The sequence below is a fragment of the Modicisalibacter muralis genome, from assembly GCF_900102945.1.
GTDB classification, from domain to species: domain Bacteria; phylum Pseudomonadota; class Gammaproteobacteria; order Pseudomonadales; family Halomonadaceae; genus Modicisalibacter; species Modicisalibacter muralis.
In genome coordinates this window covers 113,571-202,150 of record NZ_FNGI01000009.1, presented here as the reverse complement: position 1 = coordinate 202,150, position 88,580 = coordinate 113,571, and the positions used below count along the sequence as shown (strand labels likewise).

Here is an 88,580-nt window from a genome sequence, read left to right as displayed (position 1 = left end):
TAGGCTTTGTCTGAAAAGTAGGTTCTGCTAATTTTTGCTATGTGACATCGGCATAGGTGCAATATGGCAGGACGCTACGAAATTACCGACTATGGTTGGTCCCTGATCGAAGACATTGTCTCGCCACCCCAGGTGATGGGCCGGCCCCGCCGGGATGACCGCCAAATGCTCAACGGGATCTTCTGGATCCTGTGCTCCGGCGCGAAATGGCGAGACCTCCCCGAACGGTATGGCCCCTGGAAGACCGTCTATCAGCGCTTTCGCCAGTGGCGAGACGACGGCACCTTCGACGCCTTGCTGTCACGCTTGCATCTTGAGCTGCGTGAAGATGGTCTGATGAATTTGGATACCTGGATGATCGATTCTACCGCTATCCGGGCAACCCGCGCCGCCTCGGGAGGTGGCAAAAAGGGGGATCAGGCGAACCCGTAGACCATGCGCTGGGCCGCAGCCGTGGCGGCCTGACCACCAAGCTCCATATGGTCTGCGATCGGAATGGCTATCCTCTGTCCTTCGTGTTGTCGCCCGGCCATCATGCTGATTCGAGCTATTTCATTCCCACGATGGAGACCATTCGATTGCCGAGCCCTCAGGGGCGGCCAAGGAAGCGTTGCCAACATATCGTGGCCGATAAGGGGTACGACAGTGATGCGCTGCGGCGCTACTGTGATCGGTATCGCATGCGTCCCACGATTGCTTATCGTCGGATGCATCGTAAGCCCCGACCAGGACTGCCGAGGATATTCGACAAGGTCAAATACCGGCAGCGCAACGTGATCGAGCGCTGCTTTGGCTGGCTGAAGGAGATCCGGCGGCTGTGCACGCGATACGACAAGTTGGCGAGCAGCTTCAGGGCAATGGTATGCCTGGCGTGCATAGTTCGTTGCTTGCGCGCTGACTTTTCAGACAAAGCCTAGCACCTCCTCCGGAATTTTGTCCGCCTCTCATCGAATGGCTTACCCTTGCCCCTCTGTGTCAGCATGAGAGAAGCAATGGCGGGTCCTGCATCGCATCGCCTTCCTTCCCATGTCGCGCTATTTCCCAATATCTCAAGGTGTTAACACAATGAATTTAAAGACTATCTCAGGTTGTATCGGCGCCTTGGTGCTGGCCCTCGTGGCTGTCGCTCCGGCGCTGGGCGCGACGACTCACGACAAGGCGGCGGGCGAGACCCCGACGGTGGTACTGCAAACCTCCAAGGGTGATATCACGCTGGAATTATTCAGCGAACGCGCTCCCATCACGGTCAAAAACTTCCTCGCCTATGTGGATGAGGGCTTCTACGGGGGAACCATTTTCCACCGCGTCATCCCCGGTTTCATGATCCAGGGTGGCGGGCTCACCGTCGATATGACGCGCAAGTCGACCAAGGCTCCAATCGAGAACGAAGCCGATAACGGCCTGACCAATCAGCGCGGCACGCTGGCGATGGCCCGCACCCAGAGCGTGAATAGCGCGACCGCCCAGTTCTTTATCAACGTTGCGGACAACGACTTTCTGAATCACGGGGTGCGCGGTTATGGCTATGCCGTTTTTGCCCGCGTGGTGGACGGCATGGACGTGGTCGATAGCATCGCCGAGGTATCTACCGACTCCCTCGAAGGGCGCCGCAATGTGCCCGAGCAGCCCATCGTGATCGAGCGCGTAGTGCGCAAGGAGTGAAAATGTAGGCGCCGCTGGCGAGCATCGGCCGCAGCCTGGCCAAGGCGCGTTTCTGGCAGTGCTTCGGTGACCAGGGGCAGGGCTGCATCGAGAGGCTATCGGGCAGGGGGCGCAGCACACGCTATCGTGTCATCGCCGGCTAAGCCCATCTCCACTTATTTCAGCAATAATGTCCAAGCCTTGGGCCTGGTGGTAGCGCTAAGCTATGCCTGTTGGCGTTCAGGAGGTGTGGCATGGCAAAGCATTCCAGCCAGTTTCGGTTCTTCAAGAGTCGGCATGTTCCCGAGCTTACGGTGCTCAAGGCGGCGATGAGCGATTTCAGCTATGACCGCCATGCCCATGAAGAATACGCCTTCGGCGTCACCCTCGCGGGGCGGCAGGATTTCTTCAGCGGCGGTGAGTTTCACCGCAGCCCGCCCGGCAACGTTATTCAATTCAATCCCGAGGAAGTGCATGACGGGCACTCGGGCGGCGAAAGCACGCTGGGGTATGTCATGGCCTACGTGGCTCCCCGCCAGCTCGAGGCGTTGTTTGCCGATGCGCTTGGGCGCGAGAGTGCAGGCAGGTTTAGAAGCGCTGAGACCCTGATACCGGACCCCGCGCTACGCCAAGCCATCCTGGAGCTGGTTCACCTGGTGACCCGTCAGGTAGGCAGTCGCATCGATCAGGAACAGGCCCTCTACCGAGTGGTGACGCGGCTCGTTCAGCGTGCCGGCAGGTTCCAGCCGGGCGGCATCGTCAGTCGACCCGACGCACTACTGAAACATGCCAAGGACTATATCCTCGCGCATCTCGAGGAGGATGTGTCGCTGGACGATATCAGCCAGGCCGCGCATCTCTCGAAGTACCATTTCCTGCGTCTGTTCCGTCAACAGTTCGGCATCACTCCGCACCAATACGTGCTCAACTGCCGAATCAATGCCGCCCGCAGCGCGCTGGAGACCGGCGCCGTGCCCAATGACGTGGCATTGCGTTATGGCTTTGCGGACCTCAGCCACTTCAATCGCCGCTTCAAGCGCATCTATGGCATGACGCCATATCAGTACCAGCGCAGCGTCATGCACTAATCGAGGTTCCTCCATGTTAGCGATCGTCGCCTATGCCCTGGGCGTCATGTACACGCCTGGGCCAGTGAATCTGCTTGGCCTGAATGCCGGGCTCAATGGGCAGGCCAGAGCCTCACTCGGTTTCTATCTCGGGGTGGGGCTGGCCATGCTCATCTTGTTTGTGGTGTTCGGCTGGGTTGGTGCTGCCTGGGTGCGCGGCGATATGCTAGCCGTGATTGGGGCGTTGGGTTGCGGATACATCTTCTATCTTGCCATCAAGATCGCCAGGTCAAGCATCGACTTGGGTTCCGTGCGCCAAGCACCGCGCGTGCTTCGCTTTCGCGACGGCCTGATCATGCAGCTATGCAACCCCAAGGGCATGATAGCGACACTGCCGATCGCGACGATTCAATTTCCAGCCGTAGGGATTCACGGCGTCAGCCTGATATTCTGGTCGCTTGGGCTGGCCGTTTTGGCGGTCGGAGCGCCCGGCAGTTATGCGCTGATCGGTGCCCTGCTTGGGAAGCGCATCGAGAACCCGAGAATCCTCAAGGGCTTCAGTCTCGCCATGTCAGCACTGTTGGCGGGCGTCTCCCTGTCGATCGGTTATGAGCATGTTTGGCTGCCGCTTTCGACGGGAATCAATTGACGGCAGCCTGTTCGCTCCCCAGCGAATGGCTTACCCTTGGCAACCCCTGTGTCGGCATGAGAGAAGCAATGGCTGGTTCTGCATCGCGTCGTCTTCCTTACCACGTCGCGGATACCATCAAGGGCTGGATCGTGGATCGTCAGCTGATGCCGGGCGACCGCCTGCCCAGCGAAGCCGAACTGATGGACACCCTGGACGTATCCAAGGGCACGATTCGCGAGAGCACCCGGGTGCTGGAAGCGCAGGGGTTGGTGGTGACGCGCACCGGTCCAGGCGGCGGGGTCTTCGTCTGCCAGATGAGCGAGTCGAAGGCGACCTCGCTGCTCAGCCATTACTTCTATTTCCAGGACATCTCGATCCGCGACATCTACCAGATCCGCCTGGCGCTGGAGCCCGAGCTGGCTGCATCGCTGGCCGGCAAGGTTGGCGCCGACGATCTGGCTCGCCTGCGCGAAAGCCTGCACAGCTACGCCACGCCGGCCCCCGACCTGGAGGACGAGCGCCAGCAGCACATCGACTCGCTGCGCTTCCACGAAATGCTGGCGGAGCTGGCCGGCGGCAACCCGTTGCTCTCGTTCATCATCCGCTTCACGGTACAGGTGCTCTCCGACCTGACCGTCTACCGGCACCTGTATGAACCGGGGGATCACCAGATCGGCCCCACCGGATGCCAGTATCATGCTCGGGTCCTGGATGCGATCGAGGCCGGCGAGGCCGACCTGGCCCGAGAGCTGATGCGCGAGCACCTGCTTTCGGCCCAGGCGGTAATGAACGACAACGAGGCCCAGGTGCGCCGCGGATTCCTGACCGGCTGACGCCGGGCCTCTCCCGGCATCAAGCCGCGTCGCGAGCTTGCTATGCCGCTTCCAGATCGCTGAGAAAGCGCATCAGCACGCGGGTGGCCCGCTCGGCATCCTCGGCCGTGATCGCCTCGTCCGGGTGATGGCTCAGCCCGTCCTTGCAGCGCACGAAGAGCATGCCGATATCGGTCATCGCGTGCATGGCCAGGCCGTCATGACCGGCACCGCTGAACAGGCGCTCGGCGGGTTCGTGGCAGGCCTGGCAGGCGCCCTCCAACGCCTCGATCAGCCACTCGGCGCAGGCCACTGCGTCAGCCTGGTAGGTGGACTCGATCTCGAGCTCGAGTCCACGCGCCTGGGCAAGGCGCCGGCAGGCGTCCAGGACCTCCCGGCTTCCCGTCTCCCGCACGTCGGCATCGGGGGAGCGCAGTTCCAGCGTGAAGGTCACCTCGGCGGGGATGACATTCACGGCGTTGGGGCGTACTTCCAGCTTTCCTACCACGCCGACGAAGTCCGGCGTGGCGTTCAACAGCCTATCCGCTTCCACCACCATCTCGGCCGCGCCCACCAGGGCATCGCGGCGGCCCGCCATGGGCGTGGTGCCGGCGTGCCCGGCCTTGCCAGTCACGGTCACGCGGTGGCGTTCGATACCGGTCAGCGAAGTGACGACGCCCACCGCCTGATCGCGTTGCTCCAGCACCGGCCCCTGCTCGATATGTACCTCGACGAAGCCGATCACCGATTCGGGCTTGCGGGCCAGTTGGGGAATATCTCTTGGCTTGCCGCCGAAGGCCTCGAGGGCATCGCCGAGGGACACGCCGTCCGCGTCTCGCGCCTCGAGGCTCGCGGGATCGAAGGTACCGGCCAGGGCGCGACTGCCGATCAAGGTCGACTGGAAGCGGGTGCCTTCCTCGTCGCCGAAGGCCACCACCTCGACCCCGTAGGGCAGCTCGACGCCGTCTTCCTTCAGCGCCTGCAAGGCCTGCAGCGGCAGGGCGACACCCAGCATGCCGTCGTACTTGCCGCCTTCGGCCACCGTATCCTGATGGGAACCCAGGATCAGCGTATTCTCGCCCGCCAGGGCGCGGGCATTGCGCCCCACCAGGTTGCCCGAAGCGTCGAGTTCCGGCGTCAGACCGGCCTGGCGCATCCAGTCGGCAATCAACTCCAGCACCTCGCGATGCTCGTCGGAGCAGAACAGGCGCGTGACGCCCGGACCGGGGAGGGAATGGAGTGCGGCCTCGTCCAGGCGCGCCATCAATTGGCGGCCCAAGGCCGCTTGTGTCGTGGAGTCGGTCATGGTCTCTCCTGAAATCATTGTTTGGGAAGCGAGGCGAGAAAGGCGGCGAACCCGGGATCACGAACGCGGCGCACCAGTGCGCGCAGCGCCTCGGCGGGAGCGTCGTCCCAGTCCACGCGCAGGTCGATCGGCGCGGCATCGAAGGACTCGATGCGCAGGGCGGCCGAGCGGGTGCCGCGGTTGTCGCCGCCGGCTTGCAGGGCGGCGTCCAGCGCCTCGATCAGGGTTTCCGGCAGGTGGGTCTCGTAGCCGTCGTGGTAGCGGGGCGGGGCGTTTCGGGACCACACGTCGTCGGGGTTGGCGCAGCTCAGCGCCAAAAACGTCCGCAGCAGTGTCGCCACCACCTGTTCATTAGCCAGCATGTTGCCGGCAGCGGCGGCCGTGGGGCGCAGTTCACTGGCGATCACGGGCAGGTTGTCGTGGCCGGTGTGCACTGCGGATTGGCCGTTGGCATCCATGACCAGGCACTGGCGAGATGACGCGCCGTCATCCCGCTGGACCACCCGCTGCAGGGCTTCTCGTGCGAAGTGGCCTTGGCGCAGCGCGTGGCGAACGCCCTCAGGATACCAGGGATTGGTGGCCAATCCCTGGGTGGCGCAGGCGCCCAGGCCACGCCAGACATGATGCACATAGCCGCCCACCGCTACGCCGCCGGTGGCGGTCAGCGCGGCGACCGTGCCGGTCGCCGGCTGCACATGGATCAGTGACAGGGTCATGGCGTGGCCTCAGTAACCGACGTAATGGCCGATCACCAGGCCGACCCAGCACAGGGCATAGACCAGCCCCATGAAGGGCATGATGGCCTTCAGCCACTTCTCGTAGGAAACCCGCCCCAGGGCCAGCATGGCCAGGGTGCCGCCGGAAGTGGGAACGATCAGGTTGGTCAGGCCATCGCCGACCTGAAAGGCGGTGATCATCAGCTGGCGGCTCATGCCTATCAGGTCGGCCACCGGAATCAGTATCGGCATGGTGACCAGCGCCTGGCCGGAGCCGGAGGGTATGAAGAGGTTGATCACGCCTTGCACCACACTGGCCGCGATCGCCGCCAGGGCACCGGGGATGCCCTGGATGAGGCTACTCAGCGCATGAACGATGGTATCGATGATCTGGGCTTCACTGAGAATCACCTGGATGGAAGCCGCCAGGCCGATCACCAGGGCGCCGGGGGTGACCTTGGACGCGCCTTCCATCATCTGTTTGACGATCTCGTTGGCGGAAAGACCATTGACGATGCCGATCACGATGGCGATCAGCAGGAACATGCCGGCGATCTCGTTGATGTACCAGCCCTGGGTGAAGACACCCACCAGCATCGCCGCCAGGCCCAGCACGAACACGCCCAGGATCATCTTGTCGCGCCGGGAGAGCCGATACTCATCCAGGGATTTGCTCATCGCCTTGGTGTCGTCGGGCTCCTCGAAGTCCATCTTGACGACCCATTTGCAGATGTACAAAGACAACAGGGCCAGCGCAGAGACCACCAGCAAGGTGCGCAGCCACGCGCCGGAGAAGGTGGGCAATTCGGCGATGCCCTGGGCCACGCCCACGGTATAGGGATTGATGGGCGAGAGTGCGAAGCCGACACCGATGCCGCCCACGGCCATGGTGGTACCGACCAGACTCGAGCAGCCGATGGCGCTGGCGATCAACACCGCGATGGGGACCAGGGCGATATTGTTCTCGAAGCCTACGGCTACGCCGAAGAAGCCATAGATGAAGGTACCCGCCGTGATGATGACATTGCGTCGCTCGACGCCGACCTTGTTCACCCCCACGCCGATCGCGTTCTCGAGCGCGCCGGTGCGCTGCAGGATGTGGAACAACCCGCCGGCAATGAACACGATGAACAGGTAGAGCGACGCCTCGTTCAAGCCGCGTGGAACGGCGACGAAGATGCCGAAAGGCGAGATGGGGTCCACGTCGGACAGGTATTGGAAGGAGCCTGGCACCACTTGAGTGCGGCCGCCCTGCTCGACCCGCTCGTACTCACCGGCCGGCACCACGAAGGTGAGGGCGTAGGTGGCCAGCAGGATCATGAAGATCAGTACCATGGGATCGGGTACTGTCCGGTACCACTTCTTCTTGCGCTGTGGCTGCGCTTGCTCGTTTGTACTCATGTCATTGTCCTTGTTCGCCGGGCGCCGGCGAGGGGAGTACCGACGCTTACGAGCAATTTATCATGATAAATTGCTCGGTCAAGGAATGAGACCGGGATTGGCGCCGCACGGCCGTTGCTTCCAAGTAAGGATGTGCTTACCGGTTCAGGGAAGGGGCGGTGTGGGTTGCCGCGCGATTGGGTTGGGCTTGGATCAGGCACCACTGAGACTCACCCACGGCGTAGCCAGGCGAGTCTCAGCGCTTCACGTCGGCCCCGTGCTTTTGTCGCAACGGGTCGAGTAGCGGGCTCAGGCCGTTATGGTCGATCTCGTGCATCAGATGGAGTAGCTGGCCGATCTCCCCGCGCGGAAAGCCCTCTCGCGCAAACCAGTTGAGATAAGGGCCGGGTAGGTCGGCGATCAGCCGCCCTTCGTACTTGCCGAAGGGCATCTTGCGGGTGACCAACTTTTCGAGGTCCTCGGGCTTCACTCGTTGGGTTCCTGTGTCATTTCGCGTGCATTGCACCGTTATGCTGCTTGGTCCAAAATATACCAATTATTGGTATTTGTGAGGTGGCATCATGCAAAAGAATACCAGCATCACTCTAGGCCAACATTTTGATGCGTTCATTGCAGGACAGCTCAAAACGGGCCGATACAGCTCAACCAGCGAAGTCGTCCGTGCAGGGTTGCGTCTGCTCGAAGAGTCCGAGACCCGCCTGACCACACTCCGCAAGCTGCTCAAGGAAGGTGAGGATAGTGGTTTTGAAGACTACTCCTATGACGCGTTTATTCGTGAGCTGGATAACGAAGGACGCTGATGGCGAACTTCAAGCTTTCCAGGAAGGCCAAAGCTGATCTCAAAGCTATTGCTCTGTACACGGAACGTAGATGGGGCCGAGATCAACGAAACCACTACATTCTCCAGTTCGATCAATGTTTTCATCTTTTGGGCGAAAATCCGACCTTGGGGCAAACCTGCGATGAGATAAGCCATGGCTACCGACAGTACCCTCAGGGCAGCCACATCATTTTCTATCGGTTAGTCGAGAGGGATGTTGTTGAAATTATCCGTATCCTGCACAAGCGCATGTTGCCCGAGGGGCATTTGCTGTAGGGCCGTCAGGCCCAGGACCCGCAAAGGGTTTTCATTCGGTCTGCTCTTGGCGCAGCGGGTCGAACAGGGGCTCAGGCCGTCATGGTCGATCTCGTGCATCAGGTGGAGTAGCTGGCCGATCTCGCCGCGCGGAAAGCCCTCGCGGGCGAAGCAGTTGAGGTGAGGCCGGGCAGATCAGCGATCAGCCGGCCTTTTTATTTTTCGAAGGGCATGTGTCGTGTGATAAGGCTACGCTAGGATACTTGTTGAATTGTTAAGCTCTTCGTAATTTTGATGCTAGTTGATTATTGTGGTCCCCGTTTTTTGTCCTCTGTTATGGCTCTCCTTAAATATTTTTCGGCGTCACGCAAGTTTATTTCTGCAAACGGGTCAGTGTCAGCGGTCTTTGTGGCGGCGTTGCGAAGGAGAATTATGCTATCTTTTAACAAGCGCTTTCTAGTTTCGTGTAAGTCTGAGGAAATAGCTTCATGGAATCTAGCTATGCCCATTCTAAGAAGTCCAAGGTTTTCTGGTTTTCCATTCTTAACTGCTTGGGATATATAGTTGTCACCTTGGCTTAAGTATCCTTTTCTATATGAAGCCAGAGCCATTGTAAGATTTGCATCAGCGTTTTTAGGCTCAATGGCAAGTGCTCTTTCTGCAAGCTTTATGGCTTTGTCAATGTTTCTCGCTTTTACCATCATGAACCAAGCATAGCGATCATGAAGATAGCTGTTGTGAGGATCTTCTTTTATGGCTTCTTCATACCACTCAATAGCTTCTTCAATATCGCCACGTGCTCCTGCAACTTTGGCAGCACGCGCGGACGGTGTCCTAAATGCTTCGTCTACGCGATCTTTTATATACTCTCGATGGGCTTTTTCAGATCTTAGTGCAAGATTCTCAACTTTGTTTGCGACGTCTTTTATTTTGCTTTTTTCTCTGCCGCCGAGCTCTTCAATTTTTATTTTAAAGAAATCGACAGCAAACCCTTCTATTTCCATTTGGTAGTCGCTTCCATATTCCGTTATTTGACCGAAGTATGTTTCGTAAAAACTGTTTAGCCATTCCGTATGTGGAACTTCCAGTTCGCGACAGACCCATCCTACCGTCCTGGAATTTAAAGGGACATCAAGACAGGTTATGCTAAGAAAAACACTTCTATGAGACTCAGTCATTCTCATCCAGGCATCTTCATAAAGGAATTCACTTAAACCTTCTGTCGATTCCTGCATTACAGTTGCATATGCATCATCAAGGCTTCCTTTTGTTGCCCCCACGTGTCTCGCCATAACGTCTATAAGTAGTGGCTTACGACCTAGATTTTTTGCAATTTTTCTGAGTCGCGCGTCCCCTGCTTGAATTATTGCATCTGCAGAATATTCTTCACCAAGCCTTCTTAGCAAACGAAGAGCATCTATTTCCTTCATAGGCAATAGTTCTATTTGGCGAGCTTCAATTTTTTCACGCCTTCGTGAGGTCATTATTACCCTAGCGACCTTGCGCGAAATTTGTGCTACAAGTTTTGCTAAATCTTCTTCTTCTCCAAGCTTCCTAGCCATGGTTTCCGTATTGTCTAACACAAGGAGCACGTCATCTCTTTCAAGACCAGCGTCGCGTAAATTCGTTGCTACTCTGTCTACTAGAGCGCGACCCTGGGTTTGGTACCATGTTTTAGAAAGAGAGTCTTCAAAAACTAATAGTAGTTCTCTTATAGAATCTTCAACAGCTGTTGATATGCTCTTGAAATGAATTATTCCACTGGTTGTCCACTTTGTTAGCTTAGCGGAATAATAGCTGACGACGGTGGGGGGGCTGCCTGATAGTTCAGTTTCATCATCAAGGAGGTTGTTTACAATCTCTAGAACTAGGGTTGTTTTTCCAACTCCTCCATCTCCGTATATAAGACAGGCCCGCGATTCGCAGTCTACCAGCCAATCAAGGAGCTCATCTTGCTCTTCCCTTCTTCCTTCAAATATCGAAGATTGTCGTGTGGGAACATTTGCAAGTATTGTATTTTTTTTGCCATTAGCTGTTATGTTGCGGGAATGAAATTTTCCATGGGGCTCGGGAAGAAAAGTAACGGTTCTAGCGCCATCTGGAACATCGAGGCGCATTGAAGGAGATTTTTCCCAGTTTAGAAGTTGGGCCTCAATAGACCAAAGGCCTCTTTTATTTCGAAAGTTTCTGATGACTATAGGTTGTTTTTCCGCATCAATAGGTGTTAATAGTGTTAGCCTCCCTGCTGGGGTTTGAACTGATGCACTGCCATCATCAAGTTTTTTTGGCAAGATATCTTCAAGGACGTGTAAGATTTTGTTAGCGAGATGTTCGGTTCTGGAAGACCACTCTTGCGTTAACTGTTCATCCATTACTCCATGGCCTAACCTGTCGTTTCGAAAAGCAACCCATTGCTGAAGATCTCGTGATAAAGCTTGCTCGGGTTCTCCTCCTTTCAGTTTGTAGGACTCAAACCAGCCAGTTGCAAGAGAAGGCCAGAAATAACTTCTTAATCTTGGTATGAGTTCATCTAAGATATAAATTGAATCGCCGTCAGAGGGATGGTGAAGCCTTCTGAGAATTCCGTTTAAATCTAACCCTTCGTCTGATAAAAAGTTCTCGGAATAAATTTCTATTATTGAAACAGCGGCTACTTGGGTTGTTGATCTGATGAATGAGCACAGGTGTTGAAATTTTTTTGCTTCATCCTCTGTTTGTCGTGCGCTTGCAAGAATATTTCTATATTTGTGTAACATGAGTTCCCTGTTTTATTCATGCTCATAAAATAAAATTTAAGATGGCTAAGGTTGTATTTAATAACCATCTGCTCATGGCTTTTATTAAAAGCCTAACCCACTCACCCGCGTCACTTCCCTTAACACCGTCTCATCCAATATCCCTCGTCCGCTTTCCACTAATGTAAACCAATTTTTCGCACGTGTAACACCCGTGTAGACCAATTCTCTAGTCAGGATCGGGTTGGGTGAGTCCGGCAGCACCAGGGCGGTGTGGGTGAATTCGGAGCCCTGGGACTTGTGCACGGTCATCGCAAATACGGTTTCCACCGTTTGCAGGCGGCTGGGGAGGACCCATTTGATGCGGCCGCTGCCGTCGCCGGCGGGGAAGGCGACACGGGGCAGCCAGGGGTTGTCTGGCTGGCGGGCGTTGGGCAGGGCGAGGGTGATGCCGATGTCGCCGTTCATCAGGCCGAGGCCGTAGTCGTTGCGGGTAACCAGCACCGGGCGGCCGGGGTACCAGCCTCTTTCGATGTCCCTGTCGCCGGCGGAGATCAGCCCCTGGCGCTTGAGCGCGGCGGCGATACGCTGGTTGAGGCCTTCCACGCCCCACGGGCCCTTGCGCAGTGCGCACAGCACCTGGAAGTGGCTGTGGGCGTCGAGAACGGCGCGAGCCCAGGCGTCGAAGACATCCTTGTCCGCTGCCAGGCTGGCATCCGCGGGTGGCCGTTGCTGGTTGAGCACGTCGAGGTAATGGCGATAACCGCTGGGCGGCGGAAGCTCGCCGTCGCGACCTTGGCGGCCCTGCCCGTTTTTGAGAAAGCCTGCTGGGTTACCGTCGACCACCAGCCGGTCGAAGGCCGGGTCGTCGGTATCCGTCAGTGTCAGGTGGGCGATATCGGCATAGCGCGGTTGCGCTGCGGCGCCGAGCACCTGGCGCACGGCGCGCTTCTTGTCCTTGGGTGAATGCCCGTCGTCCAGCGGGGCGTTCACCGCCTGGGCGAGCTGGCCGATGCCGCTTTCGGCATCGAAGCGGTGGCTGACACGCAGCATGGTAATGGCTTGATCCAGCGGCTGGCCGTGGGTATCGATGTAGCGTTCGGGCAGCGTGTCGCCGGTGGCTGCCTGTAGCCAGGCGGCGGTCGCCGGGGTGTAGTGGGCACCGTCGGCGCGCTGGCACAGATCGCCGAGCACGGCGCCGGCTTCCACCGAGGCGAGCTGGTCCTTGTCGCCGAGCAGCACCAGCCGCGCCCGCAGCGGCAGGGCGTCGAGCAGGGCGGCCATCATCTCGATATCCACCATCGAGGCTTCGTCGACCACCAGCACGTCGAGTGCCAGGCGGTTGTCGGCGTGATGGCGGAAGTGCCGGGTGTCCGGCCTCGATCCTAAAAGCCGGTGCAACGTAGTGACCTCGGTGGGAATCGCTGCCTTGAGCGTGGAGAGGTCGATGCCATCACCGCTGCCGGTGTTGGCCAGCTCCACCAGCGAGAGGTTCGCGACCTGCTTGGCGATGGATTCGTTAAGGCGCGCGGCGGCTTTACCCGTCGGGGCCGCCAGGCGAATGCGCAGCGCTCTCCCGCTTTCACCCAGTTGCAGCGCTTGCAGCAGCGCCAGCAGCTTGACCACGGTGGTGGTCTTGCCGGTACCGGGGCCGCCGGTGATCACCGAGAAATTCGCGCGAGCGGCCAGGGCGCAGGCGATTTTCTGCCAATCCAGCGTTTCGGCGTCGCCGCTGGCCGGGCCGAACAGCGCATCCAGCGCGTGGCGCAGGGACTCGGCAGCCGGGCCGCTGTCGTCCGGCGCGCTCAGGCGGGCCTGTAGCGTATGGCGAATGTCCTGCTCGTACTGCCAGTAGCGGCGCAGGTAAAGCCGGGTGCCGTGGGTGCCGTCAGGCTGTGGGCTATTCCAGCGCACCAGCGGCGTGCTGGCGTCTGCATCGGCCTGGCCATTGGCGACCAGTGGCGGATGGTCGAGGGCGGCCTGCCAGGCGGGGAGCGTCACGTCGGCGAGTACCTGGCTGGGCAACGGCGGCGGGTCGCTGAGATCGTCGCCTTCCGGCGGCAGCGAGAGCGCCAGGTCCGGGGCGTGGAGCGTCAGGTCGAGGTCGAGGCACACGTGCCCGCGGCCGAGCTGGTGGCTGGCCAGTGCGGCGGCGAGCAGCAACAGCGGCGGGGCGTCGGGCACTTCGCGATGCAGAAATACTACCAGCGCACGATCCAGCGCACGAAGCCAGCCGCGTTGCACCCAGCGTTCGAGCAGGGCCAGCAGCGATTCGACATCGTTTAGCCAGGCCACCGCTTCATCGCCTTTAGGCTCTTCGAGGCCCGAGAAAAGATCCTTCATGCGTGGGCCTCCGTGGTGGTCGGCTCGGCGGCGTTCGCGCCCTGGAACAGCACATCCAGCGATTCGATCAATTCACGCGGGGGGCGCTCGGCATGCACGCCACGACTGGCGGCGTTCGTGCCGCGTAGGAATACGGTCAGCGAGCCGCCGATATGGCGGTCATAATCGTAATCCGCCAAGCGCGCCTTTAGCAGCCGGTGCAGGGCCAGCAGATAGAGCGCGTATTGCAGGTCGTAGCGCTTGCCGGCTACCGCCAGGCGCATGGCCTCCGGCGTATAGGCGTCGTCGTCCGGCCCCAAGTGGTTGGATTTCCAGTCGGCGACGTAGTAGCGGCCCTCGAACTCGAAGACCAGGTCGATAAAGCCCTTGAGCATGCCGTTGAGACGGTCGCGGTCGGCGCGTGGGCGCGGCGTGTTGCCCAGCGTGTGGCGGCAGACCAGGTCGTCCAGCATGCGGGTGTCGACCTCGCTGGCGGCGAACCAGAATTCCAGCTCGACCTGATAGGTCGAGAGCGCGTCCAGGCGCAGGTCGGATGCGCCTGCCTCGACTGCCGGCAAGGGCAGCAGCGTGGTGAGCAGTGCGCCGAGCCAGTCGTGCAGGGTGGGAATCCATTGAGTCCAGCCGCGCAGGTTGCAGCGCCGTGCCAGGGTGTCTTCCAGCGCAGCGGGCTGCGTCGCCACGTTGGCAAAGCCCTGCTGGCCGGCCCATTCCAGCAGCCCATGCAGGAACGTGCCTGGCCCCGGCCCGCGCGGGAACTTGTGAAGCGAGGGGGCCGGCTCGCTGACGGTGGCGCTGTCGCGGGGCTCTTCCATCACCTCGACCGCGGTGGCCTCGACGGCGGTGGTGGGCTCGAACGGCGCGGTGTCAGTGGCGGCCGCGCTCATGGCTTGCGGCTCGATGGCCGACGCCTCGCCGGAAAAGCGCAGCGCCGAGTAGCTGGCGATCCACCAGTGTTCGCGGGCCGGGCGGACCGGCGTCAGGGCGTCGCCGAGGGCCTCGTCGTGCTCGGCCAGGGCGATTACGCGCGACTCGATGGTGGGCGCTGGGGCGAGGGCGATCGCCTCGCAGTCGCCCTTGAGGGTGGCCAGCGCGGCACCGAAGGCGGCGGGGTCGAGGCTCTCGCCATTGGCCAGGAGCTGGCCGATGGCGCTGCTCTCCAGGCCCTTGAGCGGCGCCATGCCCAGCCAGGTGGCGTGGCGCGCGCGGGTCAGGGCGACGTAGAGCTTGCGCAGGTCCTCGCCCAGGCGCTCGCGGTCGGCGATGGCCAGGGTCGCGTCGTCGGCGTCCAGGCTGATGCGCAACTGGCCGTTGTCGTCGTGCCAGCGTAGCGGCGAGTCGTCGGGCTTTTTAGGGCGGTGACCGCAGATGAACGGCAGGAACACCAGCGGGTACTCTAGCCCCTTGGACTTGTGGATGGTGATCACCTGGACCAGGTCGGCGTCGCTCTCCAGGCGCAGCTTGTGAGTGTCGCCCTGGTCGTCCGGGTTGGCGCGGGATTCGGCGAGAAAGCGGATTAGCGCATGCTCGCCGTCGAGTTCCTGGCTGGCCTGTTGCAACAATTCGCCGAGGTGCAACAGGTCCGTCAGCCAGCGCTCACCTTCACTGGCCGGGCCACCGGCCAGCAGCCGGGCGGGCACCGCGAAGTCATTCATCAGCCGGCGCACCAGCGGCAGCACGCCCTGGGTCTGCCACAGGCGGTGGTAGTCGCGGAACTGCATGACCCGGTCTTCCCAGGCCAGTTCATCGGCGTTCATGGCATCCAGCGCGGCGATGTCGAGCCCCAGCGCGGGCATCGCCAGCGCGGTGCGCAGCAGTCTATCCCCCGTATTTGAAGAAGAGCCGGGCTCGGCGCAGGCCCTCAGCCAGGCCTCGAGCTGGGCGGCCATGAATGATGCGAACACCTTGTCCTTGTCGGAGAGATAGACGCTCTTCACCCCGCGCCGGGCCAGGGCCTGGCGGATCGCGCGGGCCTCGCCGAGGCCGTTGACCAGCACCGCCATGTCCGAGGGTTTCACGGCGGTGAAGGCGTCGTCGCTGCTGCTATCCATAAACCCGGCGCGGCCGCTTTGGCCCTGTTCGAGCAGGGTCGCCATCGCCGTGGCGCAGCGTTCGGCCATCTCGGCGTGGTAGGCGGTCTTGGCCAGCGGCTCGTCGGCATCGAGCTGCCACAGGGTCATCGCCGGCAGCGGCTGGCCGTCCAGCGTGAAGGCGTCCTTGCGGCCTTTGGCTTTCACCCCTTGGAAAGGAACCGAATTGCTCCCGTCAGCCTGCTTGAACAGAAAGGCGCCGGGCGGATGCTGCTCGGCGACGTCGAAACAGCGATTGACGGCCTCGACCATCGGCCGGGCGGAGCGGAAGTTGGTGCCCAGGGTGACGTGGCGGCCGGCGGTGTCGTGGCGCGCGCGCAGGTAGGTGTAGATGTCGGCGCCGCGGAAGGCGTAGATCGCCTGCTTGGGATCGCCGATCAGGAATAGCCCGGTCTCGGGGTGATTCTCGGCGATGCGGTAGACGCCATCGAAGATGCGGTATTGCACCGGGTCGGTGTCCTGGAACTCGTCGACCATCGCCACCGGAAACTGGCGGCGAATCTGTGCGCTCAGCGCCGCGCCGTTGGGGCCGGCCAGGGCGCGGTCGAGGTGCGTCATCAGCTCGTTGGGGCCCATCTCGGCGCGGCGTTCCTGCTCGCGGTCCAGCCGCGCCCGGCACCAGTGCACGGCGTGGGTCAGCAAATCGGCACGCGGGTCGGGCAGGGCGTCGAGCTGGGCCGGAAGCTCGGCCAGCGCCGCCAGCGCCGGGTGGTCGGGCGGCTCGCCCTTGAGCCAGATCTCGGCCATGCCGTCCGGCGTCAGGCGCTTCCAGGCGGCGGGCGTCAGCGCCGGGCGAAGCGCCTCGCCCTGGCACCAGTCGCGTAGCGCGCCCAGCCAGTTGGCGCGGCTCTTGCTGTTGAAGTTCTGGCCCTTGAAGGCCTTCTGCTTGGCCGCTTCCTCGAACAGGGCCTCGCACTCGTCGACCCAGGCGGCCCACGGCGCCTTGAGCTCGGCGAGGCGATTGTCGATCTCACTCTGGGTCTGCCTGAGCGTCTGTTCGGGGGGCGCGACGTTGCCGGGCAGCGCGTCGCACTCCGGCAGCAGGCGGCGCACCTGGGCGTGCAGGGCTTCCGGCGAGTCCCAGTAGCGGGTGACGATGGCCAGCGCGTCGGCGTCCATCGGGTAGTAGAAGCTGCGCCAGTAGTCGCGCACCACCTCGGCCTCGAGCTCGGTCTGGTCGGTTTCCAGGTTCAGCGAGAACAGGCTGCCGCTGTCGAAGGCATGCTCGCGCAGCATGCGATAGCACCAGCTATGGATGGTCGACACCGCGGCCTCGTCCATCCACTCGGCGGCGAGTTGCAGGCGTCGCGCGCAGGCGGGCCAGCTGGCTTCATCGTAGTCATCGCGCAGTTGCAGTAGCAGCGGATCGAGCCCGTTCGAAGGGGCTGAGCCGGGGGCAGACCTACGCGGAGGCGCTGTGACCCCCTCCCTGGGCGCTACATTCGACATCCCTGTCGAATGACCTCCGTTTCGATCTGCCCCCGGCGCCCCGCCTAGGTTAGGTGAGGGGGTGGACGTCTGTAAAAAGACGCCGGCGGCCTCGACCAGCCGTGTGCGAATACGCTCGCGCAGCTCCTGGGTGGCGGCGTTGGTAAAGGTGACGACCAGGATCTCCGGCGGTGTCAGCGGGCGGGCGAAGGCGGCGTCGTCCTGGTCGCTCCTCGCGCCGAGCACCAGGCGCACGTAGAGCAGGGCGATGGTGAAGGTCTTGCCGGTGCCGGCGCTGGCTTCAATAAGCCGACTGCCATGTAGGGGAAAGGCCAGCGGATCTAACGGGGTGACATCGCTCATTATGCGCCTCCCTTGACGGCGTGCTGCACCGGGGCCAGCAGTCGCTCGGCGAGTTCGGCGAAGTCGTCCGTGGTGCCGCGCTGGGCGTCTTTGAGCGCGGCGAAGCTCGGCCAGCGGTGGGCCAGGTAGGGGTTGCGGCCGACCTCGCCGGGATCGTGGTAGCCGTCGCCTTCATAGGCCTTCATTGCCGCCTTCCAGGCGTCACTGTCCGCGTCGCTTGCCGGCGCGCCCTCCTTGCCCAGCCAGGCGAAGGCGGTGGCGATGGCCAGCGGCAGTGGTGCGCGCATGCCGCTCTGCCAGGCGGCGATCAGCTCGCGCAGGTGGCCTCGGGCGATATCGGGGTCGAGCGGCGGCAAGGTGACGTGGCCGGCCTTGGAGAGCAGCACGGTGGTCATGGGGTGATCGTCGAGATGCCCGGCCAGGTGCGCGACCCAGGGCCGCAGCAGGTGCTGCCATTGATACTGGCGCTTTTTGATCAGGCTGCTGCTGGTGAGCAGCAATCGGCAGCGTTGGCCGGCGTCGTTGCGGCGCAGGTTGTCCAGCCAATCCTCCAGCAGCACTCCGTCGGGGCGTGCAAGGCGCATGAGTTGCGGTTCGTCGATGGTGTGCGGCCATTCATCGAGTGCCTCGCGATAGGCCGCGAATAACTCGTCCATCGGTTCAGCCAGCGTTTCACGCATGCGCTCGCCGAAGGCGCCGATGGCCAGCACGCCTTGGCCGGCGAGGCGTTCCAGCGCGTCGTGCAGGGCGCCTTCGCGAGGTTGCCCGTCGTCGATAGCGCGGCGCTGGGCCTGGATCAGACAATCCTGGAGTTGCCAGTTTTCCAGGCCGTTCAGGGTGAAGGGCTCCTGGTCGAGGCTGGTGACGTCTTCCTGTTCGAGGAAGACCTTGAGGCGGGTATTGAAGAATGCCTTGGCCGGGTCGCGCAGGAAGCTTCCGAGTTGAGCCAAGGTGAGAGGACTCTCCTGCTCGAACTCACTGAGTTCTCCGGCTTCCGCCGGCGGAGCGGCATTGCCATGCACGGCGCGCCACTCGTGGGCGTAGGTAATCAGCCGCCGGTCGGGCACGCTGCGCGCGGCGAGGCGTTCGTGGGCCGGGAAGTAGACGCGGCTGAACGGTTGCAAAGGATGCACGGTGGTAAGTTCGTCGAGCAGATCGTTGTCGGCCGCTGCCCGCCAGCCGGCCTCGAGGTGGTCGCGCAACTGGCCGACCAGCACCGAGGGCGGCTTCTCGCTGTTGTCGATGATATTGCGCCCGACCCAGCTCACGTAGAGCTGCCGGCGCGCGGAGAGCAGCGCCTCGAGGAACAGGTAGCGGTCGTCCTCGCGCCGCGAGCGGTCGCCGGGGCGGTAGTCGCCGCCCATCAGGTCGAAGTCCAGCGGTGGCTGGCTGCGCGGGTAGTCGCCGTCGTTCATGCCCAGCAGGCAGACGCGCTTGAAGGGGATCGCGCGCATCGGCATCAGGGTGGCGAAGTTGACCGCGCCGGCCATGAAGCGTTGTGACAGGCTCTGTTCGTCGATCTGCGCCAGCCAATGCTCGCGCACGATGGACAGTGGCAGCGCACGGGTCAGGCCGGCATCCAGCGTGCTCTCTTGCCAGCTTTGCAGGGCCAGTTCGAGCTGCGAGAGTACCAGACTGTCGCGAGCCTCCTCGGCCAGGAAGCAGGCGTCGAGCAGCTCGCGCAGGCGCGCGCCCCAGCCGGCCACGTCGGTGTCTTCGCGCAGGATGCGCCACTGCCGGGCGAGGGTCTCCAGCAGGGCCGCCAGCGGCCCGGCCAGCTGCGCCTCCAGCCCGCCGATGTCGTCGAACGGTTCGATGCCCTGCCAGGCGCCGTCGGCGGCGCTGCCCACGGCGTAGCCCAGCAGCAGGCGGCGCAGGCCGAAGGTCCAGGTGTTCTGTTCCAGGCCGCCGGGCAGGTCGAGGCTCTGGCGCTGGCGGCCGTCGAGCCCCCAGCGGATGCCGGCGCCCTGGATCCAGCGCTGCAGCGTCGGCAGGTGGTCTTCCTCGATGCCGAAGCGCGCACGCAGCGCGGGCACCTCCAGCAGGTCGAGCAGGTCGCTGACCGACAGGCGCAGCTCGGGCAGGCGCAGCAGCTTTTCCAGCGCGATCAGTAGCGCCACGCGATGGCGCTGGCCCTGGTCCGACAGCGTGTAGGGAATGTGGCGCGGGTCGTCGCTGGGCACCTGGCCGAAGACCGCCTGGATATGCGGCGCGTAGCGGTCGATGTCCGGCACCATGACGATGATGTCGCGCGGGCGCAGCGCGGGGTCGGCGCTGAACGCGGCGAGCAGCTGGTCGTGGAGGATCTCGACCTCGCGCTGCGGGCTGTGGGCGACGTGGAAGACGATGGAGTCGTCGCGGGCGCCGTCCACCGCCGGCCAGTGTTCGCGGGTCTCGGGCAGTGGACGCAGCTCGCGGATGTCGTCCTGCAACTGATGCAGTAGGCAGTTCTCACCCGGCGATTCGAACAGGTCGATGCGCAGCGAATCGGCGGCGAACAGGCCCTGGTAGGCCTGGGCGTCATCGTGTTCGTCGAGCAGGCGCAGGTAGTCGCGCCCCTGCTTGCCCCAGGCGGCCAGTAGCGGCTGGGCGTGCAGGTGTAAATCGCCCTCGCCATCGCCGTCACCCAGCACGTCCAGGCGCTCGGGCATGCCGGCCTTGCGTGTCTGGCGGTAGCGCGTCGCCCGCAGCAGGTCCTTGTGCTCGATGATATCGGCCCAGTAATGCTGGCAGGGGTTGTGCACGCAGAGCACTACCTGGCAGCAGCGCGCGATGGCGGCCAGCGCTTCGAGTGCCTGCTGGGGCAGCGACGAGATGCCGAACACCATCACCCGGCGTGGCAGGCCGGGCGGGCGGCTATCCGGCGTGAGCGACTGGGCGGCATCAAGGAAGCGCCGATGGACCATGGCGCGGCTGGAGTCGATGCCGTCGGCGCCGACGTCTTCGCGCAACGCCCGCCAGAGGGCGGGCTGCCAGTGTTGTTCGTCGGGTAGTGGATGCGCTTCGCCACGCGCCGAGATCAGTACGTCTTCGCCGCGACCCCAGGCATCCAGCCAATCGGCGCGATAGACCTGGTACTGGTCGAACAGGTCGGCCAGGCGTTCGGCGAGCTGGTGGTGCTTGCGCAGGTCGCCATCGTCGTCGAGGAACTGCTTGAGCGGGGCGAAGACTTCCTGTGTCATCAGTTCCGGCAGCAGGCGCAGCAAGCGCCAGATCAGGCGCGATTTGTCGAACGGCGAGGTCGGTGGTACCGCCTGGGGATCATGCTCGGCATGAGTCAGCACCGTGCGGTAGGCCTGCCACAGGAAACGCGCCGGCAGGGTCACGTCGAGCGCGGCGGCGATGCCGGTGCCGCCATCCTGCGTATCGGCGGCCAACGCCAGCTTCATCCACTGGCTGATGCCGTTGCTCTGCACCAGGATCGTCTCGTTCTCCAGCGGCGTGAGCGGGTGGCGCTTCATCCATTCCACCGCCACGCCGCGCAGATCTTCCAGGCGATTGCCGTGGATGACCATGAAACCGGGCTGGAGATCGGGCGTGGCGGCAACGGGCATGGGAATCCTTTGGCGTGCGAGTGCGGAGTAGCGATCCCTTATGGTGCCCCAGTGGAGGGAGGGAGCAAAGGCTGAATGGATGGGTTTTTAGCGGTCGGACGTGATGCTCCAGTCGCGCGTGAATAAGAAGTTACCAAAGTAGTGTTGCCGCGATAACAGGCAGGGATAAACTCAAGATGAGCGTATTGTGCCAGCGAAAGGAGGGACATCATCATGCGCCAGCCAATGACCGCACTCGAGCGGGTGCATGTCACCGAAGTCGGCCCTCGCGACGGGTTGCAGAACGAAGAGCGTGTGCTGACTACCGCCGAGAAAGTGGCGCTGGTACGTGCCCTGGTGGCCGCCGGGGTCAAGGAGTTCGAGTTGACCTCGTTCGTTAGCCCGCGCGCAGTGCCGGCGTTAGCCGACGCCGCTGAATTGGTGGCCGAACTCAAGGATGTCGAGGGCATTCACTTCTCGGCGCTGGTGCCTAACCTGCGCGGTGCCGAGCGGGCGTTGGAGGCGGGCATCGACTCCATCGTACTGTTCGTCTCGGCCTCGCAATCCCACAACGCCAAAAACGTCAATCGCAGCGTGAAAGAGTCGCTGCGGGACTTCGAGCAGATCGCCAGAGCGCTCGAGGGCAGCCCCATCGAGTTGCGTGGGGCAATCGCCACGACTTTCGGCTGCCCCTTCGAGGGTAATGTCGATGTGCGAGCGGTCGGCAATATCGCCCGGCATTTCGCCGATATCGGCGTGCGTTACGTATCGTTGGGCGACACTACCGGCATGGCGACCCCGCCCCTGGTGAGCGAGCGCATCTGGCACCTTCGTGAGGTCGCGTCGGGCATCGAACCCACGCTGCATTTTCACAATACTCGGGGAATCGGGCTTGCCAATGTGATGCAGGGGCTGGCGCTCGGGGTGGATCGTTTCGAGAGTTCGATCGGTGGGCTTGGCGGCTGCCCCTTCGCGCCCGGCGCGTCGGGCAATATCGCCAGCGAGGATCTGGTCTACCTGCTGACCGAAATGGGCATCGACACCGGCATCGATCTGCCGCGCCTGATCGAGGCGGCCCATGTCGCCACTCGCCTGATGGGGCGACCGCTCCCCGCGCAGGTTTCCAAGGCCGGGCCGCGTTTGGCGTTGAGCGATTGTTCGGCGGTTCCCACGGCGAGAGGGTAAGCATGCTGCATACGCATTCACGGTCGCATTCCAATCGAGCCGGGTCGCTCGAGGGTATTCGTGTCATCGATCTGACGCGGGTGATTTCCGGCCCTTTCTGCACCCAGATACTCGGCGATCATGGTGCCGATGTGATCAAGGTCGAGCCGCCGGGAAAGGGCGATATCGTGCGTTCCCAGGGCAACATGATCAACGGCTTCAGTTGGTATTTCGCCCAGTTCAACCGCAACAAGCGCTCGCTGACGCTCGATCTGCGCAGCGAAGAGGGCAAGGCGATCCTGCATAAGCTGCTGGAGAGCGCCGACGTGCTGGTGGAGAACTTTCGCCCCGGCGTTATGGCCAAGATGGGGCTCGACGACGAGACGCTGCGCGAGCGCTATCCACGCTTGGTGGTGGGGCGAATCAACGGCTTCGGTTCCGATGGCCCTTATCGCGATCGCCCGGCCTATGACTTCATTGCCCAAGCCATGAGCGGCTTCATGGGCGTCAACGGCGACGCCGCCGGCGAGCCCATGCGCGCCGCGCCGCCACTCAGCGACATGGTCGCCAGCCAGAATCTGGCGTTCGGCATCTGTGCGGCGCTGGTGCGTCGCGAGCGCAGCGGCCAGGGCGATATCGTCGAAACCGCCCTGACCAACGGCCTGATCAGCATGATGGGCTATCTGGCGGCGGAATACTTTGCCACGGGGCAGGTGCCGCAACGTACCGGCAACGACCATCCCATGCTCTATCCCTACGGTCTGTTCAAGGCCAGCGATGGCGAGGTGGCGATCGCCCCTAGCAACGACATCATGGTCGAGCGCTTTCTGGGTGCGCTGGATATGCTGCACCTGCTCGACGACGAGCGCTTCGCCGATAATCGCCAACGCATGGACAATCGCGAAGCGCTGCGCGAGATACTGACAACGGTGACCGAGCGGCGCAGCGTGCAGGAGTGGATTGAACACCTGAACCGGGCCGGCGTGCCCTGCGGGCGCGTATTCACCCTGCGCGAAACCTTCGACGACCCCCAGGTACAGGCCCAGCAGATGCAGTTGGAGCTGGATCAGGGTGAATACGGCAAGGTGCCCACGACCGGTTTCCCGGTGAAGATGAGTGAGGCCCCGGCGGCAATACACCGCTGCGTGCCGCGCTTGGGCGAGCATACCCGCGAGATTCTGGCGCAACTAGGGATCGGTGAGGGCGAGGAGAACGCCCTTCGCGAGCGAGGCATTATCTGAGCTACGCTATTACGTGGTTTTACACACTGCTAACGAGTAGTGACCATCATAAGGAAAACAACATGGCTATCTTCAAGCGATCAGTGAATGGTGTCGCCGCTACGGCGTTGCTGGGATTGGGTCTGGCATTCAGCGCCCCAAGCCAGGCCTTGCCGATCAGCGAGTGTCTGGCCCCGGCGGACCCGGGCGGTGGCTGGGATTTCACCTGCCGCTCGGTCGGTAAGCTGCTCTACGAACTCGACCTGGTGGAAAACCCGGTGCAGGTCACCAACATGCCGGGTGGCGTGGGTGCCGTGGCCTACGCCGATGTCGCCAACAGCCGCGCCGACGACAGCGACCTGATCGTCGCCACCAGCACGGTGGGCGTGACCCAGATCGCCCAGGGGCGCTATCCAAGCGGCGCCGATACCATGCGCTGGCTGGCGATGCTGGGCACCGACGTGGGGGTCATCCTGGTCGATGACGATAGTCAGTATGAAACGCTCGAACAACTGCTCGATGCGGTGGTTGAAGAGCCGTCATCGGTGGTCATGGCAGGCTCCAGCGGTGTCGGTGGTTGGGATCACATCCGTGCGCTAATGCTGGCCAAGGCCGCTGGGTTGCCATCGGATCAGTTCGGCGGCATGCGCTGGGTGCAGTTCGATGGCGGTGGCCCCGCCGTGACGCAGATGATGGGCGGTCATGTCGACGTGGTGTCCACCGATCTGGGTGAGATAGCTGGCTTCATCGAGTCTGGCGACGTGCGGGTTCTGGCCGTGCTCTCAGAAGCGCCGCTCTCCCCACCCTTCGATGAGTTGCCCACGGCGGCATCCCAGGGCTATGACGTGGTCGGCTACAACTGGCGTGGCTTCTATACCGGGGGCGAAGTTTCCGACGCCGATTACGCCACCATGGTCGATACCCTGAAGGCGCTTTACGACAGCTCCGAATGGAAGACCGTGGCCAAGAACAGCGGCCTGGAGCCGCTGTGGCGCGGCGGTGAGGAATTCAGCGCCTTCGTGCGCGAATCCATCGAGCAGGTCGAGGAAATTTCTCGCGAGATCGGGGTCATTCAGTGATTGGTGCGGACACCCCACCGCCGCGGGAACACGCGGCGGTGGGTGACCGTATCGTCGGAATACTGCTGGCCGTTATCGCGGCCGGTGCCTGGTGGCATTCCCACACCTTCGTAACCGGCTTCATGCACACGGTAGGACCAGGCGCGTTTCCGCGCCTGGTTAGCATCCCGCTGGGGCTGTTATCGGTCTATCTGATCGTTCGCCCCGGCTTCAATCAGCGCTGGCCCGAACATTCGGCGCTATTGCGCCAATTTGGCCTGTTGGTCGTGTTGGGTGCTTATGCCGCCCTCCTCGAACCTTGGGGCTTTCTACCGGCGACACTCCTCGCAACGACCATGTTGGTTCGTCTGTTCGGTGCGAACTGGAAGCAGGCGATGGGCAGTAGCGCACTATTGACGGTGGCGCTCTACCTATTGTTCGAATTCGCCTTGGGTATCCCGCTGCCCGATATTCCTGGAATGAGTGATTAAGCCACCTTCATGGATATACTCAGCTCTCTCGCGCATGGCTTTACGGTGGCGATCGAACCCCAGCACCTGTTTCTGGTTCTGATCGGCTGCATCATCGGTACGTTGATTGGCGCCTTGCCGGGGCTGGGACCGGTCAATGGCGTGGCATTGATGATTCCGCTGACGTTCAATTTCGGGCTGGCACCCACCGCCGCCCTGATCCTGCTGGTCAGCATCTATTACGGTTGCATGTATGGCGGGCGCATTAGCTCCATTCTGCTGAACATTCCAGGTGATGAACCGGCGATGATGACCACGCTCGATGGCTACCCCATGGCCCTGAAAGGGCGCGGTGGCGAGGCGCTGGGGATTTCTGCCGTGGCGTCCTTCGTCGGCGCGACCATCGCGACCGTCGGCCTTACACTGTTTGCGCCATTGTTGGTGGGTTTTGCGATCCGCTTCGGGCCCGCCGAGTACTTTGCCCTGTTCCTGCTGGCCTTCGCCACCATTGGCGGAGTGACCAGCGGTAGCTTCACGAAGAGCTTCATTGCCGCCTGCATCGGCCTGTTGCTTGGCACCGTGGGCATCGATCCGGTCAGTAGCGTGCCTCGCTATACCTTCGGTTGGTACGAGATATACAGTGGCATCGACTTCATCGTTGCCCTGGTCGGGCTGTTCGCGATATCCGAGTGCCTGTTCTTTCTCGAGGATACGCGCCATGGCAGCAAGCCGCGCATTCAGGTGGGCTCGGCCATTCCCGGCATGAAGAGCTCTCTGCGGTGCGGTCCGACCATCGGCCGTGGCTCGCTGATCGGTTTCATATCCGGAGTGCTGCCGGGCGCCGGGGCGTCCTTGGGCAGCTTTCTGGCCTACGTGCTGGAAAAGCGCTGGCTGGGTCGCAAAGGCGACTTCGGCAAGGGTGATCCACGCGGCGTGGCGGCGCCGGAGGCGGGCAACAATGCCGCCGCCGGTGGCGCGCTGATCCCCATGCTCTCGTTGGGTATACCGGGGAGTGGCACGACGGCGGTGCTGCTGGCCGTGTTGCTGACCATGAACATCACGCCGGGGCCGCTCTTGTTCGAACAACAGCCCGATATCGTCTGGGGGCTGGTCGCCGCGCTGTTCATCGGCAACATCATGTTGCTGATTTTGAACATTCCGTTAGTCGGGCTGTTCGCCCGGGTGCTGCAGGCTCCCCCCTGGTTCCTGATGCCGATGGTGGTGCTGGTGGCCTTTGTCGGCATTTACTCGCTCAGCAACAGCGCTTTCGATCTGTATATGATGCTGGCATTCGGGGTGCTGGGTTACATCATGCGCAAGCTCGAGTTTCCGACGGTTCCGGTGGTGCTGGGGCTGCTCCTGGGTGGGCAAATGGAGTTCAACCTGCGCCGAGCCATGGCGATCTCCGGCGGCGACTGGAGCATCCTGTGGAGCAGCGGCATCTCGATTGGCATCTATGCCTTCGCCGGTATCCTGATGATCGCGGGGCTGGTGTATGGGTTACTGGTCAACCAACGCGGCAAGCTTCGATGATAGAGCGCTGCCGAGCCATCATGAGGCCCGTCTCTCATTACGACCAGCGCTAACGATGAAGTGCGAGTCGCTTGGTAGGCCGCCCCAATAGATTTCCGGTGAGCCGATAGAGCAGGTACAAGAACGCCAGCGGAAACAGCATCGTCTGGATGATGAAGATCATGGTCAGGTCGATGACCCGGTCGGTGATGGCGTCGAAGCGCTCGGTCATGCCTTCGACGGGATTGCTTACCAGGTCGCTGACGCTGTCGGTCAGGCCATCCCACCAACCTTGTTGTTCTTCGTCACTGCCGTCGCGACTGGCGATCTGACTCTCGGCCAGTGCCTTCAGTTGCCGCTGGCTGCTTTGCAGTTGCGCCATGGTCGTGTTCCTGGATTCTTCGAGGAAGGCCTTTTCGGCCAGGCCACTGGCCAGCGCGACGACGATCACCGCGAAGCGCAGGAAGGCCAACACCAGGGTGGTGTTTAACGCCACGCGCCGCCAGCGTTTCTCTCCCAGCGCTAACAGCGCGGCGCTGATTAGGCAGGAAAGCGTAAATAACCCCTTGATGATCGCGCTCGATGACATGCCGAGCAGCAGCTTCTGTAGCGCCAGCGAGCCGCTGGCGGCGAACATCACCCACGAGAAACGCTCGATCATGTCGTTGGCCGGGTCGAGCGCTTCGCCGACCGAGAGCTGGAAGACCTGGAAGTCCACGGTGGAGGATTGCAGCACCGAAATGGTCGCGTTCAGGCCCTTGGCGATGGCGAACGCCGAGAAGGCACTGCCCAGCGCGTCGTCGATGGTCGCCCTGGCCAGCGCTTGTGGGAAATTCAGCCAGGAAAGCAAGGCGATGGCCAGCAGCGCGACGATGATCATGGTGCGTCGTGACATGGCGATTCCCATAGACCTTGTTATGAAGGGGCTACAGCATAAGCCGCATCCATGCGCTGGATCACCTGTTGGGCGTTGCGATAAATCTCGTCGCACCAATGACTGGGTGCCAGCACTTCGATATTCGCGCCCATGCCCATCAGCCACCAAAGCGTCTGTTGGTCGTCGGGAACCTGGGCGTCGAGGCGCTGCCAATCGCTATCGGGCTCGGGCGTCAGGCATTGCTCCCGGGTCAGTGGCGTTTCCGACAGTAGCCAGGCGACCTGCGGTGAGACGCGTGCCCTCAGCGTGACATCGTCGGGGCTCTGACGATAGCCGAAGGCGCCGGCCTTGATGTAGTCGTCGAGATCGAACGCCGCCATCTGGCGCAGCGGCTGCGAGGCGAACGAGGCGGCCCGGATGCGGTGCAGGGCGAAATGGCGGATATCGTCGTAGTCGTTGGCCATCGCCAGTAGGTACGTCACGCTGTGCCGGCTGACCAGCCCTTGCGGGTGCAGCGTCATGGGTTTCTCTTCGCCACGGCTGCGCGACAGATAGCGTACCTCGAGCGCCTTGCCTTCCAGCAACGCCTGCGCCACGACTTGCCAGAGCTCATCGTTCAGCGGCGCGGGTAGCAGGGCCTTGCCGTTGGGAATGGCGCGCACCCGTCGCGACCACTGGCTGATGCCGTTGCCTTCCAGGCCATTCAGCCACTGGCGCGCGGCGCGAAACTGCGGGTCGAGTCGACCGGCCACGGCGGGCGGCAGCAGCCCCTTGAGATATTCCTCGGTCAATACCAGCGTCAGCGCGCTGGCGGTATCCAGCGCCGGTAGGTTGCAATGAAAGTCGCGATCGAAGTACCAGCGATAGGGGCGTTCGCTGTCATCGCAGACCAGTGGAAAATGCAGGGCGAGCTTGTCGCGCAGGTCGCGTTGCAGCGAGCGCATGTCGATCCGGTAGCCACGCTCGTTGAGTTTCTCGAGCAGAGTGGTGGTGGCGATCTTGTGGGGATGACGAGGAATTAGCTGTAACAGCGTCAGATAGCGAAACGGCGTGTCGCGTGAGTCGGCCATGGGGTTCCCTGTGTGCTTGGTTCGCTTTATTAGCGCTCTTTTATAGTGAGGCTACCGCGAGGCTGGTTCGGTGACCAGCGACATGGATTGTCGTATCGCTCTCGTAACCTGAGTGCTCATCGGGTGCGAGGAGACGATCATGCAATCGGCACAACGAATCGAGCGTTCACAGGCTTGCCTGTTCGGTGGCGCGATTGGCGATGCCCTGGGTGCGCCGGTCGGGGCGATGGATTGGCCGGCGATTCGCGGGGAATTCGGCGAGTCGGGCGCTCAGGCATTGGCCCAGGCCTACGGCGGGTTGGGGCGGGTGACCGGCGACACCCAGCTGATGCTGTTCACCGCCGAGGGCATGTTGCGCGGCTATGTCCGCATTCAGGAGCGTGACACCTACGCCCCGGGACTGACGATTCACCACGCGCTGATCCGTTGGTTGACGACCCAGGGCATGCCCACGATGGTGCCGCGCATCGACAACGACGCGGGGTTGATTGGCGATCCGCACCTGCATGCGCGGCGTTCGCCAAGCGTGGCCTGTATCGATGCCTTGTCGCGGGCCCCGGCGTTTGGCTGGCAGGCAGGTGGCACCCAGCGAGGCGGCGGCGTGATGCGCATCGCCCCCATCGGACTGTTTCCGTGGGGAGACTTCCTGCTTTACCACCGCGAACGCGCCTTCCAGGTTGCCTGCGAGTCGCTGCGCCTCACCCACGCGTATCCCGGTGATTATCTCGCCGCCGGAGTGTTCGCCTATCTGATCAACGGCCTGCTCGAAACCCGGCACTCGCTTGAATCGCTGATGCTCAGGGCACTGACGTTCATGGACAGCGGTGCCGGCCTCAATTTTCACCCGGGCGTTGAGGAGCGTCGCGAATTGCCACGCAGCCGGGCACGCATTCGTTTTCTGCTCGAGGCGGCACTCGATTTTCATCGCCGCGGCATCGTTCCATCGCCGCAAGGCATCGATGTTCTTTGCAATGACCGAGGCAGCGAAGAGCTGTTGGCCATCGGCATCTGGTGCGCGCTGATGGCCGGGAATTATCGCCAGGGCGTGCTATGGGCGGTCAATCACAGCGCCGCTAGCAGCACCGCAGGGCTGATCGCCGGCCATTTGCTGGGGCTGCGTTTCGGGCTGGAGGGTTTGCCACCCGCCTGGCTCGAGGCGCTGGAACTGCGCGACTGGCTGGATCGCCTGGCGCACGACCTGCAGTGGCTGCCGCGCGTTTATCGGGGGCATGGCCATGGGGCATATGATGCCGAGTTGAACGCGCGTTATCCGGGTTGGTAGGCCGGGGCTTTGTCGGCATCGACGCCCGGAACGATCAATTCACCATCGCCCTCGCCGAGCAGAAAGCCACGATTGATCTCGATGGCTTCACGCAGGAAGTCCCACAGCAGACGCACCCGCGAGAGCCGGCGTTGTTCCTGACGCGCAGTAATCCAGAATTGCCGGGTAATGTCGATCTCATCGCCCAGCAGTTCCACCAGTGGCGCGGCGTTGCCGGCCATGAAACACGGCAGAATCGCCAGCCCCGCGCCATGGCAGGCGGCACTGTACTGGGTGGTGACGCTGGTGCTGCGCAGGCTGAAGCGTGGGTTCTCGACGCCGCTGACGCTGGGGTCGAGCAGCGGGTCCAGGTAGCAGAGCTGCTCGCTGAAGATCAGGTCGTCGATATAGCCGATCAGACTGTGCTGGGCGAGTTCGGCGAGTCGGCGAGGCTCGCCGTGACGTCGCAGGTAATCGCGGCTGGCGTAGAGACGCAGGGCATAATCGCACAACCGCGAGACCACCAGCCCGGCGCTATCCGGGCGGTCGACGGTAATCGCCAGGTCGGCCTCGTGGCGGCTCAGATTGACCACGCGTGGCAGCGCCAGCAGATCGACGGTGATGCCTGGGTGGCGAGCGCAGAACGCCGACAGCAGCGGCGCGATCACCCAGGTGCCGAAACCTTCGGTGACGCCCAGGCGAATCTGCCCGCTAACCTGATGATTGTGATCGATCAGGCTCTCGCGGGCGCCCGTGGCGTAGCGCTCCATTTCCTCGGCATAGATCAGCAGTTGCTGACCGGCCGTGGTGAGGTGGTAGCCATGCGTGCTGCGCTCGAACAGTTGGGTGTTGAGGCGGCTCTCGAAGCGCCGGGTGCGTCGCGAGACGGTCGAGTGATCGAGTCCCAAGCGGCGCGCCGCATCGGTCAACCGCTCGCAACGAGCGACTTCGAGAAACACCTGAATGTCCTGCCAGTCGAGCACGATCGGTTCCTTTGTGCATGAATGCACAAGCAATGTGCTGCGCTGGCGATTGTCTGTCAACACGACCCCTGACTAGACTCAAGGGATACGTTCCCGTTGGTATCCAATAACCACAACATTCTCAGGAGTCATCATCATGTCAGTCAGAGAAATTGCCCTGTATATCGACGGTAAGCCCGTCATGTCCGAGTCCGGTGAATGGCGCGATGTCGTCAACCCGGCGACCCAGGAAGTCGTGGCGCGGGTGCCCTTCGCCACCGCCGAGGAAGTCGACCGCGCCGTGGCCAGTGCCAAGCAGGCCTTCACCACCTGGCGCAAGGTGCCGCTGGGTAAGCGCATGCGTATCATGCTCAAGTTCCAGGCGTTGCTGCGTGAGCACACCACCGAGATCGCCGCGCTGATCAGCGAGGAACACGGCAAGACGCTACCCGATGCCGAAGGCGAGGTGGGTCGCGGCCTAGAAGTGGTCGAGCACGCCTGTTCGATCACCTCGCTGCAACTCGGCGAAATCGCCGAGAATGCGGCGACCGACGTCAACGTCTATTCGCTGAATCAGCCGCTGGGCGTCGGCGCCGGTATCACCGCCTTCAACTTCCCGATCATGCTGCCGTGCTTCATGTTTCCGCTGGCCATCGCCACCGGCAACACCTTCGTGCTCAAACCCTCCGAGCAGGATCCATCATCGACCATGCGCTTGGTCGAGCTGGCCATCGAGGCCGGCATTCCGCCCGGCGTGCTCAACGTGGTGCATGGCGGGCCGGACGTCGCCAACCAGATCTGCGATCACCCGGACATCAAGGCGCTGTCGTTCATCGGCTCGACCCACGTCGGCACGCATATCTATGAGCGTGCCGGGGCCGCCGGCAAGCGCGTGCAGGCGATGATGGGCGCCAAGAACCACTGCGTGGTGATGCCCGACGCCAACCGCAGCCAGGCGATCAACAACGTGCTCGGCTCGGCCTTCGGCGCCGCCGGCCAGCGCTGCATGGCCAACTCGGTGCTGGTGCTGGTGGGCGAGGCGCGCGAGTGGCTGGATGAAATCGTCGAGAAGTCCCGCGCCATGAAGGTCGGCCCCGGCACCCAGCGCGACGCTGATCTCGGCCCGCTGGTATCGCCCGCCGCGCGCGATCGCGTGGTCAAGCTGATCGGCGTGGGTGAGTCCGAAGGTGCCAAGCTGGCGCTGGACGGGCGCGGCATCAGTGTCGATGGCTACCCGGATGGCAACTTCGTTGGCCCGACCATCTTCAGCGACGTCAGCGCCGAGATGACCATCTACAAGGAAGAGGTCTTCGGCCCGGTGCTGTGCGTGGTGGGTGTCGAGACGCTGGACGATGCCATCGCCTTCATCAACGCCAACCCCAACGGCAACGGCACCGCGATCTTCACCAACTCCGGCTGGGTGGCGCGGCGCTTCGAGAACGACATCGACGTCGGCCAGGTGGGTATCAACGTGCCGATTCCGGTGCCGGTCGCCTACTTCAGCTTCACCGGCTCGCGGGCCTCCAAGCTCGGCGATCTCGGTCCCAACGGCAAGCAAGCGATCCAGTTCTGGACTCAGACCAAGACCGTGACCTCGCGCTGGTTCGAGCCCGAGAATATCTCAGGGGGGATCAACAGCACGATTTCGCTGTGAGTTGATGGGTTAAGCGGGAAAATATACGCAGCCCTGTCTCATTAGAGGCGGGGCTGTTGTCGTAGATGGGCGTGTTTCTTGGGAACGGTTACATCATCAAAGGGTATTCAACTTACCAAAGGGTACATGGACCGAGGGCAGGATATCGCTAGTGGCGGTCAGGTGGGATTCTTGATCATCGAAAAAGATATGCGGTTTGATAATACCGAGCACATGTTCCTTGGCAATACCTCCCAGGAAATACGCTTCGTTGACTGTCACTCCCCAGCTACGCATGGTGTGAATAACGCGTTCATGTGCAGGGGCATTGCGCGCGGTAACGATGGAAACGCGCACTCGGGGGTGATATCGGCCGTTGGTGTCTTTCTCGCGCTGTTTTTCTAGTTCCTGGATCCGGGCCAATTTGCGTAGAAAATCGGCAAGCAAACCAGGCTCGGCCGGTATGTGTGCATTCTCACGCTCATGCGCACGAAATGCCTCGATACCTTGCTGCTGATATATGGTTTCGGACTCATCCGAAGCCAGTACGCCGTCGAAATCAAAAGCAATGCGTAGTTCGTCTTCCTCCGTCAGATCGAAGGCACTGGATGACAGGACTTGGCCGGCCGGATTGCCTGCGAGAATCGCTTGATCGACATCTTGTTTGTGCGCGGATAGGAACAGGCTGATATTCAATGCGGGAATAAAACGGTGTGGGTAGCGTCCCTGTAGGAAAATGGCGCGAGTAATTTCCAGTTGGTGATGCTCGATGGACTTCATGACACGCAGGCCCGTTTCCGGGTCGTTACGCGACAGAAGCATTACTTCGATGGGCGGATTAAGCGGATCCAGCTCGTTTAGCGACAACAGCCTTTTGATGAACGGGAAGGCTACGCCAGGTGTGAGAGGTGAGTTTTCATACTCACGTTGATATTCCCGATAGCTCGCTTCGCCTTGTTCGCGAAATACCCTGTCCGATTCATCCAGGTCGAACAGCGCACTCGAGGCGAGGCCAATCACCAAACGCTCCCTAAGATCATAAGGCATGACCATTCCCCTTCAGATTAAGTAACCAGCCGCCTTGATCTACTCGCGCCAAAGAGGCCGACTCCGCCAGTTTGCGGGAAAGCCCATGTGTTGTGGATCAATACCATAGCGCATCATCAATTCTTGGAAATGCTCGCAGAAACGGTGGTGTCTGCTGATGCAATCAAGCAGGTACAACAACGTGGTCAAGGTGTTATAGAGCTTGCGTTGAGCCGATTCCTCGGCCTGAGCAGTCAGGCTATCGCCCAGTACGCGAGGATCGCGTGGTAGCACGAATTTTAAGGCCAGCTCTCGATTCCACAGCCGCGCATGATGGGCGCAGTGGTTACGTACCACGCTGAGATGATGCAGAAAGGAAATTAGCAGGCGTTCATCCAACCCGTATACACGTGAAATTGCGTTACGATCTTCGCGATGTGCCAAGTGGCTAATCCATTTCGAGAGTTGACCAAAACTCATGATTTCTACAGTAGCCCAAATGGGAGGCAGCGGCTCTTGATACTGGTCGCGAAAATGCTTGATGAAGACTTCGCGATTGCTCTGTACGTCGCGAAGTAGTCCGGCAAGGCCATTGCGATAATTCCAACGGTTGCTGTCAGCGAACAGTGCGCTTTGCAGAAGCGCATGAGGCCCGTGTCTGCTACCTATTTGGTAGGCAAAATGGCCGCGTACCGAGACTTCGACACGCTCGATGGCATCGAGTAGCAATAGCCTCAGTTCCCGATCGAATAGATAGTGATCGAGTACAGTTTCGAAACGCGTGCCATCCCTGAAGCGGTGGCTGGCATGGTCATCTTCGAACGGTAGCCAATATGCCGCGAGACGATAGTAATTCAAGTGTGCCAAGTAGTGCAGCGCTCGGGGTTCGTCACCCACTTGCATGCCGCGTTCTTTTAGGCGGGCGAGTTGTTCGGGGTAGGTTAGGGCGGGTTTGTCGTATTTCATAGGCGCCGCAAAAAAGTAACCCCCCATGGTGCGCTGATCTGACGGGAAGCGTGGGGGGTGTTGTTATTGCTTACTTTAGCGACACGCCTGGGCGGCGTCAATGTCTGGTATACAGGGTAATCGATATCCATCGTTACTCCTTTATGTGGTAAAAGCCACTAGTTGGCACAGGTTATCGCTCACACAGCTTTACACATTCGCACCTTAGCGTGAAGATAACCCTGCACGGCGCAACCGGCCGTGCCACCACAATCCATTCACCCACTGTCGCCAGGGGTGTCCCGCTTGCCAAGCGAGCAGCGAGGCTGAGAGTGCGTTTCCGTCGGGAGGCGCTGACCCTGGAACCTGATCCGGTTCACACCGGCGGAGGAAGCGCGACATGTTTTATATCACCCTGGCTGCGCTGGGCGCGGCCTTGTTGCTGTTTGCCGTTCTCGGGCTGCGTGCGAGTCGCGCCGATGCCCAACTCGATGATTATGTGACCGCGCGAAATTCCCAGGGCGCTTCGACGCTGGGGCTGTCTTTTCTGGCCTCGGGAATGGGCGCGTGGATCCTGTTCGCGCCACCCGAAGTCGGTGCCTTCGTCGGGCCTATAGCGCTTGCCGGCTACGCCATCGGTTCGGCGTTGCCGTTCATCGTCCTGGGCCTGTGCGGCCCGTCGATTCGCCGCCATTTGCCGCAGGGGCGCAGCATCGGCGAGTTTGCCGAGTCACGCTTCGGCGTCGGCGTGCGCCGCTATGTATCGTTGATATCAATACTCTACATGGGTTGTTTCCTGGCGGCGGAGTTGACGGCAATCGGTGGCATCACCTCGCTGCTCTCCGATGTGCCGGGTAGCGTGGCGGTGATCGGCGTGGCGATCACCACGTTGATCTACACCACTTGGGGCGGGTTGCGCGCGAGCCTGGTCACCGACCGCTGGCAGGCGCTGCTGTTGATCGGCCTGCTCGCGGTGGTGGGTTTCGTGGCGCTGGATCGCCTGCCGGCGCTTTCCGCCGATGCCGTCATGCCGAGCGTGCCGACGGGCAGTGCATTGGGCGTGGCGTTGACACTGGTGATCGCGGTGACCGCCGCCAATCTTTTTCACCAAGGCTATTGGCAGCGCGTGTGGGCGGCTAGAAGCGGCCAAGCGCTGGGGCGTGGTGCGCTGCTGGGCGGCGTGACGACCGTGGTGGTGGTCGCCGTGGTCGGCGGCCTGGGCATCGTCGCCGCGATGAGCGGGATGGCGCTGGGTGAGCCGCCGCTGCCGTTCTTTGCCCTGCTCGATGGCGCGCCTGCCTGGTTGACACTGCTCGCGCTGGTGCTGGCGGTGACGCTGGTGGCATCCAGCGTGGATACGCTGCAAAACGGCATCGCTTCGCTGGCGGTGGATGAGGGCGACGGTCTCGCTCACAAGGGCCGCTCACTCGGTGGTGCGCGCTTGATCACCGTCGCGTTGATGGTGCCGGTGGTGGTGATCGCGCTGCAGGGCATTTCGGTGCTGCGGTTGTTCCTGATCGCCGATCTGCTGTGCGCGACTGCCGTGGTGCCGGTATTGCTGGGGTTGTGGTCGCGCATGAGCACCGCGGCGGCGGTCAGTGGTGGCGTGGCGGGGCTGATCGGTGCGCTGCTGCCGGGCTGGATCGCGCAAGGTGATTTGATGGCGGGTCTGCTGGCCGCCAGCTTCCCGGGTGGCGTGCCGACGCTGGGGCCGTTCGTCGGGGCACTGGCGGCATCGACATCGGTTGGTGTGTTGGTTGCCGTGTTCAAACCGCGCCTGGCGCATCAATACGGTTAGTTGCAACCGCCGGGACCAGGTTCCAGACTCAAAAGCAGTGTAGCGAACCGCCACGGAGAGCCATGCCATGAGTGAGGAACACAATCAGGATCAGCGCCGCCGCTATTCCGGCCCAGTGGTCGATGGGCCCGGCAAGGCGGCCAGCCGTGCCATGCTGCGTGCGGTGGGCTTTACCGATGCGGATTTCAGCAAGCCGCAGGTGGGTATCGCCTCGACCTGGAGCCAGGTCACGCCCTGCAACAGCCACATCGATAAGCTCGCCGAAGATGCCAGCCAGGGCGCCGACGAAGCCGGCGGCAAGGGCGTGATCTTCAACACCATCACCATTTCCGACGGCATCGCCAACGGCACCGAGGGCATGAAGTATTCGCTGGTCTCGCGCGAGGTGATCGCCGATTCCATCGAGACGGTGGCGGGTTGTGAAGGCTTCGACGGCCTGGTGGCGATCGGCGGCTGCGACAAGAACATGCCGGGCTGCCTGATCGGCTTGGCGCGGCTCAACCGCCCCAGCGTGTTCGTCTATGGCGGGACCATTCTGCCCGGCGAGAATCATACCGATATCGTTTCGGTATTCGAGGCGATGGGTGCGCACTCGCGAGGCGACATCGACCGCATCGAGGTCAAGCAGATCGAAGAAACGGCGATTCCCGGCCCGGGCTCGTGCGGCGGCATGTACACCGCCAACACCATGGCCTCGGCCATCGAGGCGCTGGGCATGAGCTTACCCAACTCCTCGGCGCAGAACGCCGTCTCGCAAAACAAGCACGATGACTGTCGCGCCGCCGGGGCGGCGGTACTCGATCTGCTCGAGCGCGATCTAAAGCCCAGCGACATCATGACCCGTGACGCCTTCGAGAACGCGATCACCGTGACGATCGCGCTGGGCGGCTCGACCAACGCCGTGCTGCATTTGATCGCCATGGCCAGCGCGATTGGCGTCGAACTCACGCTGGACGACTTCACGCGTATCGGCCGGCGTGTGCCGGTGGTCGCCGACCTGCGCCCCAGCGGCCATTACATGATGTCGGAACTGGTGGAAATCGGCGGCATCCAGCCGTTGATGAAAACTCTGCTCGACGCCGACCTGCTGCACGGTGATTGCCTGACCGTGACGGGTAAAACGCTGGCCGAGAACCTCGCTGACGTCGCGCCCTATCCGGACGACCAGCAAATCATCCAGCCGCTCGACAGGCCGATCAAGGCGCAGAGCCATCTGCGCATCCTCTACGGTAACCTGGCGCCCGGCGGGGCGGTGGCCAAGATCACCGGCAAGGAGGGCACCCGGTTCAGCGGTCGGGCGCGGGTGTTCGGTTCCGAGGAGGAGGCCCAGGCACGCATCGACGACGGTAGCGTGGTCGCCGGCGACGTGGTGGTGATTCGTTACGAGGGCCCTAAGGGCGGCCCCGGCATGCGCGAGATGCTCACTCCTACCTCGGCGATCATGGGCCGTGGCCTGGGCAACGAGGTAGCGCTGATCACCGATGGGCGTTTCTCGGGCGGCAGCCACGGCTTTGTGGTCGGGCATATCACCCCGGAGGCCTTCGAAGGCGGACCGCTGGCGCTGGTTGCGGAAGGCGACGAGATCACCATCGACGCCGAGGCCGATACCCTCACCGTGAACATCAGCAGCGACGAGTTCGAGCTGCGCCGCGCTGCCTGGCGCCGGCCCGCGCCGCACTACATGCGCGGCGTGTTGGCCAAGTATGCGCGGGTGGTGAGTTCGGCGTCGGAGGGTGCGGTGACGGATTTGCCTAACTGAGCGCGAAATCCATGTGCGCCTGCTCATGGCGCAGCAGCCACTGTTTTCTTTCCAGCCCGCCGGCGTAGCCGGTCAGTTGCCCATTGCTGCCGATCACCCGGTGGCAGGGCACGATGATCGACAGCGGATTACGCCCGTTGGCGGCGCCCACGGCGCGATGGCTGTTGGGGCTGCCGATGCCACGGGAAATCGTCGCGTAGCTGCATGTCTCGCCATACGCGATCCCGCGTAATTGCAGCCACACGCGCTGCTGAAACACCGTGCCCTGAGGCGCCAGTGCTACGTCGAAGGTTTGCCGTCGACCCTGGAAATACTCCTCCAGCTGGGTCTTGCAACGCTCGATCAGTGGATGGGTGTTAACAGCCTTGACCGGCTCATCGACGAACAGAATATGCGTGATGCCCGCATCGCTTGCGCGTATTTCCAGCAGGCCGATGGGGGAGTCGGTCGGGGTGAAATAGTCCAGGTACATGTCAGCGATTCCACAGTTGAAAGGTTAGATAGCTGCGCCAGGGCGAGGCAGCGGCGGGGTCGGCGCTGCCCAGCTCGCCGAGGGCTTTCTTCACGCCGAGATCGCCACCCAGCCAGATATCCGGGTGGCTGGCGCCGCGCATTCGCGCGTAATCCACCGTCCATTGGCCGATGCCTTTCAGCGCCAGCCATTGGTTGGCGTCGCGCGTGTCCTCGTGATCCAAATGCCACTGCGCGAGGCGCTGAAGCGTTTCTCGGCGTGTGCCGGGCATCTTCAAGAAGGCCAGATCGCTTGCCGCGATGCGCGCCGGCTCGGGAAAGCGACGGCGCTGGGCACTGGAAAGGTCATCGAGCGGCTCGCCGAGCTGATCGACCAATGTTTGCACCAGCCGCCGCGCGGCGACGATCGATACCTGCTGACCGAGAATCGCCCGTATGCCGGCCTCGAACTGACTCCATATGCCTGGCAGGCGTAACCCCTCGATCAGCGGCAGGCCAGGGATTGCCTGGGCCAGATGCGCTTCGATCCGCCGGGTATCCGCGTCCAGGTCGAGCATCCGGCGAATGTTGTAGACCACCGATTTCATGGCGGTCAGATCGTCGATTTCCAGCGCGACGAGGAAGCGGTGTCGATGCGGGTCATGCGTGGCGGTGAAGTGCCCCTTGGCTTTTCGCCAGGTGAAGCTGCGACCGTAGTAGTCGTCACCAATCCACTCCAGGCCATCGATCAGGCGTTTGGCCAGGAAGCCTTGCAGCGTTTGCCAGGCATAGGGCGGGCGATAGGCGAGTTGCAGCGTGAGCTCGTTGCCGTCCGGCTTGGATTGGCGGCGTAGCTGGCTGGGGTTGAGTCCGATCTGCGTCTTGAAGCAGTCGTTGAAGCGCCGGATGCTTTGAAAGCCGCTAGCGTAGACCACATCGGTGACCGGCAGATTGGTCTGATGCAGCAGCTGTTTGGCAAACAGGCATTGCTGATAGAGCGCATAGGTCTTCGGCGAGACACCGAAACGCTTCTGAAAGAGTTGTCGCAGGTAGCGGTCGCTGATGCCCAGGCGCTCGCTGAGCCGGCCCAGCGAGGCGTTCTGCAGGGCGCCTTCGTCGATCAATTGCAAGGCGCGCTCCAGGGTGGTGTCCACGCCCTTCCAGGCCGGCGAGCCGGGCGCGCTGTCCGGTCGGCAGCGCAGGCAGGGGCGGTAGCCGGCATGGGCCGCTTCGACGGCGCTCGAAAAGTACGCCACGTTGCGCTCATGCGGCGGCGTGGCCGGGCACACCGGGCGGCAATAAATGCCGGTGGTCCTTACCGCGGTAAAGAACTGGCCGTCGAAGCGCGGGTCTCGCGACAGGCGGGCGCGATGGCAGGTATCCGAATCCAGCACGATAGTCTTTCCGAGCCATGAAGATGCTACCCAGTGTAGAGCGGCGCGCGGCGATGACTAGCCGGAAACGGAACTCAATGGAAAAGCCGCCGTGGCAATCGTAAGCGTGAGGCTTTCCGGCTAGACTGTCGGCCTCTTTCGTTTCGCTGGGAAGCACGTCATGGCCTTGTCCGCCACACCGTATAAAGTCGAACTCAGCCTCACCGATCTGGATCGCGGCGTCTATGAGACACTGCGTTTCACCGTGGCGCGCCATCCCTCCGAAACCGAGGAGCGACTGGCCGCGCGATTGCTGGCGCATGCGCTGTGGTACCAGGAGAACCTGGCATTCGGGCGTGGTCTTTCCGATGTCGACGAGCCGGCGTTATGGGGGAAGAGCCTCGACGGGCGCGTGTTGCACTGGATCGAGGTCGGTCAGCCGGATGCCGAACGCCTGACCTGGTGCTCGCGGCGCGCCGAGAAGGTCTCGCTGCTCGCATACGGCAGTCTACGCGTATGGGAAGGCAAGGTCGTGCCGGCCGTCGGCGCGCTGAAAAACGTCAATATCGCGGCATTGCCGCAAGCGGCGTTGACCGAGCTGGCCCTGGATTTGCCGCGCGCCATCAAGTGGGCGGTGATGATCACCGAAGGCACGCTGTATGTGACCGATGAGCAGGGCCAGCACGAACTGCAACTGGAATGGCTATTGGGGGAAAGGTGACATCACGGCGCTAGCGTGTCGTCCTCTACAGTCTCGCGCAACGCCTGAAGTTCGTCCACCGAGAACTGCTCGAGGCGGCCAGCGAGCAGGTCGCTGATGCGCTGGGTAGGAATGCCGGCGCGCTGGGCGATTTCCCGGTTGCCCAGCTCCGAGACGGCGATGCGGCGTGTGACCACGCGCATCAGGCGGGTGCGTTTCTCCATGTCTCTGATGTCGAAATCGCTTTTTGCCTTCGACGACTGTGTGTGGAAAGCACTGTCGTTGATCTGTCGTACCGCGTCCATGAAGCTCCAGGTGACTGACTGTCGATGCGCTTCAGCATGCGTAATTTTGGCGTGTTGCGCCAGTCCGAAATCGGCTTCATCGAACGTTTTTTTGTAACCGTCGGTTGATGTTTTATTCGAGGGGCGGCGTAGGGCGTACGAGTATCTCGTTGACGTCCACATGCGCGGGCTGACCGACGGCGTACATCACGGCTTTGGCGATGTCGCGATCCTGCAAGGCATGTTCCGGCGGTTGGTCGAAAAAGGCGGTATCGACCATGCCGGGTTCGATCAGGGTGACGCGTATGCCACTGCCGCGCAGTTCCTCGCGCAGGTTGTAGCCGATACCACTTACCGCCCATTTGCTGGCGCTGTACATCGAGCCGGGAATCGTCGTCCGCCCGGCGGCGGAGCCGGTGAGAAGTATATGTCCGCGGCTTTTGCGCAGCGCGGGCAGGGTGGCCTGAATCGTCACGCCGACGGCGTAGACGTTGGTCATCAGCATGTCGCGCCAGGCTGCATGATCGGCTTCGCTGAAACCGCCGGGAGAGCCGCCGCGCCCGGCATTGGCGAATACCACGTCGATACGCCCGAAGCGCTCCAGCGCTTGTTCGACCATGACTTGCTGGTCGTCCATTGAGGTCACGTCGCAATCGGCGACCAATACGTCTTCGGGGCCGAACTCGCGAGCCAGGGCCTCGAGCTTGTCGGTCGAACGGGCAGCCAGTACCAGCTTGTAGTCTTCACGATGGGCGGCGCGGGCGGTGGCGGCGCCGATGCCGCTGGAGGCGCCGGTGATCAGGAATACGCGATCGTTCATCGTCGTCTCGCTCCTCACGGTGACATTTCTAGCATGGTAAGTAACCACGCATGACGCAATGTCATTATTTCGTCGATACACGGAGTGAGGAGACGCTTATATAGCGATGCCCGCAAGGCTGGCATTTCGTACCTGCCTTGCGGGCATCGTTCACATCATACGGCGGTGATGCTTACATCAGTCGATCGGTACGCAGTACACAGGCTTCGCTGTCGTCCAGAGCATCTTCCTCGGCGTAACGCAGGGCGCCCGAGCGCAGGCGGGTACTGATGGCGTTCTGCGCTTCCTCGGTCGCGGCGGGCAGCAAGTGCTCAACCGCGGCTTTCTCCTCGAGCAGTTCCTGCTCGGTGGCCTTCATGCGCTGCTTGGCGTCGTCGTCGATGGGCAGATTCTGAACGATCTGGTAGCGCCCGAAGCGACAACGCACCGGGAACGAGTAGACGATGCCCTTGGCCACGCCGTAGCTGCCATCGGAAGGAATGCACATGCTGACGAAGTCGCCGTCCGGCGTGCCCTTCACCCAGTCGCGCATGTGGTCGATAGCGCCGTTCGCGGCGGAAGCCGCGCTGGACTGGCCGCGCGCAGCGATGATTTCGGCGCCGCGCTGCTGAACGCGAGGAATGAAGGTTTCACTGATCCATTTGGCGTCGAGATTCGGCATCACCGGCTCACCGAACGCTTCGGCGTTGCGTATATCGGGGTATTGAGTGGCGCTATGGTTGCCCCATACCGCGACGCGGGTGACGTCGGCGGGATTGGCGCCGATATGGTTGGCGAGGCTGCCCTTGGCGCGGTTGTGATCGAGCCGGCTCATCGCGGTGAACTGCGACGGCGACAGGCCCGGCGCGTTGCGGCTGGCGATCAGCGCGTTGGTATTGGCCGGGTTGCCGACTACCAGTACCTTGACGTCCGGGTTGGCGTGATCGTTCAGCGCACGCCCCTGGACACTGAAGATTTCGGCGTTGGCTTCCAGCAGATCCTTGCGCTCCATGCCCTTGCCACGCGGCTTGGCGCCGACCAGCAGCGCGAAGTGGACCTTGCTGAAACCGTCTTCGGCGTTGTCGTGCAGGCGTACCGCATGCACCAGCGGAAAGGCACAGTCTTCGAGCTCCATGGCCACGCCGCGCAGGGCTTCCATGGCTTCGGGACGTTCGATGAGTTGCAGTATCACGGGCTGATCGGGGCCGAGCATGTCACCGGCGGCGATACGAAAGATCAACGAGTTACTGATACTACCGGCGGCGCCGGTGATAGCGATACGAACAGGGCGTTTCAATGCGTGGTCCCCCCTGGGTCGGTTAAGACAACGACCACCATTCCCATCCTGTCGCGGACAGGACAATAGGGCCGCGCGACAATCGACGTTGGATAACGCATGTTATTTGCGCACCCTCGTCGTTCGGCAATCATAGCAGGGCTGGTGGCAAGAAAGGCAGGGCATCGCCAATCAATCGAGCATTTTTGCGACTATATGGGTAACGCGGCCTGCTGCTTGACATAGGGAAAAGCGGCGTCGAGATAGGTCGAGGCATTCTCTTGGGCGTCCTGATCGAGCAGCGCCGGTGGATACTGCTCGAGGATGTGTCGGCAGTGCTGATTGAGCCAGCCGAATTTGATCCGACTGATGATCGCGACTTGTTGCAGGCTCTCCTCGGGGTAGAGCAGGTCGGCGACCAGGTAATTTCGGTAGCGCCGCAAGAGTCGTATGTTCAGGTTGAAATCCTGAGCGCCATCCAGGTACAGCACGTTGAAGAACTCGAGCGACAGGATCGACTGTCCGGTTTTTCGCGGAATGACTCGCGTCACGTAGATGGGTGAGTAATAGGGCTGGCTGCATTCTTCCCGGTACCCTGGCAGCATCTGCCAGGCATACCAGTGGCGTGGTTCGATCCGCAGCCTATCGGTTGTCGTACAGGTTATGCCTGTCGTGCGTTGCATGGGGTCGGCGCTCCTTGCCGGGCAAGGCGTCAAGTATGCTAAGCGCGTCTGATGACGTGCAATACGAAATATCTGAGCCGAAAGGGCCTTGGTCGGTATGACGAATTTGATGCTGTATCGTTTGCTATTGAAGGCTTTGGCGCGGCGCCAGAGTACGATCATTGTAGTGCTACGAGTTCAAATGTCAGCTTGGCGGATCGGTGCGATGCATTACATTGAAGAGTGTTGGTGATATGCGCGGTGCGGTGAAAGGAGTGAGCATGTCAGCCTTCCTTAGGCGTCTCGAGGCGATAGCCGAATCCGACGGGATGAGCAAACAGCAGCGCATCGTGCGCCGCGAGCAGATCAGGATGCTCTATGACGGGTTATGGCAGCCAGTGTTGGCCAGCCTGATCGGCGCCCTGCTACTGGTCATGGCTCTTTGGTCGGTGATTGGACACAGCGTGTTGCTGGCCTGGCTGGCGGCGCATTCGGTGATCTCGTTGTTACGCCTATGGCTGGCAATACGTTTTCACCGCCAGACGCCAACTGAGCAAGTGCGGAGGTGTTGGCTCGGGTGGTTCGCGTTGGGTGCATTTGCCGGGGGGCTGGCCTGGGGCATCGCCGGATTGTTGTTTTTCTCAATGGAACATTATGAATATCAGGCGGCACTAGCGATCATTCTGGCCGGGATGGGCGCTGGCGCGGTGACCACGCTTTCTTCGGTATGGGGCGTGGCGGCACTATTCCTGATTCCGACCATTGCACCGTTAATGATCCAATACGCGCTGGTCAGCTCCCCGGTGGCGCTGTTCATTGCGGCCACAATGGCATTGTTTCTGGCGCTGACGCTGGTCGTCAGCCGGCGCCTGAGTCTGATCATTGAGGACAATATCCGCCTGCGTGTCGAGGTAACCGAGCGCGAGGCTTCGCAACGCGAAAGCGAGAACCGTTACCGTACGATCTTTCAGTCCTCGCCATTGGGCCTGTTGCATTTCGATCACAATGGTGTGGTCGTCGAGTGTAATGACAAACTTCTCGAGATCATGGGTGCGCCGCGCGAGAAAATGGTGGGGCTTGATATCCTGCGCGAGTTGCCCGACGAGCGCGTCAAGCAGGCCGTAGGGCACGCGCTGAGCGAAGGTTTCGGCTATTATGAAGGCGATTACGTCTCGATGAACAGTGGCAAGACAATGCCACTACGGGCTTTCTTCAATGGTGTCCGTAATGCTGATGGCGATATCGTCGGTGGCGTGACGGTGATCGAGGATTTCACCGAGCGTAAGCAGGCCGAAGCCACCATTCATTATCAAGCCTATTACGATCCACTGACCGATCTACCCAATCGTCGGCTACTGCTCGATCGGTTGTCGCAGACGTTGTCACAATCTCGGCGTGATGGCGGCCTAGGCGCGGTGCTGTTTCTCGATCTCGACCGCTTCAAGTCGGTCAACGACTCGCTGGGCCATGCGTTGGGCGATCGACTGCTGTGCGACGCGGCGAAACGTTTGACCAGCCTGCTGCGCGGCGGGGATATCGCCGCGCGGCTGAGCGGTGATGAGTTCGTGGTCATGGTGGCCGATCTGCAGGGCAGCCGCGAGCAGGCCGAGCACGCCGCGCGGACCGTTGCCGTGCGCATCATGGATGCCCTATCGGCGCCCTATGTGCTCTCCGGGCGTACGCTCAAGGTGACGCCGAGTATCGGCTACGTATTGTTTCCGCGTGCCGAGGAAACCGCCGTCGACCTGCTCAAGCATGCTGATACCGCCATGTATCAGGCCAAGGCCGCGGGGCGTGCGCGTATCTGTGGCTATCTGCCGAGCATGCAGGCAGAGGTGGAGCGACGCGTGGCTCTAGAGCAGGACCTGCGCCGTGCGCTGGAGCAGGACCAGCTGCTGCTGTTTTACCAGCCCCAGGTCGATGCCAGCGGGGCCATTGTCGGTGCCGAGGCGCTGTTGCGCTGGGAGCATCCGCAGCACGGCATGATTTCACCGGAAGAATTCATTCCCCTGGCCGAAGAGAGCGGCCTGATCGTCGAGCTTGACGAGTGGGTACTCGACGAAGCGTGTCGATGCCTGCAGCAGATCGACGCGAGGGACCTGCCCCGGCTATCGATCAATATCAGTCCGCGGCACTTCAACCAGCCGGACTTCGTGAGCCATGTCGAGGCACTGATCCATAAAGCTGGCATCGCGCCCGAACGCTTGTTGTTCGAAGTCACCGAAGGGGTGCTGATCGACCATCTGCTTGAAGCCGTGGCGATCATGCATGCACTCAAGCGGGTCGGCGTGGGTATCGCCATCGACGACTTCGGCACCGGCTATTCTTCGCTTTCGTATCTCAAACGGCTGCCACTGGACGAACTCAAGATCGACCGCAGTTTCGTTCAGGACATCGTCGACCCCAACGATGCGGCCATCGTGCAGACGATCATCGCCATCTCGCGGCATCTCAAGCTGGATATCGTTGCCGAAGGCGTCGAGACTGCCGAGCAGTTGGCATTCTTGCATGCCAACGATTGCACGCGGTTCCAGGGCTACTGGTTCTATCGACCGATGCCGCTGGAGGGGCTGACCGAGGCGCTGTCTGTGCAGCGCTCGGCTTCGAGAGAATCACGCTAGAGGCTTTTGCCGGCGGTGCGGGCTTCGCGCTGGACCGCCGGCGAGGCTTCCCGGTGCTCGCGATGATCGACGATCTCGCCATCCCTCAGCTTGGCGTGGTAGCGCTTGAGCTCGCGTTTGACTACCGGCGCCAAAAGGTAAATGCCGAGGATGTTGGGCACGCAGATGACGAACACCAGCGCATCGGACAGCGACAGCATCGAGCGCAGCTGGATCATTGCGCCGATGACGATGAAGCTGCAGAACAGCAGCTTGAACAGGCCGCGTCCCAGCTGGCTTTCGCCGAACAGGTAGGACCAGCCCTTGAGCCCGTAGTAGGACCAGGAAATCGCCGTGGAGAAGGCGAACAGCAGCGCGGCGACCGACAGGGGAATGGGCAGCCAGGCGACGTTGCGCTCGAAGGCGTGCGAGGTCATCTCGATGCCGCCGACCCCCTGGGCAAAGCCGGGCTCGTAATAGAGCGTGGTGACGATCACCAGGCCGGTCAGGCTGCAGATGACGATGGTGTCGATGAACGGCTCGAGTAGCGACACGTATCCCTCGGTGACCGGGTGACGCGTGCGTACCGCCGAGTGGGCGATGGCGGCCGAACCGATGCCCGCCTCGTTGGAGAACACCGCACGCTGGAAGCCGATGATGATCGCGCCCAGCGCGCCGCCGGCGACGCCCTCAGGCGTAAATGCGCCGTGGAAGATGGCGCTGATCGCGAAGGGAATCGCCTCGGCGTTCATGCCAATTACCAGCAGGGCCATGCTGCAATAGAGGACCGCCATGAACGGCACGATCTTCTCGGTAACGCGGGCAATCGACTTGATGCCGCCGAGGATCACCAGACCGATCAGCGCGGCCATGGCCAGGCCGAACAGCCAGCCCTTGTCGGCGAACCAGCTTCCCTCTGGGCCGCCGGTGACGTTGACGAACTGCACGAAGGCCTGGTTGGACTGGAACATGTTGCCGATGCCTAGGCAGCCGATGACGATGCCCACCGCGTAGAAGCCGCCCATGAAGCGGCCCAGGCGCGGCAGCCCGCGCTCGGCCAGGCCGCGGTTGAGGTAGAACATCGGCCCGCCGGAAACCGAACCGTCGGCATTCTGGCGGCGGTAGTGGGTGGCCAGGGTACACTCGACGAACTTGGTCGACATGCCCAGGAAACCGGCCAACACCATCCAGAATAGCACCCCGGGCCCGCCCAGCGAGACGGCGATGGCCACCCCGCCAATATTGCCGATACCCACCGTGCCCGATACCGCCGTGGCCAACGCCTGGAAGTGCGATACCTCGCCCTTGGCCTTGGGGCAGGCGTAGTCGCCACGCACCAGCTTCAATGCGTGGCGCAGGCCGCGCACGTTGATGAAGTTGAAGTAGAGCGTCGAGAACACCGCCCCGGCGACCAGCCACAGCACCACCAGCGGCAGCTCGGTACCGAATAGCGGCACGCTGAAGAAAATCAGCGACGAGACGGTGTCGGCGATCGGAGCGACCAGTGCCTCGACGCTTTGGTCGATGCCGGCATGGGCTGTCGATGCCATGCCCAGCGGCAGTAGCGCCAGTAGTGTCCGCAGCGCTACGCGTGACCGGTGGAGAAATCGGATCGTATCGGCCATAGAGTTACCTCGTCGTTGCACTTGTTGTTGGGTAGCGACGTCGTGTCGTGCCGTGATCGACTTGTCGGGTGGCACGCTTGCGCATGAGCGGAATTCGGGACATTCGCGGTCAGTGTTGTGTCATGCCATTGACGTGACCCTAGCAGTGCTGGCGGGTAACCGATGGGACCAGTTGGAAGGTGATTATGGAGCCTGAGGAAGCCGGCGGTCGTCATAGGTGCGACGACCCCCGGGTGTGTCAGGCGAAGGCGCTGTTGCCGGGCGTGGCCTCGGCGTCGATGGCGGCGATCGCCTTGGCGGCGCGTTGCAGGGCCGGCAGGAACTGCAGTGCCTGGTCCGACGTCAGGCGCATGGTAGGCGCCTGGATGGCGATGCCCAGGTTCGAGCGCCCCTTGGCGCCCGGCACCAGTACGGCAATACAGATTAGCCCAGGCAGGAACTCTTCATCGTCGAAGGCATAGCCGTCGCGGCGCACTCGCTCGATTTCGCTTTCCAGCGCATCCAGGTCGATCAGCGTATTGGGCGTGAAGCGTTCCAGAGGTACGTGGGCGAGCAGGCGCTTGCGCTGGGCGGGGCTCATCTGCGCCAGGAACAGTTTGCCGCTGGCCGAGGCGTGCACCGGCACCCGCGATCCGGGGTGCAGATAGAAACGCAGCGGCGCGGTGGTCTCGACGCGATCGAGATAGAGCACCTCGTTGCCGGACAGCGCGGTAATGTTGCAGCTCTCGTCGATTTCCCCGACCAGTTGGCTGAGGACGCTGTGGCGGGCGCCGTGCACGGTGTTGTTCATCAGCAGCGTCTCGGCCAGGCGCCGCAGGCGCACGCCGGTGCCGTACTGTCGGTTGTCGCCATCGCGCTGCAACATGCCGGCGGCCTCGAGCTGCTGCAGCATGCGGTGCAGCGTCGGCTTGGGCAGTCCTGTCTCCTCGACCAGACCCTGCAGGGTGAAGAACTGATCCTTCTCCGCGATCACTTCCAGAAGCGCCAGCAGGCGCATCGTCGGCGTGTCGCCATCGATCTTGGCTACCTCGGATTTCATCTCGAGCCTCTCGTACGGATGGGGCGATGAGTCATGACTGGAATATATCAATCCCTATTTTCGGTAGAAAGCATATCATTTTTTGAAATTTTTATTGACGGTGTCATTCGAGGCGTCTAGATTTCGACTTATTCCAGAAAACGGAATTATTCGTACCAATAAATCAACATTCGCTCGGAGGACGCCCCATGAGCACCCAGGACAACCACGACAACCGCCCGGTCGTGCAGGGCAAGCAGAAGATGACTCCGTCGGAGGCCTTCGTCGAAACCATGGTCGCCAATGGCGTCACCGACATGTTCGGCATCATGGGCTCGGCCTTCATGGACGCCATGGATATCTTTGCCCCGGCCGGCATCCGCCTGATTCCGGTGGTCCACGAGCAGGGCGCCGCACACATGGCCGACGGCTACGCGCGGGTCTCCGGGCGTCACGGCATGGTGATCGGCCAGAACGGGCCCGGCATCTCCAACTGCGTGACCGGTATCGCCGCCGCTTATTGGGCGCACAGCCCGGTGGTCATCGTCACCCCCGAGGCCGGCACCACCGGCATCGGCCTGGGTGGCTTCCAGGAATGCAACCAGTTGCCGATGTTCCAGGAATTCACCAAATACCAGGGCCACGTCACCCATCCGTCGCGCATGGCCGAGTACACCGCGCGCTGCTTCGATCGGGCGATGTCCGAGATGGGCCCGACCCAGCTGAATATCCCGCGCGATTACTTCTACGGCGAGATCGAGGCCGAAATCCCCCAGCCGGCGCGTCTCGATCGCGGCCCTGGCGGGGCTCGGAGCCTGGACGAGGCGGCGGAGCTACTGGCCAATGCCAAGTTCCCGGTGATCGTCTCCGGCGGCGGAGTAGTAATGGCCGATGGCGTCGACGCCTGCAAGGCGCTGGCCGAGCGCCTCGGCGCGCCGGTGGTCAACAGCTACCAGCACAACGATTCGTTCCCGGCCAGCCATCCGCTGTGGTGCGGTCCGCTGGGCTATCAGGGCTCCAAAGCAGGCATGAAGCTGATCGCCCAGGCCGATGTGGTGATCGCTCTGGGCACCCGTCTCGGGCCGTTCGGCACCCTGCCGCAGCATGGGCTGGACTACTGGCCGAAGGACGCCAAGATCATCCAGATCGACGCCGACCATAAGATGCTGGGGCTGGTGAAGAAGATCTCGGTGGGCATCTGCGGCGACGCCAAGGATGCCGCCGAGGCCATCACCGAACGCCTGTCGAGCCGCCAACTGGCCTGCGATGCCAGCAAGGAGGAGCGCCTGGCCAAGATCCAGGACGAGAAGGCCGCCTGGGAGAAGGAGCTCGACGAGTGGACCCACGAGAAGGATCCGTTCAGCCTCGACGCCATCGACGAGGCCGGGGGCGAGACGCCATTCTCGGGCGGTGAGTACCTGCACCCGCGCCAGGTGCTGCGCGAACTCGAGAAGGCCATGCCCGAGGACGTCATGGTCTCCACCGACATCGGCAACATCAACGCCGTGGCGCACAGTTACCTGCGCTTCGAGAAGCCGCGCAGCTTCTTCGCACCGATGAGCTTCGGTAACTGCGGCTATGCGCTACCGACCATCATCGGTGCCAAGGTCGCCGCGCCGGAGCGTCCGGCGATTGCTTACGCCGGCGATGGCGCCTGGGGCATGAGCCTGATGGAGACCATGACCGCAGTACGTCACGAGATCCCGGTGACCGCGGTGGTGTTCCACAACCGCCAGTGGGGGGCCGAGAAGAAGAACCAGGTGGAGTTCTATAATCGCCGCTTCGTCGCCGGCGAACTCGACAACCAGAGCTTCGCCGAGATCGGCCGCGCGATGGGCGCCGAGGGCATCACCGTGGATCGTCTCGAGGACGTGGGCCCGGCGCTGAAGAAGGCCGTGGATATGCAGATGAACGAGGGCAAGACCTGCATCATCGAGATCATGTGTACCCGCGAACTGGGCGACCCGTTCCGCCGCGATGCGCTGAAGAAGCCGGTACGGTTGCTCGAGAAGTATCAGGACTACGTCTGAGGAACGGCTGATTTATTGCTGCGCTCGATGGCTTGGTCGCCGGCGGTACTCGGAATCCTCATTGACAATAGTCAACTCCGGTTCCTGCGCGCCGGCGGCGGCCAACCCCTCATCGCTCGCGACATAAATCAGCGCCTTCCTAAGGTGAAAGGTATTGAGCTTCCCCTGGCCAGCGTGTGTCTCGCGGCCGGGGCTTTTCCTTTCGCTTCGCTGTAGGGCGAAGCGACGCATTGTGGAGGCGCTTACCAATGAAGGCCCTCAATCGAATCATGGATCAGGCCCGCCAGGCGCCCCGACGCATCGTGCTCTGCGAAGGCGAGGACCCGCGGGTGCTGCAGGCCGCCTGCCAGGCCTCGCGGGAAGGCATCGCGCGGATCCTGCTGGTGGGTGAGCGCTCGCTAGTGGCAGCGGCGGCGGCCGAGCAGAGGCTTGATCTCACCGGCGTCGAGCTGATCGATCCCCACGACTCGCCGCTGACGCCCGAACTCGCCGGGGCGCTGCACGGCCTGCGCGAAAAGAAGGGCATGACCGCGGAGCAGGCCGCCCAGGAAGTGTTGAAGCCGCTGTGCTTCGCCAACCTGCTGGTGCGCCAAGGCTACGCCGATGGTTCGGTGGCCGGCGCCGTGCATACCACCGGCGATGTGGTGCGCTGCGCGATCCAGTTGCTGGGGTTGGCGCCGGGGACATCGCTGGTGTCGAGCTTCTTCTTGATGATGCTGTGCAAACCGTTCCACCGTCTCAAGGGCGGCATGATCTTCTCCGACTGTGGGCTGGTCATCGATCCCGATGCCGAGCAGTTGGCGCATATCGCCATGGCCGCCGCCGACAGTGCCCAAGTGCTGCTGGGCGAGGAGCCACGGGTGGCAATGCTGTCGTTCTCCACCAGCGGTAGCGCCCGGCACGCCGCAGTCGACAAGGTCGTCGCGGCGGCGCGGCAGGTGAAGATGCAGCGCCCGAACCTGGCCATCGACGAGGACGTGCAGCTCGATGCCGCCATTGTTGCCGAAATCGCCGCGCGCAAGCTGCCCGAGTCGCGGGTCGGTGGCCGCGCCAACGTGCTGGTCTTTCCCGATCTCGAAGCTGGCAACATCGGCTACAAGCTGGCCGAGCGGATTGGCGGCGCCGAAGCGATCGGTCCACTGCTACAGGGCCTGGCCAAGCCGGCCAACGACCTGTCGCGAGGCTGCAGCGTCGCGGACATCGTGCATGTCATCGCCGTGACCACGGTCCAGGCGCAGGCGGCCGAGGCGCGGGCCGCCGTGGCCGCGTCGGGCTGACGACGTCGGATGAACCTCGAGACGCTGTTGCTGTTCGCGCTGATCGCCGCCTTCGCTGGTTATTTTCAGACGGTGACGGGCTTCGGCCTGGGCATGATCGTGATGGGAGCGACCGGTGGCCTGGATATCGTTCCAGTCGCCTCGATGGCCGCCGTGGTCAGCCTGATGATGCTGATCAACTGTGCCGTGGCCCTGCCGGGCCGGCTAAAACATCTGGAGTGGCGGGCGATCCGCGCGGCGACCCTGGGCATCGTGCCGGCCATCGTCGTCGGCGTGCTGCTGCTCGACTACCTCAGTGGTCGCGCCGCCAGTGTGCTGCGCATTTTGCTGGGCCTGATGGTGCTCTACGGCGGGGTCAGTCTGGTGCTGCGTCCCAGCCAGCGCGAGACGTTGTCGTCATCTACCGGCTTCTTCATCAGCGGCACCTTGTCAGGGCTGTGCGGCGGACTGTTCGGCATCGCCGGACCGCCGTTGATCTATCATTGCTATCGCCAGCCGCTACCGCTGTCGGGCATCGGCAACATGCTGATCCTGCTGTTCGCCGTGACCTCCGGCACGCGCACCCTGTTCATCGCCACCCAGGGCCGGCTGGATGGTGAAATCCTCATTCTCACGGCCTGGGCCATCCCGTTGGTCGCGCTGGCGACCTATGTCGGCCGGCGCTGGCCGCCCCCGCTATCTCCGATTGGGATGCGCCGGGTGGCAATGCTGACACTGATCGGATTGGGTATCGGCATTCTGTTCGGCGACGCGACAAGCGGGTAGCTGGAGCCGTATCGCCGTTTTCCAGCCGTATGCCGCTCAGTGTTCAAGATGAAGCTTCTTAAGGTGAACCATGATGATTAACGGTGGGAACCGCCATACCGAAACGCCACTGGGAGTGCTGTGCCTGGACACGCGTTTCGCTAAACCTCGCGGTCATCTGCGCAATCCTCGCACCTTCGATTACCCGGTGGTCTACGACGTGCTAGAGGGCGTGGACATTCCGCGTCTGCTACAGGCACCGGGCGATGATCTCTGCCAACTGCTGATTGACCGTGCCCGTCGTTTGGAGGCGGATGGAGTGAAGGTCGTCGCCGGCAGTTGCGGTTTCATGGCGCGCTATCAGCGTGAGGTAGCGCAAGCGGTGTCGATTCCGGTGGTGCTGTCCAGTCTCACCTTATTGCCCTGGGTTTCCGTTCTGATAGGCGAGGGGGGCATTGGCGTTCTCACGGCCGACGATCATGCCCTAGGGCATCCTCACCTGGAAGGCGTTGGGTGGCATCGGCCGGCTACCCGAACTCGGATCAAGGGGCTGCAACACGGCCGTGAGTTCAGCGAAGTGATCCTGCGTGGTGAGCGCGACGCCATCGATGTCGAGGCGATGACCGCCGAAATTCGTCAGGCGACCCTGGAGCTGGTAGAGGAACGAGACCTTGCCGCCGTCGTGCTGGAGTGCACCGATCTGTCGGCCTTCGCCCCCGTAGTGCGTGAAGCCTCGGGCCTGCCGGTGTTCGATATCGTTCAGGCCATTGACTTGGCGGTCGCCGCCCAGGGCGGTTAGCCCTTGTCGTCTCAAGGCGCAGTGACGCGCCAGGGACAGTCGCGGCGCGAGTGCCGTTCCCAGGCGCCAAGGTTCTCCTTGAGATAGGGAAGAAACCCCTGACATTGCCGTGAAATGGGATGGAAGCGTGACGTGATCACGGCGATATCCAGATCGATACCGGGCTCGAAAGGGACCATGGTCAGGCGACAGTCGCGGCGCTTGAGAAAGCCATCTGCGGTGACGGGGTCGATCAGTGCGGCGCCTAGGCCTTCGTTGACCAAGGTGATCGCCGAGGGAAACAGGTGGGTCTCGATACCAACTTGGAGACGTATGCCGGAAAGCCGGAAGGCGTTGTTCAGCTTGAGCGTACTCTGATGATGCTCATCCAGCGTGATCATCGGTTGGCCATCGAGATCCTCGGGGGACAGCCGGCCACGCTCGGCCAGAGGGCTCTCCTGAGGTACCGCCAAGTGCATGCGCAAATGATAGGGAGTCAACTCCAGGTCACCGATATCGGCATCCATTTCGATGACGCCCAAGTCGAACTGCCCCTCGGCCACCCATTCCGCAATCTTGCTGGAACTGAACGTCTGCAGTGACAGCCGGCTGCCGGGATGCTCTTCTAGATAGGCAGCCATGACCCGGGGAAGCACCGCGGGGGATAGGCCGGGCATGCAACCGACGGTCAGCTTGCCCGCACGCCCTTGGCAGAGCCCTTCGGACAGTTCGCCCAGATGCTTGACCGAAGCCAGCACCTTGTCCACTCCCTCGGCCAGGTATTTGGCTTCCGGGGTCAGTTCGGTACCGTAATGATTGCGTCGAAACAGCAGGAAACCGACCTCCTGCTCCAGGTTGGTGATGGCGGTGCTCACTGCGGGCTGGCTCAACTCCAGCCGTCGTGCGGCTTTCGACAGACTGCCGGTGCGCACGACTTCCTGGAATATCTGCAACTGGCGTAGGTTGTGGCGTACTCTCATGACGATAGGCTCTAAATTTTGTTTATGAACTCATAGTCTGGGTTCAGTTGTTTTTATACCATGCCTCATCGAAGCTGACGGGACCCACAACGTCAAGAAAGAGGGTGTCCCATGAACCTGATCGATCTCCTAGGCCTTCTGGTGTACTTTGCGATCCTGATACTGATCGGCTATCGCAGCGCCAGGAAGGTCTCCAACAGCGCGGACTTCGCGGTAGCCGGCAACAAGATAATCTGGCCGGTGCTGTTCGCGACTCTGGCCGCATCCTTCCTCGGCGGTGGTGCCTCAATGGGGCGTGCCGGAAAAACGTTTGCCGAAGGCTACGCTTTCATGTTCGCCGCCTCGGCCTTTCCCATCGCCACCGTGCTGACCGGTCTTTACATCGCGCCACGCCTGAAGCGCTACACCGATGCGCATACCGTGGGCGACATCATGGCCCATCACTTCGGCGTCAGTGCCAGGCTTTTCACTGGCATCTTCTCGCTGGTGTTCTGCGTTGGCATCCTCGGCGCCCAGGCGCTGGCGGTGGGTACCGTCTTCCACACTATCCTCGGCATTGAGGTAGCCACCGGCATTCTTATCGGCATGGCGGTGGTGTTGCTGTACTCCACCGTGGGTGGCATGTGGGCGGTCATCCAGACCGACGTGGTGCAGTTTTTGATGCTGGCCGTCTTCCTGCCTCTGACCATGCTGATCGGCATTCATGAACTGGGCGGACCGGCCGCTCTTGTGGAGCGTCTTCCCGAGGCCCACCTCAGCCTGATGGGCGACTACTCCATCGGCATGTTCGTGAGTATCTTCGTCGCCTTTCTGCTGGGCGAGACGCTGGTTCCCCCTTATACCCAGCGTGCCCTATCCGCGCCGGATTCGCGGCATGCGAGAATCGGCTACTCCGTGGCCGGTGGCTTCGGTTTCCTGTTCTATTTCGTCAGTGCCACCATTGGATTGATCGCGCTGGTGCTCTATCCGAACATCTCGCCCGACCAAGCCATGCCGGCACTCATCCGCGACATCCTGCCAGTCGGCATCACGGGGCTGGTGCTGGCCTCGCTGCTGGCGGTGGTGATGTCCACGGCGGACTCCTACCTCAACTCGGCGGCGGTGATCTTCGTCAGCGACATCTACAAGCCGTTCATCGAACCGGGAGTGGGCGAGCGTAAGCGTCTGTGGATCGAGCGGATCGTCAACCTTTTGATCGGCATCGGCGCCGTGATCTTTGCCCTCTACGCCACCTCCATCGTCGACGCGCTGTTGTTGAGCTACGCCCTGTGGGCGCCGACCATCCTGCTGCCGTTCGTCTTTGCGGTGCTCTTCGACCTGCGTTGCTCGCGCTCGGCCATTGCCGCCATGCTCGCCGGTGCCCTGGTGACCATCTTCTGGAAATGGGGGCCCTTCGATCTCCAGGCGGCCACCGGACTCACCGCGCTCATTGCTGGCGTGATCACCAACGTGGCCGTGTTCACCCTGGTCTATCGCTGCTTCCGCGTGCTGCCTCGTGCCAGTGCTTCCCCCAACGCGCAATGATGGAGATTGCCATGACCCTTTATGCCTTCGCTCTCTATGCCGTGAGCCTGGTTTGCGTGATCGCCGCCGTCGGTGTGGGCATCGCCGCCTGGCGTTTCTACCGCGATAACTGAGCGCCACGATTGCATGATCACCACCCAGGCCCCGAGAGGGCCTGGGTCGTTCAAGGACTCTTGAGATGACCACCATTGCCGTGATCGGAGCGGGTATCGTGGGGCTTGCGGTGAGCGCCTCGCTGATGGCGCGCGGCCACCGGGTGCACCTCTATGACCCCAATGTGCCCGGGGAGGGGACCTCCTTCGGCAATGCCGGGCTGATTGCCAACTACGCCACCGCACCCATGGCAAGCCTTGATACCCTGCGGAGCCTGCCCCGGGAGCTGCGCCGACCGGATGCCTCGCTGTCGGTCGACCGCCGCTATACCCCCTCGCTGCTGGGATTCGGTCGGCGCTTCTTGAGTGCCGCCACGCCAGCCCGGTTTGCCCGCAACAAGGCCGCCCTGATCGCCTTGATCGAGGATGCCGTCGGTGCCCAGCACGCGCTTCTCGATGCGCTCGATGTACCGGGGTTGTTCGCCGATACCGGTTGTCTGCAGATTGTGCGCGATAACGACACGGCGGCAGGCCTCGATGGGGTGGCCGCCGCCAAGCGCCGGGATGGCGTCGAGTGTCGGGCCCTGACCGCCGAGGAAGTGCGGGGACTGGAACCGGAGCTCAACGCCGAGGGGCTTCGCGGAGGCGTCTTCTTTCCCGGCACGCGTCATCTCAAGAACCCGCTGGCGGTCAGCCAGACATTGCGGCGGCGGCTCGAGAGTCAGGGCCTTCGTTGGCATCGCTCTCGAGTACACGCACTGACCGCGCAACGGGACGGGGGATGGCGCCTGTCGACCGCCTCGCATCAGGCGCGGGGGGAAGGCGGCGGCCACCCCCATGACGCGCTGGTCGACCGTGTCGTGCTCTGTGCGGGTATCGCCAACAATGCCTTGCTCAAGGCCCTGGGCGTGCAGCTTCCCGTCGTCAGTGAGCGTGGCTACCACATCAGTCTCCAGACGCCTCTGGCGCTGTCGCGTCCGGTGGGATGGCTGGCCCATCACTTCTACGCCACCCCCATGGAGGAGGGGATCCGGCTCGCCGGCACCACGGAGTTCAGCGCATCGGCGAGTTCGCCCGACGAGCGACGCTGGGAACGGTTGCGCCACTGGGGCAGTGCGCTCTTCGGTCGCCCGGTCAGCCTGGGCGGCCGTTGGCTGGGGGTGCGCCATTCGACCCCGGATGGCCTGCCCGTCATCGGTGCGGTGCCAGGCCACGAAGGCCTCTATCTGGCATACGGCCACGGCCACCTGGGACTGACGCTCTCGGCCCAGACTGGTCGGCTTATCGCCGCCATGATCGATGGTGACGAATTGCCCGGCTATTCGGCCAACCTCTCGCCGGGGCGCTTCATGGGCGACCGGCGATAGTGGTTATGCTCATGCCCCGACTCAGCTCGCGGTCTCGCACAGCCGCCAGGCATCGGCATCGATCGGCAGCAGGGCGGCGATCGCCGCGGTGGCGATGACGTGGGTGGTGGCGTTGCCCGGGTCGTGGACGTCGAGCCCGCCGTGCACCACGCTGACCTCGGCGCGACCGCGGGGCAGCTCCGCCGCCACCACCTTGGTGTCGACCCGCTCGGGTTCCTGCACGCCGATGGTCACCTGGACGCGCATCGCGCGGTGCTCGATGCCCAGCGACTTGAACAGCACGATCGACGAGTGGTGCAGGGCGTCCTGCACGGCGCGGCAGGCCGCCTTGGTGTAGTCCTCGCCGTAGAGGTCGTTGCCGGTGCCCATCTCGAGAATGATGCGTCGCTCAGTCATGGCCGGGCTCCATGTCGAAGGAAACGATGACGGCGGCATTGGCGATCACGCTGGTGCCCCCGCCGCCGGGCTTGTCCACGTCAAGCCCGCCCTTGACCACCGAGACCCGCGGCTGGCCGTAGGGGAAGATGCCCAGCAGCGCCGCGACCTCCACGGCCTCGGGCTTTTGAACGCCGATTTCCACGTCGATCAGCATGGCTTCCTTGGGGAAGCCGAAGGCGTCGGCTACGTTGAGCGAGTTGTGCCACAGGGCGTCGCGGATCGCCCGCGCCGCGGCCTGGGTGTAGTCGCGGCTGCGGATCGAGCTGCCCATGCCGAATTGGGTCACCATGCGGGTCTTGGCCAATGGATATCTCCTGCGTGGGTGAAGTCTATTTCTCTGCCTGGCTCGCGCCTCAACGCCGATGGCGGCCGCCGATCAGCGCGACGATCTCATCGAACAAGGCCGTGTCCAGACCCTGGGACAGGTCGGTGGCCAGGCAGCGGCGATAGAAGGGACTGAGGTCCAGGCCCACGCCCAGGCCGAGAACCTCTACCTGTCCCTGCTGGGCGCGCCGGGCCACCACCGCCTTGAGGTGATTGTCGAGGTAGTAGGCGTCGTTGGCCAGGTTGGTGGCGCCGTCCGAGGGGCAACCGTCGGAGATCACGATCAGGATGCGCCGGTTCTCGGGCCTGGCCAGCAGCCGCTCGCAGGCCCAGTCCACCGCCTCGCCATCGATGCCCTCGCGGAACAGGTCGGGCTTGAGCAGGGCGGCGATATCGCTGCGCGCGCGACGCCAGTTGCGCTCGGCGCCTTTGAACACCAGATGGCTGACCTCGTTGAGGCGCCCCGGCCCGCGCGGGCGCCCCCCGCTCAGCCATGCCTGGTAGGCGCGGCCGCCGTTCCAGGCCCCGGTGGTGAAGCCGAGCAGCTCGCTGCCGACGCCGATCATCTCCAGGGCGCGGATCAGGCTCTCGGCCAGCATGGCCACCGCTAGCGCGTGGTGCTTCATCGAGCCCGAGCAGTCGATCAGCAGGCTGACGACGCAATCGGTACCCGGCTTGATCTGATCCTGATAGAACAGACGCCGCTCGGTGGGCGAGCCGACCAGCTGGGCGAGGCGGCGGCCGTCGATGCGGCCTTCCTCCTGGCCGAACGCCCAGCCATCGTGGCGGGGCTCCCAGAGCACGGCGCCGAGCCGACGCGCCAGCCGGGGCAGGTTGATGCCCTGCTCGGCGGTGGCCCGGTCCAGGCGTTCGCGGTTCTCGCGCAGCAAGGCGCGGCGTACTAGGCTGCCGGCCGCCACCTCGCGATCGAAGCGCGTGGTGAAGACCCGATAGGCGAGGGCGGCCTCCTCGAAGACCTTGCTATGACCGGTGCGGGCGGCGGCAATGGCGTCCTCGTCGCCGTCGCCCTCGTCGAAATCCAGCAGCAGGGCGAAGCCGCCGGTGGCGTCCTCTGCGGCCTGATCCGGTGCGTCGTCATCCCCTTCGACTCGGGCACGCTCGGCCCGGACCCGCTCGCCGACGACCCGGGCGATCGCCAGGGCGTGCTCGGCGAAGGCCGCCTGATCGTGGCGGTACCGGCGAATGCCGGCCAGCGCCGTACCCAGCTCGCCCACCAGCGAGGCGCGGGTGCCCTCGATGTAGTCTTCGGTCTCCTCCAGCACCGGTCGGGCCTGCAGCCGCGACCAGCACATCTGCGCCACGCTGTAGAGCAGCAGGCCGATCGTGCCCTCGGTCAGCCCGGAGCGATAGAAGTGCCGCGACCAGTTCGTGAAACGCTGGTGCAGGTTGGCCACCATGCCCAGCATGTCGTCAGGGGCGCGGGTCTCCACGCGGAGCTGCTCGAGCAGCTCGAAGACCAGTCGCTCGACCGGGTCTTCCGGGCACAGCCGGCGATGCAGCGTCGCGTCGGAGTGCAGCAGGCGCAGGGCCATGCCATCGGCGGCGGCCCGGCAGTCGGTGAAGTCGTCCTCGGCGGAGTCGATGCGCAGGTGCGGTGCATGGGCCGGCAGGCGGGACTCGCCCCGATAGAGGTGCCGGCCGCGATAGTGCAGGCCGGCGTCGCCGGTGATCGCACGCAAGCTAGCCGCGCAGAGTTCCTCGATCCGCTGCTGACGGAGCGCCTGCTGCTGGGCGCTGGCGGTCATGAAGCGGACGCCTCGCGCATCCAGGACTCGTCCAGTTCCTCGCCGAAGCAGCGCTGGTAGTACTCGGCGACGAGGGGCCGCTCGGCCTCGTCGCACTTGTTGAGGTAGGAGAGCCGGAAGGCCAGTGCCGGGTCGCGGAAGATCTCGCAGTTCTCGGCCCAGGTGATCACCGTGCGCGGCGACATCAGGGTGGACAGGTCGCCGGTGGCGAAGCCCTTGCGGGTCAGGTCGGCCACCGCGACCATCGCATCGATCAGCGCCCGGCCCCGCTCGCTGGCCTTGGCCGGCACTCGGGCCACGACGATCTCGATCTCCTCCTGGCGGGGCAGGTAGTCGAGCTTGGCGACGATGTTCCAGCGGTCGATCTGGGCATGGTTGAGCACCTGGGTGCCGTGATACAGGCCGCTCAGGTTGCCGAGCCCCAGCGTGTTGGCGGTGGCGAACAGCCGGAAGTGGGGGTGCGGGTGAATCACTCGGTTCTGGTCGAGCAACGTGAAGTTGCCGTCGCGCTCGAGAATGCGCTGGATGACGAACATCACGTCCGGGCGCCCGGCGTCGTACTCATCGAAGATCAGCGCCACCGGCCGCTGCAGCGACCAGGGCACGATGCCTTCCTGGAATTCGGTGACCTGCATCCCGTCGCGGATCACGATGGCGTCCTTGCCGACCAGGTCGAGGCGGCTGATATGGCCGTCCAAATTGACCCGCAGGCAGGGCCAGTTGAGGCGCGCCGCGACCTGTTCGATATGCGTCGACTTGCCGGTGCCGTGCAGCCCCTGAACCATCACCCGGCGGTTGCGGGTGAAGCCGGCGAGAATCGCCAGGGTCACGTCGGGGTTGAAGCGATAGGCCGGATCGACTTCCGGCACATAGTCGTCGCGTTCGCTGAAGGCGGGTACTTCTAGATCGCTGTCGATGCCGAACAGCTCGCGTACGGAGAGCATCCGCTCGGGCCGGGCATTTATGAGGTCGGTCATGTCGGTCTCCCTGGAGCGACGAAGCAATGGCGTCAATCATAGTCTTGTTTCTAAAAAACATGCAAATCGTATCGTTTTTTGAGATTTTTCATTGACGTTGACTAGTGGTGGCACTAGTTTTTCGATTGATTCCATTAAACGGAATATCCGGTTTCGTTATTGGCTTCGATGGCGCCATGTTTTCAAGTCCCGTTTGCGGCCGAAGAGGCGGGTGTCATCGCATTCGAGAGGCGCTGTGATGAGAGATTTTCTGGTGATCGGTGGCGGCGTCATTGGGATGCTGACCGCTTGGCAACTGGCCGAGGCCGGCCACTCGGTGACTCTGCTGGAGCGCGGGGAGTGCGGCAAGGAGGCTTCCTGGGCCGGGGGCGGTATTGTCTCGCCATTGTATCCCTGGCGTTACAGCGAACCGGTCTCGCAGCTGTCGCGCTGGTCGGAGAGCCGCTATCCCGCACTGGCGGAGCGCTTGAAGGAGGAGGCCGGCATCGACCCCGAGTTTCGTCGGCGCGGGCTGCTTTATCTGCGGGTGGACGATGCGCACCGAGCCAGGGCCTGGGCGCGGCGCATGAATAAGCCCTTGGTGCCGGTTGACGCCGACTTCGTCTATGCCAAGGAGCCGCACCTGGCCAGCGGCTTCGACGGCGGCCTGTGGATGCCCACGCTCGGCAGCATTCGCAACCCGCGCCTCGGCCGGGCGCTGCGGGCCAGGTTGGCGAGCCTACCGAAAGTGACGCTGCGCGAAGGCTGCGCGGTAGAGCGCTTCGTGATCGAAAGTGGGCGGGTCAGTGGTGTGATGACTGCTCAAGGGCGCGTCGCGGCGGGGCGGGTGATCGTCTGCGGTGGCGCCTGGACGGGCCGGTTGTTGGCCCAGGCCGGGGTGCGACTGCCGGTGCGCCCGGTCAAGGGTCAGATGATGTTGTTCAAAACGCCTACGACGAGTGGCTGCCGGCAACTCCTCGAACGGGTGGTGCTGGCCGACGGACGCTACCTGATCCCGCGCTCCGACGGTCGCGTGCTGATCGGCTCGACCCTGGAAGAGGCCGAGTTCGACAAGACCCCCACCGACGAGGCACGCGCGTCGCTGCATGCCAGCGCGGTGGCCATGTTGCCGGCGCTGGCCGAGTGCGAGGTGGAGCATCACTGGGCGGGGCTGCGCCCCGGCTCACCGGAGGGCGTGCCCTTCATCGGCGCGGTGCCCGGCATCGAAGGGCTGTTCGTCAACGCCGGACACTATCGCAACGGCCTGGTGCTGGCGCCGGCCGCGACTCGCCTGTTGGTCGATCAACTGCTGGGGCGCGAGCCGATCGTCGACCCACGACCCTACCGCCTGCCGGTCGATGCGGCACCTGCGCGGCCAGTCCATTCTGCGCTGGACCAACAACCGGCCCTCAACTGGTGCTAAGCCGCCGGGTCGTCGCGGACTACCCTCGAAGCCATCCACTCAACGTCCGCGACCGTGGACAACGAACATAGGAGAGCGACATGGGTCAGGTCGGTACCGAACTACTGGAAGCGTTCAGCGATGCCCTGAATCGGCATGACATCGATGCGGTGATGGCGATGATGACCGAGGATTGCGTGTTCCACGCCATCGCCGGGCCAGAACTGCAGGGCAAGAGCTTCGTCGGGCAGGCGGAGGTGCGCCAGGCCCTCGAGAACGCCTGGAAGACGGCTCCCGATGCAGCCTGGGTCGACGGCGTGCACGTCGCCGTGGGTGATCGCGGCTTCACCGAAAGTACCTACCAGGGCACTACCGTGGATGGCGCCCGCTCCGAGGCGCGCATGATCGATGCCTTCACTTTCCGTGACGGCAAGATCGCGGTCAAGAACGCCTTCCGCAAGAACCGCCCGCCGGTGAGTGCCGACAACGTTTGAGTTCGCTTCGCGGCATGCCGACTTCGAGGAGTCCGATCATGGATACAGCAGTGAGGAAGGAGCGGATGGGGCATGGGCGTGGCACCGCGCCCTGCCAACCCTATGATCCGGCTTACGACCCCCTGAAGAGCGCCACGCCGGGGCAGGGCCGCGACTACGCGCCCACCTACTGGATCGACACGGCGGGCGAGCCGCCTGCCGACGACGGTCCGGTGGCCCACGACATGGATGTCGACGTCGCTATCATCGGCTCCGGCTTTACCGGCCTCACGGCGGCGATCTTCCTGGCCCAAGAATACGGCATCAAGGCCACCGTGCTTGAAGCGAATCGCTCAAGCTGGGGCTGCAGCACGCGCAACGGCGGCCAGGCGCAGTGCGCCTCGGGGCGTCTCAAGCGCTCGCAGTGGATCCAGCGCTACGGCAAGGACGTGGCGCTGAAGCTGCATGCCGAGTGCGTGGCGGGCATGGCCACCTTCAAGGAGTTGATCGCGGACATCGACTGCGATCCCCAGCCCGGCGGCCATCTGTTTATCGCCCATCGCGACCGGGTCATGCCCGCCCTGGAGAAAGAGGCCAAGCTGCTGCGCGAAGTGTTCGACTACGATGCGCGGATCCTCGATGCCGACACGGTCAAACGCGACTGGGTGGGCGATCAGGAGGCGGCCGGTGCCATGCACGAGCCCGAGGGCATCGGTATCCATGCCGGCAAGCTGGCCTTTGGTTATCTCGAGAAGGCGCGGGCGCTAGGCGTCAGGGTGCACCCGGCGAGTCCGGTGCAGGGCTTCGAGACACGCGACGGCGTGCATTACCTGCGCACGCCCGGTGGGGTGGTCAAGGCTCGCGCGGTGGGCATCGCCACGGGGGGCTACACTTCCCAAGGCCTACATCGCGAACTCAAGAACCGCTTGCTGCCGATTCTTTCCAACTCGATCGTGACGCGGCCGCTGACGAGCGAGGAACTGAACGCCTGCAACTTCAAGACCACCCAGGTGCTGACCGATACCCGGGTGCTGCGCCATTATTATCGTCTGCTACCCGACAATCGATTGCAGATCGGCAGTCGCAGCGCAGTGACTGGGCGCGACGCGCCGCACAAGAAGTACGAAGACCTGCTGATTGGTGATCTGTATCGCAAGTTTCCCGCGCTCACAGGTATCGAAATCGATTATTCCTGGTGGGGCTGGGTTGATGTCAGTCACGACATGATGCCGCGCATCCACCAGCCCAACGCTAGTGAGACCGTATATTACGCGCTGGGTTACGGCGGCAATGGCGTGATGTACTCCGCCCAGGCGGGACGCCGACTGGCGCAGTGGATCGCTGGGCATGGCCAGACGCTGGACCTGCCGATCTTCACCTCCAGGCTACCATTCCCCAACGTTAGGGAAATGATCGAATCGCAGGCCTTCGCCCCGTTTCGACGAATCGGCCAACGCGCGCTGTATCGCTGGTATCACCTGAAGGATGAGGTGCTATAACAAAGGCGGCTAGCTCTGCTGCGCTGAGCGAGACCGGGTTTTTCGCGCCATGGCCATGTCGAGTGACCATGGCGCTCTGCATTGCGCGTCAGTCTGGCTTGATGGCTCGGGGCAACAGCTTGGCCAGGCGCTCGATGCCGGGTTCGATGCGCGACTCCGGGATAGCCGAGAAGCCCAGGCGAAAGTACTCGGGGCGCGGCGCGTCGAAGAAGTGCAGGCTGCCGCACTCGATCAGGATGCCCTGTTCGCGAGCCAGGGCACTGAGGACGGCGCAGTCGAGGTCCTCGGGGCCGCGTACCCAGAAGCAGGAGCCGCCGTAGGTCGGTGGCGCCGAGGATTGTGGCATGTGCCGGGCCAGGGCATCGCCCAGGCACTGCCAGCGGCGATGGAAGACCTGGTGGATCTGGCGCAACAGGGCGTCGTGATAGCCGCGGTCGAGGAACAGGGCCACGGCGCGCTGGTTGTTGGTCGGTGGATGGCGCAGCATCAGACGACGCAGGGCGCGCGCCTCGCGAATCAGCGCTGGCGGGCCGACCATGTAGCCCAGTCGCAGCCCCGGGGCCAGGGTCTTCGACAGGCTGCCGACGTAGATCACCCGATTGTGACGGTCGAGGCTTTTGAGCGCGGGGGTGGGGTTGTTGAGATAGTTGGTCTCACTTTCGTAGTCGTCCTCGATGATCAGGAAGTTGTCGACCTCGGCCATGTCGAGCAGCTGGCGACGCCGCTCCAGCGGCATTGTCACCGTGGTGGGGGATTGGTGGCTGGGCGTGACGTAGACCAACTGACAATTGGCGATCGCCGGGTCGGGGCGCATGCCCTGGGCATCCACCGGCAATAGCAGCAAGTCGTCGGTGAAGGTGCGCGCGATGTTGTACACATCGACATAGCCGGGGTTCTCCATGCCGAAGCGTCGTCCCGACTTCAACAGCAGCATGCAGACAATCCATAGCGCCTGCTGCGCCCCCACCGTGACCAGTATCTCATCGGGCGAGGCCCACACGCCGCGACGTGGTAGCAGGCGCTTATGAATCTGCTCGATCAGCAGCGGATCGTCGTCGTTAAGATGGTCCACCGACCAGCTACGTATGGCCGGCACACTCATCGAATCGCGGCTGCATTCGCGCCAGTGCTGGGTGGGGAAGAGCTCGGGGTCGATCTGGCCATAGAGGAAGGGATAATCATAGCGATGCCAGTCGCTGGGCTTGTTGATGGTCTGCTGCTGCGAGGGTCGCATGGTCAGCAGTTCCTCCCACGGCAGACGCTCGGCATCGATGTCGTTCAGCCGCTCAGGCTTGGCAGCGCGCCCCTCCAGGATCTCGGGATTGACGAAATAGCCGCTGCGCCGCTTGGCGATCAGGTAGCCATCGTCGAGCAACTGCTCGTAGGCGAGCATCACGGTGTTGCGCGCGATATGCAGCTCCCCGGCCAGCTTTCGGCTCGAGGGTAGCGCCTCGTCGAGCGGGAGGTGGCCATCGAGAATGGCGCGCGCGATCTGCTGGCGAAGCTGCTGCTGCAGGCTGGCCGGCAGGTTGGTGTCGAGGTGGAAGAGAAACTGGCTCATAGGTTGTCATCGTATTGAGAACATGGAGCTTATACGCGATGTACCGAATAACAACTATATCGATATCCATAGTCGCGGGGAACGCGCTGCCCGGCATGAAATTCCGTTCTTGTCTCTCTTCCTCATAAAAGACCAAGGAATGAAATCGACCCTGCCTTCGTAAGCAGTCACAGGCCTTATACTAAAGGCTCAGAGATGCCTCACGGGCACCAGCGATACACCGAAAACCCAAAAGTAGGAGCCATCAGACAGGGGCGGTCCCATTAACCTGTTGAATTCATGGCCACATCATCTCCCTTGATCTGTGCAAATATAAGTGCCTGCAGGATGGCATCGCCAAAACCTGGCGTGCACGATGAGGTTTGGTGCCATTGATTGGGAGCAACTGGCACTATCTGAATCGCTTGCAACGAATTACGTTGAAGAAAAGCCGATATATGAATGGAAGTTGAACTCCTGCTTGCGAGAGATGCTGTAAGGCGGAATTTTATGAGGAAACGAGGGCTTGCAGAGACAATTCGAGTTGCACCCGTACAGCAGTTCGACGAGCGTGAAGGGTCGAAGATACTTCTTGAGAATTTTTTAAACGGGCTGAGCTTGAATTATGGCGCCTGATAGAAGGCTGAGGATGAGCCGTGGCATGACTGTGGATGATAAGAAATAAAAAATGGAAAGGTAGGGGGGCTCATGGTGATATGGAAAGGGATCGGAAAAGTCATTGACTCTATCGCTGAGCTAATGGGGCGTATTGGCTGGCTGCTTGTCATGTATTGCATGCTTTTTGGCGTCGCTGATGTCTTCTTTAGATACGTTTTAAATTCTGCCTCCCAATGGATTGGCGCCTCGATCCAGGCAGCGATGGTGCTTATAGCCTGTATGGGCGGCGCCTATGCCTTGAAGCATAATGCTTTCATTAAGTTGGATCTTTTTTACGCAAATTTTTCTAAGCGAAAAAAGGCGGCATGCGATATAGCCACTTCAATATTTACTTTTTGTTTCCTTGGGGCGCTTATCTGGAAAGGGATAGATGCAGCACGGCTGTCGATCATGCTGAATCAAATGACAACCACAGCGATTCCTATTCCGATATACCCTATTAAAACAATTATACCGATTTCTGCGTTTGTTGTATTGCTGGTGGTTATTAAGCAATTCTTTTGTGATGTTAAAACCTTGCTGGGAAGAGAAAAGCAAATAAGAGAATCACGGGCATGAGCGTCGTGATGAAATCGCAGAGTGAATCTGTCTGAAGGAGTATTGATTATGACAATTAAAAACCGTACTGCACTTAATGCTGCTCTTCTCGGCTTGGGTGCGCTGACCCTCTCAAGTTCCATCGCAGTAGCTCAAGAGTCCGGCCCACCAGAAGAAGTGACTCACTGGGTTTTCCAGCCGGCATTCGATTCTTCCGATGCGGGGTGGGATAACGGGTTGATGCCATGGGTAGAAGCTGTCGAGGAAGCCACCGAGGGCACGGTGCAAATAGAGGTCCAGCCTGCGGGGGCACTCGTCAGTGGTGGAGAGGCATTCGGGGCCGCTGTTGCCGGCATGACGGATGGATATGCTGGTTGGGCGACAGTCTATGGGGGCGTAATGCCAGAAGGTATGCTGGCGTATGGGCTTCCGATGGGGGCCGAGAGCACTGAGCAGGCCTGGGAGTTGATGTGGGGCGACCCGGATTACCGCATCGGTGAGTTAGTACAAAAAGCCGCGCATGAGCGAAATCTTCACTGGGCTGGCTGGACTAATCAGGGTCCAAACGCGATGTTTACAACTTTCCCTGTTGAAACATTGGAAGATTTCAAGGGCAAGAAAATGCGCGCTGGCGGGCCACAGGCTCTGTTCCACGAAGCCATTGGCGGTGTGCCTGTCCCGATGGGCGCTGGCGATATTTACACAGGGATCAAGCTCGGTACTATCGAAGGTACTTACTGGGATACTGGTGGTATAGATGACATGTCCTTCGATGAGGTTGTTGAGTATGCCATCATGCCTGGTTGGAATCCCGCTCAGCACCAAGAGATTTATGTGAATCTGAATTCATGGAATGCATTGACGCCATGGCAGCAGGAAAAAATCGAAGGAGTTTTTAAGTCCACCTACTTTGAAACCAGCAAGTTGCATGCAGAACAAGCGGATGCTGCGCTGGAGGATCTGAAAGCGGCAGGAGGCCAGGTGATTAATCTTTCCGATGAACAGGTCCAGAAGATGCGCAGGATCTCGATTGAAGAAGTGTGGCCTAAGATTGCTGAAAAGTCAGAATTGAATGCCAAAGGAGTTGAGCTCTATAAAAAGTATCTTCAGGAGACCGGCAAGCTCTAAAATTATGGCGCACCAGTTCTTTTACTGACGCTTTTTGCCATGTGTGTCTGCCGGTTGTGTTGGAGGGCAGGCACACTTTACGTCTTGCGCCATGTGATTGAAAAGATTGTATGTCGAACTCTCCAGGATTGATGGCCTTCGATGGTCCATTATGTCCTATAGCTCGAATCACCGTGATGGATTTGGTCTGGCTCTAGAAGGTGGCGTTTCTTGAGTTTTTCGGCTAAAACCATAACGGTCTTGGCCCTGTTTCTACAGTGGAATGTCAACTTTTACTGGCTAAGGTAATCCTATGAGCCTGCCGATTGTTACAGCACTATACTTTGTATGCCTTTTTGCGACTCTGTTCCTCGGGCTTCCGGTTGCATTTGGATTGGGAGGCACAGCCGTAGTGTTCGCATTTTTTTTCGAGCCGCAGGCATTGTTTGCAGTTCCTAGTGCGTTTTACTCAACGCCTTGGAGCTCTATACTCGTGACGGTGCCACTTTTCCTGTTTATGGGTAGTTTGATACGTTTTTCTGGTATTGCCGATGCAGCGTATGAGGCAGTATATAAACTGATAGGGCATATTCCGGGAGGCTTGGCCATCGGAACAGTCCAGGTAAGCACTATCTTTGCGGCCGTCACTGGTATAACGCCTCCTGCCACCATTACCATGGGGCAGATCGCTTATCCATCGATGATGAAATACGGTTACGATCGCAAGATAGCGATTGGTTCAATTGGAGCTGGCGGTGCCCTAGGGGCACTGATTCCGCCTAGTGTGCCATTCATTTTTTACGGGCTACTAGCTGATGCTTCCATCGGCAAGTTATTCCTGGCTGGGCTTATGCCGGGCCTTATGCTGGCTGTCTTCTACTCGATATATATCGGCGTAAGGTGCAAGTTCCAGCCTCATATCGGGCCGGCCCTGCCTTCAGAGATTAAATTTTCTCGCCGCGAAAAGGCTCAAGCTGTTCTAGGCATATGGCCATTCATAGTACTGATTTTTATTGTGTTGGGAACGATCTGGGGCGGGATCGCAACACCTGCAGAGGCCGCTGCTTTTGGTGCCACGGGGGCCCTTCTCATCAATCTTGTTAACCGCAAGATGACTTGGGATATAATGAAGGACTCGCTTGCTACGACAATGAAGCTAACCGGTATGGGGCTGTGGATCCTTATCGGGGCCAATATCTTCCTAAGTATGTTCAATACGCTGGGAAGCCAGGAGCTGATCACAGCCGCAGTCATGGCTATGCCTGGAGGGGTTAACGGCATAATCCTTCTTATGATGCTCATCGTTCTTGTGCTTGGCACAGTAATGGATGATTGGGCTATTATAATGTTATGTACGCCGCTTTTCCTTCCTATAATAGAGTTGCTGGGTGTCGACAAGATCTGGTTCGGTGTCCTCTTTATGGTAAATATTCAGGTCGCTTATCTTACTCCCCCGTTTGGTTTTGTACTTTTTTGGATAAAGAGCATATTGCCGCCTGATGTGAGCTGGGGCGATGTGTATGGCTCCGTTGGTCCATTCGTCATGTTACAACTTCTTGGCTTGGGGCTGATATTTTTCTTCCCGGAAATCGCACTGTGGCTGCCTAGGTTTCTGGAAGAATAAAAGCTAAATAGCCGAACAGATTCTGCAGTGTTCCGGTATCGGCGAGCCGGAGCACTTGGCGAGCGTTGGCGTTGAGTGCCTCCACACGCTCCCCGGCGTCGGCGAGAATCTCCAGGACCAACTGCAGATTCGGCTGGTCTTCAAGACCCGCTGCAGCACTCTCAACGACGAAGTTCGCCACCCGCCCCAACGATAATGATCGCTGAGAGGGCTGCGGATATGATTAGGGAGGATTACATAGAAACGAGACAGGCCGCGGCTGGGCACCGGCGACGGTCGATGATGTCCCGTAAGGAACTGGGCGACGCTAACTCATGACCGGCGAACTGGCCAGCATGCCGTCATCCAGCAGTATGATGAACAGGGCCACCAAGATCAGCCATCGCCCCGAGGATAGCTAATGCGTCTACGGATTCTATCCGACCTGCATTTGGAGCATTTTGAAGGGGAGCGCGACCTGCCGGACATCGGCGTCGATGTCGTTGTGCTCGCCGGGAATATCCACCGCCAGGCGGAGGGTTTGGCTTGGGCCGCCGAACGCTTTTCCGGCACGCCGACGATCTATGTGGCCGGCAATCACGAATATTACGGTAGTCAAATCACGCGATTGCGCAGCCAGCTCTATGAGGATGCCCATCGGCTGAACATTCACTTTCTCGACAACGACACCGTGACTCTCGGCGGTGTGCGCTTTCTGGGCACCACGCTATGGACCGATTTCGCCCTGTATGCCGACGAACTTGAGGGCGTCCAGCTCTCCCATGACCTGGCCTGCCGACGCATGCCGGATTTTCGCATTATCGAGCACCCGGAAGGCGAAACTTTTACCCCCCAAGCCAGCCAATTCCTGCATCGTCAAGCGCGAGACTGGCTGGAGGCCGAACTCGCCAAGCCCCATGATGGCCCGACGGTCGTCGTTAGCCACCATGCGCCGCTGGCCGTCTGCATTCCACCGCGATATCGCGGCAACGCCTTGTCCCCGGCCTTCGCTTCAAACCTGGAAGATCTAATGGGGCAAATGGCGCTATGGATTCACGGCCATGTGCAAGAGACGGTGGATACCAATGCCAACGGTACCCGCATTATCGCCAATCCTGGTGGCTATCCCGACGAGTTCGAGGAGCCGTGTTTCATGGCGGATCGAGTGGTTGAAGTGTGAAGACAATTAACGGCGGCATAGGCACGGACCTGATCTGACGGCCTGATCGATGCGTAGGCGATCCATGCAACAAGAAAGGCCGCTCCGGTATCCGGAAGCGGCCTCGATGGAGCACGGTTGAATCGCCAGGGCGGGACGTTAGCCCATGATCAGCGAGCTGGCCAGCATGCCGCCGCTCAGCAGCATAACGAATAGGATCAGGGCGAGAATGAAGGGTTTCACACCAAGCGCCTTGAGTTTCTCCACGCGGGTCTCGAAGCCCAGCGCTGCCATCGCCATGGTCAGCGCGATCTGACCGATCAGCACCAGGCTCTGATGCAGCATCGGCGGCAGGGTGATCACGCTGTTGGCGACGACCATGGCCAGAAATCCGAAGGCGAACCAGGGAATCACCAGGCCGCCGCGCGCGGCGTCGCTACCCTCGACGGCGTGGCGACGCATCCACCACTGGCCGACGATCAGCAAAAAGGGTACCAGCAGCATGACGCGCACCAGCTTGACGATCACCGCATTGGCCAGCGCCTGGGGACCGATGGCATCGCCGGCGGCGACCACCTGGGCGACCTCATGCACGGTGGCGCCGATATAGATGCCGTAGAGTGCCTCGTCCATACCGCTGAGCGGGTAGAGCAGTGGGTAGACCAGCATCGCCAGGGTGCCGAACAGCACCACCGTGGCCACCGCCATCGAAGTGGCGGCGGGGCGCGAGCGAATGGTGGTCTCGGTGGCGAGCACCGCGGCGGCGCCGCAGATGGCACTGCCGGCGCTGGTCAGCAGGGTGGTTTCGCGATCGAGACCGAGCAGCCGGGTGCCGATCCAATAACCGACAAACAGCACGCAGATGATCACCATCAGGTCCAGCAGCAGCACCTTGGGGCCCAGCGCGACGATCTGCTGTAGCGTCAGTGACAGGCCGAACAATACAATGCCGCCACGAAGCAGCCAGCGGGTGGCGAACTTGAGGCCCGGCTGGGCCGAGGCGAGACGGCTGGCGCCGGGCAGATTGCCGACCACCAAGCCCAGCAACAACGCGAACACCAGCGGGCTGATGCCGCTATCGGCCAGGCCGGGCAGGCGGGTGAGCCCGAAGCCGGCCAAGGTCAGTGCGGCACAGATCGATAGGCCTTGCCACATGGCGCAGTCTCCTCATCGGTGTTGTATTGAGGATCAGCATAGGGGCAAATATATCTAATAGTTATCAGCTAATAACGATATGCCAGTTCGGTAAAAGCGATATGACGCCGAGCGTGACTTTCCGCCAGCTCCAGCTCTTCGTCGCCTGTGGTGGCGTCAGCAACTCAACGACGTGGGCCGTCGTCTGCTACCGCAGGGCGAGTGCAATCCTAGGCGATCTGACACCGCCCCGGCGACGCTTCAACCCGGCCAGTGCAGCAGCACGGCGATCGCCGCGAAGTGCCCGGGGTACCAGGCCAGCCACAGCTTGCGCGGCATTCTGGCACCGGCAGCGATTTGCGGCACCCGGCTGGCGGCACCGGCGGCCAACAGTAGCACCGCCAGGCAGGTCGCCACGGTGAAGGCCTTGGCCATGTCGGAGTTGTTCATCAGCCCGGCGACGAGCAGCACCGGCAGTGTCGCGGCCGTGGCGCCAAGCCGCTCGCTCAGGGTTTCGGCGGGCTGATTCAATGCCTGCAGGGCGAGCATATAAAAGGGAATCAGCAGCAGGCCGCGATGGCCGTATTCGACCCACGGGCCGACCAGCCACCAGATGGCGAGCGAGGCGGCCACCGCCAGCCAGGCCTTGATGGCTTTTCCCCAGGCGTGTTTGTTCGTGCTTACCGTAAAAAGCGAGCGGCGCGCCAGTTCGTACAATAGAGTGCCCCAGCACAGCCCCAGTGCCAGTGTGAAGCAGATATTCAACTGAAAGCCGTAACGCGGCATGCTCATGTAGGGCAACTGGGCGAGCAGGCCGATCACCAGAATGCGTCGCGCATAGCGCATCGGATCGCGCGTGTTGAACAGCGCGTGCCAGGCGACCATGGCGGCGAACAGCGGAAAGGCGATGCGCCCGATCGACGAGCTGGCCCAGCCGACATCCCAGCTATAAGGCATCAAATAGCGAGTCACGTGGTCCACGGTCATGGTGATCAGGGCCAGCCATTGGCCCCAGCCGACCCAGGCCGACGAGGGGCGCTGGGTATCGCGCAGGGTTTGGGTGGAGCGCATCAGGGTGGGCTGCCTCGGGGCGGATAGCGGCATCGACGTCTCCGTTGGGTGCGTCGTTGGTGGCATGCTGATCACCACGTCGCCAATCGAGGCTACGATAGCGATCATCGTCGGTAATCGCCAGTGGCCATGTTCGGGGCTATTTGGGTCATGTTCGGGGCCACTTGGAAAGGAGCGCACTATGCGAGGGGCCTTCGGTTTCGATCTGCGCAGCATGGAAATCTTCGTCGAGACGCTGGAGCGAGGCAGCCAGACCGCCGCGGCCGAGAGTCTGGGACTCAAGCAATCGTCGGTATCGCAGAGCCTGGCCAATCTCGAGCAGGCACTGGGCACGGCACTGCTCGAACGCAACTCTCGACCCTTGGAGCCCACCGCCGCCGGGCGGCTGTTTTACGATCGCGCCCAGAAGATGCTCGCCGAGGCGCGCGCCATGCGTCGCGAGTTGAGTAGCGGCGGGCCGCGCCAACTGCACCAGGTGCGCATGGCGCTGGTCGACTCATTGGCCACGGCGGTGGGTCAGCCGTTGATCGAGGCGATCAAGCGTCATACCTCCGGTTACACGCTGACCACCGGCCTTTCGCACATGCATGGCCACGCGCTGCTGACCCGTCACGTGGATATCATCATTTCCGACGACCGCCTCGAGAACTACGACGGCCTGGAGCGGCACGCGCTGCTCAGCGAGCCTTTCGTGCTGGTGCTGCCCGCGGATTGGACAGGCCCGTTAGACAATTTACGCTGGCTGGCGCGACGGCTTGATTTCGTGCGCTATACACCGCAGTCACTGATCGGCCAGGCCATCGAGCGCCACCTGCGACTCAACCAGTTGGAACTGCCGGCGCGACTGCACCTCGACAATACCTTCGCCCTGTTGCGCCTCGTCGACGCCGGGGTCGGCTGGACGATCACCACGCCGCTGTGCCTGTATCAGGCCGGGCTGGACCGCTTGAACGTGCGTGTCGCGCGGTTGCCCATAGCGCCGTTGTCACGGGAGCTGACACTGGTGGCGCGTCGCGACGAGCTGGGCGACCTGCCCGCGCAGTTGGCCCGCGATAGCCGTCGACTGCTCGAAGCGCGTTATCTGGCCGACTTGCAGCGTCATCTGCCGTGGCTGCATGGCCAGGTGCGTATCCACTGATTGCAGCCATTATCGATTTTTTCGATAGCATAAATGTCGACCTCGCCGATGCCGCTTGCCGAATCGTCACAATACCCACCAGACTCTCAGAGCTTGGTTTACAAGGCTGGTTTCGACCCTGTTCAACCGTTTCGCCCCTGAACAACAACAATGCGGAATCGTCGATAACCGCATCCGGTGGAGAAGAACATGAACAAAGGTGAAAGAAGCATCCACTACAAGCACGAAGATTCCTCGTATTTCGAGAAGCGCGGCTTGCGACGTCACGCCGGGCCATGGTCGCTCTGGGCGCTGGGTGTCGGCGCGGTGATTTCCGGCCATTACTCGGGCTGGAATCTCGGTTTGCTGTCGGGTGGTTGGGGCGGCATGCTCATCGCCACCATTCTCATCGGCATCATGTATCTCGGCCTGACGTTCTGTATCGCCGAGATGTCGCCGGCCCTGCCGCATACCGGCGCCGCCTACTCCTTCGCCCGCTCGTCGATGGGGCCGTGGGGCGGTTTCGTCACCGGCCTGTGCGAAAACGTCGAATACGTACTCACGCCGGCGGTCATCGTGTTCTTCATCGGCTCCTATTTGACGGGTATTTTCGAGACCGGCACGGCGTTCCAGCCGATCTGGTGGATCATCGGCTACATCCTGTTCGTCGGCCTCAACATCGTCGGGGTGGAGCTTTCCTTCAAGGTCACGCTGACCGTAACGCTGATGGCGCTGACGGTGCTGGTGATATTCTGGATATCGGCCTTCCCGAATATCGATTTCAGTACCTGGGCATTGAATATCGGCTCCGATGGCCAACTGCTGGAAGGCGGTGGTGGCCCCTTCCTGCCGATGGGCATCGGCGGAGCGCTCGCCGCCATGCCGTTCGCCGTGTGGCTGTTTCTGGCCATAGAGCAGCTACCGCTGGCCGCCGAGGAGTCCGTCGATCCCAAGAAGGACATGCCCAAGGGCATCATTCTGGGCATGGTCACGCTGATCGTCTCGGCCTTCATGATCCTGTTCTTGAACCCGTCGGTGGCTGGGGTGGGCTCCTACGCGCTGGGGCAATCCGGCGAGCCGCTGCTGGATGGCTTCAAGGCGATATTCGGCGGCGGAACCGCCAAGGTATTGGCGCTGATCGCCATCGTCGGGCTGATATCGAGTTTTCATACGATCATTTTCGCCCAGGGGCGGCAGGTCTATTCGCTGTCGCGTGCCGGTTATTTTCCGACCTTCCTTTCGGTGACCCACGGCACCCGTAAGACGCCGCACATCGCGATGATCGGCGGGGCGCTGGTCGGGCTGACGATCATGCTGGTGTGCTTCTTCTCGCTGGGCGCCGACAAGGGCTCGGCGATCATCGGTGGCACCTTGTTGAACATGGCGGTGTTCGGCGCCATGTGCTCCTACGTCGCTCAGGCGGTCTCCTTCATCTTGCTGCGCAAGAACTATCCCGCTATCGAGCGGCCCTATCGCAGCCCATTCGGCACCTGGGGCGCCTGGACGACCATCGTCATCGCGCTGGTCACGATCTACTTCCAGCTCAGTGACAGTGTTTATCGCGCCGGCATTCTCGGTGTGGCGATATGGTTCGCCGTGGGCATCGCGTATTTCGCGCTGGTCGGTCGCCATCGCTTGATCCTGTCACCGGAAGAAGAGTTCGCCATGGAGCACAAGGAGAAAGCAGCCCAGAACCTGGCCCCAAAATAATCGTAACCGGACGCGAGGAACGCTCGATGAGCGCCATGCAAGCGAGAGACGTCAAGACCATCGAGGACGCCAGGCGGCTGGTCGAAGAGCGTGGCCTGACCCACGTCAAGGTTGGCATGTTCGATATCGACGGGGTGATGGTCGGTAAGTACATGTGCAAGAAGAAGTTTCTTTCCGCACTGGAGGAAGGTTTCGCGTTCTGCGACGTGGTGTTGGGCTGGGACAGCAAGGACGAGCTCTACGACAACGTCAAGTTTACCGGCTGGCATACCGGCTACCCGGATGCGCCGTTGAAAATCGTCCCCGAAAGCTGCCGTGACATCCCCTTCGAGGGCGAGATGCTGCTGTTCCTGGCGGAATTTACCGGGCCGGCGGGGCGGATCTGCCCGCGTGGCTTGCTCGAGCGGGTATTGGCGCGTGGCCGCGAGATGGGCTTCGAGACCTTCGGGTCGCTGGAGTACGAGTTCTTCCTGTTTCAGGAGACGCCGGAGTCGATCCGCGAAAAAGGCTTTCGCAACCTGAAACCGTTGACGCCCGACATGATGGGCTACTCGATGCTCAGGAGCTCGGTACACAGCGAGCTTTATCATGAACTGCTGGCGCTGTCAGAAGCCATGGACTTCCCCATCGAGAGCCTGCATACCGAAACCGGCCCCGGCGTGCTGGAAGCGGCAGTCGGCGTCGATGGGGCGCTGGCCGCCGGCGACAAGGGCGCGCTGTTCAAGACCTTCACCAAGGTCTGGGCGCAGCGTCGCGGGCTGATGGCGACCTTCATGGCCAAGTGGTCGCCGGACTATCCCGGCCAGAGCGGGCACATCCACCTTTCGCTACGTGACATCGACACTGGCAAGTCGGCGTTCTTCGATGCCGACAAGCCCTACACCATGAGCGATATGCAGCGCCATTTCGTCGCCGGCCAGCAGAAGCTGATGCCCGAGTTCCTGGCGATGTTCTCGCCGACCATCAACAGTTACACGCGGCTGATTCCCGGCTTCTGGGCACCCACCGAGGCAACCTGGGGTGTCGAGAACCGCACCTGCGCGCTGCGCGTGATCCCCGGCTCGGATAAATCGCAGCGTGTCGAATACCGGCTGGGCAGCGCCGATGCCAACCCCTACCTGGCGCTGGCGGCGGCGATCGGCGCCGGGCTGTATGGTATCGAGAACAAGCTCGAGCCCGACGACGAGGTCAAGGGTAACGCCTATACCCTGGAACACCCAGAGCATCAGGCGCTACCGCGCACCTTGTGGGAAGCCGCCCAGCGGCTCAAGGCATCGCAGCCGGCGCGCGAGTTGTTCGGCGATGACTTCGTCGAGCACTTCGCGGCGACCCGCGAGTGGGAGGAGCGGGAGTTTCGCAAGCATATTACGGATTGGGAGCTAGATCGCTACTTCGAGATTATCTAGGGGTCGCACTGGCTGTGCGACTCGCAGGCTGTGTTGAAGCGTAACATCGCGATGCTCATTGACTACGTGTCAACTCCGCTCGCTCGTCCCGCTTCGCCTTGCCTGCAAGCCGCTCGCTCAGCGCATCAAGCATCGTTAATCGGTTGCAAGGAAGAGAATAGAACCATGGCCATACAGAAGACGATTTCCCCAGTCGATGGCTCGGTCTACGTGGAGCGCGAGCAGGCTGACCCGGCGCTGATCGAATCGACACTGGCGCGGGCCAAAGAGGCGCAGCGGGCCTGGCGCGAGGTGCCGGTCGCCGAGCGGGCGCGGCGGTGCCTGGCGATGGTCGATGCCTTCGTCGCGCGGCGCGACGCGCTTGCCGAAGAACTGACCTGGCAGATGGGCCGGCCGATCGCCGCGGCGGGTGGCGAGATCGGCGGCTTCGAGGAGCGTGCGCGGGGCATGATCGCATTGGCCGAGGAGGCGTTGGCGCCGATTCGCCTGGCCGAAAAGCCGGGCTTCACGCGCTATATCCGTCGCGAGCCACTCGGCGTGGCGATGATTGTCGCACCCTGGAACTTTCCATTCATGACCGCGGTGAACGCGGTGGTGCCGGCGATCATGGCCGGCAACGCGGTAATCCTCAAGCATTCCGCGCAGGTGCCGCTGTGTGCCGAACGCATGCAGCAGGCTTTCGATGATGCCGGCCTGCCCGAGGGCGTGTTCCAGCATCTGCATTTGTCGCATGACGCCGCCGAGGCGCTGATGCGCGACCCGCGCATCGATTACGTGTCGTTCACCGGTTCGGTGGCCGGTGGTGGCGCCGTCGAGCGCAGCGTCGCCGGGCGTTTCATCGCCACCGGGCTGGAACTGGGCGGCAAGGATCCGGCGTATATCCGTGCCGATGTCGATCTGGATGACGCAGTGCCGGGGGTGATGGACGGCGCTTTCTTCAACTCGGGGCAGAGCTGCTGCGGTATCGAGCGCATTTACGTACACGAGACGATTTTCGACGCCTTCGTCGAACGCGCCGTGGCCTGGGTCAAACAGTTGAAGCTAGGCAACCCCACTGACCCGCAAACCACCCTGGGGCCGATGGTGCGGCCTCAGGCCGCCGATTTCGTGCGTACTCAGATCGAAGAGGCGGTCGCCGCCGGTGCCAAGGCGTGGATCGACCCGACCGATTACCCGCAATCGCGACCGGGTAGCGCCTATCTGGCGCCGCAGGTATTGACCGGTGTCGACCATTCGATGCGCGTGATGCGTAAGGAGAGCTTTGGCCCGGTGATCGGCATCATGCCGGTAGCCGACGATGACGAAGCCGTGCGGCTGATGAACGACAGCAACTTCGGCCTGACCGCTGCGGTGTTCACCCGCGACCTCGCTATTGGCGAAGCGATTGCCCGGCGCCTCGAGGCCGGCACGGTATTCACCAATCGCTGCGACTATCTCGACCCGGAACTGGCCTGGACTGGCGTCAAGCAATCCGGGCGGGGCTGTTCGCTGTCGCGACTCGGCTACGAGACGTTGACCCGGCCCAAGTCATTCCACTTGAAGCACGCTTAAGAGGGAAGAGGGAAGAGGGAAGAGGGAAGAGGGAAGAGGGAAGAGGGAAGAGGGAAGAGGGAAGAGGGAAGAGGGAAGAGGGAAGAGGGAAGAAACGGGAATGATTCTGTTTTCTTGGTTTTTCTTCCAGGCGCGCAGCGCCGATCTTCCGTCTTCGAGGTGCGAAAGCACCGTTCTTATTTCTTCCAGCCGCGCAGCGGCGCTCTTCCAGCTTCAAGACGCGAAGCGTCGTACTTCCGTCTCATCAACGCGAGGTCACCATGAGTCAACAAGACATGAGTCGTTTCACCACCACCTGGAACTATCCGGCGCAGATTCGTACCGGAGCCGGGCGTATCAAGGAGCTGCCCGAAGCCTGTCGGGCGCTGGGCATGCGCGCGCCACTGCTGATCACCGACCCGGGACTGGCGCGATTGCCGATGGTCGACGAGGCGGTCGCCGCCTGTCGCGAAGCGGGAATGAGCTGCGCGGTGTTCAGTGAGATCAAGGGCAACCCCACCGGCAAGAACGTGCTCGACGGCGTAGCGGCGTTTCGTGACGGCGGCCACGACGGGGTGATCGCCTTCGGCGGCGGCTCGGGGCTGGACGCGGCCAAGGCGGTGGCGCTGATGGCCAACCAGCGCGAGGGTCTGTCGCTGTGGTCGCTGGAGGACATCGGCGACAACTGGCAGAACGCTGACGGCGGCGCCATCGTGCCGATCGTCGCCGTACCCACCACCGCCGGCACTGGCTCCGAGGTCGGCCGCGCCTCGGTGATCACCGACGAGCAGGCTCACGTCAAGCGCATCATCTTCCACCCGGGCATGGTGCCGGCCACGGTGATCCTCGACCCCGAGCTGACCACCGGCCTGCCGCCCTCGATTACTGCGGCGACCGGCATGGACGCCCTGTCGCACTGCATGGAGGCATGGTGTTCGCCCAACTACCACCCGATGGCCGAAGGCATCGCCGTGGAGGGCATGCGGCGGATTCGCGATTATCTGCCGGCGGCGTTCGCCGATGGCCAGGATCTCGAAGCGCGCCAGCAAATGCTGGTCGCCTCGATGATGGGCGCGACCGCGTTCCAGCGTGGGCTGGGCGCCATGCATGCCTTGGCGCATCCACTCGGCGCGCTGTACGACGCTCACCATGGAACGCTCAATGCCATCCTGATGCCTTATGTGCTGCGCGCCAACGAATGCACCATCGGCGAGCCGATGGTGCGCCTGGGGCGCTATCTCGATTTGCGCCAGCCGGGCACCGGCTCGGTGATCGATTGGGTGCTAGACATGCGCGAACGCCTGGGTATTCCGCATACGCTGAGTGAGCTCAATATCGACGCCACCCAGGCCGACAAGGTCGGGCAGATGGCGGTGGTCGATCCGTCGTCCGGCTCCAACCCGATCGCCTTCGATGCCAATCAATATCGCAATTTATTCATTAACGCCGTGGATGGGCGGTTATGAACAGACAATGCAACGCGGGGACAAGCATATGCTGATCGGTCTGCTGCAATGCGATGACGTGTCGGAAGAATTGCAGCCGCGTCATGGCAATTATCCCGAGATGTTCGAGCGACTGTTCAGCGCGGTCGATCCGACGCTCGAGTTTCGGGTCTGGCGTTGCCTGGATGGCGACATTCCCGGCGATGTCGATGCCGTGGATGCCTGGCTGACCACCGGTTCCCGCTATGGCGTCAACGACGGCGACGACTGGATCGAGGCGCTATGCGGCTTCGTGCGTGAGTTGTGGGCCGCCGGCAAGCCCTTGGTGGGCATCTGTTTCGGCCACCAGCTGATGGCCAAGGCGCTGGGTGGCGAAGTGGTTAAGAGCGAGCGTGGCTGGGGCGTGGGCATGTCGTTCAATCGACTGAGTGAGCGTGCCGACTGGATGGACCCCTGGCAGGAGGGGCTCGACCTGGTGGTCAGTCACCAGGATCAGGTGCTGAGGCCACCCGAAGGAGCGGTCGTGCTCGCCGAAAGTGATTTCTGCCCGATCTACGTGATGCAACTCGGCGAGCATTTTCTCGGCGTGCAGGGCCACCCGGAGTTCGGCAAGGCCTATTCGGCGGATTTGATGGAACGGCGCCGCAATATCATCCCCGGCAACCGGGTGCGCGAAGGCCTGGCCTCGCTCAACGCGCCGGTCGACGATCAACTGATGGTGCGTTGGATACTCAACTTCATGCGTCGGGCGCTGACGGTGGATGCGCGGTTATAACCAGTTCTTGTGCTTGAAATACAGGTAGGGCGATACGCCGGCGAGCGCCATCAGCCCTAGCGCGAAGGGGTAGCCGAGCGGCCAGGAGAGCTCCGGCATGACTTCGAAGTTCATGCCGTAGATGCTGGCGACCAGGGTCGGCGGCAGGAACACCACTGCGGCGATTGAGAAGGTCTTGATGATCTGGTTCTGCTCGATATTGATGAAGCCCTGCGTGGAGTCCATCAGGAAGTTGATCTTGTCGAACAGGAAGGTGGTGTGGGCCATCAGGGTTTCGACATCACGCATGATCTCCCGCGAGACTTCCTGCACTTCACTGTAGCCACGTAGGTGACGCATCAGGAACGATATCGAGCGCTGGGTATCCATCAGGCACAGGCGAATCTTGCCGTTACTGTCTTCCAGCTTGGCGAGCTGATCGATGGCCTCCTCGAGATCGGCGCCTTCCTCTTCCAGCACCAGGTGACTGACGTCTTCCAGCTTGCGGTGAATGTCCTCGAGGGTATCGGCGAGGTTCTCGACCTTCTGCTCGAAGATGGTCAGCATCAGCGCTTGCACCGAGTCGGCTTCCACCTGGCCGCGCCGCGCGCGCATGCGCAACAGGCGAAAGTCGGCAAGCTCGGCGTCGCGAAAGGTAATCAGCCGTTCGGGCTGGAGAATGAAGGCCACCGTGGTATTGCCGTGGCGGCCTTCGCTCTGCGAGAGAAACAGCGAATGGACATGAATGCCGTCGGCATCGACGAAGTAACGCGCCGACGACTCGATCTCCTCGACGTCGTCGGTGGCCGGCAGCTCGTCGGCAAGAAAGGCGTTGAGCCGTTCGCGTTCGTCGTCGTCGGGTTCGTGGGCATCGATCCAGGTAGCCTCGGCGAGGCGCCGTGCCAGCGACTGTGCGTCGCTGGCGTCTTCCTGGATGGTATGGCGATGGAACTGGAAGGTGCGAATCATCGGCATCCCTACCTGTAATCTCGGGTCCGCTCAGAGTAGGCGGTTGCGCCGTACGCGCCAAGCTCTGACATGATTGGTCGCGCCGTTCACACGCTCCCGCTAGCGCGAGGCTTCAACGATTGTCTCGCTTTTGGCAGGCGGCGGCGGTGAACAGCACGTCGGTGGAGGAGTTGAGCGCCGTTTCGGTGGAATCCTGCACCACGCTGATCACGAAGCCGATTGCTACCATCTGCATGGCCACATCGGTTGAGATGCCGAACAGGTTACAGGCCATGGGAATCAGCAGTAGCGAGCCGCCGGCCACGCCGGAGACGCCGCAAGCGGCCAGCGAAGAGACGATGCACAGCAGCAGGGCGGTATAGAAATCGACACCGATGCCCAGGGTGTGGGCGGCGGACAGGGTGATCACGGTAATGGTGATGGCGGCCCCGCACATATTGATGGTCGCGCCCAGCGGAATCGAGATGGAATAGGTGTCGGCGTGTAGCTTCAGGCGCTTGCACAGCTCCAGGTTGACCGGGATGTTGGCCGCCGAGCTGCGTGTGAAGAAGGCGGTGATGGCACTGCCGCGCAGGCAGGTGAAGACCAGTGGGTAGGGGTTGCGGCGGGTCTGCCAGTATACGATCAGCGGGTTGGTAACTAGCGCGACGAACAGCATGCTGCCGACGATCACCATCAACAAATGGCCATAATCGAGCAGCGCACCCATGCCGTTCTCTGCCAGGGTGTTGGCGACCAGGCCGAAGATGCCCAGCGGCGCGAAGCGGATCACGATCCTGACGATGTTCGACACGGCGTCGGACAGGTCGGCCAGCATCGTCCGAGTGCTTTCCTTGGCCTGGCGCAGCATGATCCCGAGGCCGATGGCCCATACCAGTATGGCGATGAAGTTGCCTTCCATGAGGGCGCTGACCGGATTGGCGACGGCATTCAGCAGCAGGTTTCTGAGGATCTCGACGATATCGCCCGGCGGGTTGCCGCTAACCTCGGGCATGTCGAGAGCCAGGGCGGTGGGAAACACGAAACTCGCGACGACGGCCACCACGGCAGCGGTCAGGGTACCGATCAAGTAGAGGGCCAGGACCGAGCGGATATGGGTGGGTTGGCCTTGCTTGTGGCTGGCGATGGCCGCCGCCACGAGGATCAGCACGAGTATCGGTGCGACCGCTTTCAGGGCGGAGATGAACAACTGCCCCAGTAGTGATACCGACTGGGCGACCTCTGGCGAGACGGAGGCGAGCAGGATACCGCAGACGATGCCGATCACGATCTGGGGGATCAGCCCCAAGCGTAGCAGCGGGCGGCCGAGATTCTGGAGGGTGGCGATCATGAAGGGCTCTCGGAAATTGTAATGAACAGGCAGGCGCCACGCTATCGGGGCTCGGGCGGTCGAGTCGCCAGCACGGGTAAGCGCATGGTCGATCCGGCCGAGCCGCTCCAGGTGGGTGCTCCAGGGTAGGGGCGCCTGATAAGGCGCGCGGATTCTAGCAGTATTTGCGAATTAGTGTCGAACCCTCTAGAGGACGGCCACATCATTCAGAGGATTGCTCGATCGCACCACCGCAGGCTCATGCATGCCGATGCAGGCACCGCCCGCCGGCCCAGACTTCATCGATGGCCCAGCGGTCGTTGGCGAGCACCAGCAGGTCGGCGTCGCCGGAAGGCCGCAAGCGCCCCTTGTGGGGCAGGCGCAACGCGTCGGCGGCGTTGCGCGACACGTAAGGCAGCGCCTGTTCGAGCGGCATGTTCAGCTCATTGACGCATTCGCCCAGCGTCTCGAACAGGCTGGCCAGTCGCCCGGCCTCCAGGCCGAGAAAGTGCCCCTCGGCGTCGAAGCGTGGCAGCGAGGCGTTGGCATCCGATGACAGGCTCACCCGGCTCATGTCGAGGCGCGCATGACGCGCCCGCTCGATGGCCTCGGCGGCGGGAATTTCACCGCCATCGAGCAGTTCGGGCGTGGTGCTGGCGGTGAAGTCGATGCGTCCGCCTTCGCGCACGAAGCGCAGGCCGTCGTCGAATAGCTCGGCGGTGCGATTGATATGGGTGGGATAGAACTGCCCGAGCGGAATCGCGCTGTGGCGGGCGACATCGCGCAGCGGTTCGAGCAGGCTCTTGCCGTTGCCGACATGCACGAAGACGATCCCCGATTTGCCCGCCAGCATGCCGGCGGTGCGTGCCTCGGAGGCCAGTCGGGCGAGTTCCTGCCAGCTCGGCTGCGAGCCACGATGATCGCTGATCGCCACTTCGCCGACGCCGATGAATTCGGCAATGAACACGATATCGCTGTTGACCGCGCCGGTCAGGGTTGCCGGTGGCAACTGGTACGAGCCGGTGTAGGCATAGGTGGTCAACCCGGCGGCCGCCAATTCTCGCGCCTTGCCGAGCAGGTTGGCCGGCGTGCGCGTCAGCGCGTCGGTGCCGAGCGCACCGATCAATGTGGTCACGCCGGAACTCAGCGCGTCGTCGAGCGTCAGTTCGGCGGTGCGCGTGCCGAAGCCGCCTTCGCCGCCCCGCCGATGAAATGCACCAGTGGGTCGACCAGGCCGGGTATCACTCGGCGCCCGCCAAGGTCGATCTCGTTGACCAGCGGGCCGCTGGCCAGCGGTTCGCCGGCGCTGGCGATGGCGGCTATTCTGCCATCGGCAATCAGCAGGTCGCACAATCCGCGCGGTTCGGGAACGTAGAGACGGGCATTGCGCAATAGCGTGAGCATCGAGACTCCTGTGAATCGTCCGCCCCCGGCATGGTCGAACTCAAGAGTGCCGGGGCATGAGCGCGCTTATATCGGTACTTGTCGGAGAGCCTAAATCTTCACGTCGTAAGTGAAGTACTCGTGCATGATCTTGTCGTAGCTTCCGCGCTGTGCAAACGCCGGTGAAGACATGAGGGACGCGCCGAGAACAAGGCCAAGCACGGCGGTAGAGAGCAGGCGTGATGGACGCATGAAATTCCTCCTTGGAGGGAAAGTGGGCAGCGTTGTGACGCACAAGGGTTATACATCGACAATGGCACAGGCGTGCCGCGATAGCCGGAACGGCCACCGTTGGAAGGTTATTCGTCGAACCACTCGCTTAAATAGAAGGACTCGACAAAACAGCGCCGGAGCGACAAGCCAAACTGGGCAGATGAGTCGTTGCGCTGACAGAGGAGCGGCATTGTCATGGTCATGCTTGGCAGTGCACCCCGGACGAACCGGGGCGCACTCGGCCTTACTTACTTGGACTTGGGCGCTTGTCCGAAGTACTTCTCGAACAGCTTGTCGTAGGTGCCATTTTCCTTCAGCGTGGCCAGCGCCTCGTTGAATTTCTTGGCAAGTTCCTCGTCGCGCTTACGGAAAGCGATGCCGAAACCGTCACCGAAATATTTCTTGGGCTCGGTGATCATGTCGCCGACCACCTTGTACTCGTTGGCTTCGCTGTCGAGCAGGGTGGACTTGCCCACCGGGAAGTCGAGGAAGACGATATCCAGGCGGCCCGCTTCCATATCCAGCACCATGTCGTCGGCGGTGGCGTAACGGCTGATATTGGCGACGTCGCCGAACCGGTCGGTGGCGTAGTTATCCTGCAGGGTGCCGCGCTGAACGCCGATGTTCTTGCCTTCGAGCGTTTCCTTGAAGGCCGCTTCGATCTCGCTGTCAGCCGGGGCGAACCAGGCGGACGGCGGGGTGAAGTACGGGTCGGAGAACAGCACCACCTCGCGGCGGTCGGGGTTGATGGTCATCGATGACATGATGGCGTCGTACTTGCGCGCCATCAGGCCGGGGATGATGCCGTCCCAGCCTTGGACGACCCACTCGCACTCGATACCGATTTCGGCGCACAGCGCATTGCCGAGCTCAATGTCGAAGCCGGTCAGTTCGCCGCTCGGCAGGCGGTATTCCATCGGCTCGTAGGGTACGTCGACACCGATGCGGATGCTTTCTTTATCGCTGGCCTGGACGGTGCCGGCGATCAGCGCCGCGCCCAGGAGTGTGACACTCAGCAGTTTTTTCATGGATAGGAGTCCCTGTTATTGTACGAATCCGCCGATTTGGCGATTAACCAAGCCACGTTAGCGCACCGTGGCCTTGGCCGGAAGAGGGAAAAGACCCCTTGTCGGGGTCTTTTCCAACGCTCGTTTGACGCTCGCCATTGTCAGCTCACCGGCCTGAGGTGGGCCAGCAGGCGTTTTTCCAGATAGCGGAACAGATAGAGAATGGCGAAAGTCAGGCATAGATAGATCGCTGCGACGAACAGAAAGGCATCGAACGGCGCGTAGTAACGCGCATAAACGAAGCGTGCCGCCCCAGTCAGGTCCATGATCGTCACCACGCTGGCGATGGCGCTGGCGTGAAGCATGAAGATGACCTCGTTGCCGTAGGCCGGCAGCGCGCGACGAAAGGCACTGGGAATGATGATACGGCGCATCATCAGTCTGTGTGACATACCGTAGGCGCGGGCCGCCTCGATCTCGCCCTTGGCCGTGGCTTTTATGGCCCCATGAAAGATTTCGGTGGTGTAGGCCGCGGTATTCAAGGTGAAGGCGGCGAGCGCCGGATAGAACGGCTCCTTGAGGAAATACCACAGCCAAGTGTCCTGGATGCCATCGATGAACACCACGCCGTAATAGATCATGTATAGCTGGACCAGCAACGGCGTGCCGCGAAACACATAGGTATAGAAGAAGATCGGCAGCTTGATCCACTTGTGCTTGGAGCCGCGCGCAATGGACAGCGGTACGGCCAGTACCAGGCCGATGACCAGCGACAGGAACACCAGTTGCACGGTATTGACGAGACCTCTGCCATAGAAGGTCAGCGTATTGAAATTGAAAACGGTGTTATCGGCCAGCGCATCGCTGAGCCAGGCAAATAGCTGTTCCATTATTCCGCCTCCCCGAAGCCGACGTTGTAGCGTTTCTGCAGGCGCGAGAAGAACCACTCGGAAACGCTGGCGATGAGCAGGTAGATGATCGCGACCGGGACCATGAAGGTGAACGGCTCATGGGTGGCCTTGGCGGCTTCCTCGGCGACGCGCACCATGTCCACCAGGCCGATGATCGAGACCAGGGCGGTGGTCTTGAGCATGACCATCCAGTTGTTGGAAAGCCCGGGCAGGGCATGGCGCATCATCAACGGGAAGCGAATGCGCCGCAACATCAGCCGCTCGGTCATGCCGTAGGCGCGCGCGGCCTCGATCTGGCCGTTATCCACGGCCAAAAAGGCGCCACGAAAGGTCTCGCCCATATAGGCACCGAAGATCAGGCCGATAGTCACGACGCCGGCAACGAAAGCATTGATATTGATGAAGATATCGATATCGAACTGGTAATACAGAAGGTCGGTGACCTGGTTGATGCCGATCTGGCCACCGTAGAACAGCAACAACATCAGCACCAGGTCGGGGACCCCACGAATGATCGTGGTATAGAGGGTGCCGATGCCGTGGAGAAGTCGGTTGCGCGACATCTTGGCGCTGGCGGTCAGCAGGCCCAGGATGATTGCCAGGATCAGCGACAGCACCCCTAATTCGATGGTGACCAGGGCGCCTTCCAACAGCCGGGGTCCGTAGCCATGCAGGTCGATCATGTGTCTCTCCGACTCAGTGCTTGGGGGCCAGGAACTGCTTGAGGCGCTCGGAGCTGGGGTTGCCCAACACCTCGGCGGGCGGACCCGCTTCCTCCACCAGGCCTTGATGCAGATAAATGACCTGGCTGGAAACGTCCTTGGCAAAGGCCATTTCGTGAGTCACCACGATCATGGTGCGACCTTCCTTGGCAAGGTCACGCATGACCTTGAGCACGTCGCCGACCAGCTCCGGGTCGAGCGCCGAGGTCGGCTCGTCGAACAGCATCACTTCGGGGTCCATGGCGAGCGCGCGGGCGATGGCGCCACGCTGCTGCTGGCCGCCCGACATTTGCGCCGGATAGTAGTCGGCGCGCTCCAGCAGGCCGACCCGGTCGAGCAGGGCGCGGCCCTGTTCGATGGCTTCCTTGCGCGGCTGCTTGAGCACGTGAATCGGTGCCTCGATGACGTTTTCCAGTAGCGTCATGTGCGCCCACAGGTTGAAGCTCTGGAATACCATCGACAGTTTGGCGCGCATGCGCACGACCTGCTGCCAGTCGGCGGGTTCGCGGCCATGCCGGGTTTCCTTGAAGCGCACCGATTCGCCATGCACGATCAACTCGCCCTCGTTGGGCTGTTCGAGCAAGTTCATGCAGCGCAGAAAGGTGCTCTTTCCGGACCCGGACGCGCCGATCATGCTGATCACGTCGCCCTGGTGGGCCTGGAGTGAAAGGCCCTTGAGGACCTCGTTATCACCAAAGCGCTTGGTCAGATTGCGCACTTCGAGCGGAAGGGGAGTATCGGCCATGGGTCGGGCTCCATATAGGGCTGGCGCAACGCGGTTGTCGCAAAAAAGCAGCGATTCTAACAGGCGTTCGGCGACGGTTCAGGTGTTGCTGGAAGTATGGATATACGGCTTTGGTCGAAGGGGTGCCGAAGATTTCATGG

76 protein-coding genes and 1 pseudogene are annotated in these 88,580 nt (G+C 62.0%); 37 read left to right on the top strand and 40 right to left on the bottom strand.

Features of this window, described 5'->3' with window-relative positions; all coding sequences use genetic code 11:
* The first annotated feature begins 63 nt into the window (after window positions 1-63).
* The 5 genes from BLR92_RS15170 to BLR92_RS15150 all read left to right on the top strand — a co-directional run bounded on the left by BLR92_RS15170 (window position 64) and on the right by BLR92_RS15150 (window position 4,172).
* A protein-coding gene (locus tag BLR92_RS15170; protein ID WP_175488723.1) for an IS5 family transposase occupies window positions 64-917 on the top strand; the annotation gives its coding sequence in 2 pieces (ribosomal slippage) (window positions 64-406 and window positions 406-917; 855 coding nt in all).
* Between the two features lie 148 nt (window positions 918-1,065).
* On the top strand, window positions 1,066-1,662 hold the full coding sequence (locus BLR92_RS15165; protein ID WP_089730073.1) for a peptidylprolyl isomerase: 597 nt from the start codon (window positions 1,066-1,068) through the stop codon (window positions 1,660-1,662).
* A gap of 233 nt (window positions 1,663-1,895) precedes the next feature.
* Window positions 1,896-2,729 carry an AraC family transcriptional regulator gene (locus tag BLR92_RS15160; RefSeq protein WP_089730071.1) on the top strand — a complete coding sequence of 278 codons (834 nt, stop codon included), beginning with the start codon at window positions 1,896-1,898 and terminating at the stop codon, window positions 2,727-2,729.
* Between the two features lie 13 nt (window positions 2,730-2,742).
* Window positions 2,743-3,357, top strand: coding sequence for a LysE family translocator (locus BLR92_RS15155; protein WP_089730069.1), 615 nt, complete (start codon window positions 2,743-2,745; stop codon window positions 3,355-3,357).
* A 68-nt stretch (window positions 3,358-3,425) separates the two neighbouring features.
* Window positions 3,426-4,172, top strand: coding sequence for a FadR/GntR family transcriptional regulator (locus tag BLR92_RS15150; protein WP_089730067.1), 747 nt, complete (start codon window positions 3,426-3,428; stop codon window positions 4,170-4,172).
* A 40-nt stretch (window positions 4,173-4,212) separates the two neighbouring features.
* Here the strand turns inward: BLR92_RS15150 and BLR92_RS15145 are convergent, their stop codons facing one another.
* From BLR92_RS15145 to BLR92_RS15130, 4 genes are all read right to left on the bottom strand, one after another.
* Window positions 4,213-5,457 carry an allantoate amidohydrolase gene (locus tag BLR92_RS15145; RefSeq protein WP_217636600.1) on the bottom strand — a complete coding sequence of 415 codons (1,245 nt, stop codon included), beginning with the start codon at window positions 5,455-5,457 and terminating at the stop codon, window positions 4,213-4,215.
* Between the two features lie 14 nt (window positions 5,458-5,471).
* Complete coding sequence (locus BLR92_RS15140; RefSeq protein ID WP_089730063.1) at window positions 5,472-6,173, bottom strand: DUF1028 domain-containing protein; 702 nt, start codon at window positions 6,171-6,173, stop codon at window positions 5,472-5,474.
* A gap of 9 nt (window positions 6,174-6,182) precedes the next feature.
* Window positions 6,183-7,574, bottom strand: a complete 1,392-nt coding sequence (locus tag BLR92_RS15135) for a YfcC family protein (protein WP_089730061.1) — start codon at window positions 7,572-7,574, stop codon at window positions 6,183-6,185.
* Between the two features lie 235 nt (window positions 7,575-7,809).
* Entirely contained in the window at window positions 7,810-8,043 is a 234-nt protein-coding gene (locus BLR92_RS15130; protein ID WP_089730059.1) for a DUF3820 family protein, read from the bottom strand.
* 91 nt (window positions 8,044-8,134) lie between these two features.
* Here BLR92_RS15130 and BLR92_RS15125 point away from each other — a divergent pair, with 91 nt between their 5' ends.
* Complete coding sequence (locus BLR92_RS15125; protein WP_089730057.1) at window positions 8,135-8,374, top strand: type II toxin-antitoxin system ParD family antitoxin; 240 nt, start codon at window positions 8,135-8,137, stop codon at window positions 8,372-8,374.
* On the top strand, window positions 8,374-8,670 hold the full coding sequence (locus BLR92_RS15120) for a type II toxin-antitoxin system RelE/ParE family toxin (RefSeq protein ID WP_089730055.1): 297 nt from the start codon (window positions 8,374-8,376) through the stop codon (window positions 8,668-8,670). The genes BLR92_RS15125 and BLR92_RS15120 overlap by 1 nt, the downstream gene beginning before the upstream one ends.
* Before the next feature lie 31 nt (window positions 8,671-8,701).
* On the opposite strand, the pseudogene BLR92_RS19835 reads toward BLR92_RS15120, so the two are convergent.
* The 5 genes and pseudogenes from BLR92_RS19835 to recC form a co-directional block, all read right to left on the bottom strand.
* Window positions 8,702-8,882, bottom strand: a pseudogene (locus tag BLR92_RS19835) (DUF3820 family protein).
* 72 nt (window positions 8,883-8,954) lie between these two features.
* Complete coding sequence (locus BLR92_RS19590; RefSeq protein WP_139171609.1) at window positions 8,955-11,405, bottom strand: P-loop domain-containing protein; 2,451 nt, start codon at window positions 11,403-11,405, stop codon at window positions 8,955-8,957.
* 84 nt (window positions 11,406-11,489) lie between these two features.
* Window positions 11,490-13,727 (bottom strand): exodeoxyribonuclease V subunit alpha, encoded by a 2,238-nt coding sequence (gene recD, locus BLR92_RS15110; RefSeq protein ID WP_089730053.1) that lies wholly within the window; start codon window positions 13,725-13,727, stop codon window positions 11,490-11,492.
* A complete protein-coding gene (gene recB, locus BLR92_RS15105) occupies window positions 13,724-17,605 on the bottom strand; it encodes an exodeoxyribonuclease V subunit beta (RefSeq protein ID WP_089730051.1) in 3,882 nt (1,293 codons plus the stop codon). Before recB ends, recD begins: the two co-directional genes overlap by 4 nt.
* On the bottom strand, window positions 17,605-21,159 hold the full coding sequence (recC, locus tag BLR92_RS15100) for an exodeoxyribonuclease V subunit gamma (protein ID WP_089730049.1): 3,555 nt from the start codon (window positions 21,157-21,159) through the stop codon (window positions 17,605-17,607). The genes recB and recC overlap by 1 nt, the downstream gene beginning before the upstream one ends.
* 213 nt (window positions 21,160-21,372) lie before the next feature.
* Between recC and BLR92_RS15095 the strand changes: the two genes are divergently transcribed.
* From BLR92_RS15095 to BLR92_RS15075, 5 genes are all read left to right on the top strand, one after another.
* A complete protein-coding gene (locus BLR92_RS15095; RefSeq protein ID WP_089730047.1) occupies window positions 21,373-22,323 on the top strand; it encodes a hydroxymethylglutaryl-CoA lyase in 951 nt (316 codons plus the stop codon).
* A gap of 2 nt (window positions 22,324-22,325) precedes the next feature.
* Entirely contained in the window at window positions 22,326-23,543 is a 1,218-nt protein-coding gene (locus BLR92_RS15090; RefSeq protein WP_089730045.1) for a CaiB/BaiF CoA transferase family protein, read from the top strand.
* 62 nt (window positions 23,544-23,605) lie between these two features.
* Window positions 23,606-24,601, top strand: a complete 996-nt coding sequence (locus BLR92_RS15085) for a Bug family tripartite tricarboxylate transporter substrate binding protein (protein WP_089730043.1) — start codon at window positions 23,606-23,608, stop codon at window positions 24,599-24,601.
* Between the two features lie 38 nt (window positions 24,602-24,639).
* Window positions 24,640-25,071 (top strand): tripartite tricarboxylate transporter TctB family protein, encoded by a 432-nt coding sequence (locus BLR92_RS15080; RefSeq protein WP_175488831.1) that lies wholly within the window; start codon window positions 24,640-24,642, stop codon window positions 25,069-25,071.
* A 9-nt stretch (window positions 25,072-25,080) separates the two neighbouring features.
* Entirely contained in the window at window positions 25,081-26,583 is a 1,503-nt protein-coding gene (locus tag BLR92_RS15075; protein WP_089730039.1) for a tripartite tricarboxylate transporter permease, read from the top strand.
* Between the two features lie 49 nt (window positions 26,584-26,632).
* Here BLR92_RS15075 and BLR92_RS15070 read toward each other — a convergent pair whose 3' ends face one another.
* Together BLR92_RS15070 and BLR92_RS15065 are read right to left on the bottom strand one after the other, a co-directional pair.
* Entirely contained in the window at window positions 26,633-27,457 is an 825-nt protein-coding gene (locus BLR92_RS15070) for a hypothetical protein (protein ID WP_089730037.1), read from the bottom strand.
* Window positions 27,458-27,477: 20 nt separating this feature from the next.
* Window positions 27,478-28,509, bottom strand: coding sequence for a helix-turn-helix transcriptional regulator (locus tag BLR92_RS15065; protein WP_089730035.1), 1,032 nt, complete (start codon window positions 28,507-28,509; stop codon window positions 27,478-27,480).
* A 139-nt stretch (window positions 28,510-28,648) separates the two neighbouring features.
* Here BLR92_RS15065 and BLR92_RS15060 point away from each other — a divergent pair, with 139 nt between their 5' ends.
* The gene (locus BLR92_RS15060) at window positions 28,649-29,791 is read left to right on the top strand and encodes an ADP-ribosylglycohydrolase family protein (RefSeq protein WP_089730034.1); all 1,143 of its coding nucleotides are present in this window, start codon (window positions 28,649-28,651) and stop codon (window positions 29,789-29,791) included.
* Here the strand turns inward: BLR92_RS15060 and BLR92_RS15055 are convergent.
* A complete protein-coding gene (locus BLR92_RS15055; RefSeq protein WP_089730032.1) occupies window positions 29,776-30,753 on the bottom strand; it encodes a LysR family transcriptional regulator in 978 nt (325 codons plus the stop codon). The genes BLR92_RS15060 and BLR92_RS15055 overlap by 16 nt on opposite strands.
* 136 nt (window positions 30,754-30,889) lie before the next feature.
* Between BLR92_RS15055 and BLR92_RS15050 the strand changes: the two genes are divergently transcribed.
* Window positions 30,890-32,386: a CoA-acylating methylmalonate-semialdehyde dehydrogenase gene (locus BLR92_RS15050; RefSeq protein ID WP_089730030.1), complete on the top strand. Its 1,497-nt coding sequence runs from the start codon at window positions 30,890-30,892 to the stop codon at window positions 32,384-32,386.
* 96 nt (window positions 32,387-32,482) lie between these two features.
* Here the strand turns inward: BLR92_RS15050 and BLR92_RS15045 are convergent, their stop codons facing one another.
* Both BLR92_RS15045 and BLR92_RS15040 read right to left on the bottom strand, forming a co-directional pair.
* Window positions 32,483-33,412, bottom strand: coding sequence for a 5'-nucleotidase (locus BLR92_RS15045; protein WP_089730108.1), 930 nt, complete (start codon window positions 33,410-33,412; stop codon window positions 32,483-32,485).
* A gap of 39 nt (window positions 33,413-33,451) precedes the next feature.
* The gene (locus tag BLR92_RS15040; RefSeq protein WP_089730028.1) at window positions 33,452-34,357 is read right to left on the bottom strand and encodes an Abi family protein; all 906 of its coding nucleotides are present in this window, start codon (window positions 34,355-34,357) and stop codon (window positions 33,452-33,454) included.
* 379 nt (window positions 34,358-34,736) lie between these two features.
* On the opposite strand from BLR92_RS15040, the gene BLR92_RS15035 reads away from it, so the two are divergent.
* Window positions 34,737-36,134, top strand: a complete 1,398-nt coding sequence (locus BLR92_RS15035; RefSeq protein ID WP_089730026.1) for an SLC5/6 family protein — start codon at window positions 34,737-34,739, stop codon at window positions 36,132-36,134.
* Between the two features lie 67 nt (window positions 36,135-36,201).
* Window positions 36,202-37,893 (top strand): dihydroxy-acid dehydratase, encoded by a 1,692-nt coding sequence (ilvD, locus tag BLR92_RS15030; RefSeq protein WP_089730024.1) that lies wholly within the window; start codon window positions 36,202-36,204, stop codon window positions 37,891-37,893.
* Here ilvD and BLR92_RS15025 read toward each other — a convergent pair.
* Window positions 37,886-38,365: a methylated-DNA--[protein]-cysteine S-methyltransferase gene (locus BLR92_RS15025; RefSeq protein ID WP_175488830.1), complete on the bottom strand. Its 480-nt coding sequence runs from the start codon at window positions 38,363-38,365 to the stop codon at window positions 37,886-37,888. The genes ilvD and BLR92_RS15025 overlap by 8 nt on opposite strands.
* 1 nt (window position 38,366) lies before the next feature.
* Window positions 38,367-39,737, bottom strand: a complete 1,371-nt coding sequence (locus BLR92_RS15020) for a DNA-3-methyladenine glycosylase 2 family protein (RefSeq protein ID WP_089730022.1) — start codon at window positions 39,735-39,737, stop codon at window positions 38,367-38,369.
* A 160-nt stretch (window positions 39,738-39,897) separates the two neighbouring features.
* Between BLR92_RS15020 and BLR92_RS15015 the strand changes: the two genes are divergently transcribed.
* Window positions 39,898-40,437, top strand: coding sequence for a YaeQ family protein (locus BLR92_RS15015; RefSeq protein ID WP_089730020.1), 540 nt, complete (start codon window positions 39,898-39,900; stop codon window positions 40,435-40,437).
* A 2-nt stretch (window positions 40,438-40,439) separates the two neighbouring features.
* Here BLR92_RS15015 and BLR92_RS15010 read toward each other — a convergent pair whose 3' ends face one another.
* The 4 genes from BLR92_RS15010 to BLR92_RS14995 form a co-directional block, all read right to left on the bottom strand.
* The gene (locus BLR92_RS15010; protein ID WP_245704229.1) at window positions 40,440-40,640 is read right to left on the bottom strand and encodes an XRE family transcriptional regulator; all 201 of its coding nucleotides are present in this window, start codon (window positions 40,638-40,640) and stop codon (window positions 40,440-40,442) included.
* A 193-nt stretch (window positions 40,641-40,833) separates the two neighbouring features.
* Window positions 40,834-41,520, bottom strand: a complete 687-nt coding sequence (locus tag BLR92_RS15005) for an SDR family oxidoreductase (RefSeq protein ID WP_089730016.1) — start codon at window positions 41,518-41,520, stop codon at window positions 40,834-40,836.
* Window positions 41,521-41,692: 172 nt separating this feature from the next.
* Window positions 41,693-42,796 carry a malate dehydrogenase gene (locus BLR92_RS15000; protein ID WP_089730013.1) on the bottom strand — a complete coding sequence of 368 codons (1,104 nt, stop codon included), beginning with the start codon at window positions 42,794-42,796 and terminating at the stop codon, window positions 41,693-41,695.
* 191 nt (window positions 42,797-42,987) lie between these two features.
* The gene (locus BLR92_RS14995; RefSeq protein WP_089730011.1) at window positions 42,988-43,458 is read right to left on the bottom strand and encodes a hypothetical protein; all 471 of its coding nucleotides are present in this window, start codon (window positions 43,456-43,458) and stop codon (window positions 42,988-42,990) included.
* Between the two features lie 260 nt (window positions 43,459-43,718).
* On the opposite strand from BLR92_RS14995, the gene BLR92_RS14990 reads away from it, so the two are divergent.
* Window positions 43,719-46,058 carry a putative bifunctional diguanylate cyclase/phosphodiesterase gene (locus BLR92_RS14990; RefSeq protein ID WP_245704228.1) on the top strand — a complete coding sequence of 780 codons (2,340 nt, stop codon included), beginning with the start codon at window positions 43,719-43,721 and terminating at the stop codon, window positions 46,056-46,058.
* On the opposite strand, the gene BLR92_RS14985 is transcribed toward BLR92_RS14990, so the two are convergent.
* Both BLR92_RS14985 and BLR92_RS14980 read right to left on the bottom strand, forming a co-directional pair.
* Window positions 46,055-47,662: an alanine/glycine:cation symporter family protein gene (locus tag BLR92_RS14985; RefSeq protein WP_217636599.1), complete on the bottom strand. Its 1,608-nt coding sequence runs from the start codon at window positions 47,660-47,662 to the stop codon at window positions 46,055-46,057. The genes BLR92_RS14990 and BLR92_RS14985 overlap by 4 nt on opposite strands.
* A gap of 238 nt (window positions 47,663-47,900) precedes the next feature.
* On the bottom strand, window positions 47,901-48,701 hold the full coding sequence (locus BLR92_RS14980; RefSeq protein WP_089730009.1) for an IclR family transcriptional regulator: 801 nt from the start codon (window positions 48,699-48,701) through the stop codon (window positions 47,901-47,903).
* A 188-nt stretch (window positions 48,702-48,889) separates the two neighbouring features.
* On the opposite strand from BLR92_RS14980, the gene xsc reads away from it, so the two are divergent.
* The 4 genes from xsc (at window position 48,890) to BLR92_RS14955 (ending at window position 53,530) form a co-directional block, all read left to right on the top strand.
* Window positions 48,890-50,710: a sulfoacetaldehyde acetyltransferase gene (gene xsc, locus BLR92_RS14975; protein ID WP_245704227.1), complete on the top strand. Its 1,821-nt coding sequence runs from the start codon at window positions 48,890-48,892 to the stop codon at window positions 50,708-50,710.
* 248 nt (window positions 50,711-50,958) lie between these two features.
* On the top strand, window positions 50,959-51,987 hold the full coding sequence (pta, locus tag BLR92_RS14965; protein ID WP_089730005.1) for a phosphate acetyltransferase: 1,029 nt from the start codon (window positions 50,959-50,961) through the stop codon (window positions 51,985-51,987).
* Between the two features lie 9 nt (window positions 51,988-51,996).
* Entirely contained in the window at window positions 51,997-52,752 is a 756-nt protein-coding gene (locus BLR92_RS14960) for a sulfite exporter TauE/SafE family protein (protein WP_089730003.1), read from the top strand.
* Window positions 52,753-52,822: 70 nt separating this feature from the next.
* Window positions 52,823-53,530 (top strand): aspartate/glutamate racemase family protein, encoded by a 708-nt coding sequence (locus BLR92_RS14955; RefSeq protein WP_139171608.1) that lies wholly within the window; start codon window positions 52,823-52,825, stop codon window positions 53,528-53,530.
* Between the two features lie 11 nt (window positions 53,531-53,541).
* Here BLR92_RS14955 and BLR92_RS14950 read toward each other — a convergent pair whose 3' ends face one another.
* A complete protein-coding gene (locus BLR92_RS14950) occupies window positions 53,542-54,489 on the bottom strand; it encodes a LysR family transcriptional regulator (RefSeq protein WP_089729999.1) in 948 nt (315 codons plus the stop codon).
* Window positions 54,490-54,600: 111 nt separating this feature from the next.
* Here BLR92_RS14950 and BLR92_RS14945 point away from each other — a divergent pair, with 111 nt between their 5' ends.
* A complete protein-coding gene (locus BLR92_RS14945) occupies window positions 54,601-56,013 on the top strand; it encodes a sodium:solute symporter family protein (RefSeq protein WP_089729998.1) in 1,413 nt (470 codons plus the stop codon).
* A 178-nt stretch (window positions 56,014-56,191) separates the two neighbouring features.
* Window positions 56,192-57,472, top strand: coding sequence for an NAD(P)/FAD-dependent oxidoreductase (locus tag BLR92_RS14940; protein WP_089729996.1), 1,281 nt, complete (start codon window positions 56,192-56,194; stop codon window positions 57,470-57,472).
* Between the two features lie 21 nt (window positions 57,473-57,493).
* Here the strand turns inward: BLR92_RS14940 and BLR92_RS14935 are convergent, their stop codons facing one another.
* From BLR92_RS14935 to BLR92_RS14920, 4 genes are all read right to left on the bottom strand, one after another.
* A complete protein-coding gene (locus BLR92_RS14935; RefSeq protein WP_089729994.1) occupies window positions 57,494-57,868 on the bottom strand; it encodes a Lin0512 family protein in 375 nt (124 codons plus the stop codon).
* On the bottom strand, window positions 57,861-58,199 hold the full coding sequence (locus BLR92_RS14930) for a Lin0512 family protein (RefSeq protein WP_217636598.1): 339 nt from the start codon (window positions 58,197-58,199) through the stop codon (window positions 57,861-57,863). Before BLR92_RS14930 ends, BLR92_RS14935 begins: the two co-directional genes overlap by 8 nt.
* A gap of 64 nt (window positions 58,200-58,263) precedes the next feature.
* A complete protein-coding gene (locus BLR92_RS14925; RefSeq protein WP_217636597.1) occupies window positions 58,264-59,934 on the bottom strand; it encodes a cobaltochelatase CobT-related protein in 1,671 nt (556 codons plus the stop codon).
* A 62-nt stretch (window positions 59,935-59,996) separates the two neighbouring features.
* Window positions 59,997-60,977, bottom strand: a complete 981-nt coding sequence (locus BLR92_RS14920; protein WP_089729988.1) for an AAA family ATPase — start codon at window positions 60,975-60,977, stop codon at window positions 59,997-59,999.
* A gap of 238 nt (window positions 60,978-61,215) precedes the next feature.
* Between BLR92_RS14920 and thiO the strand changes: the two genes are divergently transcribed.
* From thiO to BLR92_RS14905, 3 genes are all read left to right on the top strand, one after another.
* Window positions 61,216-62,379: a glycine oxidase ThiO gene (gene thiO, locus BLR92_RS14915; protein ID WP_089729986.1), complete on the top strand. Its 1,164-nt coding sequence runs from the start codon at window positions 61,216-61,218 to the stop codon at window positions 62,377-62,379.
* Between the two features lie 80 nt (window positions 62,380-62,459).
* Window positions 62,460-62,852, top strand: a complete 393-nt coding sequence (locus BLR92_RS14910; protein ID WP_089729984.1) for a nuclear transport factor 2 family protein — start codon at window positions 62,460-62,462, stop codon at window positions 62,850-62,852.
* Window positions 62,853-62,890: 38 nt separating this feature from the next.
* Window positions 62,891-64,330, top strand: a complete 1,440-nt coding sequence (locus tag BLR92_RS14905; RefSeq protein WP_089729982.1) for an NAD(P)/FAD-dependent oxidoreductase — start codon at window positions 62,891-62,893, stop codon at window positions 64,328-64,330.
* Window positions 64,331-64,418: 88 nt separating this feature from the next.
* On the opposite strand, the gene pdxR is transcribed toward BLR92_RS14905, so the two are convergent.
* Window positions 64,419-65,891 (bottom strand): MocR-like pyridoxine biosynthesis transcription factor PdxR, encoded by a 1,473-nt coding sequence (gene pdxR / locus BLR92_RS14900; protein WP_089729980.1) that lies wholly within the window; start codon window positions 65,889-65,891, stop codon window positions 64,419-64,421.
* 687 nt (window positions 65,892-66,578) lie between these two features.
* Here pdxR and BLR92_RS14895 point away from each other — a divergent pair.
* The 3 genes from BLR92_RS14895 to BLR92_RS14885 all read left to right on the top strand — a co-directional run bounded on the left by BLR92_RS14895 (window position 66,579) and on the right by BLR92_RS14885 (window position 69,816).
* Window positions 66,579-67,106: a TRAP transporter small permease subunit gene (locus BLR92_RS14895; RefSeq protein ID WP_089729979.1), complete on the top strand. Its 528-nt coding sequence runs from the start codon at window positions 66,579-66,581 to the stop codon at window positions 67,104-67,106.
* A 21-nt stretch (window positions 67,107-67,127) separates the two neighbouring features.
* The gene (gene dctP / locus BLR92_RS14890; protein ID WP_139171607.1) at window positions 67,128-68,213 is read left to right on the top strand and encodes a TRAP transporter substrate-binding protein DctP; all 1,086 of its coding nucleotides are present in this window, start codon (window positions 67,128-67,130) and stop codon (window positions 68,211-68,213) included.
* A 292-nt stretch (window positions 68,214-68,505) separates the two neighbouring features.
* Window positions 68,506-69,816 (top strand): TRAP transporter large permease, encoded by a 1,311-nt coding sequence (locus tag BLR92_RS14885; protein ID WP_089729975.1) that lies wholly within the window; start codon window positions 68,506-68,508, stop codon window positions 69,814-69,816.
* Here BLR92_RS14885 and BLR92_RS20140 read toward each other — a convergent pair.
* Entirely contained in the window at window positions 69,797-69,997 is a 201-nt protein-coding gene (locus BLR92_RS20140; protein WP_340148223.1) for a hypothetical protein, read from the bottom strand. The two genes, BLR92_RS14885 and BLR92_RS20140, sit on opposite strands and share 20 nt — an antisense overlap.
* A gap of 219 nt (window positions 69,998-70,216) precedes the next feature.
* Between BLR92_RS20140 and BLR92_RS14875 the strand changes: the two genes are divergently transcribed.
* A complete protein-coding gene (locus BLR92_RS14875; protein ID WP_089729971.1) occupies window positions 70,217-70,975 on the top strand; it encodes a metallophosphoesterase in 759 nt (252 codons plus the stop codon).
* Window positions 70,976-71,113: 138 nt separating this feature from the next.
* On the opposite strand, the gene BLR92_RS14870 is transcribed toward BLR92_RS14875, so the two are convergent.
* Together BLR92_RS14870 and BLR92_RS14865 are read right to left on the bottom strand one after the other, a co-directional pair.
* Window positions 71,114-72,109, bottom strand: coding sequence for a YeiH family protein (locus BLR92_RS14870; RefSeq protein WP_089729969.1), 996 nt, complete (start codon window positions 72,107-72,109; stop codon window positions 71,114-71,116).
* Between the two features lie 240 nt (window positions 72,110-72,349).
* On the bottom strand, window positions 72,350-73,159 hold the full coding sequence (locus BLR92_RS14865) for a TraX family protein (RefSeq protein WP_245704232.1): 810 nt from the start codon (window positions 73,157-73,159) through the stop codon (window positions 72,350-72,352).
* Between the two features lie 181 nt (window positions 73,160-73,340).
* Between BLR92_RS14865 and BLR92_RS14860 the strand changes: the two genes are divergently transcribed.
* From BLR92_RS14860 to BLR92_RS14835, 6 genes are all read left to right on the top strand, one after another.
* Window positions 73,341-74,297 carry a LysR family transcriptional regulator gene (locus BLR92_RS14860; protein WP_089729965.1) on the top strand — a complete coding sequence of 319 codons (957 nt, stop codon included), beginning with the start codon at window positions 73,341-73,343 and terminating at the stop codon, window positions 74,295-74,297.
* Between the two features lie 189 nt (window positions 74,298-74,486).
* Window positions 74,487-75,986 carry an amino acid permease gene (locus BLR92_RS14855; protein WP_089729963.1) on the top strand — a complete coding sequence of 500 codons (1,500 nt, stop codon included), beginning with the start codon at window positions 74,487-74,489 and terminating at the stop codon, window positions 75,984-75,986.
* Between the two features lie 26 nt (window positions 75,987-76,012).
* Window positions 76,013-77,392, top strand: a complete 1,380-nt coding sequence (locus tag BLR92_RS14850; RefSeq protein ID WP_089729960.1) for a glutamine synthetase family protein — start codon at window positions 76,013-76,015, stop codon at window positions 77,390-77,392.
* Between the two features lie 165 nt (window positions 77,393-77,557).
* The gene (locus BLR92_RS14845; protein ID WP_089729958.1) at window positions 77,558-78,943 is read left to right on the top strand and encodes an aldehyde dehydrogenase family protein; all 1,386 of its coding nucleotides are present in this window, start codon (window positions 77,558-77,560) and stop codon (window positions 78,941-78,943) included.
* A 260-nt stretch (window positions 78,944-79,203) separates the two neighbouring features.
* Window positions 79,204-80,388, top strand: a complete 1,185-nt coding sequence (locus BLR92_RS14840; RefSeq protein ID WP_217636596.1) for an iron-containing alcohol dehydrogenase — start codon at window positions 79,204-79,206, stop codon at window positions 80,386-80,388.
* Between the two features lie 28 nt (window positions 80,389-80,416).
* A complete protein-coding gene (locus BLR92_RS14835; protein WP_089730097.1) occupies window positions 80,417-81,142 on the top strand; it encodes a glutamine amidotransferase-related protein in 726 nt (241 codons plus the stop codon).
* On the opposite strand, the gene corA is transcribed toward BLR92_RS14835, so the two are convergent.
* From corA to BLR92_RS14800, 9 genes are all read right to left on the bottom strand, one after another.
* Entirely contained in the window at window positions 81,137-82,090 is a 954-nt protein-coding gene (corA, locus tag BLR92_RS14830) for a magnesium/cobalt transporter CorA (protein WP_089729955.1), read from the bottom strand. The two genes, BLR92_RS14835 and corA, sit on opposite strands and share 6 nt — an antisense overlap.
* A 112-nt stretch (window positions 82,091-82,202) precedes the next feature.
* The gene (gene sstT, locus BLR92_RS14825) at window positions 82,203-83,420 is read right to left on the bottom strand and encodes a serine/threonine transporter SstT (RefSeq protein ID WP_089729953.1); all 1,218 of its coding nucleotides are present in this window, start codon (window positions 83,418-83,420) and stop codon (window positions 82,203-82,205) included.
* Between the two features lie 238 nt (window positions 83,421-83,658).
* A complete protein-coding gene (locus BLR92_RS14820; RefSeq protein WP_245704231.1) occupies window positions 83,659-84,546 on the bottom strand; it encodes an amidohydrolase family protein in 888 nt (295 codons plus the stop codon).
* 14 nt (window positions 84,547-84,560) lie between these two features.
* The gene (locus BLR92_RS19990; RefSeq protein ID WP_245704233.1) at window positions 84,561-84,803 is read right to left on the bottom strand and encodes a hypothetical protein; all 243 of its coding nucleotides are present in this window, start codon (window positions 84,801-84,803) and stop codon (window positions 84,561-84,563) included.
* A gap of 90 nt (window positions 84,804-84,893) precedes the next feature.
* A complete protein-coding gene (locus BLR92_RS19780; RefSeq protein WP_175488829.1) occupies window positions 84,894-85,034 on the bottom strand; it encodes a hypothetical protein in 141 nt (46 codons plus the stop codon).
* Between the two features lie 269 nt (window positions 85,035-85,303).
* A complete protein-coding gene (locus BLR92_RS14815) occupies window positions 85,304-86,083 on the bottom strand; it encodes a transporter substrate-binding domain-containing protein (protein ID WP_089729951.1) in 780 nt (259 codons plus the stop codon).
* Window positions 86,084-86,223: 140 nt separating this feature from the next.
* Window positions 86,224-86,952: an ABC transporter permease gene (locus tag BLR92_RS14810; protein WP_089729949.1), complete on the bottom strand. Its 729-nt coding sequence runs from the start codon at window positions 86,950-86,952 to the stop codon at window positions 86,224-86,226.
* Window positions 86,952-87,656 (bottom strand): ABC transporter permease, encoded by a 705-nt coding sequence (locus BLR92_RS14805; protein ID WP_089729947.1) that lies wholly within the window; start codon window positions 87,654-87,656, stop codon window positions 86,952-86,954. Before BLR92_RS14805 ends, BLR92_RS14810 begins: the two co-directional genes overlap by 1 nt.
* A 13-nt stretch (window positions 87,657-87,669) precedes the next feature.
* On the bottom strand, window positions 87,670-88,440 hold the full coding sequence (locus BLR92_RS14800; protein ID WP_089729945.1) for an ABC transporter ATP-binding protein: 771 nt from the start codon (window positions 88,438-88,440) through the stop codon (window positions 87,670-87,672).
* Window positions 88,441-88,580: the final 140 nt, after the last annotated feature.

Coding starts and splice junctions, on each gene's coding strand:
- BLR92_RS14935 (WP_089729994.1), bottom strand. CDS start 57,868: ATGACTGAGCGACGCATCATTCTCGAGATGGGCACCGGCAACGACCTC.
- BLR92_RS14995 (WP_089730011.1), bottom strand. CDS start 43,458: ATGCAACGCACGACAGGCATAACCTGTACGACAACCGATAGGCTGCGG.
- BLR92_RS15165 (WP_089730073.1), top strand. CDS start 1,066: ATGAATTTAAAGACTATCTCAGGTTGTATCGGCGCCTTGGTGCTGGCC.
- BLR92_RS14960 (WP_089730003.1), top strand. CDS start 51,997: ATGAACCTCGAGACGCTGTTGCTGTTCGCGCTGATCGCCGCCTTCGCT.
- BLR92_RS14800 (WP_089729945.1), bottom strand. CDS start 88,440: ATGGCCGATACTCCCCTTCCGCTCGAAGTGCGCAATCTGACCAAGCGC.
- recD (WP_089730053.1), bottom strand. CDS start 13,727: ATGAAGGATCTTTTCTCGGGCCTCGAAGAGCCTAAAGGCGATGAAGCG.
- BLR92_RS15010 (WP_245704229.1), bottom strand. CDS start 40,640: ATGGAGAAACGCACCCGCCTGATGCGCGTGGTCACACGCCGCATCGCC.
- BLR92_RS14835 (WP_089730097.1), top strand. CDS start 80,417: ATGCTGATCGGTCTGCTGCAATGCGATGACGTGTCGGAAGAATTGCAG.
- BLR92_RS15095 (WP_089730047.1), top strand. CDS start 21,373: ATGCGCCAGCCAATGACCGCACTCGAGCGGGTGCATGTCACCGAAGTC.
- BLR92_RS14860 (WP_089729965.1), top strand. CDS start 73,341: ATGCGAGGGGCCTTCGGTTTCGATCTGCGCAGCATGGAAATCTTCGTC.
- BLR92_RS14810 (WP_089729949.1), bottom strand. CDS start 86,952: ATGGAACAGCTATTTGCCTGGCTCAGCGATGCGCTGGCCGATAACACC.
- BLR92_RS19990 (WP_245704233.1), bottom strand. CDS start 84,803: ATGCTCACGCTATTGCGCAATGCCCGTCTCTACGTTCCCGAACCGCGC.
- BLR92_RS14870 (WP_089729969.1), bottom strand. CDS start 72,109: ATGTGGCAAGGCCTATCGATCTGTGCCGCACTGACCTTGGCCGGCTTC.
- BLR92_RS14885 (WP_089729975.1), top strand. CDS start 68,506: ATGAGCCTGCCGATTGTTACAGCACTATACTTTGTATGCCTTTTTGCG.
- BLR92_RS14950 (WP_089729999.1), bottom strand. CDS start 54,489: ATGAGAGTACGCCACAACCTACGCCAGTTGCAGATATTCCAGGAAGTC.
- BLR92_RS14855 (WP_089729963.1), top strand. CDS start 74,487: ATGAACAAAGGTGAAAGAAGCATCCACTACAAGCACGAAGATTCCTCG.
- BLR92_RS14840 (WP_217636596.1), top strand. CDS start 79,204: ATGAGTCAACAAGACATGAGTCGTTTCACCACCACCTGGAACTATCCG.
- BLR92_RS14805 (WP_089729947.1), bottom strand. CDS start 87,656: ATGATCGACCTGCATGGCTACGGACCCCGGCTGTTGGAAGGCGCCCTG.
- BLR92_RS15040 (WP_089730028.1), bottom strand. CDS start 34,357: ATGAAATACGACAAACCCGCCCTAACCTACCCCGAACAACTCGCCCGC.
- BLR92_RS15065 (WP_089730035.1), bottom strand. CDS start 28,509: ATGGCCGACTCACGCGACACGCCGTTTCGCTATCTGACGCTGTTACAG.
- BLR92_RS15135 (WP_089730061.1), bottom strand. CDS start 7,574: ATGAGTACAAACGAGCAAGCGCAGCCACAGCGCAAGAAGAAGTGGTAC.
- BLR92_RS15145 (WP_217636600.1), bottom strand. CDS start 5,457: ATGACCGACTCCACGACACAAGCGGCCTTGGGCCGCCAATTGATGGCG.
- BLR92_RS15070 (WP_089730037.1), bottom strand. CDS start 27,457: ATGTCACGACGCACCATGATCATCGTCGCGCTGCTGGCCATCGCCTTG.
- BLR92_RS15050 (WP_089730030.1), top strand. CDS start 30,890: ATGTCAGTCAGAGAAATTGCCCTGTATATCGACGGTAAGCCCGTCATG.
- thiO (WP_089729986.1), top strand. CDS start 61,216: ATGAGAGATTTTCTGGTGATCGGTGGCGGCGTCATTGGGATGCTGACC.
- BLR92_RS15005 (WP_089730016.1), bottom strand. CDS start 41,520: ATGAACGATCGCGTATTCCTGATCACCGGCGCCTCCAGCGGCATCGGC.
- BLR92_RS14930 (WP_217636598.1), bottom strand. CDS start 58,199: ATGGTGACCCAATTCGGCATGGGCAGCTCGATCCGCAGCCGCGACTAC.
- BLR92_RS19590 (WP_139171609.1), bottom strand. CDS start 11,405: ATGTTACACAAATATAGAAATATTCTTGCAAGCGCACGACAAACAGAG.
- BLR92_RS14940 (WP_089729996.1), top strand. CDS start 56,192: ATGACCACCATTGCCGTGATCGGAGCGGGTATCGTGGGGCTTGCGGTG.
- BLR92_RS14985 (WP_217636599.1), bottom strand. CDS start 47,662: ATGGCCGATACGATCCGATTTCTCCACCGGTCACGCGTAGCGCTGCGG.
- pdxR (WP_089729980.1), bottom strand. CDS start 65,891: ATGAGCCAGTTTCTCTTCCACCTCGACACCAACCTGCCGGCCAGCCTG.
- BLR92_RS15155 (WP_089730069.1), top strand. CDS start 2,743: ATGTTAGCGATCGTCGCCTATGCCCTGGGCGTCATGTACACGCCTGGG.
- BLR92_RS15150 (WP_089730067.1), top strand. CDS start 3,426: ATGGCTGGTTCTGCATCGCGTCGTCTTCCTTACCACGTCGCGGATACC.
- BLR92_RS15025 (WP_175488830.1), bottom strand. CDS start 38,365: ATGTACCTGGACTATTTCACCCCGACCGACTCCCCCATCGGCCTGCTG.
- BLR92_RS14850 (WP_089729960.1), top strand. CDS start 76,013: ATGAGCGCCATGCAAGCGAGAGACGTCAAGACCATCGAGGACGCCAGG.
- BLR92_RS15120 (WP_089730055.1), top strand. CDS start 8,374: ATGGCGAACTTCAAGCTTTCCAGGAAGGCCAAAGCTGATCTCAAAGCT.
- xsc (WP_245704227.1), top strand. CDS start 48,890: ATGAGCACCCAGGACAACCACGACAACCGCCCGGTCGTGCAGGGCAAG.
- BLR92_RS14875 (WP_089729971.1), top strand. CDS start 70,217: ATGCGTCTACGGATTCTATCCGACCTGCATTTGGAGCATTTTGAAGGG.
- pta (WP_089730005.1), top strand. CDS start 50,959: ATGAAGGCCCTCAATCGAATCATGGATCAGGCCCGCCAGGCGCCCCGA.
- corA (WP_089729955.1), bottom strand. CDS start 82,090: ATGATTCGCACCTTCCAGTTCCATCGCCATACCATCCAGGAAGACGCC.
- BLR92_RS14865 (WP_245704232.1), bottom strand. CDS start 73,159: ATGCGCTCCACCCAAACCCTGCGCGATACCCAGCGCCCCTCGTCGGCC.
- BLR92_RS14955 (WP_139171608.1), top strand. CDS start 52,823: ATGATGATTAACGGTGGGAACCGCCATACCGAAACGCCACTGGGAGTG.
- BLR92_RS15160 (WP_089730071.1), top strand. CDS start 1,896: ATGGCAAAGCATTCCAGCCAGTTTCGGTTCTTCAAGAGTCGGCATGTT.
- recB (WP_089730051.1), bottom strand. CDS start 17,605: ATGAGCGATGTCACCCCGTTAGATCCGCTGGCCTTTCCCCTACATGGC.
- BLR92_RS14920 (WP_089729988.1), bottom strand. CDS start 60,977: ATGACCGACCTCATAAATGCCCGGCCCGAGCGGATGCTCTCCGTACGC.
- BLR92_RS15140 (WP_089730063.1), bottom strand. CDS start 6,173: ATGACCCTGTCACTGATCCATGTGCAGCCGGCGACCGGCACGGTCGCC.
- BLR92_RS14815 (WP_089729951.1), bottom strand. CDS start 86,083: ATGAAAAAACTGCTGAGTGTCACACTCCTGGGCGCGGCGCTGATCGCC.
- recC (WP_089730049.1), bottom strand. CDS start 21,159: ATGCCCGTTGCCGCCACGCCCGATCTCCAGCCCGGTTTCATGGTCATC.
- ilvD (WP_089730024.1), top strand. CDS start 36,202: ATGAGTGAGGAACACAATCAGGATCAGCGCCGCCGCTATTCCGGCCCA.
- sstT (WP_089729953.1), bottom strand. CDS start 83,420: ATGATCGCCACCCTCCAGAATCTCGGCCGCCCGCTGCTACGCTTGGGG.
- BLR92_RS15085 (WP_089730043.1), top strand. CDS start 23,606: ATGGCTATCTTCAAGCGATCAGTGAATGGTGTCGCCGCTACGGCGTTG.
- BLR92_RS15090 (WP_089730045.1), top strand. CDS start 22,326: ATGCTGCATACGCATTCACGGTCGCATTCCAATCGAGCCGGGTCGCTC.
- BLR92_RS14990 (WP_245704228.1), top strand. CDS start 43,719: ATGTCAGCCTTCCTTAGGCGTCTCGAGGCGATAGCCGAATCCGACGGG.
- BLR92_RS14905 (WP_089729982.1), top strand. CDS start 62,891: ATGGATACAGCAGTGAGGAAGGAGCGGATGGGGCATGGGCGTGGCACC.
- BLR92_RS14895 (WP_089729979.1), top strand. CDS start 66,579: ATGGTGATATGGAAAGGGATCGGAAAAGTCATTGACTCTATCGCTGAG.
- BLR92_RS15125 (WP_089730057.1), top strand. CDS start 8,135: ATGCAAAAGAATACCAGCATCACTCTAGGCCAACATTTTGATGCGTTC.
- BLR92_RS15045 (WP_089730108.1), bottom strand. CDS start 33,412: ATGCCTTATGATCTTAGGGAGCGTTTGGTGATTGGCCTCGCCTCGAGT.
- BLR92_RS14980 (WP_089730009.1), bottom strand. CDS start 48,701: ATGAAATCCGAGGTAGCCAAGATCGATGGCGACACGCCGACGATGCGC.
- BLR92_RS15035 (WP_089730026.1), top strand. CDS start 34,737: ATGTTTTATATCACCCTGGCTGCGCTGGGCGCGGCCTTGTTGCTGTTT.
- BLR92_RS14845 (WP_089729958.1), top strand. CDS start 77,558: ATGGCCATACAGAAGACGATTTCCCCAGTCGATGGCTCGGTCTACGTG.
- BLR92_RS19780 (WP_175488829.1), bottom strand. CDS start 85,034: ATGCGTCCATCACGCCTGCTCTCTACCGCCGTGCTTGGCCTTGTTCTC.
- BLR92_RS14945 (WP_089729998.1), top strand. CDS start 54,601: ATGAACCTGATCGATCTCCTAGGCCTTCTGGTGTACTTTGCGATCCTG.
- BLR92_RS15015 (WP_089730020.1), top strand. CDS start 39,898: ATGGCCTTGTCCGCCACACCGTATAAAGTCGAACTCAGCCTCACCGAT.
- BLR92_RS15075 (WP_089730039.1), top strand. CDS start 25,081: ATGGATATACTCAGCTCTCTCGCGCATGGCTTTACGGTGGCGATCGAA.
- BLR92_RS15060 (WP_089730034.1), top strand. CDS start 28,649: ATGCAATCGGCACAACGAATCGAGCGTTCACAGGCTTGCCTGTTCGGT.
- BLR92_RS14910 (WP_089729984.1), top strand. CDS start 62,460: ATGGGTCAGGTCGGTACCGAACTACTGGAAGCGTTCAGCGATGCCCTG.